Origin of the sequence: Psychrobacter sp. ASPA161_9, from assembly GCF_051970275.1 — a bacterium.
GTDB lineage: Bacteria > Pseudomonadota > Gammaproteobacteria > Pseudomonadales > Moraxellaceae > Psychrobacter.
In genome coordinates, this window is record NZ_JBEFNI010000005.1 from 57,672 (window position 1) to 173,014 (window position 115,343).

At 42.4% G+C, this 115,343-nt stretch carries 93 protein-coding genes and 2 tRNA genes (1 of these 95 only partly in view); 45 read left to right on the plus strand and 50 right to left on the minus strand.

Translation table 11 applies throughout. From position 1 onward, the window contains the following. Positions 1–194 precede the first annotated feature (194 nt). The 8 genes from ACTQ9S_RS07320 to uraD form a co-directional block, all read right to left on the minus strand. Positions 195–1,142 (minus strand): DMT family transporter, encoded by a 948-nt coding sequence (locus tag ACTQ9S_RS07320; protein ID WP_440454563.1) that lies wholly within the window; start codon positions 1,140–1,142, stop codon positions 195–197. 212 nt (positions 1,143–1,354) lie between these two features. Next, positions 1,355–1,921 carry an ureidoglycolate lyase gene (locus tag ACTQ9S_RS07325; protein ID WP_068036981.1) on the minus strand — a complete coding sequence of 189 codons (567 nt, stop codon included), beginning with the start codon at positions 1,919–1,921 and terminating at the stop codon, positions 1,355–1,357. Positions 1,922–2,091: 170 nt separating this feature from the next. Next, positions 2,092–2,928 (minus strand): bifunctional allantoicase/(S)-ureidoglycine aminohydrolase, encoded by an 837-nt coding sequence (locus tag ACTQ9S_RS07330; RefSeq protein WP_068328757.1) that lies wholly within the window; start codon positions 2,926–2,928, stop codon positions 2,092–2,094. Positions 2,929–2,983: 55 nt separating this feature from the next. Continuing rightward, on the minus strand, positions 2,984–3,964 hold the full coding sequence (puuE, locus tag ACTQ9S_RS07335) for an allantoinase PuuE (RefSeq protein WP_068036975.1): 981 nt from the start codon (positions 3,962–3,964) through the stop codon (positions 2,984–2,986). 48 nt (positions 3,965–4,012) lie between these two features. Further along, on the minus strand, positions 4,013–5,518 hold the full coding sequence (locus ACTQ9S_RS07340; protein ID WP_068036973.1) for an NCS1 family nucleobase:cation symporter-1: 1,506 nt from the start codon (positions 5,516–5,518) through the stop codon (positions 4,013–4,015). Positions 5,519–5,663: 145 nt separating this feature from the next. Next, entirely contained in the window at positions 5,664–7,004 is a 1,341-nt protein-coding gene (locus tag ACTQ9S_RS07345) for a urate hydroxylase PuuD (RefSeq protein WP_440454564.1), read from the minus strand. 66 nt (positions 7,005–7,070) lie between these two features. Then, positions 7,071–7,439 (minus strand): hydroxyisourate hydrolase, encoded by a 369-nt coding sequence (gene uraH / locus ACTQ9S_RS07350; protein ID WP_440454565.1) that lies wholly within the window; start codon positions 7,437–7,439, stop codon positions 7,071–7,073. A gap of 43 nt (positions 7,440–7,482) precedes the next feature. After that, entirely contained in the window at positions 7,483–8,004 is a 522-nt protein-coding gene (uraD, locus tag ACTQ9S_RS07355; protein WP_068036966.1) for a 2-oxo-4-hydroxy-4-carboxy-5-ureidoimidazoline decarboxylase, read from the minus strand. Positions 8,005–8,332: 328 nt separating this feature from the next. Between uraD and ACTQ9S_RS07360 the strand changes: the two genes are divergently transcribed. Beyond that, positions 8,333–8,995: a TetR/AcrR family transcriptional regulator gene (locus tag ACTQ9S_RS07360; protein WP_068036961.1), complete on the plus strand. Its 663-nt coding sequence runs from the start codon at positions 8,333–8,335 to the stop codon at positions 8,993–8,995. Positions 8,996–9,141: 146 nt separating this feature from the next. Here ACTQ9S_RS07360 and ACTQ9S_RS07365 read toward each other — a convergent pair whose 3' ends face one another. Beyond that, positions 9,142–10,581, minus strand: a complete 1,440-nt coding sequence (locus ACTQ9S_RS07365) for a uracil-xanthine permease family protein (RefSeq protein ID WP_068036957.1) — start codon at positions 10,579–10,581, stop codon at positions 9,142–9,144. 683 nt (positions 10,582–11,264) lie between these two features. Here ACTQ9S_RS07365 and ACTQ9S_RS07370 point away from each other — a divergent pair. The 3 genes from ACTQ9S_RS07370 to ACTQ9S_RS07380 all read left to right on the plus strand — a co-directional run bounded on the left by ACTQ9S_RS07370 (position 11,265) and on the right by ACTQ9S_RS07380 (position 15,792). Beyond that, complete coding sequence (locus tag ACTQ9S_RS07370) at positions 11,265–13,409, plus strand: TonB-dependent receptor domain-containing protein (RefSeq protein ID WP_440454566.1); 2,145 nt, start codon at positions 11,265–11,267, stop codon at positions 13,407–13,409. A 154-nt stretch (positions 13,410–13,563) separates the two neighbouring features. After that, the gene (locus ACTQ9S_RS07375) at positions 13,564–14,913 is read left to right on the plus strand and encodes a PepSY-associated TM helix domain-containing protein (protein ID WP_440454567.1); all 1,350 of its coding nucleotides are present in this window, start codon (positions 13,564–13,566) and stop codon (positions 14,911–14,913) included. A 123-nt stretch (positions 14,914–15,036) separates the two neighbouring features. Then, the gene (locus ACTQ9S_RS07380; RefSeq protein ID WP_440454568.1) at positions 15,037–15,792 is read left to right on the plus strand and encodes a siderophore-interacting protein; all 756 of its coding nucleotides are present in this window, start codon (positions 15,037–15,039) and stop codon (positions 15,790–15,792) included. A 129-nt stretch (positions 15,793–15,921) separates the two neighbouring features. On the opposite strand, the gene ACTQ9S_RS07385 is transcribed toward ACTQ9S_RS07380, so the two are convergent. The 4 genes from ACTQ9S_RS07385 to ACTQ9S_RS07400 all read right to left on the minus strand — a co-directional run bounded on the left by ACTQ9S_RS07385 (position 15,922) and on the right by ACTQ9S_RS07400 (position 20,293). Beyond that, positions 15,922–16,695: an iron ABC transporter ATP-binding protein gene (locus ACTQ9S_RS07385; RefSeq protein WP_440454569.1), complete on the minus strand. Its 774-nt coding sequence runs from the start codon at positions 16,693–16,695 to the stop codon at positions 15,922–15,924. 169 nt (positions 16,696–16,864) lie between these two features. Next, positions 16,865–17,959, minus strand: a complete 1,095-nt coding sequence (locus ACTQ9S_RS07390) for an iron chelate uptake ABC transporter family permease subunit (RefSeq protein WP_350656660.1) — start codon at positions 17,957–17,959, stop codon at positions 16,865–16,867. A gap of 119 nt (positions 17,960–18,078) precedes the next feature. Further along, a complete protein-coding gene (locus tag ACTQ9S_RS07395; protein ID WP_440454570.1) occupies positions 18,079–19,179 on the minus strand; it encodes an ABC transporter permease in 1,101 nt (366 codons plus the stop codon). A gap of 58 nt (positions 19,180–19,237) precedes the next feature. Then, the gene (locus ACTQ9S_RS07400; protein WP_440454571.1) at positions 19,238–20,293 is read right to left on the minus strand and encodes a siderophore ABC transporter substrate-binding protein; all 1,056 of its coding nucleotides are present in this window, start codon (positions 20,291–20,293) and stop codon (positions 19,238–19,240) included. A gap of 884 nt (positions 20,294–21,177) precedes the next feature. Here ACTQ9S_RS07400 and ACTQ9S_RS07405 point away from each other — a divergent pair. The 3 genes from ACTQ9S_RS07405 (at position 21,178) to ACTQ9S_RS07415 (ending at position 23,418) form a co-directional block, all read left to right on the plus strand. After that, a complete protein-coding gene (locus ACTQ9S_RS07405) occupies positions 21,178–22,107 on the plus strand; it encodes a TonB family protein (protein WP_440454572.1) in 930 nt (309 codons plus the stop codon). Positions 22,108–22,226: 119 nt separating this feature from the next. After that, entirely contained in the window at positions 22,227–22,913 is a 687-nt protein-coding gene (locus tag ACTQ9S_RS07410) for a MotA/TolQ/ExbB proton channel family protein (RefSeq protein ID WP_440454573.1), read from the plus strand. 103 nt (positions 22,914–23,016) lie between these two features. Then, entirely contained in the window at positions 23,017–23,418 is a 402-nt protein-coding gene (locus ACTQ9S_RS07415; RefSeq protein ID WP_440454574.1) for an ExbD/TolR family protein, read from the plus strand. Positions 23,419–23,643: 225 nt separating this feature from the next. Here ACTQ9S_RS07415 and ACTQ9S_RS07420 read toward each other — a convergent pair whose 3' ends face one another. After that, positions 23,644–24,183 carry a DUF2799 domain-containing protein gene (locus ACTQ9S_RS07420; RefSeq protein WP_440454575.1) on the minus strand — a complete coding sequence of 180 codons (540 nt, stop codon included), beginning with the start codon at positions 24,181–24,183 and terminating at the stop codon, positions 23,644–23,646. 357 nt (positions 24,184–24,540) lie between these two features. Between ACTQ9S_RS07420 and ACTQ9S_RS07425 the strand changes: the two genes are divergently transcribed. After that, complete coding sequence (locus ACTQ9S_RS07425; RefSeq protein ID WP_068036929.1) at positions 24,541–25,143, plus strand: hypothetical protein; 603 nt, start codon at positions 24,541–24,543, stop codon at positions 25,141–25,143. Between the two features lie 271 nt (positions 25,144–25,414). Then, a complete protein-coding gene (gene topA, locus ACTQ9S_RS07430) occupies positions 25,415–28,069 on the plus strand; it encodes a type I DNA topoisomerase (protein WP_068328715.1) in 2,655 nt (884 codons plus the stop codon). A gap of 130 nt (positions 28,070–28,199) precedes the next feature. Here topA and ACTQ9S_RS07435 read toward each other — a convergent pair whose 3' ends face one another. Both ACTQ9S_RS07435 and lon read right to left on the minus strand, forming a co-directional pair. Further along, positions 28,200–28,757 carry a superoxide dismutase family protein gene (locus tag ACTQ9S_RS07435; protein ID WP_068036923.1) on the minus strand — a complete coding sequence of 186 codons (558 nt, stop codon included), beginning with the start codon at positions 28,755–28,757 and terminating at the stop codon, positions 28,200–28,202. 354 nt (positions 28,758–29,111) lie between these two features. Next, a complete protein-coding gene (gene lon / locus ACTQ9S_RS07440) occupies positions 29,112–31,664 on the minus strand; it encodes an endopeptidase La (RefSeq protein WP_350656670.1) in 2,553 nt (850 codons plus the stop codon). A 311-nt stretch (positions 31,665–31,975) separates the two neighbouring features. Here lon and ACTQ9S_RS07445 point away from each other — a divergent pair, with 311 nt between their 5' ends. Next, positions 31,976–33,337, plus strand: coding sequence for a Na+/H+ antiporter family protein (locus tag ACTQ9S_RS07445; RefSeq protein ID WP_350656671.1), 1,362 nt, complete (start codon positions 31,976–31,978; stop codon positions 33,335–33,337). 10 nt (positions 33,338–33,347) lie between these two features. Here ACTQ9S_RS07445 and ACTQ9S_RS07450 read toward each other — a convergent pair whose 3' ends face one another. Together ACTQ9S_RS07450 and ACTQ9S_RS07455 are read right to left on the minus strand one after the other, a co-directional pair. Then, positions 33,348–33,764: a hypothetical protein gene (locus ACTQ9S_RS07450; RefSeq protein WP_440454576.1), complete on the minus strand. Its 417-nt coding sequence runs from the start codon at positions 33,762–33,764 to the stop codon at positions 33,348–33,350. Between the two features lie 19 nt (positions 33,765–33,783). Then, positions 33,784–34,707: a 5-formyltetrahydrofolate cyclo-ligase gene (locus ACTQ9S_RS07455; protein WP_440454577.1), complete on the minus strand. Its 924-nt coding sequence runs from the start codon at positions 34,705–34,707 to the stop codon at positions 33,784–33,786. Positions 34,708–34,902: 195 nt separating this feature from the next. Here ACTQ9S_RS07455 and fumC point away from each other — a divergent pair, with 195 nt between their 5' ends. Beyond that, the gene (gene fumC, locus ACTQ9S_RS07460) at positions 34,903–36,306 is read left to right on the plus strand and encodes a class II fumarate hydratase (protein ID WP_440454578.1); all 1,404 of its coding nucleotides are present in this window, start codon (positions 34,903–34,905) and stop codon (positions 36,304–36,306) included. Between the two features lie 261 nt (positions 36,307–36,567). Then, on the plus strand, positions 36,568–37,005 hold the full coding sequence (locus ACTQ9S_RS07465; RefSeq protein WP_440454579.1) for a hypothetical protein: 438 nt from the start codon (positions 36,568–36,570) through the stop codon (positions 37,003–37,005). A 327-nt stretch (positions 37,006–37,332) separates the two neighbouring features. Here the strand turns inward: ACTQ9S_RS07465 and ACTQ9S_RS07470 are convergent, their stop codons facing one another. The 7 genes from ACTQ9S_RS07470 to ACTQ9S_RS07500 all read right to left on the minus strand — a co-directional run bounded on the left by ACTQ9S_RS07470 (position 37,333) and on the right by ACTQ9S_RS07500 (position 44,576). Next, a complete protein-coding gene (locus ACTQ9S_RS07470) occupies positions 37,333–37,761 on the minus strand; it encodes an Hsp20/alpha crystallin family protein (protein ID WP_440454580.1) in 429 nt (142 codons plus the stop codon). 72 nt (positions 37,762–37,833) lie between these two features. Continuing rightward, a complete protein-coding gene (locus ACTQ9S_RS07475) occupies positions 37,834–38,691 on the minus strand; it encodes a DMT family transporter (protein WP_440454581.1) in 858 nt (285 codons plus the stop codon). 130 nt (positions 38,692–38,821) lie between these two features. Further along, positions 38,822–39,631: a MipA/OmpV family protein gene (locus ACTQ9S_RS07480; protein ID WP_440454582.1), complete on the minus strand. Its 810-nt coding sequence runs from the start codon at positions 39,629–39,631 to the stop codon at positions 38,822–38,824. Between the two features lie 113 nt (positions 39,632–39,744). Next, complete coding sequence (locus ACTQ9S_RS07485; protein WP_440454583.1) at positions 39,745–40,758, minus strand: rhomboid family intramembrane serine protease; 1,014 nt, start codon at positions 40,756–40,758, stop codon at positions 39,745–39,747. Between the two features lie 100 nt (positions 40,759–40,858). Further along, positions 40,859–42,067, minus strand: a complete 1,209-nt coding sequence (locus tag ACTQ9S_RS07490) for an alpha-hydroxy acid oxidase (protein WP_440454584.1) — start codon at positions 42,065–42,067, stop codon at positions 40,859–40,861. Between the two features lie 194 nt (positions 42,068–42,261). Beyond that, complete coding sequence (locus ACTQ9S_RS07495; protein ID WP_068036893.1) at positions 42,262–44,022, minus strand: L-lactate permease; 1,761 nt, start codon at positions 44,020–44,022, stop codon at positions 42,262–42,264. Positions 44,023–44,267: 245 nt separating this feature from the next. Continuing rightward, positions 44,268–44,576: a glutaredoxin family protein gene (locus ACTQ9S_RS07500; protein WP_440454585.1), complete on the minus strand. Its 309-nt coding sequence runs from the start codon at positions 44,574–44,576 to the stop codon at positions 44,268–44,270. A gap of 199 nt (positions 44,577–44,775) precedes the next feature. Between ACTQ9S_RS07500 and mtgA the strand changes: the two genes are divergently transcribed. Both mtgA and ppk1 read left to right on the plus strand, forming a co-directional pair. After that, on the plus strand, positions 44,776–45,462 hold the full coding sequence (mtgA, locus tag ACTQ9S_RS07505) for a monofunctional biosynthetic peptidoglycan transglycosylase (protein WP_440454586.1): 687 nt from the start codon (positions 44,776–44,778) through the stop codon (positions 45,460–45,462). A gap of 203 nt (positions 45,463–45,665) precedes the next feature. Next, positions 45,666–47,972 (plus strand): polyphosphate kinase 1, encoded by a 2,307-nt coding sequence (gene ppk1 / locus ACTQ9S_RS07510; RefSeq protein WP_440454587.1) that lies wholly within the window; start codon positions 45,666–45,668, stop codon positions 47,970–47,972. A gap of 139 nt (positions 47,973–48,111) precedes the next feature. Here the strand turns inward: ppk1 and ACTQ9S_RS07515 are convergent, their stop codons facing one another. Then, a complete protein-coding gene (locus ACTQ9S_RS07515; RefSeq protein WP_068036882.1) occupies positions 48,112–48,645 on the minus strand; it encodes a DUF2058 domain-containing protein in 534 nt (177 codons plus the stop codon). 318 nt (positions 48,646–48,963) lie between these two features. On the opposite strand from ACTQ9S_RS07515, the gene ACTQ9S_RS07520 reads away from it, so the two are divergent. From ACTQ9S_RS07520 to ACTQ9S_RS07535, 4 genes are all read left to right on the plus strand, one after another. Beyond that, on the plus strand, positions 48,964–49,134 hold the full coding sequence (locus ACTQ9S_RS07520) for a hypothetical protein (RefSeq protein WP_350656686.1): 171 nt from the start codon (positions 48,964–48,966) through the stop codon (positions 49,132–49,134). Between the two features lie 42 nt (positions 49,135–49,176). Continuing rightward, complete coding sequence (locus ACTQ9S_RS07525; protein WP_440454588.1) at positions 49,177–49,467, plus strand: hypothetical protein; 291 nt, start codon at positions 49,177–49,179, stop codon at positions 49,465–49,467. An 82-nt stretch (positions 49,468–49,549) separates the two neighbouring features. Next, on the plus strand, positions 49,550–49,948 hold the full coding sequence (locus ACTQ9S_RS07530; RefSeq protein WP_068328675.1) for a hypothetical protein: 399 nt from the start codon (positions 49,550–49,552) through the stop codon (positions 49,946–49,948). Positions 49,949–50,052: 104 nt separating this feature from the next. Continuing rightward, positions 50,053–50,289, plus strand: a complete 237-nt coding sequence (locus tag ACTQ9S_RS07535) for a hypothetical protein (RefSeq protein WP_440454589.1) — start codon at positions 50,053–50,055, stop codon at positions 50,287–50,289. Positions 50,290–50,422: 133 nt separating this feature from the next. Here the strand turns inward: ACTQ9S_RS07535 and ACTQ9S_RS07540 are convergent, their stop codons facing one another. After that, positions 50,423–51,157, minus strand: a complete 735-nt coding sequence (locus ACTQ9S_RS07540) for a tRNA-(ms[2]io[6]A)-hydroxylase (protein WP_440454590.1) — start codon at positions 51,155–51,157, stop codon at positions 50,423–50,425. Positions 51,158–51,847: 690 nt separating this feature from the next. On the opposite strand from ACTQ9S_RS07540, the gene ACTQ9S_RS07545 reads away from it, so the two are divergent. From ACTQ9S_RS07545 to ACTQ9S_RS07600, 12 genes are all read left to right on the plus strand, one after another. Further along, positions 51,848–54,046, plus strand: a complete 2,199-nt coding sequence (locus tag ACTQ9S_RS07545) for a malate synthase G (protein WP_440454591.1) — start codon at positions 51,848–51,850, stop codon at positions 54,044–54,046. A 575-nt stretch (positions 54,047–54,621) separates the two neighbouring features. Next, entirely contained in the window at positions 54,622–55,734 is a 1,113-nt protein-coding gene (locus tag ACTQ9S_RS07550; protein ID WP_440454592.1) for a porin, read from the plus strand. Between the two features lie 272 nt (positions 55,735–56,006). After that, positions 56,007–57,128 (plus strand): porin, encoded by a 1,122-nt coding sequence (locus tag ACTQ9S_RS07555; protein ID WP_440454593.1) that lies wholly within the window; start codon positions 56,007–56,009, stop codon positions 57,126–57,128. Positions 57,129–57,314: 186 nt separating this feature from the next. Further along, positions 57,315–58,949 (plus strand): CTP synthase, encoded by a 1,635-nt coding sequence (locus tag ACTQ9S_RS07560; RefSeq protein ID WP_351119295.1) that lies wholly within the window; start codon positions 57,315–57,317, stop codon positions 58,947–58,949. Between the two features lie 372 nt (positions 58,950–59,321). Further along, the gene (gene kdsA / locus ACTQ9S_RS07565; protein WP_440454594.1) at positions 59,322–60,197 is read left to right on the plus strand and encodes a 3-deoxy-8-phosphooctulonate synthase; all 876 of its coding nucleotides are present in this window, start codon (positions 59,322–59,324) and stop codon (positions 60,195–60,197) included. Between the two features lie 36 nt (positions 60,198–60,233). Then, a complete protein-coding gene (locus tag ACTQ9S_RS07570; protein ID WP_068328657.1) occupies positions 60,234–60,488 on the plus strand; it encodes a cation transporter in 255 nt (84 codons plus the stop codon). A 263-nt stretch (positions 60,489–60,751) separates the two neighbouring features. Then, positions 60,752–60,976 (plus strand): heavy-metal-associated domain-containing protein, encoded by a 225-nt coding sequence (locus ACTQ9S_RS07575; protein WP_440454595.1) that lies wholly within the window; start codon positions 60,752–60,754, stop codon positions 60,974–60,976. A gap of 288 nt (positions 60,977–61,264) precedes the next feature. Further along, a complete protein-coding gene (locus tag ACTQ9S_RS07580) occupies positions 61,265–63,613 on the plus strand; it encodes a heavy metal translocating P-type ATPase (RefSeq protein ID WP_440454596.1) in 2,349 nt (782 codons plus the stop codon). Positions 63,614–63,936: 323 nt separating this feature from the next. Continuing rightward, on the plus strand, positions 63,937–65,253 hold the full coding sequence (gene eno, locus ACTQ9S_RS07585) for a phosphopyruvate hydratase (protein ID WP_068036849.1): 1,317 nt from the start codon (positions 63,937–63,939) through the stop codon (positions 65,251–65,253). A gap of 111 nt (positions 65,254–65,364) precedes the next feature. Continuing rightward, positions 65,365–65,673, plus strand: coding sequence for an FtsB family cell division protein (locus ACTQ9S_RS07590; protein WP_068036846.1), 309 nt, complete (start codon positions 65,365–65,367; stop codon positions 65,671–65,673). 101 nt (positions 65,674–65,774) lie between these two features. Further along, positions 65,775–66,551: a 2-C-methyl-D-erythritol 4-phosphate cytidylyltransferase gene (ispD, locus tag ACTQ9S_RS07595; RefSeq protein ID WP_440454647.1), complete on the plus strand. Its 777-nt coding sequence runs from the start codon at positions 65,775–65,777 to the stop codon at positions 66,549–66,551. A 447-nt stretch (positions 66,552–66,998) separates the two neighbouring features. After that, positions 66,999–67,601 (plus strand): BLUF domain-containing protein, encoded by a 603-nt coding sequence (locus tag ACTQ9S_RS07600; protein ID WP_440454597.1) that lies wholly within the window; start codon positions 66,999–67,001, stop codon positions 67,599–67,601. A gap of 198 nt (positions 67,602–67,799) precedes the next feature. Here ACTQ9S_RS07600 and ACTQ9S_RS07605 read toward each other — a convergent pair. The 3 genes from ACTQ9S_RS07605 to pyrC all read right to left on the minus strand — a co-directional run bounded on the left by ACTQ9S_RS07605 (position 67,800) and on the right by pyrC (position 70,454). Continuing rightward, a tRNA-Glu gene (locus ACTQ9S_RS07605) sits at positions 67,800–67,875 on the minus strand. A gap of 562 nt (positions 67,876–68,437) precedes the next feature. Further along, complete coding sequence (gene rnt / locus ACTQ9S_RS07610) at positions 68,438–69,097, minus strand: ribonuclease T (RefSeq protein ID WP_440454648.1); 660 nt, start codon at positions 69,095–69,097, stop codon at positions 68,438–68,440. Between the two features lie 277 nt (positions 69,098–69,374). Further along, positions 69,375–70,454 carry a dihydroorotase gene (gene pyrC / locus ACTQ9S_RS07615; protein WP_440454598.1) on the minus strand — a complete coding sequence of 360 codons (1,080 nt, stop codon included), beginning with the start codon at positions 70,452–70,454 and terminating at the stop codon, positions 69,375–69,377. Between the two features lie 537 nt (positions 70,455–70,991). Here pyrC and ACTQ9S_RS07620 point away from each other — a divergent pair. After that, positions 70,992–72,230, plus strand: a complete 1,239-nt coding sequence (locus ACTQ9S_RS07620) for an argininosuccinate synthase (RefSeq protein ID WP_068328649.1) — start codon at positions 70,992–70,994, stop codon at positions 72,228–72,230. Positions 72,231–72,372: 142 nt separating this feature from the next. On the opposite strand, the gene ACTQ9S_RS07625 is transcribed toward ACTQ9S_RS07620, so the two are convergent. Next, the gene (locus ACTQ9S_RS07625) at positions 72,373–73,617 is read right to left on the minus strand and encodes a hypothetical protein (protein WP_440454599.1); all 1,245 of its coding nucleotides are present in this window, start codon (positions 73,615–73,617) and stop codon (positions 72,373–72,375) included. 136 nt (positions 73,618–73,753) lie between these two features. Here ACTQ9S_RS07625 and ACTQ9S_RS07630 point away from each other — a divergent pair, with 136 nt between their 5' ends. Further along, positions 73,754–74,269 (plus strand): L,D-transpeptidase family protein, encoded by a 516-nt coding sequence (locus tag ACTQ9S_RS07630; protein WP_440454600.1) that lies wholly within the window; start codon positions 73,754–73,756, stop codon positions 74,267–74,269. A 133-nt stretch (positions 74,270–74,402) separates the two neighbouring features. Here ACTQ9S_RS07630 and ACTQ9S_RS07635 read toward each other — a convergent pair whose 3' ends face one another. Further along, positions 74,403–76,016, minus strand: coding sequence for a CYTH and CHAD domain-containing protein (locus ACTQ9S_RS07635; RefSeq protein ID WP_440454601.1), 1,614 nt, complete (start codon positions 76,014–76,016; stop codon positions 74,403–74,405). A gap of 132 nt (positions 76,017–76,148) precedes the next feature. Beyond that, positions 76,149–77,735, minus strand: coding sequence for an isocitrate lyase (locus ACTQ9S_RS07640; protein WP_440454602.1), 1,587 nt, complete (start codon positions 77,733–77,735; stop codon positions 76,149–76,151). Positions 77,736–78,556: 821 nt separating this feature from the next. Here ACTQ9S_RS07640 and ACTQ9S_RS07645 point away from each other — a divergent pair. Continuing rightward, positions 78,557–79,546 carry a LysR family transcriptional regulator gene (locus ACTQ9S_RS07645; RefSeq protein ID WP_068036814.1) on the plus strand — a complete coding sequence of 330 codons (990 nt, stop codon included), beginning with the start codon at positions 78,557–78,559 and terminating at the stop codon, positions 79,544–79,546. Between the two features lie 396 nt (positions 79,547–79,942). After that, on the plus strand, positions 79,943–81,322 hold the full coding sequence (locus ACTQ9S_RS07650; protein ID WP_068036804.1) for an NAD-dependent succinate-semialdehyde dehydrogenase: 1,380 nt from the start codon (positions 79,943–79,945) through the stop codon (positions 81,320–81,322). 141 nt (positions 81,323–81,463) lie between these two features. Here ACTQ9S_RS07650 and purN read toward each other — a convergent pair whose 3' ends face one another. Together purN and purM are read right to left on the minus strand one after the other, a co-directional pair. Further along, positions 81,464–82,189, minus strand: a complete 726-nt coding sequence (gene purN, locus ACTQ9S_RS07655) for a phosphoribosylglycinamide formyltransferase (protein ID WP_068036801.1) — start codon at positions 82,187–82,189, stop codon at positions 81,464–81,466. Next, a complete protein-coding gene (gene purM / locus ACTQ9S_RS07660) occupies positions 82,189–83,250 on the minus strand; it encodes a phosphoribosylformylglycinamidine cyclo-ligase (RefSeq protein WP_440454603.1) in 1,062 nt (353 codons plus the stop codon). Before purM ends, purN begins: the two co-directional genes overlap by 1 nt. A 360-nt stretch (positions 83,251–83,610) precedes the next feature. On the opposite strand from purM, the gene ACTQ9S_RS07665 reads away from it, so the two are divergent. From ACTQ9S_RS07665 to ACTQ9S_RS07675, 3 genes are all read left to right on the plus strand, one after another. Then, the gene (locus ACTQ9S_RS07665) at positions 83,611–84,717 is read left to right on the plus strand and encodes an AI-2E family transporter (protein WP_068036796.1); all 1,107 of its coding nucleotides are present in this window, start codon (positions 83,611–83,613) and stop codon (positions 84,715–84,717) included. A gap of 374 nt (positions 84,718–85,091) precedes the next feature. Next, complete coding sequence (hda, locus tag ACTQ9S_RS07670; protein ID WP_068036793.1) at positions 85,092–85,895, plus strand: DnaA regulatory inactivator Hda; 804 nt, start codon at positions 85,092–85,094, stop codon at positions 85,893–85,895. A gap of 85 nt (positions 85,896–85,980) precedes the next feature. After that, entirely contained in the window at positions 85,981–86,691 is a 711-nt protein-coding gene (locus ACTQ9S_RS07675) for a DUF2057 family protein (RefSeq protein ID WP_440454604.1), read from the plus strand. A 114-nt stretch (positions 86,692–86,805) separates the two neighbouring features. On the opposite strand, the gene ACTQ9S_RS07680 is transcribed toward ACTQ9S_RS07675, so the two are convergent. Together ACTQ9S_RS07680 and ACTQ9S_RS07685 are read right to left on the minus strand one after the other, a co-directional pair. Continuing rightward, positions 86,806–87,291 carry a Dps family protein gene (locus tag ACTQ9S_RS07680; protein WP_068036789.1) on the minus strand — a complete coding sequence of 162 codons (486 nt, stop codon included), beginning with the start codon at positions 87,289–87,291 and terminating at the stop codon, positions 86,806–86,808. 330 nt (positions 87,292–87,621) lie between these two features. Continuing rightward, positions 87,622–88,281, minus strand: coding sequence for a YcxB family protein (locus ACTQ9S_RS07685; RefSeq protein ID WP_068036786.1), 660 nt, complete (start codon positions 88,279–88,281; stop codon positions 87,622–87,624). Between the two features lie 669 nt (positions 88,282–88,950). Here ACTQ9S_RS07685 and serS point away from each other — a divergent pair. The 4 genes from serS (at position 88,951) to ACTQ9S_RS07705 (ending at position 94,431) form a co-directional block, all read left to right on the plus strand. Continuing rightward, complete coding sequence (serS, locus tag ACTQ9S_RS07690) at positions 88,951–90,237, plus strand: serine--tRNA ligase (RefSeq protein ID WP_440454605.1); 1,287 nt, start codon at positions 88,951–88,953, stop codon at positions 90,235–90,237. Positions 90,238–90,514: 277 nt separating this feature from the next. Further along, positions 90,515–92,512 (plus strand): transketolase, encoded by a 1,998-nt coding sequence (tkt, locus tag ACTQ9S_RS07695; RefSeq protein ID WP_440454606.1) that lies wholly within the window; start codon positions 90,515–90,517, stop codon positions 92,510–92,512. Positions 92,513–92,783: 271 nt separating this feature from the next. Next, the gene (locus ACTQ9S_RS07700; RefSeq protein WP_440454607.1) at positions 92,784–93,290 is read left to right on the plus strand and encodes a hypothetical protein; all 507 of its coding nucleotides are present in this window, start codon (positions 92,784–92,786) and stop codon (positions 93,288–93,290) included. Between the two features lie 121 nt (positions 93,291–93,411). Next, complete coding sequence (locus ACTQ9S_RS07705) at positions 93,412–94,431, plus strand: NERD domain-containing protein (RefSeq protein ID WP_440454608.1); 1,020 nt, start codon at positions 93,412–93,414, stop codon at positions 94,429–94,431. Between the two features lie 22 nt (positions 94,432–94,453). Here ACTQ9S_RS07705 and ACTQ9S_RS07710 read toward each other — a convergent pair whose 3' ends face one another. The 12 genes from ACTQ9S_RS07710 to exaC form a co-directional block, all read right to left on the minus strand. After that, entirely contained in the window at positions 94,454–95,425 is a 972-nt protein-coding gene (locus ACTQ9S_RS07710; protein ID WP_290187713.1) for a peptide ABC transporter ATP-binding protein, read from the minus strand. Continuing rightward, entirely contained in the window at positions 95,422–96,498 is a 1,077-nt protein-coding gene (locus ACTQ9S_RS07715) for an ABC transporter ATP-binding protein (protein ID WP_440454609.1), read from the minus strand. The genes ACTQ9S_RS07710 and ACTQ9S_RS07715 overlap by 4 nt, the downstream gene beginning before the upstream one ends. Continuing rightward, complete coding sequence (locus tag ACTQ9S_RS07720; RefSeq protein ID WP_440454610.1) at positions 96,498–97,409, minus strand: ABC transporter permease; 912 nt, start codon at positions 97,407–97,409, stop codon at positions 96,498–96,500. The genes ACTQ9S_RS07715 and ACTQ9S_RS07720 overlap by 1 nt, the downstream gene beginning before the upstream one ends. A gap of 143 nt (positions 97,410–97,552) precedes the next feature. Then, positions 97,553–98,569, minus strand: coding sequence for an ABC transporter permease (locus tag ACTQ9S_RS07725; RefSeq protein WP_068036776.1), 1,017 nt, complete (start codon positions 98,567–98,569; stop codon positions 97,553–97,555). Between the two features lie 202 nt (positions 98,570–98,771). Next, on the minus strand, positions 98,772–100,412 hold the full coding sequence (locus ACTQ9S_RS07730) for an ABC transporter substrate-binding protein (protein WP_440454611.1): 1,641 nt from the start codon (positions 100,410–100,412) through the stop codon (positions 98,772–98,774). A 394-nt stretch (positions 100,413–100,806) separates the two neighbouring features. Then, entirely contained in the window at positions 100,807–102,450 is a 1,644-nt protein-coding gene (locus ACTQ9S_RS07735) for a GMC family oxidoreductase (protein ID WP_440454612.1), read from the minus strand. Between the two features lie 222 nt (positions 102,451–102,672). Then, positions 102,673–102,999, minus strand: coding sequence for a DUF779 domain-containing protein (locus tag ACTQ9S_RS07740; RefSeq protein WP_068036766.1), 327 nt, complete (start codon positions 102,997–102,999; stop codon positions 102,673–102,675). 40 nt (positions 103,000–103,039) lie between these two features. Further along, on the minus strand, positions 103,040–103,993 hold the full coding sequence (eutC, locus tag ACTQ9S_RS07745) for an ethanolamine ammonia-lyase subunit EutC (protein ID WP_440454613.1): 954 nt from the start codon (positions 103,991–103,993) through the stop codon (positions 103,040–103,042). Positions 103,994–104,058: 65 nt separating this feature from the next. Then, positions 104,059–105,438 (minus strand): ethanolamine ammonia-lyase subunit EutB, encoded by a 1,380-nt coding sequence (locus ACTQ9S_RS07750; RefSeq protein WP_440454614.1) that lies wholly within the window; start codon positions 105,436–105,438, stop codon positions 104,059–104,061. Between the two features lie 60 nt (positions 105,439–105,498). After that, entirely contained in the window at positions 105,499–106,941 is a 1,443-nt protein-coding gene (gene eat, locus ACTQ9S_RS07755; protein ID WP_440454615.1) for an ethanolamine permease, read from the minus strand. 245 nt (positions 106,942–107,186) lie between these two features. Next, entirely contained in the window at positions 107,187–108,215 is a 1,029-nt protein-coding gene (gene adhP / locus ACTQ9S_RS07760; RefSeq protein ID WP_203226470.1) for an alcohol dehydrogenase AdhP, read from the minus strand. 98 nt (positions 108,216–108,313) lie between these two features. Next, the gene (exaC, locus tag ACTQ9S_RS07765; protein WP_068036757.1) at positions 108,314–109,840 is read right to left on the minus strand and encodes an acetaldehyde dehydrogenase ExaC; all 1,527 of its coding nucleotides are present in this window, start codon (positions 109,838–109,840) and stop codon (positions 108,314–108,316) included. Positions 109,841–110,294: 454 nt separating this feature from the next. On the opposite strand from exaC, the gene ACTQ9S_RS07770 reads away from it, so the two are divergent. The 4 genes from ACTQ9S_RS07770 (at position 110,295) to ACTQ9S_RS07785 (ending at position 114,531) form a co-directional block, all read left to right on the plus strand. Then, complete coding sequence (locus tag ACTQ9S_RS07770) at positions 110,295–112,208, plus strand: AAA family ATPase (protein WP_440454616.1); 1,914 nt, start codon at positions 110,295–110,297, stop codon at positions 112,206–112,208. Between the two features lie 53 nt (positions 112,209–112,261). After that, positions 112,262–113,443 carry a type I glyceraldehyde-3-phosphate dehydrogenase gene (locus ACTQ9S_RS07775; protein WP_440454617.1) on the plus strand — a complete coding sequence of 394 codons (1,182 nt, stop codon included), beginning with the start codon at positions 112,262–112,264 and terminating at the stop codon, positions 113,441–113,443. A 62-nt stretch (positions 113,444–113,505) separates the two neighbouring features. Beyond that, positions 113,506–113,596 (plus strand) — tRNA-Ser (locus ACTQ9S_RS07780). 182 nt (positions 113,597–113,778) lie between these two features. Then, entirely contained in the window at positions 113,779–114,531 is a 753-nt protein-coding gene (locus tag ACTQ9S_RS07785; protein WP_440454618.1) for an IS5 family transposase, read from the plus strand. 58 nt (positions 114,532–114,589) lie between these two features. Here the strand turns inward: ACTQ9S_RS07785 and ACTQ9S_RS07790 are convergent, their stop codons facing one another. Next, on the minus strand, positions 114,590–115,343 hold the 3' portion of the coding sequence (locus ACTQ9S_RS07790; protein WP_440454619.1) for a hypothetical protein. Its footprint extends 65 nt past the window's final position; only the last 754 of its 819 coding nucleotides appear in the window; its start codon lies off the right edge, out of view; the stop codon is at positions 114,590–114,592.

The following is a 115,343-nucleotide window of genomic DNA, read 5'->3' on the forward strand; positions in this document are numbered from 1 at the left end:
ATTTATTTTACAGTGGATCGACTATCGCGTAAATTTTTTTTGAAGCAAAGTCTCAAGCACTCTAAAGAAAATTTTTAGGCAAAAAAAAGTCCCAACTATGATGTCATGGTTGGGGCTTTTTTAATCTAATAAAAATAGCTGCTGCTGTATTCTAAATATTTTGAACGTTAATTTTTAGTAGCGCGTAATAAAAACTAAACTTTTTGCCGTCTTCTTAGCCAACGCGGTACACGCGTGGTAGTACCGTTTAATACGGCATTAAATAAAGCCGCCAATAAAATCAATACCACGCCCACGTATTGAATCCACGATAATGATTGGTGTAATAGCATTGTCGCAAGGGCGATAGCAGTCAACGGCTCAAAGATAGTAAATACTGAAGCGCGAGTAGCAGGTAGCTTCTCCAACGCTTTCATATAGAGACCAAAAGGTACGACTGTTCCAAGCAAAGACAGTCCTAAGACGTAGCCCCAAGTAAGCAAAGGCAAGGTTAATAATTGCTCATAGGTGTTATAGGTTTCAGGTAGCAATAGCAGCACACCAGCACTAATGACAATAGAGGTAAAAAATACCAAAGGGGCAGGATGCGCATAATGCATCGCGCGCTTGCCGAGTACTCCGTATAGGGAATAACACACGCCTGATAGCAGTCCGAGCACAATACCCCAATTGGCTTGTGCTTGCTCACCTAACATCGTTAAGCCGACGCCGAATACAGCCATTAGTGCTAGTAATGCCGACTGCCGCGTAATGGATTCACTAAGAAAAAACGCTGAGAAAAGTAAGCTAAAAACGGGCGCAGTATAAAGGAGGGCGACAGCGGGACCAGCACCGACATAAATAACGGCAAAGAAGTAGCATACCGACATACCAAGCACGCCAATTAAAGACTGTAGCGCTAGTCCAAGCCACTGCTTTGGACGTAGATTAACGAGATGTGGCCATAATTTTGGCAGCATGACAAGGATAAGAAAAGCAGCGGTAACGATGCGCAAAATGGTAATTTGCCAGCCACTAAAGCCAATTTGGTTGAGATAGGTCGAGAATATTCCTAAAGTACCCCAGCAGACAGCGGCTGTGATAATTTGAATAGTACCTATCCATGATTGCTGCGCTGACATTACGCTACCGGTGTTTGCCATATCGTTCTCTTATTAATGTCTAATTGTCGCTATGTTTTACAAGGCTTTTAGTTGTCCAAACTGTCTGAGCAACAGCGCAATATAATTCCCAAAGGCGGTACTAAAATAAGAAAAGACAACCCGATTGAGGGCTGTCTTTTGTATGTCATGATTCATTTAATGTTAAAGCTGTTTGCTAATGCTTAGTTAATACAGGTCAGCGAAGTATAAACTTAACTATGCTCACTGTTAATTTCACTTTTAGTTGCGCTGTCAGATTCACGATCAATTTCAATCTGAACTTGCCAATCATTGATATCAAGCTCATGGCAGTTATTGCCTTCGCCATTGATACGATCAATGACCAAAAAGTCAGAGTCACAACCAAGTGCGAGCAGTGGGTGATGCCAAACGTTGGCATCATATTGCACGCCTTGATGAGACTTGGCATAAAACACGGTCAAATCATCAGCAGACCGGGGCGGCTCGCCCGCAGGCGCAACGACGACAATATAATCTTGACCATGCATCGAAAAGAAAGCCTGTGTACCAAACGGATGATATTCCATCACTGACAAAGCGATAGGAAATTCGCGCTTTTTAGCACAGAAAATACTCATGCCGACATTGCCACCATCAAGCTTAGACTCAGCGATAGCATGATGGCGCTTGGCGTAGCCATTATTAATCTCATAACAATTTTCAGGCGTTTCTTGCTCTTTGTCGTACGGCTCAATAACCTTACCATATGGCGCAAACTCAGCTTTGGTCAAAGGTTTGGCTATGATTGTAGTACTCATGAATTCACCTTACTATGGGTTAATAGGGTCTGTTAATTGGTAGAGTCGTTTAATTGGCAGTATCAGCAACTTTACCATAAACCCGTACGCGACTTAAACCGTCATCTGGGAGTAAATGACATACTCGAATTAACGATTATGCCTCTAAACTGTTTATCGTTCTGGATGGGTTATCGTTCTGGGCGAATAAACGGCATATGTCTATTCACATCTTTATATAGTAAGTATCTAAATGGACCAGGTCCGCCAGCGTAACAAGATTGTGGGCAAAATGCGCGCAGCCACATAAAATCACCTGCCTCAACTTCTACCCATTCGCCGTTTAAGTGATATACGGCTTTACCTTCTAGTACATACAAACCATGTTCCATAACATGAGTTTCATCAAATGGGATCACGCCACCTGGCTGGAAAGTGACTATATTCACATGCATGTCGTGACGCATATCAGACTGCTCTGTAAACCTAGTGGTTGCCCATACGCCCCCTGTGTCCGGCATCTCAATAGCTTCAACATCGTGATCGCTGGTTACAAAGGGTTCGGGCGCATCAATACCTTCTACAAATTGATAAGCTTTGCGGATCCAATGAAATTTAACGTGCTTATCGCTATTGTTTTTCAGCGTCCATTTACATCCCGGCGGTAAAAATGCATAACCTCCCGCTTCAAGATGATGCGATTCACCTTCTATAGTCATATCCATTTCACCTTCAACGATGAATACAACACCTTCGGCTTTTGCATCTAGCTCAGGTTTTTCTGAGCCGCCATTTGGTGCTACTTCAACGATGTATTGTGAGAAGGTTTCTGAAAAACCGCTTAAAGGACGTGCAAGTACCCACATCCGCATTCCTTCCCAAAACGGCAGGTAGCTAATAACAATGTCGGTTAGTACACGTTTAGGAATAATCGCATAAGCTTCGGTAAAGATAGCGCGATCAGATAGTAACTGTGTTTGCGGAGGCAATCCGCCAGTTGGTGCATAATAAGTACTTTTTGTTGACATTATTCATGTTCCTTAGTGGTTTTGTGCCGCGATAAATTTGTGTCTGAGCTCACGTTTACATCCAGTTGGCAGTGTTATCAGCCGTGGCGGGATGGTTTTCATACCAGTGCTTAGCGATTTCGTCGCGGCGGCATATCCAAACATCGGGTTTACTGGTGATGTATTGCAAAAACTGTTTGAGGGCTTTGATGCGACCAGCACGGCCGATAATGCGACAATGTAGACCAATCGTTAGCATTTTAGGGGTATGCGAGCCTTCTTCGTATAAGGTATCGAAGCTGTCTTTTAGATATTGATAAAAGGGTTCGGCGTGCGTAAATCCAGGGCTTGAAGCAAAACGCATATCGTTGGTTTCAAGCGTATAAGGGATAACCAAATGCGGTTTGCGCTCAATCTTGTTGCCTTCTGCTACCTTCACATTGAGCCAGTAAGGTAGCTCATCAGCGTAAGAGTCGGAGTCATAGATATAACCGCCTTGCTCGGCTACCAGCTCGCGGGTATTAGGGCTGTCACGACCAGTGTACCAGCCCAGCGGCTGCCCGCCAAGCATCCGCTCAAAGATTTTAGTCGCCGCACGCACATGCTCACGTTCGGTCTCACGATACATATATTGATAAGTGATCCAGCGCAGTCCATGACTGGCGATTTCATGACCGTCCTCTAAGACGCGCTCGATAATATGCGGTGTTTTTTCAGCAGCGGCAGCACAAGTAAAGGTAGTAATGGGTAAGCCATATTCTTTAAACACATCTAATACTCGCCAAACACCCACACGGCTACCGTACTCAAATGCAGACTCTATAGACTGGTGACGATTATTAAATTCTGGCGTGCCTAAAACATCTGACAAAAAGCGTTCGGACTGACCATCGCCGTGCATGACGCTGTTTTCTGCCCCTTCTTCAATATTTAGTACGAACTGTACAGCAATCTTTGCACCACCTGGCCAATTCGCTTGTGGTGGATTGCCACCATAGCCTTTTAGGTCGCGTGGGTAGGTGTCTTGATTAAAATCGCTGGTGATTTTCTGAGTCATGTTCGATATTCCTTTATTTCAATTGAGATGTTTTTATTACCTAAAGTCTTATGCTTGATTAGGTTTTACGGCGTAGGGACGCATAAGTAGCCAATAAACGATACCACCTAACGCAGCTCCTAATAAGAAACCGTAACCTTCAAGTGAGGTGAGCGAAGGTACCAATACAGTGGCAAGCGAGAATAAAGCGCCAACAGCAAAGGCGATCAAACCGCGAACGTTCCAACCTTTATAATAGTAATAAGCGCCTGTGGGTTTTGCCGAAAACAAGTCATCCATATCGATTTGTTGGCGCTTTATTATATAATAATCGATGACCAAGATTCCGAAGAAGGGCGCAATTACGGCACCGACAGCATTTACAAAACCCACAATACCGATCTTACTAATAAAAGATAACCACAATGCGCCAACGAAAAAAGCGATAACAGCAGTGATTAAGCCGCCCTTACGAAAGTTAATATGTTTAGGAAACAAGTTGGCCAAGTCGTAAGCTGGTGGTATGAAGTTGGCGACCATATTGATACCGACGGTTGCGGCAAAGAACGTTAGGGCAGCGACGATAGTTAATGGCAAAGAGTCCACCCGATCAACGATATCTGACGGGTTCGTTAAGGCCTCACCAAATAAGACTAGAGTACCTGCGGTAATGACTAGAGCGATGAAGGAGAAAAACACCATGTTAATCGGCAAACCGAGTAAGTTACCCAGTCTCATATCACGCTCGCTACGCAAAAACCGCGAAAAGTCACCGAAGTTAATGACCACTGCGGCAAAGTAAGCGACCATAGTACCAACGATAGCCGTAAAGGCCTGAAAGGAGCTACCCGTATAATCGCTGCCACTAGCAAAGATGGAGTTAATAGCCGGTAATAACTCTGAGCCTGACTGATACCAGACCACGCCCATCAAGATAACCATCACCACATAAACTAGCGGACCTGCCCAGTTTAAAAAGTGCTTGATAGGTTCAACCCCTGCCCAAAAAAGCAAAATCTGAAACACCCAAACGATTACGAAAGCGAGCCAAGCGGTGCCGTTTAAGCCCAAAAAGGTTGCATCCGAGCTACCCATCATTAATGTTAATAAAATAGCGACCGCAGTGGATGCAAAATAGGTCTGCACGCCGTACCAAAAAATACCAATAATGGCTCGTAATATAGCCGGAAGATTAGCGCCATTGATTCCCATACTAGCTCGTATGAGTACTGGAAAAGGAATGCCATATTTGACGCTTGGCTTACCCGTCAAGTTAACCATCAGCATGACGATGAATCCTGAGCAGATAATCGCTGCCATGACCCACCAGCCATTCAGTCCATAACTCAAAAATAAGGAAGCCGCTAAGGTATAACCGAATAAGCTCTGAATATCATTGGACCAAACATTAAATATCGCAAACCAGCCCCAATTACGCTGTTCAGGCTGTAGCGGGGCAAGATCTTCATTATATAATCTTGAGTTTTTGCGTTCTGGATTGAAAGTGTTGCAATCATAGAGCGCGCTGTTGGACTTATTACTGAGCTGACTTCCTTGCTCATTCGCAGTGGACATCCTTTTCTCCCTTTAGATTGGAATCAATCGAAACCAAGATTGTTAACACTTAATAACGTTTATTGTTAACACTTTAAGGATGTCTAGGTCATTGGTCAAGGTAATTGTTTGATTGGTGTTTACTTATCTGTGTTTAGAATGCCATTTATAATCCGGAAGCATACGCTACAATTTGCTGACGTTCTTCATCCGTTAATTGAGTGAGGTTTCCTAGGGGCATATAGCCACTTTGTACCGCAGTGATGATTTTGGCTTTATGGATTTTTATGTCTTCGGGTGTCTGGATGATAATACCCGCTGGCGGTGCAGCAAAGCCTTGCTGGGTTGGCTGTGCGGCATGGCAGGTACTGCAGCGCGTGTGCACAACATCCATAATGGCATCGTCAGCTGAGGCCGTCACTGGAACGGCTGCTGCGGTGACATTTTCATCAGAGTCAGCCTTGTCAGTCTCATTAATAGCAGTAGCATCACTTGCTGTTTCATTGTTAGCATTAGCAGTTGGTGGCGTGCCGTCAGTTACTGCAGGCGCAGCAGCGACTGAAACGCTAGCGGCAGGTAATGGCTCGATTGGCGCTGGACGCATCCAAATAATTAATAGCACCGTTAATAATGCAGGAATCCATAGAAATTTTGTTTGCGTATTACCTAGATGTTTTTGGTTAAAATAATGACGTACAACAGCGGTGATAATACCTACGAATACCAAGACCAGCCAGCCGTGTGCATGAGCATACATCATTGGATAATGGTTGCTAATCATGGTAAAGATGAGCGGTAGGGTAAAGTAGTTATTCATTAGCGAGCGGTTTTTGGCTTGTAGCGCCAAGTCGGCCACTTCTTTACCTGGTTTTTCGCCGCGTCGCACACAATCTACAAGCGCACGCTGAGCTGGCATGATCCCAAAGAATACGTTACCCGCCATTACCGTACCTAAAATGGCACCGATATGAATAAATGAGGCACGATCGCTGAACAGCTGATATGAACCCCACGTCGCGATAATCAATAATATAAAAATAAGCGAGCTAAAGACAAAGGCGTTTTTACCTAAGTGACTGCGAACAATCACTTCATAAATAAAGTAGCTGCCGAATAAGAACAATAAGCTTGTCGATATAGCACCTATACTGCTACCAAAAGCGACTTTGCTTGGATCAATCAGGTAAGCTGTTGCGTTGGCATAATAGACAATAGAAAGCATTGCCATACCAGTCAGCCACGTCGTATAAGCTTCCCATTTAAACCAGTGCAGGGTCTTGGGCATCTCTTCAGGTTCAAGCTTGTATTTAGCAATCTCATAAAAGCCGCCGCCATGTACTGCCCATAAGTCGCCTGAGATGCCTTTATCAGTTTTCCATTGTGGCGGTTTTCGTAAACTCAAATCCAACCAAACAAAGTAGAAAGACGCGCCAATCCATGCAATCCCAGCGATAACGTGAAACCAGCGAAAAAATAAAGCTAACCAATCGAGAAGATATGCGCCCATGTGGCAAGTGTCCTTTTGTCCAATGTTCTTTCATCCAGTGTATTTTTACACTGTGACGTAATAAATTTACGAGCCGCGATACGTGCTGTAGCCATGTGCGCTAAGTAGTAGCGGTACATGGTAGTGACCGTTATCACTTATCATAAAATCGATGACTACTTGCGGATAAAAAGCCGTTAGATTTTGTGCATCAAAATAAGCTTGGGTATCAAACGTTAATGTATAACGACCAACATCTAAGTGATATTCAGCAATATCAATAGTTGGATCAAACGACCAGCTATCTGGCGTTACGCGTCCATCAGCGTTGGTGACGCCATTGGCTAATAATGATGCCTCACCGCTTGCGCTTACGCGGTGTAGCGTCACCGCTATGTCAGCGGCAGGTTTGCCAAGATGGATATCTAAGATATGTGATGAGAGAGTACCTGACATGATAATTCCTTTTATATATTGAACAAGTAAGGCAGCGTTTACGTTAAGCGGCGCCTAGCAGTTTCTGTAGGCGTAAACGCGTAATTTTATTTTGCTCAGCAGCGGCATTAACCAGCTCAGTAGCACGATCGTTTGGCAAACGTGCTAACAATAAATCCAGCATTTGCTGCGCGCTCTTGCCCGTTGCAAACACGATAAAGATAAAGCCAAACTTATCGAGATAATCTTGATTGCCTTGCGCCAATGCTGCAATCACATCATCCTCAGCATCATTTGCGCCTGACTGCTCATGCGCGGCACTATCTTGAGTGTTGCGGTATTTTTCTTTGAGCGAGTCGACATTGCCGATCTGTGGATGACCGTCAAACGCCTCAAGCAAATTCGCTTCAGTCGTTTGAGCCTGTTGCCATATTCCATCGCTACGGGCAAGCAAGGTGTCTATATCTGCAAAAGGACGCGCGTTTGCCAAGTCATGTGCCCAGCTGGTGCTAGTGCAACAAGTCAATAGGCGTGAGGTCGCATCGGCTTGAGATAGTTCATTAAATTGCGGTAACGTTAAGCTCACGGTGACATCCTTTTCTTTTTATACAAAAATTCTAGTAAGATAGAAGCCTAAGGTTCATAAGAAACTATTAAGGTTCATAAGCATCTATGACAATAGGATAATATTTTTCCATCAAATAAAGACTATGCGAAACCCGTGCTAAAGTAGTATTGCTTGAGTAGTCATTGGTCTGATATTATCTATTCTGCTTAAACCTGACCATTTGGTCAACTACTTTATACAAAATACTTTCATTTATCTTGCTATGTTTCATAAAAACTAGGGCTTTATCCTAATAGTTCACTGGAATATGGTTGTTTATTAATAACAATACCTAATGGCTCAAACTATGGCACAACAGAACCAAGCGGACACCTCACCTGCGCCTGAAGCACCTGCCCATCGTAGTCAACAAGATATTCGTGCGCAAAACCAAGCGTTGATTCTAGCAGCGGCTGAAGAGGAGTTCGTCCTACAAAGCTATCGCGGCGCGACTATGCAAGGTATCGCTGATCGAGCAGGGCTGCCAAAAGCCAATATTCATTATTACTTTAAAAATAAAAAGAATCTGTACAAGGCGGTGCTGCATTCTATTATTCAAGAATGGAACGAAGGACTGGTCACCATGACGGTTGATAGTGACCCTAAAGCCGTTATCGAAAAGTTTGTGCGTACCAAGTTGCATCAAGCATTTGTAAACCCAAATCGGCATAAGCTGTTCGCGCTTGAGGTCATTGGCGGTGCACCGCATCTACATGACTTTATGTCAACGACGATGCAAGAGTGGGCACTTGATAAAATAGAGGTGATGAAGACATGGCATGAGCAGGGCAAAATTGGCATTGCCGATCCATTGCAATTATTGATTTTGATTTGGGCAACGACCCAGAGATATGCAGAGTTTGAGACAGAAATCGTCGGCTTGATGCAAAAGAGTGCCTACGATGAACAAGATGAGGCGCGTGCGGCTGAGTTTTTAGTACCGTTCATTTTACGTGGCTGCGGTCTTTAACAGCAGGTAAAGGCTCTTGTTTTATATAGCCAAAACCACTTTAACGATAGTAGCTTTGTTAACGCTATATCGCTAAAGTGGTGATTGAGGTGCAGAAAAATTCTCTTCCTGATACTCTTCCTGCGCTCAATTAAATTATAGGCAAATCACAACGCCTGACTTTCTATCTCAATTTCGCTCTGAGACAATTCACGCACGGGCTTTAACTTTTCATCAGCATGTTGCTCTGGCTCATCAAATTCAACACCATAGTTCTTTGGCAAGATCATATCGAGAGCGATAGCAACGATACCTGACATCGTAACTGCTGAGCCAAAAATATTACGGAAAAATTGAGGGGTTTGGGCAAATACATCAGGGACAAAAGCAACACCCATTGATAGACCTAGTGAGGTCGCAATGATTAAGATATTACGATGGGTAAATTCCACGGTTGATAGAATACGAATACCTGCGGTCGCTACCGTTGCAAACATCAGTAATGTCACTCCGCCCACGACGGGTTTTGGTAATTGAGTGAAGATAGCGCCCAAAATAGGAAACATACCCATAGTGAATAAGATAGCACCCACATAAAAGCCAACATAGCGGCTAGCGATGCCCGTCATCTGAATCACGCCATTGTTTTGGCTAAACGTCGTCACTGGGAAGGTATTGAACACCGCCGCAATCAATGAGTTAACCCCATCACCTAAGACACCGCCTTTGATACGTTTTTCGTATAGTGGGCCTTTAATAGGTTCGCCTGAAATCATTGAGGTTGCAGTTAAGTCACCTGAGGTCTCAATACTGGTAATAATATACATAAAGGCGATAGGAATAAAAGCTTGCCAGTCAAAACCAAAACCAAACTTAAAGGGCACAGGCAAAGTAAATACGGGGGCTTCAGATACTAAAGAGAAGTCAATACGTCCCATGAACATCGCTGCAACCAAACCTAGCATTAGCCCAATAAAGATTGCACTTGAGCGAATAACTTTATTATCAATGATGCTGATCAGCACCACACTTACCAGTACACCGCCACCTAGTAGTAGGTTCTGCATACTACCAAAGTCCTCAGCACCAACGCCGCCTGCCAAATCAGTCAGACCTACTTTAGTCAATGACAGACCGATAGTGACAATCACGCAACCAGTAACGATAGGGCTCATCAAAGACTTAAGCTTGGTAATGAATTGGCTTAAGAAAATCTCGACGAAGGCACCAAGAAACGAGACGCCAAAGATGACAGAGAGAATCTCCTCTGGACTACCCCCTCGATTTTTTACCACAAAACCTGCTGCTAATACTGCAGCTAAAAAACCAAAACTAGTGCCCTGTAAAGCCATGAGTCCAGAACCTACAGGGCCAATCTTGCGAGTCTGAATGAAAGTCGCAACCCCTGATACCATCAAAGACATACTGATGAGGTAGGGGATGTGTTCGCCCAAACCCAAGACGCCGCCAATAATTAATGAAGGGGTAATAATACCGACAAAGCTGGCTAGTACGTGCTGTACCGCGCCCAAAAATGCTTTTGCAGGGGCAGGACGTTCATGCAGTCCGTATAACAAATCAGGGTTTCCTTGAGTGTGTTCACTCATTTTGGCTTCCTCCTAAAGTGACTTTTAGTCCAATCTCTGTCGGTAATATTAAGCAATACAAGAGACATATGGGTTAGAGCTCCCTATTCATTTAAAGCTCTCTAACGAATCGTATGGCCTATCTATCTAACAAAGAGTCGCACTGATCCTTGTGCTAATAAATAAAAAAGCCAGCCATTATTTATCGATAACAACTATTTATTTATTAATCTCACTAACCGTCATATCTTAAAACCTGACTATTTGGTCAGCTATATTAGGGTATAGCGAAAGGGTAACGCATTGCAACGTTTTTTTTAATATTATTGCGTTTATTTATTCGAGGAAAGTTCTTCATTAGAGCTGTAAAGCATAAATTATTAAATTAATTAGCGCATCGTGAAAGTTGCTAGAAAAGATGAGTATTAAGCGGTTAAGGTAACAAACACACGCGCGCGAATTTTTAATGCTAAATTTCTCACATTAATTATTGCCAAATTGTTAATACTTCGTTATTATGCCTCTCATAATTTAAATGCTAATCATTATCATTAACGTTTACAATGCGATTCGCATGTGCCGCTAGATGACGTTAAAGCATTAAGAAGTATAAACAAGCAGTTCTGGGAAAAGACCGTTGATAAATGGCTTTTAATAGTGATTTTTAAAAATCCAATTCTGATAGTAATTAAAGTGAGTGCGTTATGCGTGAAGTAGAGTTATCAAAGTCGTCAAAACCAGCAAAGCTATCTAGTCGATTGACCGTATTGTCTATGGGTGTGGCAGCGGTATTGTGGTCGCAAGGGTCACAAGCAGCCAGTACAGCTGCTGTAAAAGATATGCCAAGTACGACATTACAGACGATTACTGTGACGGCCAATAGCTCAGTCCGTGATAGTGTACAAGAAGATTCTGTCTACATAGATGACTACACGCCAGCCGCGCAAGCTAGCCACTTAAGTGATTTTTTGGACGTCATACCAGGGGTTGAAGTCGGTGGTACTTCATCGGTGAACCAGCGTGTGCGAGTACGCGGTCTTGATGATACCAATCTAAAAGTAACGATTGATGGTGCGCGTCAAGAAGGCGCGATGTTTTATCATATGGGCGATGTCACGATTGACCCAGACTTACTAAAACAAGCAGACGTATCGGTGGGCAACAATTCTGTCACGCTGGGTAATGATGCGATTGGCGGCGGTGTGGCTTTTGAAACCGTCGATGCGGCAGACTTGCTCAAACCTGGTCAAAAAGTCGGTGCCAAATTACATGCAGGTTACGGCAGCAATAACGACGAGCTACTCACTTCAGCAACCGTTTATGGCGCACCGACAGAGAATGTTGATTTGTTGGCTTATTATGGCAAACGTGATGCCAATGCTGGTGAAGATGGCAAGGGGCGTGAGATTCAAACCCAAGATAGCGAAGGCGAAAATATCCTATTAAAAGCGGGTGCCTATATTGGCGATGATCATCATGTTGGTGCTGGCTTTAGCCGTACCGAAAACGAAGGTTTATTCCCATTACGTCCTGATTTTCCAGCGAGCTCAGGCGTGGGTAGTTGGAATGAGATTCTCCCGCAAAAAGTAAAGCGTGATACCTATACGCTAGATTATAGCTATAATCCAGTGAATCGCTTAATAGACGTCGATACCAATGTTTATCAAACAGAAACGAGTATCTCAAGGGATACGGATTATACCGAAAATCTAGGTTATGACTGGGAAGCGGGCGTTAAGACCACTGGTGCTAAAATCCAAAACACCAGTATTATTGATGACGCTATCATCGCGGGCATCACAGGGACGCATAAGCTGATTGCTGGCGTTGAGCACTATAAAAAAGAGTCAGAGATGGCGCGTGACTCTGCCAAAACTGGCACTGATGAAGCAAAAAACACCTCAGTATATTTAGAAGACCAGTGGCAGATGGGTAAATTAACCCTAACGCCGGGCATACGTTATGACCGTTATGAGTCTCCTGAATTTGTATCGGCTGGCAAAACTTACGACAATGTCGTTGGCGCACTGGCTGCCAGTTACGAGATTGCACCGCGTACGCAAGTATTCGCCAGCTATACGCAGCTGTTTAACGGTCCAGATTTAAGCCAAGCTATCTTTAATCAAGATGGTGAAGATACCTATGTTAATAATGACCTCAAAGCAGAAGAAGGCTCGAACGCTGAAGTTGGTATGGCGACGACGCTTCGCGGTCTGACTAGCGCTGATGATGCGCTACGACTGAGTGCCAAATACTTTGAGACCAATATTGAAAACTACCTTGAATTTGTCCGTGCAGGTGGCAGTAGAACGGGTCTAAATTGTAGCACTGGCAAGCCTGGCACTACTGATTCCCCTGAGACATGTCAGGGTGTGATTAACAAAGACGAAGATTTTAAAATCAAAGGCGTTGAGCTTGCAGCCGATTATAAAATAGATAACTTTAACATGGGTCTTAGCTATGCGCGTGCCCGCAGTAAGGGCGAAAATACCGGTTATAACATCGCTTCAGTGAGCGGTAGTAGCTCTGAGTCTGGCGACAAATATATGGTCAACCTTGGTTACGCGCCAACGGACACCACAGAGCTTGGCTGGCGCAGTACCTATGTTGCTTCAGTGACGCCTAATACGAGTGGAGATGATATCGAAAAACCAAACTACGACGTGCATGATATCTTTATGAGCTATACACCAACTCAGGTTGAAGGCTTAAAAGCGACATTAGGCGTCTACAATATCTTTGATGAAACTTATGCCAGCCATGCCTCACGTAACAACGCTTTAGATGATAATTACACGGATTTTGAGATGGGTCGTAATATCAAAACTTCTTTAACGTATCAGTTCTAATCTAACTGCTATTGGTAATATTTAAAAAGCCAGCTGTCTTTGTATGAGAGCTGGCTTTTTTCATGCGGGTTTCTTCTTAACTTGGCAGAATTATCAATTAACAGCTACATTCTAATAACCAATCACATGATAAATTAATAAAGAATCAGGACTAATGACATCATTTTCATTTAATCTGCGCCAAACCTGTCTATGGATCCATCGTTATACCGGACTTGCGATGGCCGCTTTTTTAATCATGGCTGGTCTCACTGGAGCGCTGCTAGCATTTTATGACGAGCTGGACGATATGTTCAATCATGAGCTGGTGCATATTGAAGCGCAACGAACGCCGCCATTATCGATCGCTGAGCTGCATGACAAGGTCATTACAAGTTATCCAAAACAGACATTTTCGAGTATGCCAACCTCGATAGCGCCTGACAAATCTGCTGTATTTTTGGTAGATAAAGTAAGAAGCCCTAAAGCGAAATCTCAGCCTAAAGCCCCTTTCCAAGAAGTCTATATCAACCCCTTTACCAGAGAGATTATCGGTACTCGTAATAAGGATGAATGGGCATGGCGCAATACCATGTGGAAGGTGTTTTGGCTACACCGTGATTTGTTGCTGGGTGATATCGGTAGGCTGCTGTTAGGCTTAGTGGCGCTGGTGTGGACGCTTAATTGCTTTATTGGCTTTTATCTTACTTTTCCACGGGCAGTAAAGTCTAATAAAGCCAACTCGGATATTAATAAAAAAACCGTCAGTAAAAAACGTGCTTCATTATTTAAGCGTTGGCTACCTGCTTGGAAAATCCGCAGAAAAACCAATATCTTTAAGCTCAACTATGATCTGCACCATGCGTTTGGATTGTGGCTTTGGCTGATGTTATTTGTCATTGCTTGGTCGAGTGTGGGTTTTAACTTGCAGCAAGTTTATAAACCGGTGATGCAAGCAGTGGTTGGACTTGAAAGCAAAGAAGGTAAAGAAAGAGAAAAAGGTGAGTCAAATAAACCAGATAAATCTAGCGTGCAGGACATGCCAAGTTTTGCACCAGTTAATAATGAAACACGTGTTGCTGCTATTGTGAATAAAGCCAATAGTATTGAGTATGTTAGCAAGCAGGCGAATATTGCCGCGCAAAAAAATGGGGTCAGCGTCCAGCAGTTATTGGGATTGCGCTGGGTAGAAGAGGACAAGCAATGGCAAATGCGCTTTAAAACAGATAAGGATGTTGGCAGCCACAGCGGCGCCTCATCTATCACTGTCGATGCCCAAACAGGTAACGTTGAGCGCGTTAATTTTGGTTATCAAAGCTCATTCGGCAGTAAAGTAGACCAATGGTTATCAACGCTACACATGGGACATATTGGTCAAGGCGAAGATGAACAACTTACTCATCGACTGTATCAAGTATTCTTAGCGCTGATAGGTTTGGTCGTGACGATATTATCAGGCACTGGTGTTTATCTGTGGTGGAAAGGTCGGCAACAACGAGGCAAGGCGTTGCGAAAGCTGAAGTAAACATGACCTAATTGAAATGTGCACGTGAAGGTGCATAACATAATGCTAGTGTAAAATAGCTAGCACTTCAAACCGATCTTATCTAAAAGAAAAATATAACTTTATAAATAAAAGGATCTAAAAATGTCCAAACCTAGCCCAAGAATTTTAGAAGTTAAACGTATCACTGATATCACACCCAATATGCGACGTATTACGCTGGGAGGGGAAGGGATGAAAAACTTCCCAGTAGACCAAGAAAGCGCCTATATCAAATTGATGTTTCCTCAGGGTGAGGAGCAAAAACCAATCATGCGCACTTATACTATTATCCAGCAGCGTGCTGATGAGATGGATATCGATTTTGTATTACACGGTCTTAACCATAAAGGTGCTGAAGGACCAGCATCGCACTGGGCCAAAACGACTCAAGTCGGTGACACTATTTTGATTGGCGGTCCGGGTGCAAAGAAATACATCAATCATGAGGCGAATTGGTTTTTGTTAGCAGGCGATATGACTGCTTTGCCAGCCATCACGGTTAATTTGGCACAACTGCCAGAGGATGCAGTCGGCTACGCGGTCATAGAAGTGTTGAGTGAGGACGATATCCAATCTCTCACAAAACCAAAAAATATCGAGCTTGAGTGGGTTGTGAATGCAATGGCAAGTGATAGCCACTACCCAATACTTGAGCGTATTAAAGCACTTACTTGGTTAGCCGGTACACCTGCAGTGTGGGCGGCATGTGAGTTTAATAGTATGCGAGCGCTACGACGGTATTTTAAAGAAAAAGAAGTGACTAAGAGCCATCTCTATATCTCAAGTTATTGGAAGCTTGATAGCAGTGAAGATGAGCATAAAATTGTGAAGCGGGAAGATGCCGCGTTAGGGCTATAAGTCGCAAACACAAACAGCGATACCATATATCTCATACCAAATGAAACCGATACGCTATGTGAGATTTCCAGTCTTGCGTATCGTTTTTATATTGAACCAACTATATATGGGAATTATGGTGAAGCGTCACTATAACAATGTATCGACAATCACTGGACGACCCTGATGACTAAGAACTGAGACATCGACGTTATATAAATCCTTCATAGTCTCTTGGGTGATGACATCGGCAGGTTTACCAACTGCCATTACTTTACCTGCTTTCATGGTGACCACCGTATCGGCGAATTGTGCCGCTTGATTGATATCATGTAGGACGATCACCACGGTTTTTTGCTGGCTATGACTCAACTCACGCAGCTCACGCATCAGGCGGCCAGCATGGTACATATCCAGATTATTCAGCGGCTCATCGAGCAATAGATACGGCGTATCTTGGCAGACAATCATCGCAATCAGCACGCGTTGCCGTTGCCCACCGGACAATGTCGATAAGAAACGCTCGGCTAATGGTTCTAGCTCAAAGCGTTCAATAATATCCTGCACTTTTTGTTCATCGTTTGCGGTTGGTTGCCCTTGATGATAGGGATAGCGCCCAAACATCAGCAGCTCATGCACACGCAGTCGCCCTAGTACTTGATTGTCTTGTCCGAGCATCGCTACTGTCTTAGACAAGGTTCGCGCATGACAGCTAACAATATCACGTTCCTCATTATCTACAGCAAAACTTACCTGTCCTGACTGTAGGGGTTGCAGTCGTGCCATTACTGAAAACAGGGTGGATTTACCTGCGCCATTGGGGCCAATTAAAGCAATCACTTGTGAGGGTGGTAAAGACAAGGTAATGTCATGCAGGATTTGTTGTTTGCCAATATGGTGGGAGATATTATCTAGTTTAATCATACAGTTGGTCCGATTTAAAAACGCTATAACGCTACTGGAATAAGTTTTTTTCGCTTGCTGTGCCGATGCAGACAAAGGCTGCAAAAAACTTATCCCAATAGCATCTGCATATATTTATATATCTTGTCGTTAAAATTTTTTTGATCCGTGCAGTTTTAATGAGCCGTAATCAACGACGCTGAGTCATGAAAATTAGTATTAAAAATACTAAGCCACCAGCTAATTCAATCACCACTGACAGTACACCTGCCATGCCCAATACTTGCTCAAACACTGTCTGACCGAGTACCAAGCAAATCATCGCCACCAAGCTAACCAATATCAGGCGTTCGCTATGATACATATGACGAGCAATGCGATTGGTTAACGCACAGACTAGTAAGCCAAAAAAGGTTACCGGACCGACCAAAGCGGTTGCCGTGGCGACCAATACCGCAATGACCGTTAACAGCCCAAAGGCTAAGCGTTGATAATTAATACCAAGGTTAATCGCTTGCGCCTTACCAAGCATCAATACATCGCATTGATAACGCCAGCGCCAAACAAACACAGCGCTAATGGCACAAATAAAGAGGCTGATACCCAGTAGCTGTGGATTGACTGTATTAAATTGCGCGTAACTGGCAGATTGTACGACGACGAAATCATCAGGATTAATCAGGCGCGCAATCAGCGCCGATAAGCTGCGAAACAACACCCCAAAGATGACGCCCACTAATATCAACCGCGTCAAATCCTGACTGCTTTTTGAGAATAGCACTTGAAACAACAGTAGGGACGCGCCAAACATCAGGACAATTTCAAGGGTAAACTTGGCAATAGGATTGATGCTGGTAAAGCTCATAGCGCCCAAAAAGAACACCAATAAGCTCTGCAGCAAGACATAGAGCGAGTCAAAACCCAATAGCGATGGCGTCAAAATGGGATTGTGCGTTAGGGTTTGAAACAGTAAGGTCGACACGCCAATCGCATAGCCTACCACCATAAGTGCCAGTAGTTTTTTGCCCCGTAACGGCAGGGCAAAATCCCAATAACCGTTGACATTGAGCGTCAAAAACAGCGTCATTGAGATCAATAAGATAATGGCGGCAATTGATTTTGGATGGTTGGCGATAAATGCCCAAAGTTGTGCTAAATGACTCTGTGCAGAAGTGTTTGCATGGTTGTCGTTTTCCAAAGTGCCATTTTCTGGAACACTCTTTGCTGCTGAGCCAGACTTTGTAGAACTGTCATTTATAAGACGATGCTTAGACGGTGAAAACATACGTAAATCCTACTATGCTACCTTTAATAGTAACAACGCCAAGCTTATCTAAGCAGACAACAGGACGAATAGATTAAGAAAAGAGTTAATAACAATTAGGGAGCTGTCTTATTGATATATTATTGCTCAGCAGGCGCGCGTAATAACAGCCATAAAAATAGTACGGTGCCGACCACACCAAAGACAGTAGCGACTGGCACTTCAAAAGGGTAGCGAATAGAGCGCCCGATGATATCGCAGAGCAGTACTGCTGATGCGCCCAAGAGCGCGACTGCGGGCAAGCTACGGCGTAATTTGTCACCCATCAGTCGGCTGACGATATTGGGTACGACCAAGCCAATAAAGGGAATCATACCAACCGTTACCACAACGACAGCGCTCATCATTGCCACCATACCGACGCCAAGCCACGTGACTTGGCGTTTACTAATCCCTAAGTTCAGCGCTATATTATCGCCTAGCCCGACGATGGTCAGTTTATCAGCGATAATATAAGCCAGCACGCACAGTGCGCCCGTCAGCCACAACAGCTCGTAACGACCGGCTAATACAGCAGAGAAGTCACCAAATTGCCAAACGCTGAGCATCTGTAACGATTCCGTTTGATAGGCGATAAAGGTCGTTACTGCCTCGATAATGCCGCCAAAGACAATACCAATCAGCGGAATCATTAAAAAGTCCGTTGGCGGGACGCGGTGAATGAGTAGCATAAACAGCATCATGCCAAACATTGCAGTAATGGTCGCGACACCCATTTTGATAAGCAGCGCACTGGCTGGAAATAGCAAGCTGACGACCAATAATCCCAATGCCGCGCTTTGAGTGGCACCAACCATTGATGGCTCAACAAAGCGGTTTTTAAGCACTACTTGGATAATCATCCCTGCAACCGCCATCGCGATACCAGTCAAAATAATAGCAATGGTGCGCGGTATTCGGCTGACCAATAGCAGTGAGCTGTCTGAGTTAGTGCTATGATTAATAATGCTGTGAAAGATACCTGACCACGAAAAATCCGCCACCCCAATCGACAAACTTAACAACACCAAAAGCCCCATCATAATGAGGCTCCCCGTGTTGATTAACCATGGCGGTATGGCGGTACGTTGATGTTTAGGACTCAGGCCATTGTTAGACACTTTTTGCCAACTTGATGGTGCAGCTGGCAAAGAAGGATTGTCTTTGACACTGGCATGAGCGCGAGATGAAAATAACGACATAACGTCTACTGGCTTATTAATGGGTAATTAAGAAATATGGCTCGTATCGTTATCAGGTCTATTTCGCGCTAGCAAAAGCATCTTTAATGGTAGTCAAATCTTGCATCCATTGATAGTAACCACCGAATGCTAGGTAAGAATCTGGGCTAAGGTAAACCACTTGGTTTTTACTCCAAGCATTGGTTTGCGCGACCAGTGGATTGTCCAATACCGCTTTTGCACCAGCACCATCTTCGCCAATCGCTGCACTGCGATCGACGACGAATAACCAGTCTGGATTGGTCTTTTGTAGATACTCAAAAGATACTGGTTGACCGTGACGCGCATCGGCGATTTGGTCATCGGCCATCGGGATATCTAATACCGTATGAATAAAGCCATAGCGTGACTTATCACCATAAGCGGATAACTTATTGCTATTCACCATCACCACTAAGCCTTTGCCCTTGTCCTTGGTTAATACTTTGGTTTCGTCGATGAGCCCATCGATATTGCCTTGCAGTTTTGCTGCCTGATCACTTTTACCAAACAATGCACCCAAATCATGCAGACGTTGCTTGCTCGACTCATAAATATTTGCCGTATCAATGGTCATATCAAGCGTTGGCGCAATGCTTGAAAGCGCATCGTATTTTTCTGCCATCCGTGAGCCGACCAAAATAGCTTGTGGCTGTATGGCATTTAACGCTTCAAGGTCTGGCTCAAATACCGTACCGACTGATTTTGGCTCAGGCTGAGTTTTTGAGTGCAGATTGTCTAAATGTAGACCACTTGGCATGCCATCGACCGCCACATCCAGCGCTGCCAAATCTTGCATCAAGGTCATATCATAGACTACCAATGGTGATGGATTTATCGCTAGACTTACAGGGCCTTTGACCGTACCCACTTCAATGGTAGCCACTGAAACAGCATCGTTGTTAGCGACATTCGAGGCGGCATCAGCAGTGTTATTCTCCACCTTAGTATCATTTACTTCAGAATCGCTAGAGTCGGGTGACGAACAAGCTGTCAAACCAATGCTGGCAACTAGTACTGTCATCATGGCAGTCAATAGTGGACGTTTAAAAGAAGAGGCAGTAGAACGGCTAGAGCAGAAGGTGTTAGTAGGCATAAATAACTCGGTATATTACGGGTTTGTGCAGTCTTTTAGTAAAGTAACTGCAAATATAGGAAAGTAAAAAGAACTTGTTTAGCGTTGTTGTGCACGCTAATACAGTGCTCGCTGATTTGTCTAATTCAATTTATTATTTTTTATTAACTGGTTTTTGAAGTTTATAGTTTTAGCAGGACGGAAAGGAATAGTAAATTAGAGGTCATGATAAAGTAATTGAGACTCATTATCAATATAAATGATAATGGTTGTTATTAACTATCAAGGATAATTCATAAATATTGCCTTTTAGTGCTATTGTTCGATAGGCATACTTTGTTAGAGAGTTTGTTGGATGAATAGAGTTTCGGGTAGGAAGATTTAGGGTCTGTTGAACATTCAAATATTAGGACTGCTGATCGCTAAAATCGCCCCAAACTAGGCGTAAACCGACGATAATGTCGAGACCTTAGCTAGGCTTGCAACAACGTTTGGGATGGTTTTAGCATCAGCCTTTCAGGGCAGGGCTATTTTTTGCCAATACATGGCGAAATTGTCTAACCTAGAATGACTAGGCGTCAAAAATTTCACTGCGTATTGCCTAAAAAATAGCCACTGCCAGTACCACATTTGAATGTTCAACAGACCCTAACTAGAATAAAGCTTTCCTTTAGTTAAAGAGCCGTACAATAGTGGTTGTAAAAGATTTGACAATGAGAGAAATAATTTAAATTTGTTATTGATAATAGTTATCGTTTGCATTATTATCTACGCCATTGTAATCGTATCAACGCGATTGTACGTCGATTAAATATAAATATTAGGCTGTTATGAGTTCAACGGATTTAGACGCGCCACCACTTAGATCGATAATCATAGCTGTTGTTATAGTTGTGGGACTACACGTGCTTACGGCAGTGGCTTTGGTAGCAATAAAAACGCCTGAACCGAAAGTTGAGCTGTCTAAAGAAAAACCACCTATCGAGATTGAGTTTGTATCATTACCTGCCCAAAATGCCATTGCTGAGGTAGAAGCGAAAGAGCAAGCAGCTAAACAAGAGCCTGAACCTCAGCCAAAAGCACAATCTCAACCAACGGAAAAAACTAAACCTGAACAAGAACCAGTATCCAAAGCTAAACCAGTACCCAAAGCTAAGGTAGATACGCCATCAAAACCAATAGAGCCAGTGGTGAGAGATGAAAAACCTGATACATCACCTATCGTAAAAGTAGAAGAAAAAAAGCCCGATATTATTAAAAAAGAGAATCCTAAAAAAGAAGCTCCGAAAGAAAAACTCCAACAGCCGTTACCAGAGCCTATAATCGATACATCAACTGCTAATGAGCAGCGTAAAATAGTGGCAGCACAAGCGGAAAAAGCAGCTCAAGAAGCTCATGCGAATGCGGTTGCAGAAGCCAAAAGAATAGCAGACGCCAAAGCTGACCGTGATGCACAAGCAGCCGCAGCAAAGGCGGCGAAAGAAGCGGCTGAGGCTGCAGCACGAGTAAGCGCTGAGGCAAAAGCCGCAGCAAATAATACACCAGTGAATTTCACTGCTAGCAATGCAAATTGGGCATCCGCACCGAACTTTAGCTTTCCTGAGCGTGCTTCACGTAGAGCCCTTTCTGGTGATACCTTTAATGTCGTATTGATATTGAGAGTAAATAAACAGGGCGGTATCGATAGTGTGCGAGTTGCTCAATCCTCGGGCAATTCAATAGTAGACAAAGAAGCGCAGCGTCAAGTACGCTCTGGAAAATTCAAACCTTTTACTAAGAATGGTGAACCAGTGGTAGGAAATGTGACATTACCTATTAGTTACGCTGTACCTTAGTTGGTTGATTTTAATCTTACTTGTTCTTAAAAAATATTTATTTATAATTTTCATGATAAGGCGAAGCATAATATGCGTAGCGGCATTATGTGATTGCATAAAAAACTAAGGAATCTGACATGGACTTTACGACCTACTGGCAATATAGCGACATGGTGACCAGAACCTTGTTCTTTCTGCTATTCGCTTTATCTATCATCTCTTGGGTAACGGGTATTATTCGTGTACTACAAAGTCGCAAATTGGCCGACAATGTCGCTGATGAATTGAGTCAGCAGATTGCTGCTAAACAGTCTGATTTAATAGATTCTGATGCAGCCACTCATCGTTTGGTCACTGAGCAGACGTTACTTAAGCATATAGGTCGCTACCGCTTTGCGAGTGAGCGCGGATTGCCTATCCTCGGCACGACTGCCGCAATTGCGCCCTTTATTGGACTGTTTGGGACGGTGTGGGGGATTTTTCATGCGCTGCATAACATCGGCACGAGTGGGCAGGCGGGATTGGGACAAGTAGCAGGGCCGGTTGGTGAAGCGCTTATCATGACAGGGCTTGGTATTGCGGTCGCTATTCCAGCGGTAGTGTTTTACAACCTTGCGGTGCGTATCAATCGCCGTGTAATGTATCACGCCAACGATAGAGCGCATGACTTACTGGCACAATCTACCAAATTAGCCAAACAACAACTGTCAATAGATAATCAATCTACCACTATGCAAACGCAGCTAGTGCAGGGTCATAAAGCAGATATAAATGAAGCTCAGCAAGCAAAGCCTTATCGTAGCTCAGCACCATCACAGCTTTAATGAGTGTTCATTGATAGCGTTGTAAGCAAAAAAGAACGATAGCTAGAGATAATCGACAACGTTTTAAATGTATGGCGAATAATTAAAAATATTGAGAAGAACTATGGCATTTCAACTGGGTGATGATGATAGTCAAAGTATGAGTGAGATGAACCTCATTCCACTCATCGATATCATGCTGGTATTGATGATTATATTTTTATTAACAGCGACGGTGTTAAATCCGACGGTGCCGTTAGACTTGCCAAAGACTAGTGCTGAGCTAAATGAAACACCGCCAGAAGCCATTCAGATCAGTATTGATAAAGACACAGGAATATTTTGGGATAGTGATCCAATCAGTATGGAAGAGCTAGAAACGCGACTGCAACAGCAGAGCGCAGCTGGTAAAGATCCTTCTGTGCAACTGCGTGCTGATAAAGAAGGCAAGTATGATACCGTGGCGCAAGTATTGGCTGCTGCTAGTGAAGCTGGACTCAGCAAGATAGCCTTTGTTAACGAGTAATATTATTGGCTCAATGCCATAACTTTTATAACCGTCTTATAGTAATAAGCTGACTAAAAAAACCAGCAAACTTATCAATAAAAAAATAACCAAGATAACAAGAAGAACAATTAAAATAATAAACTTTTCCTCCAGCCTCGTTTGGGTAACCTTGCGAGGTTTCCTTTATTTTATCGTTTCTTAGTTTTAATAAAACTTAACATCAGCTATTACTAACCACAGCATTTACCAACCATAGCCAAAGGGACGATAGCCATAACCAAAGCGGCCAGGTCCATAGCCAAACGGGTAAGGCGAACGTAGATAGTCGAGATCACGCTGGCGGATATAATAGTAACGTCCTTGAGAGTAGGCTTCTTCTAACTTTTCAATGCCTTCAAGCGGACAGACTGGTTGCCAGTCATAACCTTCACGGCCAAGCTTATAAGCATTGAGCTCGGTACAGTAGCTTTTGAGGCCCTGCTGGCGTCCTTGCTCCCACTGGATACGATTGGGCATTGCACCGCCGACGCTTGCGCATTGATTGGTATATTGACCAAAGTAAGCACCTGAGCGCCCACGGATACCGTCTGCGTAGCCGACTTCTTGCCAATTACTGGTCTGACACTGTTGCGGCGTTAGACTTTGTGTCGTTGCACAGCCTGATAAAGCGATTAGTATGGCGCCTAGCATCGATATAGTGATACTGAATTTACTCGTGAGCTTATTGGCAATTTTGCTCGCTAAAAAAGCAGTAGATGAGTTTAGCTTAGTAAGATAATTCATAATAAACCTGCGCGCGTTTAAAATTATGGTTTATCATAGCATTTTTTCTGCCAGCGACTTTTCATATCTTGTTATTAGATTTAATTATTATCAATTGCTAAGTTACTGATATGGAAGTGTTTGTCTCGGGTTTATCTATATAGAGTAAGCGTTGGTGCTTGAATTTTGAACACAAGGTCGCGATATTAGTCTGCACATGGTATTTTGCAATCGTATCGTTATCAGGCAACATGGTCGCCATTTAGTATATTGCTAATGCAGAATAACGATAGCGTATTCAATTATTAAAAATAATCAACAAGTAATGCTTACACCGTTATTAGGTGTTTGTTAATTAAACGATAAGGCAAGATGGTCATGGGGTTATGGATTGGAATTGTCATTGTACTATTTGTATTAGGGAGTATGATGGCGCTCAAACCCAGCGGTATCGACCAGCGTTTGGACAAGCTACGTATGACTGCGCGTCGTCTGCAGCTCAACCCAAAGCTTGTTACCTGTCCTGACTGGATCAAGGGCAAAGATAATGAATATGGTCGCGGGATGATGGGTCAGTATTGTTTAGTGCTAGAAGATACGCAACTGCCACATGCACGCTATCAAGTGATTGACGGGCAATGGCGACCAGATAGTAGCTTTATCGATATGACTACAGATAGCACTAAGCTTACTATTCCAAGTGCCATTCGTACTAATAACAGCAACACTAATAATGGCAGTGCTATCAAAAAAACCAATTTTAGCTTGGATAAAGTGCCACTGGATTTACCCGTGAGTATTGAGCCGTTTGTGAAAGGTTTATTAACCAAGGCCAATAGCATTATTATTTATTGGGAAGACATCGCTTATGTGCGTCCATCAACCAATCCTGCTTATCAGCAAAAATTGATTGAGGCAGACTTGCTAGCGCTTAAAGAAAATCTTGAAAAATGGTCGCTTGAAATGCAGAAAAAACTTTAGAGCTAGTAAAGTATTTTTTAATCTCCATTAATAGGCAATATGCAAGCACTTTTGGCAGACTCTCAGTCATTTACAGTTGACAGTTTCACTCCTAGCAGTGTAACGTCTTTATAACTATATTTTTGTTTTATCGTTATTGTTTGTTAGATAACCGTTTTTGTTGGCAGCTTTTATTACCACAAATCGCTGAGCTATTATGATTAGCTAACAAAATTGCCATGCTGCTGAATCTAACCTTACTTTTAATCTACTTATTACGGTGTCGTCACATATGGCAAAAACTACAACTAAAAAAAGTCCGGCTTCTGCTTCTGACAAACCGAAAGGCAAGTCATTAGTCATTGTCGAATCACCAGCCAAGGCTAAAACAATTAATAAATACCTTGGCGATGACTTTATCGTACGCTCAAGTATTGGTCATGTCCGTGATTTGCCGGTAGGTGCAAGTAAAAGCGCTAAGAAAGCGACAAGCACTAAAAAAGATGAAACTCTGAGCAAAGAAGAAAAAGCACAGCAAGCGCTGGTACGGCGTATGGGCGTAGACCCAGAGCACGACTGGGCTGCAGTCTACGAAGTACTGCCAAACAAGACCAAAGTTATCAAAGAGCTAAAGGCTTTAGCGAAAGACGCTGACAAAATCTATCTCGCAACGGATATGGATAGAGAAGGGGAGGCAATCGCTTGGCATCTCAAAGAAGTCATCGGTGGTGCAGATAGCAAGTATGAGCGCGTGGTCTTTAACGAGATTACCAAATCTGCCATTCAAAATGCCTTTAAGCAGCCGTCAAAACTCGATATCGATCGCGTCAATGCACAACAAGCGCGGCGCTTTTTGGATCGGGTCGTTGGTTTTATGGTATCGCCATTACTGTGGCAAAAGGTTGCTCGCGGTCTGTCTGCAGGTCGTGTACAGTCGGTTGCCATGCGCTTAGTGGTCGAACGTGAGCATGAGATTCGCGCTTTTATTCCAGAAGAATATTGGCAGATTCATGCTGATACGCACATTGCCACTAGCAAAAAAGACGCTGAAGAGATTGGTATTCGCCTAGAAGCAACCAAGCAAGGCGGCAAAACGCTAAAGCTTGTCAATAAAGAGCAGACTGATAAAGTATTAGAAGTGCTTAATTCAAGCGACTTTATCGTTAAAGAGCGCGAAGAGAAGCCCACGCAATCGCGTCCAAGTGCGCCGTTTATCACCTCGACATTGCAGCAAGCGGCAAGTACACGTTTAGGGTTCTCTGTCAAAAAGACTATGATTTTGGCACAGCGCTTATACGAAGCTGGTCATATCACTTATATGCGTACCGACTCGACTTTCTTATCTGGTGATGCGCTCGCTGCTGTGCGTGGCTATATTGAAGATAGCTATGGCGCAAAGTATGTGCCAGAAAAGCCAAACTTCTACGGTAATAAGCAAGGCGCACAGGAAGCGCATGAGGCCATTCGTCCTTCTAACGTCAATATGAAGTCCACTCAGCTGAAAGGCGTTGAGCGTGATGCAATACGTCTATACGAGCTAATTTGGCGTCAGTTTGTCGCCTGTCAGATGCTGCCAGCAAAATATCTGTCTGTAAATCTATTTGTTGGTGCAGATGACGTTGAGCTAAAAGCTCGTGGTCGTACCATGGTTTTTGATGGCTATACTAAAGTGATGCCACCAGCCAAGACTGACGATACCTTGTTACCTGATGTCAAAAAAGGCGATAAGCTTATCCTTGATAAGCTTGATCCAAGTCAGCATTTTACCAAGCCAGCTCCACGCTTTACTGAAGCAAGCTTAGTTAAAGAGCTTGAGAAAAAAGGTATCGGTCGTCCATCGACTTATGCATCAATCATCTCAACTATTCAAGATCGTGGTTATGTAAAGCTTGAGAATAAGCGTTTATTTGCCGAAAAAATGGGTGATATCGTAACTGATAGACTGACAGCCAGCTTCCCAGACTTGATGGATTATACTTTTACCGCTGCCCTAGAAGACAAACTCGATCACGTTGCAGAAGGTGAACAAGATTGGAAAGATGTACTCGATAATTTCTACGGTGATTTTAAGCTTAAGCTTGAACATGCCAAAGATAAAGACGGCATGCGTCCTAATGATCCGACCGATGTGCCGGACGTACACTGTGATATTTGTGATCGTCCAATGCAACTTCGTACCGGCTCAACAGGTGTATTCTTAGGTTGTACTGGCTATAACTTGCCACCTAAAGAGCGCTGTAAAGGCACGAAGAACTTAATGCCAGTCGAAGCTTTTGCCAACCTTGACGACGCTGAAGGTGACGACGACGCTGCTGAAGTCAAAGATTTGATGGAGAAGAAGCGTTGCCCGAAATGCGGTACAGCCATGAACGGTTATATCGTCGATGGTGGTCTCAAACTACACATCTGCGGTAACAACCCTGATTGTGATGGTTATATCCTAGAAGAAGGTAAGTTTGAAGTGCCGGGCTCAGATGCACCAACCATTGACTGTAATAAGTGTGATGGGCAAATGGAGCTAAAGACCGGACGTTTTGGCCCTTACTTTGCTTGTCAAAAATGTGACAACACTCGTAAAGTGTTAAAAACTGGCGAAGCAGCACCGCCGCGTATGGATCCTATTCATCTGCCGGAGCTAAAATCGACCAAGCATGAGGATTATTTTATTCTGCGTGAAGGGGCGGCTGGGATGTTCTTAGCGGCGTCTAAGTTCCCGAAAGTACGCGAAACACGTGCGCCAAAGCTTGCTGAGCTACGCGAAATCAAAGATAAAATGGAAGATAAGTTCCAATATCTGTTTGAAGGGCCGGATGAAGATCCTGATGGTAATCCAACTATCCTACGCTGGTCACGTAAGAAAAAAGAGCAATATATTGGCTCTGAGAAAAACGGTAAAGCCACGCGTTGGGGTGTGTACTGGCGCAAAGGCGAATGGGTAGAGGAGTAACCTTCTTTTACCGATTTACCTTTAAGCGATATATCTAACTCTTGACATCGTATCGTTTTAAACCATAAAAAACCTCTTAGCATTCTAAGAGGTTTTTTTATGCTGGTAATAATATTTAACCTAAACGTTATTAGTTCTTTTCAATGATACCGCAAGCGATACGGTCACCGGCATTACCTGCTGGTTGGCTAGTATAGTCATCAACACCGCCATGGACGATAAAGGCTAAACGGTTGACGCTGTATTTGCCTGTTTGAGCTGCAGAAATTTGCTTATTTACATAGTTAATAGTAGCAACACCATCAGCATTGGCGGTTAGATTAGGTAGATCACCTGCATGGCCTTTCATGTCATCTGGGTTAGAGTGTGGAAAGTTATCAGGGTTGAAGTGACCACCTGCTGCTTTACCCATATCAGCACAACTACCAGTCTCATGAATATGTAGCGACACAGTTTTGCCCGGTGTCATATTCATAAGCTTACCATAAACTTGTACGCCACCATCAACAGGACGTAAGAATACTTGACCGACTTCTTTGTTATTACTATCAACCGTTTTAATCGTTGATTTTAGAGCAGGTTGGCTAAATGGATTCCCCGTTTTTAGCTGATCTTGTACCGTTTGGCAACCAGTCATTGCTAACGCTGAACCACATAATAAAACACTTGCAAGCATCGTCTTTTTCATTGGTTTCTCCATTTTATTTAGTTATCTAACTATTGTAATTATGATTAAGTCTACAATTTATGTAGACCTTCTCTGTGCTACTTAGAGACATCACAGTTAGTATAGACAAACACTCGTCATAGTTATTCACCATAAGCGCAACAATCAGTTAATAAATGTAAATAGCGTATGGGTTTGAAAAGTAGATATATTAAGTAGTAAAAATTCAGACTATAGGTTGCAATCATTGGTGTAATGTATAAACACAATGAGTAAAAGGGAAACTTGAATAGGTTTTCAAAAATATTGAACATAAAAAAAGACCGTAATATCAATTACGGTCTTTTTGCATCTATTAACTATTAATAATTTAGATTAATTGTGCAGCGCTTTGCTTGAGGTTTTATCAACCGTCACTTTAGCTGGTTTAAGTGGCGTTGGCATACTGACCAAAGCAACTTTTAATATCTCATCAATCGTTGCCACTGGCTGAATGGTTAAGCCTTCTTTGACGTTATCAGGGATATCGGCCAAGTCGCGCTCATTACTTGCTGGAATCAACACATGCTTGATGCCACCACGATGCGCGGCTAGTAGCTTCTCTTTGAGGCCACCAATACGCAAGATTTTACCGCGCAGCGTAATCTCACCTGTCATCGCAATATCTGGACGAATAGCGATGCCAGTCAAGGCAGATACTAGGGCTGTTGTCAGTGCACCACCTGCAGATGGACCATCTTTTGGTGTTGCACCCTCTGGCATATGCACATGAATATCAGTCGTTTTGACCGTTTCGTAGTCAATACCTAAGCTATCACCACGAGCACGTACCACACTCATCGCTGCGCGAATAGACTCTTTCATCACGTCACCCAATGAGCCAGTGAAGCTAAGCTCACCTTTACCTTTCATGGCGACTGCTTCGATAGTGAGTAACTCACCACCGACTTGTGTCCATGCAAGACCAGTGATACGACCAATCTCAGGCTCTTCTTCAGCTAGACCATAGTCATACTGATGGACGCCTAAGTAGTCATCGATATTTTTGTCATCGACCACGACCAGCTCACGCTCGTCTTTTTTCGGAGCACGTGCGCCATGACTTTCAACTGAACCGCGCACGACTTTACGGCAGATTTTATTAACTTCACGCTCAAGGTTCCGCACACCTGCTTCACGCGTATAGCTACGTACGATGCTGTGCAATGCCGCTTCTACGATTTCAATCTCGCCTTCTTTAAGACCATTTTGCTTGATGGCTTTTGGTACGAGATATTTTTTCGCGATATTGACCTTTTCTTCTTCGGTATAACCCGGTAGACGGATGACTTCCATCCGGTCAAGAAGGGCAGGCGGGATATCCATGCTGTTAGCCGTACAGATGAACATCACTTGTGATAAGTCTAAGTCCATATCTAAATAATGGTCGTTGAACTTGTCATTCTGCGACGGATCTAATACTTCTAATAGCGCTGATGCTGGATCGCCACGGAAGTCTTGCGCCATTTTATCGACTTCATCTAGCAAGAATAGTGGGTTTTTAACCTCTACTTTGGCTAAAGACTGGACGATCTTACCCGGCATCGCACCGATATAAGTACGGCGATGACCACGGATTTCGGCTTCATCACGGACGCCACCAAGTGCCATACGGACGAACTTACGACCGGTTGCACGTGCAATCGACTCACCCAATGAGGTTTTACCAACACCAGGAGGACCGACGAGACAAAGAATCGGACCACGAAGTTTTTTCACTCGCGATTGGACTGCGAGGTATTCTAAGATGCGATCTTTAACATCTTGCAAGCCATAGTGGTCTTCATCGAGAGTGGTCTTAGCTTTCTCTAAATTGATAGAAACTTTAGTCGTCGCATTCCACGGCGTATCCAAAATCCACTCAATATAGTTACGTACGACTGATGATTCACTCGATGCAGGTGGCATCATTTTAAGCTTTTTAAACTCTTGCTCTGCTTTTTTGCGCACATCATCTGGCAAATCAGCATCTTCTAAGCGTTTTTCAAGCTCAGCGACATCGTCGTCACCATCAAACGCACCGTCATTCATATCAGACAGCTCATTTTTGATGGCTTTCATTTTTTCATTTAAGAAATACTCGCGCTGATTATCTTCCATCTGTTGACGGACGGCATCTTGAATATCTTGTTCAATATTCTGCTCGGCACTTTGCTTGACCAAATATTCAGTCAAGGTGTTGATGTGGGTTTTGATATCGTCATTCTCTAAAAACGATTGCTTGATATCAAGATCCATCGAGACTCGAGTTGAGATGAAATATACCAACTCAAGCAAGTCATCAATGCGTTTCGCCACACGAGTGAGCTCACGGGCATTACGTAGACGTGCATCAGCATAGCTTTCAAACAAGCTGGTTAAAGCTTGAATGGTGTTTTTCTGCTGACTGTCATCCATTTGCATGTCGAGGTCAGCACGCTCAAAGCTTGCCATCAAGACGTTATCATGGTCCTGAATCGTATCGACACGCGCACGATATTGACCTTCGATAAGGACTTTGATGCAATCCTCATCGCTATCATGTGGCATGGTGCTGACGATGCGGCAAACCGTACCATATTGGTACAAGTTGTCATGATCGATGTCCTCGGTCAGCGAGTCTTTTTGTGCAACGACCAATACTTTATTACCATATTCGGCTTGTGCAAGCTCAACCGCTTGTACGGATGGCGCACGACCGACGAATAGGGCGATTTGCATATGCGGATAGACCACCACGTCTCTGAGCGCCAGTAGCGGCAGATAGTTGTCTGAATGATCATCCTTCTTGGCATCTTTTATAGATGCAGACGAGTTTTCAAGATCGTTATTGTCTTGTTCAACATTATCTTGCGCATGGTTGTCTTGAGCAAGATCGTCTTTTTCGATGTTATGTTCGTTATTACTCATATAATCTTTCCTCGTTCACCAGACTTGTAAAGTCAAGTTCGTGGTTCATGTTTAGATAAATGGTGTCCCCATAAAAAATTGCAAGGCCTTACTACTCAACAGGGTAAAGAATAATACTTGATTATTTTTAATCCGGCTAATATCTGCTCCGTTCTGAGCGTAGGTTTTATAGGAAAAATAAGGTAAACTGACGCGCGTCTGAAACCGTGCTTTTTGGATCAAAGCATTTTAGACATCAGGGCAGTATTCATAGGTTTTAAGATATTAATAGGTCTTAATTAGGCCAGAGCATCAAGCAAAAGGGGCAACACATGACCATCAACGCGGTACTACTGGCAGTCGTTATTATGCTAGGACTGTCACTTTCGCGAGTGCACGTGGTGCTCAGTTTATTAATTGGTGCACTGGCGGGCGGGCTGATAGCGGGTCTCGGTATCACCGATACCTTAGAGGCCTTTCAAGAAGGTATTCGCAATGGGGCCCAAATCGCCCTGTCTTACGCGCTACTTGGTGCTTTTGCGGTGGCGATTGCGCACTCAGGGTTGCCGCAATCATTGGCAGGGGCGGTGATCAAGCGTATTGATGCGGGTGGTACTGGTGGCATGATTAAGTATATGCTGTTTGCAGGCTTAATCACCATGAGTTGCTTTAGTCAAAACTTAATCCCCATTCATATCGCATTTATTCCACTGCTTGTGCCGCCATTGTTGCTCGCCTTTAACCGCATGCAGATTGATAGACGCTTAATCGCTTGCCTTTTGACCTTTGGTTTGGTCACTACCTATATGTTTATCCCATATGGCTTTGGTGATATTTATCTCAATCAAATCATGCTAAAAAACGTTGGTGAAGCAGGCATTGATATCGCCAATATTTCTGTGGTTAAGGCCATGGCGATTCCGGCGCTCGGTATGTTGGTTGGTTTACTGACAGCGGTATTTATCAGCTATCGTAAGCCGCGCCAATATAAGCAAGTAGCGATAGATAAAGAAGCTCATGATGCAGTTGTTGAAGGTGATTCTTTAAGCAAAACCGCAGCTGGTGCGCAGTCTCAAAGTAAGCTAAAAACGCTTGTCGCCCTAGCTGCAATTGTCACCGCCTTTGTCGTACAGCTTTATACGGATTCGCTGTTGCTAGGCTCGATGTTTGGCTTTGCCGTCTTTATGGCAACGGGCGTAGTCAAGTGGCGTGAAGCTGATACCGTATTTAACGACGGTATCAAATTGATGGCGATGATTGGCTTTATTATGATTACCGCGCAGGGTTTTGCAGAAGTCATGAAAGCGACGGGTGAAATTGCACCGCTCATCGATGGCGCGACCAACTTGTTTGCAGGTAATAAAGCCATTGCTGCTTTGGTCATGCTTGGAATTGGTTTAGTAGTAACGATGGGTATCGGCTCGTCATTCTCGACTATTCCGATTATTGCCGCGATTTATGTGCCGCTATGTATATCTTTAGGATTTTCGCCATTGGCAACCGTTGCTATTATCGGTACGGCTGGCGCGCTGGGTGATGCGGGTTCTCCTGCGTCAGATTCAACATTAGGGCCAACCTCTGGTCTAAATATCGACGGTCAACATGACCATATCAAGGACAGCGTGGTGCCGACCTTCTTACATTACAACATTCCGTTGTTGGTATTTGGTTGGATTGCGGCGATGGTGTTGTAGGTTATAAAACTCACGCTCTACCAAAAAATCGCCTTAAAACAAATAAACAGACTTGCCAAAAACACAGCAATAAAAATAGTAGAGAGGACAGAAACGTCCAAAAAATCATCCCACCTAATGACGGCGGTGCATGCATCGCCATCATACCGAAATAAAGTAAAAACAAGACGCTAGTTATCAGCATAACGAACAACTTCCAGCGACTATCCATATATACATCCATAGTCACCAGTAAGCTTAAGTGAAACAGCATTGCCATTACTAATATAACGACTAACTCTATAGGGTAAGAATACGGCTCAGGGACATCAAGAACATGTAGTGCATAAGGGTTCGGTTCAAAACCTAAAGCAATAATAATACCGACAAACAGGACCCACAAGATAGCAAAAACTACCCTTAGTGGTTTTGCGCGAAAGTAGCTCATTGTTGTCTTTGCAAATCTTTTATGGGTCTTTATTGTCATCTTCAAAATTCCCAATCTCACCACTTAAACTATCCAAAAAAGCATCACTGTCAGCCAGCAACTTATTTAAGCGTTTCTCATTAATCACCCTTGCCAACTCATCAGAGTTAAAGGATTGTTCTTGACTGTAGTACAGCATTTCCCTAGCGTCATCATTTCCTAATGTCTGTAAATACGTATCAACCGTATCAGCGCTAGATGTTTTTTCCCCAACGCTATCATTAGCTTTTGCATTATTACTAAACCACCTTATACCGCTTGGCGTTATCAAGCCATCTAATGGCACATCCCATGGTTGACGTTCGAGATGTTCTACCACCTGAAAATTATAGCACCAGCCAATTTTCAACGGTTTCTTTAACCCTGCCTGATAGCTTCTTCCAAGCGTCGTATCATAAAAGCCACCACCCATGCCCATACGATTACCGCTTTTATCAACCGCTACTAACGGACAGATAATTACATCTAATTCTCGCGCCCAAAGTAGTCGACGATGATGGTTTTGTTTCATACCTAAGCTGTGAATACGTGTCGGTATGTTTAACAGTTTCGATTGATAAATAGGCACGAAACGTAAGTGTTTATCAACATTTCCCTTATTATCACGACCGAACGAACCAACCACTGGTAAATAAGGTAAATAGCCTAAGCGTTGACACCAATCCAATAGTGGCTGAGTGGGTAGCTCGCCAAAGCCATCGTAATATAAGCCAATACGCGCATGCGGAGGTAAGTGCTTTTGCAACTTAACTAAATGCAAACTTGCCATGCGCGCGTATTGTCTGCGTTCGCCTGCACTTAACTGGCGACGCTGGCGGGTAAATTGCCGTCTAGGAGGATTGCTAACTTTAGATTCATTAGAGTTAGAGTCATAAGACTTAGAGTTCTTTAGCTCAGGATGCATAGATATACTATCTTATAATGTATTAAGTTGATGATGGCTGGTGCTTTTAGGCGGTATCAATACCTATTTGTGAATATTCAACACGGCCTAGTCATGCTATCATAACGCCACTTTACATCGTATTTTCCTTTATGTGCAGCGTGTGTTGCACTTTTTTCGAAGCAGCTATACAACAAACCATCAAAGAGGGTAGTTATGTCGACACAGAATCAGGCAACTCGTACCGAAAAAGATACCATGGGCAACGTGGAAGTCCCAGCTGACGCTTATTGGGGTGCGCAAACTCAGCGTAGCCGTGAGAACTTTAAAATCGGTGGCGAGACGTTGCCACGTCCGATGATTGAAGCAATGGCTTTAGTCAAAAAAGCTGCTGCTATTACCAATGCTAGCCTTGAGCGTATCGAAGGCGATAAGCGCGATTTAATCGTACAAGCTGCTGATGAAGTTATCAACGGTGGTTTAACGGATCAGTTTCCATTAGTGGTATGGCAGACGGGTTCTGGTACGCAGTCCAACATGAACATGAACGAAGTACTAGCCAATCGTGCCAACGAAATTGCTGGTAATGAGCGTGGCAGCTACGCGCCGATTCACCCAAATGACCATGTCAACCATGCACAGTCTACCAACGACAGCTTCCCAACAGCGATTCGTGTTGCTGCTGCTCGTCAGATTAACAGCCTGTTGATTCCAGCGGTTAAAGCACTACGCGATACGCTAGCTGCAAAAGCTAAAGAATTCGATAGCATTGTTAAAATCGGTCGTACGCATTTACAAGACGCCACGCCTTTGACCCTAGGTCAAGAGTTTAGCGGCTATGTGAGCCAGCTTGACCATTCGTTGACTCGTATCGACAACGCGCTACAAGGTTTATATGAATTGCCATTGGGCGGTACTGCGGTTGGTACTGGCTTGAACGCCCATCCTGATTATGCAGTAAAATCAGCTGAACAGTTATCAACATTGACTGGTCTGCCGTTTGTCACCTCACCGAATAAATTTGAAGCGCTAGCCGCTCGTGATGCCGAAGTATTTGCTTCAGGCGCATTAAAAACCTTAGCTGGTAGCTTAAATAAAATCGCTAACGACGTACGTTGGTTAGCATCAGGTCCTCGCTGTGGTCTAGGCGAATTGACGATTCCTGAAAATGAGCCAGGCTCATCTATCATGCCGGGTAAAGTAAACCCAACCCAATCAGAAGCAATGACCATGGTTGTCGCTCAAGTGATGGGTAACGACGTCACTATCAGCATGGCAGGCGCGTCAGGTAACTTTGAGCTAAACGTCTATAAGCCAGTGATTGCCTTTAACTTATTGCAATCTATCCAACTATTGGGTGATGCGTGCAATAGCTTCAACGATAATTGTGCCGTCGGCATTGAGCCTGTCAAAGACAAAATCGATGACTTCTTGCATAACTCATTAATGCTAGTCACCGCATTGAATCGTCATGTTGGTTATGAAAACGCCGCGAAAATCGCCAAGACTGCTTATAAAGACAACAAAACTTTGAAGCAAGTGGCGGTTGAGTTGGAGCTGTTAACTGAAGCGCAGTTTGATGAGTGGGTTACGCCAGCTGATATGGTACATCCTTCTTAATTTAGATTTTAGTAGTTGTAAATACGAAAAGACCTTGCCACTTAATGTGGCGAGGTCTTTTTTTGGTTTTTAAGAGTTACTGTTACTTGTAGCGTGGATACAATTGCAAAGTTTTTAGCTGTAAGAACAATAAGAAATTAATAACTCGCTATTTAAAGACAAAATTCACGTTTTTTTCGCAAATTATGATTGGCCTTTTAGGTATATTTAAAATGAGCAAATAGGGTAGGTGCTATTTTAAACATATATTAAGGATAACCAATGAGGTTTAAAAATGCTAACTCAACACCACAATTATTAATAAAAATAGCTCCATATTTATGGCTCATATCTTTATGTTTACCCGCTCTACATTATGATAATGAAATATACTTTGGCTATGAAGCTCTAGTTTTAGGTATTACATTTGGCTGGCTTGGTTTAATATTTCAAGCTTATAGCAACATTACATTCTTGTTTTCTATTTATATGATTAATCGTCAAAAAAATCCAATTAAGTTAGCAGCTTTTACTTTTATACTCGGGTTCTCATCTTTATTTATCACACAAATTGTGGCAACAGGTGATAAAGGAGTTTATGACTCTGATATTGAGTTAAAGCTATGGGGCGCTGGAATCTGGATTTGCTCATATCTAGCATTACTACTAGGCACGGTTTGGAACTACATTATTGATCGGGGTATAATTGAAAAAAGTTAATAACATAATATCTATAATATAAGCTAAATATAGGGTGTCACCTCGCGCATCATTATTAAAAGCTATCTCTACAATTGGTGCGTGGAACGCACCCTACAAGCTCTAGAAATATATTAGATCAATTTCATTGGCGATAGTATAATCTATCAATTTGATAAGAGGTAAATCGGTTTGCTATGTCTAGTATCTAATCTCTGCTAAGGTTTAATGAAACTATCCAATTTACTTCTTTAGCCTATAATAGTTCCGCAAAATAAAAAATGGCGTATGAATCGCTCATACGCCTTTAACAACTTACTCAAGTTTTCACTAAAGCTTGACTAAAATTTATTTAATCTCAAGCTTTTTACGATCTGAGCCGGTCTCTTTTGGCAGTACCAACTGCAATACGCCATTTTCATATGACGCTTCTGCCTCATCGACTTTTACCTTATCTGGCAACCGGAAGCTACGTGAGACCGAGCCAAAGTAACGCTCACTGCGTAGTACGTTATTGCCTTCTTTTTGCTCGTCTTTTTGTTCGATTTCTGCGCTAATAGAGACAATATCTCCAGTAATGGATAAATCAATGTCTTCTTTAGCGACGCCAGGAATCTCAGCATTGACATAAAACTTATTGTCTTTTTCGTTGACATCAATCTTGATTTGGTTGGCGCTAGGCAGTGCATCACCATGCAGTGGACGCATCAAAAAGCTCGGTGCCATATCATCAAAGAAGTTGTCAAAGATAGAGTTGCGTGTAATTAACTGACTCATAATAGTCTCCTTATGTTTGATTGTTTATTGTATATATTACCTACTATATATATGAAGCTGGTCTATAGAATTTCAAGATCTTTTTTTCTTACTATAGATATTTACTGAATTACCAGCGACTATTAGCAGCATACCAAGTATCAAAGCCACGCTAAAGTGCTCAGCATATAAGAGTACGCCAATGAGTGAGATGAGCGGCAATCTAAACATATCCATAGTGACCACGAATGTAACCTCTGCATGTTGCATGGCTTTGGTCATACAATAATGTGCCGATAGTGCCGTTACACCTATGATTACGAGCCATAGCCACTGAATACCTACTGGCGTTGTCCATCCTTCTATAAATAAAAGCAATCCTAAAGGCGCTTGTATCAAACACATCATAAAAATGATGGTGATTGGGCTTTCAGTATTAGATAACGATTTTGTAGCCACATGGGAAAAGGCATAACAAATGGCTGCACCTAAAACTATTAATGACGCATAGTGAGCGACATCTAAGCTAGGTTGAACGATGACTATTACCCCAAGAATGCCTAGTAATACGGCAATAACTTTTTTTACAGTTATAGACTCTTTTAGGAAGAGATACGAGATGATTATCGTCCAAAAAGGTACGGTGAATTCGATAGCAAAAACGGTTGCTAAGGGCAGTAGTCCTATACCTAAGAACCATCCATATTGCCCCGCGAAATGAAATAAGTTTCTCACTAAGTGTAATTTAATACGCTTGGGGAATAAAAAGTTGCTCTTTTTTGATGAAAAATTTGATAAAAATATTATTGGCAATAATACTAGCAAGCCTACGATACTTCGGAAGAATAAAATCTGAAAAACACCAATTTGACTATTCAGCTCACGAGCACCAATGGCCATTAAACAGAATGAGGTGAGTGCTCCAATCATCCAAAGGGTAGCGTGGAACATAATTGTGCAATCCTATATATAAAATCAAATCTGGAATTTATATGATAGGCTAGTGTCTCATATCAACGAATTAACACAATAAAAAAGCCAAGCAAAATGCTCGGCTTTTTCTATCACATTTTCAAGAACTCTAAAACTTATAAAGCAAACCAAGCGTCGTCGTTGCATCAGTACGCGAGTCAACCATTGAACTATCGTATTGCTCGTTAGGCAAGTAGCTTAAGCTTTGATTAAAAAATCCTGCCCAGTTTTCACTGAAGTCATAGTTGGCACTAACATTGACGTACGGATTCAAGCTCGAATTAGAGGTATAAGCTTCAACACCCGTTTTTGCCGACTCTTCATCACTTACACCATAATAGTATTCATTGTAGTCCGCATCATAATATTCAAAGCCAACACTCGGATAGACCGTTAGCTTGCCTTTAGTAACTTTTGCCAGATACGTCAAGCGAGCAGTATTCCCACCACTACGATCTAGAATGTCAGTGGCAAATTGCCCACGGAAGCCGCCAATAGGGGTGCGGCGTAGATAAGTTAAACCGGCAACGGCTGAGGTTTTACGCTCGTCCAGACCTTGAAGCGCACCATTCGCATCTTCAGGATCAAATTCTGAACCTGATAATTGAGCGTAAGCAGACAGCTGATTGGTGCCGTCATTGTGAAGGTAAACACCAGCTTGAGCACCGCGCGCATAGACTCTATTATTGTCATAGAACACGCCCGGCAATACCTGAATCTCGGTGTTATCTTCCAAATCATAGGCTGAGTTGACCGCCATGACATTGACGCCAACGCTTAATTCAGCGTCTTGGTCAGTAGGTAGGTTGTTAAAAAGTGCTGCACTGGATAAGCTAGCCACGCTAAATAGTGCAGTAGCCGTTAAAGTACTAAGCAAGGCGCGCTTAGAGTTATTAGAGAGCGCTGCAAGTTTGAACATAATTGAATCTCATAAGTGAGTGGAAATGATTGGGTAAAAAAATCGAGTAGGGAAAAATAAACGAATATGCTGTTTTCATGAGCTATTTAGCAATGATAAATAAGTATGACGGTTTACTCAATGGTTTTTAATACTTGTAAGATTTGTTGATGAATATCTTGCCACCACCAGACGAAGCCAATGCTTATCAACAACATCATAATCCATGGTAGTAGCTGCCAAATAAAGGCAGGTTTCGCAGGGGTGTTTTGTTCGATAATATTGGCATGAGCCGCGTTGATGTTTCTGTCTGAATTTGCATAAGTGCCATTATCAGAATAAGTATCACTATTGAAGCCGCTATTAAGACCGACATTAAAATCATTGTTATTAACGTCAGCATCGCTACTCGCTGGGTGATCGATATAGCTGGTCTGATAGTCGTTTGGGTAATCAGTTTGGTAATCAGTTTGATAACGGTTCTGATAAATAGGAATGTTAGGTATGTTTTGTAGAGCAATCGCCATACGCTGACGGTAAGCGATAGCAAAAGCCAGTGCAATTACTAAGCCAGTAATAGCGCCGCCGATATGTCCTGTATTATCAATGCCCGGTACCGCAAAGCCATATACAAGGTTGATACCCATAATAAATATCAGGCTTCTTAAATTGAGCACCATGCCATTAACAGATATTTTAAACAGCGCGGCTATTAAAAGTGCGCCACCGATACCCATGATACCACCAGATGCGCCAGCCGATAGTCCTGGTTGTCCAGTACCATCTAAAATACCTTGCCACGTCACATGATTGTTAAGTAAGTTACCACCGATTGCCGCTAGTAAAAACAACGCCAAGAATTTAGCTGAGCCAAACATCGGCTCGGCAATTTGCCCGAAGAAGTACATGGCAAAGCCATTAAACAATAAATGCATCAAGCCAATGTGCAAAAACGCACTGCTGACCAGTCGCCATGGATCATCAGTCATGGTTAAGGGCAGGGCATTAGCGCCCCAATTGAGCAGGGCTTCAGTCGAGGGATTATTGGCATCGACGCCTGTCAGCACTTGCATGATAAATAGTCCAATAAAGCTGACTAAGAGTAGAGTGGTGACGGGCGCTGTTTTTAGAAGTTGTTTAATGGTCATAAAAGCTAAGTATCAGTGAAAGATGATAGATAGAGTATAAGTGCTAACGGTTAGATAAACAAAGCTGTCGAATATAAATCTACTTGTGTAAAACTAAAATCTACCAGCGCATTGGTGAGACATAAGGTAATGCCGACTTGAGCTGCTCGTAAGTCCCTTTGACTAAAATATCATCCGTCACCTGATTAATATCAGTATGACCACAGAATGCCATACTGATATCACATTCTTTATGGATAATCTCAAGCGCACGGCGCACCCCATCTTCACCATAAGCACCTAGCCCGTACAAGAAAGCTCGCCCAATCATAGTGCCTTTTGCACCTAAAGAGATGGCTTTTAAGACATCTTGACCGGAGCGAATACCACTATCGAGCCACACCTCGATATCACTATTTTCGGCATGAACCGCCTGCACGATATCGCTCAAAGCAGAGATTGAGGAGGGCGCACCATCTAATTGACGGCCACCATGGTTTGAGACCACCAATGCATCCGCACCACTACGGGCAGCCAAGATAGCATCTTCAGGCTCCATAATACCTTTTATAATTAGCTTGCCGCCCCATGCATCTTTGATACGTGCGACATCATCCCAGCTCAAACGTGGGTCGAACTGTTCTGCTGTCCATGCTGAAAGTGAGGACATATCAGCGACGTTTTTGGCATGTCCGACGATGTTGCCAAAAGTACGACGTTTGGTACCAAGCATATTTAGACACCATTCTGGCTTGGTCATTAGATTTAAGATATTGGCGAGGGTTGGTTTGGGCGGCGCGGATAGACCGTTTTTGATATCCTTATGACGTTGACCAAGTACTTGCAGATCAGCTGTCAAAATGAGCGCGGAACAATTTGCCGCTTTGGCACGGCGGATAAGATTGGCCATAAAGTCCTGATCACGCATGACATAGAGCTGAAACCAAAACGGCGCACTGGTATTTTCAGCAACATCCTCAATAGAGCAGATACTCATGGTTGATAGTGAAAAAGGCACGCCAAATTTCTCTGCTGCCCGCGCCGCATGAATCTCGCCGTCCGCCCACATCATGCCAGTAAAACCAGTTGGTGCAATCGCAACTGGCATTTTGACTTGTTCGCCAATCATCTGCGTCGCAAGGCTACGATTGTCCATATTTACCAATACCCGCTGGCGTAACTTAATACGATCAAAGTCCGTCTCATTATTACGGTAAGTGGTTTCAGTCCATGAGCCTGAATCGACATAATCGTAAAACATACGCGGTATTTTGCGCTCGGCAACACGGCGCAGATCTTCAATTTCGGTAACTTTGCTCAAGTCTTTCATGGAGGTTTCCTGTATAGCTAAATAGCTAAGCTAAAGTATCGGTAAAATAGCGTTTATAATATGTGGTTCATAATCATAATATAGAAACTATAATACCAATATGACGCTATCAGAAACAATCTAATAGCGTCATATTAAGTGTTGATAATCAATATATATAACTTGGTTAGTGAGATTCATGTAACCTTGCAATATTAACTAACGACTCGTTTTCTATTTGTCAGCGACATGATACTAAAGAATGCTATCGGCCAAATCACAGCTAAAGCCCACCACCATAGTTGACCGAAGATAATAGCCATACCGATAAAACCAGCTTGTATCACATAATAAGTCATTGCCACCAATGTCTTTCGTATAACATAACCTTCTTTATCCATCAGACCGACTACCGCACAAGCCGCGACCACATTGTGCACGGCAATCATATTACCAGCGGCACCGCCGACCGCTTGCAGAGCGACAACTTGCGCTGCAAGGTTACTATCGAGACCGATTTGGCTAGCAGTTGACCATTGAAAATACGAGAACATCATATTGCTAACCGTATTTGATCCGGCAATGAAGGCGCCCATCGCTCCAATCCACGGCGATACTAGAGGCCATGCATTTTGAAACGCACCAGCCGCACTTTCAGCCAGTAATATTGGCATAGCCGGTAGCGCAGTAGCGACTTCAGCGGCTGAGCCTGAATTAATGAATACTTGTACCATAGGCACCGAGAATAGCAAAGCTGGTGCGGCGGCAACCATCGTCTTCGCCGAATTACTCCAACTGCGCTTAACGGCTTGACCGTTCATTTTAAACAATAAGATGCACAACAAAGAGCTGATAATTAGAATCGCTCCAGGAGAGTAAGCAAGCTGTATTTTACTAGAAATAGTCGTACCAAAGAGATTGCTAAATTCAATCGTAGTCAATTCACCAGTCAAAAATGCTTTAAGCGGTGCAACGACCCTAGTTATAATTAAGAGAGCGATAACGATGAGATAAGGGGAAAACGCACGAATTAAAGAAAATTTTGGTGCAACCGAATCATCATATTTTTCTTCATCAAGTGACCCGAGCCAGTCCTTGTCCCATTTGGCACGTGGTGCAAAGTCAAAAGTATCTTTTGGCATCAAAAAGCCACGTTTCGCGGCAGGCAGTACAATCATTAGACCGATAAAACCACCAACGAGCGATGGGAATTCAGGACCTAGATATTTGGCTACTAAGAAGTAAGGGATAGTAAAGCTGAGACCGGCAAATATTGCAAACGGCCATACTTTTAGTCCTTCAACGAAGGAGCGTTTTTCGCCAAAGAATCGGGTTAAGAACGCACTTAAAATTAGCGGAATTAAAAAGCCCACTAGCGCATGGATAAGACCAACGTTACCAGCGATTTGTAGTAGATAGTTCTCCGCAGAAAGTGGCGCAATGGCCTGTGTAATATCCTGCTTATCGTTGATACCCGTCCAAACACCGAGTAATATGGGGGTACCAACAGCACCAAATGATACGGGTGTTGATTGAATAATGAGAACTGCCATAACAGAGGCCATGGCAGGAAAACCTAAAGCCAATAATAGCGGCGCACCAATAGCAGAGGGCGTACCAAATCCTGATGAGCCTTCTACCATCGAGCAGAATAACCAAGCGACAATGATCGCTTGAATGCGTCTATCGGGCGAAATATCCATAAAGCCTTTACGAATAGCGACAATAGCGCCGCCTTCTTTTAACGTATTCAATAATAAAATAGCGGCAAATACAATGAATAAAAGCGTGAGAGCGATGATGATGCCATTTGTAGTAGCTGCTGCTACTTGGGCACCACTCGCTTGCCAAACGAACAAGGCTAAAAGAGCGGTCACTAAATAGGCAACACTCATAGATATTTTTGCCGGTAGGCGCATCACTACCAGCAAAACTAAAACGACTAAAATTGGTGCGAGGGCCAAAAAAGTATACATTATCAACAATCCTTATCGATAAATGTTCAGATCCGTAGTCAATATCGGACTGATCGTAGGGCTAGGTTTATAATCTCAAATGGTGATAATCCTTATCTAGTCAATTTACTATCTTGACCATTTAGTCAAAATAGCAAAAGTTTGAATTTTATACTAGTAAATAATCAAGGCTGAAACAAATAAAATAGTAGCTGATTTTCAGAGTGTTATTAACAGTAGGCTTGAAGGTAAAAGTAACAAGAGATTTATAGTAACTGCTGCAAATCCATGACTGAAAATGGATAGTCTAATCGTTTTGATGGCGTCAGAATTACGGGGATGGTAGTGGCAAACTCCATCATCAGATCTTCATCAAATTCTGCAATATCGACATGCTGATATTCGATAGGTTGTACGCTTTGAAAGCGCGCTATAAGTTGCTCAGCGACATCACATAGATGACAGCCAGATGTGCCGAGTAGCCACCAGTTATCAAGATTTTCATCGCTGCAAAGATTTGGGCTCGCTTCAATGATACGTGCGCGCAATGCTTTTATATGATGACCATTATGCATATTTATTCTCTTCTTTTAATACCTGTTGTAAAGTACCAGCCTTAAATACCTAGATAAAAAGTGAATACTATTTAAAGGTCATTACATGATAAAGAAATGGGGTAAATAATGACAGCGATTGTGAGATTAGGTAAGATAGCCTGCTGCTTATCATTAGCTGACAACTTTTATTATTTTTAATTATTCGGATACTTTGCGCATGGCAAGTTTTGGCAAATTTATTAAACGACTATTACTGGCATTGATGTTGTTAGTCGTAGCATTCCATGTGTTAGTCGCTGGACTACTATTAATTTGGAAAACCCAGCCAATCAATAACAGTATGTTTATGCTGACCCATCGACTTACAGGCGGCACGGTCACTCAGACTTGGGTAGAATACGATGCCATTGCTAAATCTGCTAAGCAAGCGGCGATTGTCAGTGAGGACTCGACGTTTAGTCAGCATAATGGCTTTGATTTTAAAGGTATTGAGGCCGCCCGTAAGAAAAACGAAGAAACAGGTAAGATGTCTGCTGGTGGCTCAACGATTACTCAGCAGTTGGCAAAGAATTTGTTTTTGACCTCGCATCGCTCCTACATTCGTAAAGGTGAAGAAGCTATTGTCACCGTCATGATTGAAACCATATGGGACAAGCAGCGTATCTTAACAGCTTATCTAAATGTGGCAGAATTTGGCAACGGCATTTACGGTGTTGAAGCTGCTGCTCAAAATTACTTTAATAAGTCCGCTGCCAATCTTAATCGTGATGAATCAGCATTGCTAATCGGGATGCTGACCAATCCTAAGTACTATGAAGACAACCAAGGCGATAGAAGCTTACGTAACAAACAGAGGATTATCAAAAAACGTATGAAGAATGCGGTATTACCACAAGCGAGTTAACGGTTTGATTTTATTTGCTCTATGGTTTATTTGCTCTATGGTTTATTTGCTCTGTTAATAGTAAGAGACTAGTCGTTCGTATATAAAAATAATATTAGTAGAGTAGGTGAGAGAGATAGTTGCAGCCTTATGCAGTTGCGGTAATATGGATGTCAGGGCATGATAGTGATTGACAATGATGGATTACAATAAGGAGTGGTTGCATGACACGGGCTAAAACGAATCAAAACAGTGATACTGAAGTCAACAATACTAAAGTCAGTGATGTTAATAATAGCAGTGACAATGCTAGCAACCACAGTGCTAACAATCGTAATGAGAGCAACCACGAGCAGAACACTCAAATTGATAGCGCTTTCAAAAATGCAGAAACTTATATAGTAAATGATAACTTGACCCAAATTGCGTGGCAACGCTCAGAAGATGGCAGCTACTCACCCAGCAGTTATATCAACCGCGACTTGTCTTTATTGCAGTTTCATCTGCGGGTATTAGCGCAAGCAGCAAGCCCGCGTCATCCGTTACTCGAACGCTTATTCTTTTTAATTATTTTTTCGTCCAATATCGATGAGTTCTTTGAGATTCGTGTCGCTGGTATTATGCAAAAGCTAAATATCGGTGATGTCTCTACCAGTGCTCATGGTATGCGCCCAAGTGAAGTTCTCAACGAGATATCCACAGTAACGCACGATGCTATTGATGAACAATATCGTATTCTCAACGAAGACATCCTACCAGCCCTCGCGAAAGAAGATATCCGTTATCTAAAACGCGATGAGCTCAATGCCGAGCAATCAGCATGGATGAAACGTTATTTTACTGAGCAAGTATCGCCAGTATTGACCCCGATTAGTATTGATCCTGCGCACCCGTTTCCGCGCTTGGTGAATAAAAGCCTTAACTTTATCGCTACGTTAGAAGGCAAAGATGCCTTTGGTCGCGATATTAATCTCGCCATTGTGCCAGCGCCGCGTAGTTTACCTCGCGTTATCCGTTTGCCTGACGAGCTGACTGGTGGTAAAGAGCATCATGTCATGCTCTCTGCTATCATTCATGAGCATATCGGCGAGCTATTCCCTGGCATGAATGTAACAGGCTGTCATCAATTCAGGTTGACACGTAATGCGGATTTGGACTTGGCAGATGATGTCGAGGATATTGCCAAGGCCCTTGAAGGTGAGCTTGAAAACCGTCGGTTTGGTGATAAGGTTCGTTTAGAGGTCACGACTGATTGCCCAACCCCTATCAGTGACTATTTGCTCGATGAATTCGAGCTACATGACAATCAGTTATATCGTGTCAATGGACCAGTAAACTTAACACGGTTGCTATTTGATTTTAATATTCCAGCGCTACGTTATGAACCATTTACCCACATTGTACCCAAACCGTTCCGCCGTGAAGCCGATAAGCTCGACAAAAGCACCAGTATGTTTGCTGCTATGCGCAAAGGAGATGTGTTGGTACATCATCCTTTTCATGCGTTCTCACCTGTTATCAATTTATTATGGCAAGCCGCCAGTGATCCAAAAGTCTTAGCAATCAAACAAACCTTATACCGCTCAGGCACCAATTCAGAAATTGTACAAGCGCTGGCCGCCGCTGCTCGTAATGGCAAAGAAGTCACCGCTATCATTGAGCTACGCGCACGCTTCGACGAAGCATCCAATATTGCGGTTGCTAACTATCTACAAGAAGCAGGTGCGGTCGTGGTTTACGGTATCGTTGGCTATAAGACTCATGCCAAGCTCATGCTTATTATTCGCCGTGAGGATGAAAAAATTCACCGTTATGTACACTTAGGTACGGGTAACTATCATGCAGCTAATGCCAAGGTCTATACTGACTATGGCTTATTTACTGCTGACCCTGACATCTCAGAGGACGTGCATAAAATCTTCCAAGAGCTGACTGGTATGGGCAAACCTGCCAATCTCAAAAAGCTACTGCATGCGCCATTTACCTTACATGAAAAGCTAATGAGCTTTATCGATGCTGAGATTGCACATGCTAGAGCTGGTAAACGTGCGCGTATTATCATTAAAGCCAATGCTCTGACTGAACGTCGACTGATTGATAGGCTATATGATGCGTCGCAAGCAGGCGTTAAAATTGAGCTAATCCTGCGCTCGATGTGTTGTCTGCGTCCGCAAGTACAGGGATTGTCTGAGAATATCACCGTGCGCTCAGTCATTGGCCGCTTTTTAGAACACACCCGCATCTATTATTTTTATAACAATGGCGACGAACGTATGTATTGTGGAAGTGCTGACTGGATGGATAGAAACTTGTTCCATCGGGTCGAAGTCGCATTTCCCATTGAAGATAAAAAGATATTTGCACAAATTTATCAAGACGGCTTGCAGAACTATCTACAAGATAACGTTCAAGCATGGACGCTTGATGGCGATGGACGTTGGCAGCAGGTTCAGCCAGTAGCGGACGAACCACTACATATTGCACAAGAGCATTTATTGAAAACTATCAATCATGTCGGTGAAAAAAGTTAACAATAATCTTAGAGGCTGTCATCGATTAGCATATCCTTTATTTTGAACTGGATATAGAGCAACATATTTAGTAAAAGCTCAGTACTAAAAAACCCTTCGTAGATTACTTAATTCTATGAAGGGTTTTTTAGTTTAATGACTACCACATCAGATCGTCTGGAATCACATAGGCTGCATAAGGGTCGTCATCTGCTAGCTCAACATCTGATTTATCGTTAGACACCACCATAAACCCTTCTAATTTAGCATCGATACGATCTGCTAAGGGACGAGGAAGTAGAGCATAACCCTCTTCCAATCGTGCAATAACCACATGACCAGCCACTATTTGGTCATATAGTTTTTGAGTAATATGAATTTTTTTCACTTTAGATTGATCAACAAACTGGTAGCTTACATCACCCTGTATATCTTTAATCTGATGTTGTTTAATCATTTGGATGATATTAGCATTTAACATTTTCTGTTCTAAGATTTGCTGTTTTTCCTGATTAAGCTTTTGATCCTTTTCTACTTTTTTGGCTTGGGCTTCTGCTAGAGCTTTTTTAGCTTCAACAGTTGATGGATCGCCAGTACGTTTGGCATGCTGAGACTGTTTACTTAATTGCTTGGCTTTTTTGCTATCAACCAATCCCGCTTTTAAGAGTTGAGCTTGTAGGGCATTTTTGGCCATAATCTGATTACCTAAATAATAAACCGTAAGTCTTAAAATCTAAAAATACATGGTAGCAAATTTTGCTACAGCGTGTCTTGAGTTATGCCAAACGATGCAAGAAAATACAGGAATGTCATGCTCTCGATAACCTGCCAGCTTAATATAATGGGTTACAAACTGTCTTTTAACATCACATTTATTCACATATTGATACTGCAGTACACTAGTGAAGAAGCTCATCATCTACCTATAATTGATACTAGTATAAGTAAGATTCATTTCAAATTAGCAGATAAAAAATCATTTATAAACATCAATAAGAGTAGAGGCTTTCTAATGAGTACTAGCAAAAATGATACTTCAGATATTAAACAAGCAGCAGAAAATGCCGATGTTGAACAAATTGAAAATAATCTAAAAGAAAATAAGCAAGTCAACATGCCAGAAGAGTTGACTAAAGAGCAGGCGACACCTTTTATTGACGAAGAAGTCCGTACTGATAAATAGGTAAGTAATTAAATTAGGCAATACCAGCGAGGGAGACGCGCTATGACGACCTACAAAGACACTAACAATCAAGACATGGATGACAAAGATATCAGTCGTGAACGACACGACAAAAAGCTTTCGGTCGATGATCCAGCAGTATCGCATCGACCAAACCCTAAAGGAAGCTATGCGGGGCGCAAGCATGAGCCAGAAATAGACGGGCCGATAGAAGACTCTCAAGAGACTGATGAGATATATTCTGATCCACGTAAAGAAGAAGATTTGCCAGCAGGCGGTAAAAATGTTGGCGATTTAAATGCCTATGATCTTAGTCAAAAAGGCAATGAATAGCTTTTGATGCTGGTGCTATAACAAACGTCAAAACACCCTGAACAAAACACTCTAAATAATATACGGCAACAAGGACAATCTAATGGAAACTAAAGATCCCGCGCTCACAAAGACTCCTATTATGGATAGTAGCTTAGATAATAATGATGTTGATAGCAAATCGTTAGCAGAAAAAACAGCAATGACTCGCGAAGAGGAATTTCACGATAGTCGTCATGAAGTCGAAACCAATACTACTGTTAATAAGGGTACTGATACCTTTGAAGAAGGGATAGTCGGTTCTGAGCATGTTAATGACGGTGACAATCCAGCACGTCAGCCTGACCGCCGTGACCAAGAAGGCAATGCTTTTGACGAAAATATTAACGAAGATACTGTCCGTAGTGAAGCACCTAAAAGTGAAGGTATTACTGATATGAATCGATATGCCAATATTGATAATGCACAAACACGTACTTTAAATCCGGATGAAAAAGATTAAAGTTTAAAGATGGTGGGGATAGCAGTTGTCTATTCTCTTCATTCATCTTGTATAAAATGGTTTTTATTTGATTTGTCTGGTAATTATCGTAATAAGGAACGCTAATGAGTATCTCAAAAGATAGCAATATTAATGAAGGACATGAACTGGATAAAGAACGTGAAGTAGACAAAGAGTATGAGTTAAAGGATGCAGACGATAATAATGGCATCGTCCCCGATGATGCTTTGCAAAAAGTGAATCCTGCTGCTGCTGAGCGCAAAAGTGCCGATCATGATCCGCATAATGTTGCTAAAGGTAGCAAGCAGTATGACAGTCCACTAATGAAAGATGATAAATAATTAAATACCTTTATATAAGGCAGATATAATTTGATAGGCACAATTAAGAAGATGTTGTAACTGATTGAGCCAAATACTCCAATCGGCTACAACATTTTTTCATATTTGTACCAGTTAGTATTCTAAGGATTTTTTAAGCAGGTGTACCGCTATGAAAACGTAGCTCAGTATCTGGACTAGATATTAATTCTGCTTCCATTTCTTTAAAGAAGGCAACTCGTTCATCAATATTATCGTCAGACAACGACTGCGCCAATGCTAAGTAATCCTCAAAATGGCGGCTTTCTGACTTGAGCAAGTATCGATAGTATTTTGCCAAGCGTTCATCATCGATTACCTCAGCAAGTGCGGCAAAGCGTTCGCATGAACGTGCTTCAATAAATGCTCCAATTATCAAGACATCTACCATCGCTGCTGGCTCGTAGGTGCGTTTGTGTCTTAGCATGCCCTTGGCATAACGACCTGCACTTAGATATTTCCAGTCTTGACCGCGATCATTCATGATACCCAGCACTTGCTCGTAGTGCAGCATTTCCTCACGTATCAGTTGGGCTAACTTACGCTGTAAGTCGTAAGAAAACTCATAACGGAATATTAGATTCATCGCAGTGCCCGCTGCTTTTTTTTCGCAGTTGGCATGGTCTTGAATAATCAATGGCAAGTTCGCAATAGCAGCATCTACCCAAGCTTGTGTAGTTCGACTACCTAAGAACGCATAGATAGGGGAAAGGTCTACCTTTATAGGTGCTCGCAATTGTGTGATATCGGTACTGTCTTCATTCTGCAAGTCATTATCTTTTATGCTGTTTGATAGATTGTCTATTAAATTCTCTACTGCTGGCTTATGGCTTATATTATGATTATTCATAGTCTGATATATCTGTATTAAAAGGAAGTAGTGGTCAGTGAAAGCGGCTGAAAAATACAAAAGTAGGCGGTTTAGCTCATTGTTATAAGTAGTGAGTAGTATAACAGTAGGCTGTTACGAGATGAATAATCACAGAATACTATAAATAGTTGAAGGCTACCAAGATATATAACATTTAAGCATTGCTTCACTCTGTAATGATTACTTACAGTTTATACTTACCCTCAAGTCATCTCTTCAACTAACATTAGTTATGATGCTTAGGGCTTGTGCCTTATACAGTATCATTTTTATACAACCCCGTTATTTATTTACTAAATGCCTTTTTGTTGTTTATTTTATTATTTGATAGTAGGATGATATTTTGCTTCTAAGTCATTTTGTCTTACTATTAATTGTTAGCTGACAGGCTATAGACGTGTAGCTCTCTACCAGATGCACGTCAGCATACTAACGATTAATGATATTTTGAAACAAAAGATAATATAGCCACTATATAGATAACCTCATCTTAACTATTGAAAAATTACTAGATTGCTAGTTAAGGTGGGTTGTATTCGGCTTTATCAACTTCGCTTAACATCGTATTCACATTTAGACTGAATGCAAAGTGCTAAACATATCTCAATTTCACCAGTTACTATAATAAATCATTATTGACTTCCATCACGAACAGATAAGGACACCACTATGAGCCAGACTTCTCACCCTAATCGTATCCAGAAAGGCATTCTTGCAATTGACCAGCAGATGTATGACTTTATTGAAAATGAAGTGCTACCTAAAGTTGGCGTTGATTCGGATAGTTATTGGTCAGGTTTTGAAAAGGTGGTCAAGGAGTTTATTCCGCGTAACAAAGCCCTGCTAGCCAAACGTGACAAAATCCAAGGTCAGATTGATCAATGGCATTTAGATAACCCTGCCAAAGATGGCGAAATTGATTATCCTGCCTATAAGACATTCTTACAAGAGATTGGTTACCTATTACCAGAAGGCGATGATTTTAAAGTAAGTACAGAAAACGTTGATGACGAGATTGCTCATATCGCAGGGCCACAGTTGGTAGTACCCGTACGAAATGCTCGCTATGCGCTCAATGCTACTAACGCACGCTGGGGCAGCCTGTATGATGCCTTATATGGTACTGATGTCATTAGCGATGAGAATGGTCAAGAAGCGACAGGTGGTTATAATCCTACTCGCGGCGCTGCCGTCGTCGCCTATGCCAAGCAGTTCCTAGATGATAGCTTTGCGCTAGCATCAGGCTCATATAATGATGTTACTGGCTTTAAAGTAGTGGATGGTAAGCTTGAGATTGCTCAAGGTGATAGCAGCACGCAGCTGCAAGATCCAGCTAAGTTTTTCGGTTATGTTGGCGAGGTAGACAGTCCTACTGGTATTTTGTTAAAGAATAATAATTTACATGCTGAAATCCAAATCGATGCTAATAATCCAGTTGGTAAAGATGACCCAGCCAATATCAAAGATGTATTGCTTGAGTCAGCGATTACCGCTATTCAAGATTGTGAAGACTCTATCGCTGCCGTAGATGCAGAAGAAAAAGTCGAGGTCTATCGCAATTGGCTCGGTCTTATGAATGGCGACTTGCAAGAGACTTTTGAAAAAGGCGGCAAGACCCGTACTCGTAAACAAAACCCAGATCGTGAATACACCACGCCAGAAGGCGGTAAGCTTATATTGCCAGGTCGCTCATTATTATTAATCCGTAATGTCGGTCACTTGATGCAAAACCCTGCAATTTTGGTCGATTTGGGCAATGGTCAAGAAGAAATTTTTGAAGGATTAATGGATGGCTTAATTACGCCGTTACTATCCTTAAACGACATCAAAGGTAGGAACAAGCTATCAAACTCCCGCAAGGGCTCAATGTATATCGTCAAGCCAAAAATGCATGGTCCTGAAGAAGTGAAGTTTGCTAATGACTTATTCAATGCTTCAGAAGACTTATTAGGCTTAGAGCGTAACACTCTCAAAATCGGTATCATGGATGAGGAGCGCCGTATGACGGTCAACCTCAAAGAAGCCATTCGTCAAGCTAAAGAGCGCGTTATCTTTATTAATACAGGCTTCTTAGATCGTACTGGTGATGAGATGCATACCAGTATGAATGCAGGACCATTCGTGCGTAAAGGTGATATGAAGTCACAAGCATGGCAACCTGCATATGAGCAATGGAACGTTGATATCGGTCTAGAGACTGGTCTACAAGGTCATGCTCAAATCGGTAAAGGTATGTGGGCAAAGCCTGATGAGATGAAAGAGATGATGGACACTAAGGCAGCTCATCCACAATCGGGCGCCAATACAGCATGGGTACCATCACCGACAGGCGCAACCTTACACAGCATGCATTATCATCAAGTGAACGTCGCTGACGTCCAAGACAGTCTAAAGTCACGCAAACGTGCAAGTTTAGATGATATTTTGACCATTCCATTAGCCAAAGACACCAACTGGACAGACGAAGAAAAGCAGCAAGAGCTTGAGAATAACGCTCAGGGCATCTTAGGCTACGTTGTACGCTGGGTAAACCAAGGTGTTGGCTGTTCTAAAGTACCGGATATTAATGATGTCGGCCTAATGGAAGACCGCGCGACTCTACGTATCTCAAGTCAACATATCGCCAACTGGTTACACCATAACGTAGTCAGTGAGCAACAGGTGATGGATGCGATGAAGCGTATGGCAAAAGTCGTCGATGAGCAAAATACTGGCGATGCTGATTATCAGCCGATGGCTACTGACTTCGAACATTCGTACGCATTCAAAGCAGCATGTGACTTGGTATTCAAAGGTTGTGAGCAGCCTAATGGCTATACTGAGCCATTATTGCATCAAGCACGTCTTGACCTAAAAGCTGGCGCATAACTCAACTAAATAGAGAGATCAGACTTTATTGCTTCAATAATGAAACAATATTTATCAAAATACGCTTAATTTAAAAATATTTATTTAGGTTTCTTTAGCTAGTGAGCATCAATAATTAGCTCTGAGTAAGTAGTTTTACTAATTATCTTCATAAGTAGCGCCACTAGTCGTTTCAACGGCTAGTGGCGTTTTTTATGCTTTTAAATTTAGATTAATGAATATTTGTCGTATTTAATCTCACTTTGATTTTTTTTAAAATCTGTAATTAAACGCTAAAAAAGATGTTGCAAATTATGTCAAAGTTGTTATGCTTGTACTCGAAGTATGAGTTTGGTAACGGATGTTACACACTAGAGCAATAAAGACCTAAGTTTACATGGCAGTTACTTTTTCGGTCCCATTCATGTAAGTCATGGTTTTTTATCTTACGGTAATAGAAATTCGCCACACTTGTTCCTGACTAATCTCGGTAGCCAGTTACACATTATATCTTTGAGGATTTGTGACGATACCATTATGAGCACCAGCTAATAATAGCTAGCTTATTACTAAAATTGTAAAGTGGAGATACCCCCATGAAAAAACTACTTTTAGCTACAGCAGTTGCTGCCCTATCTGTATCTGCAGCAAACGCAGCGCCGACTCTGTATGGTAAAGCATTCGTAACTGCCGACTATGTAAACGCCGAATTTGACGGTGAAGATATGGTTGGTGAAGTAAATCTAAACGAAGATGAGAGTTCAGTACAAATCAACTCAAATATTTCACGTTTGGGCTTTAAAGGCTCTGAAGCAATGACTGCTAACACTGATGTTATTTATCAGTTAGAGTATGGCATCAACATCGATGACAGTGGCAGTGACAACATTGGTTTTAAAAGCCGTGATACTTACCTTGGTCTAGATAACAAAAGCTATGGTCAGTTCCGCTTTGGTCGTAACTACTCAGTATCTGATTATATCAACAACGTAACGGTTACTGAAGGATACTGGGATAACCTAGGCGTTAGTTCATTAAGCGATGACGATACGTTGACTGATGCATTGACGCTAACTGATGGTGGTCGTGTAAACAATTCTATCGTCTGGATCGCACCTAAATATAATGGCTTACCATTACAGCTTGCACTACAGTACAGTGCTGATGAGCGCTTTGTATCTGACAATAATGACCGTGACAGTGGTTTTGGTGCTTCATTGATGTTTGACCAAGGTACAGGCTTCACAGCTGGTATTGCTTATGACAAAGATATGAGTATTAGTGGTGAGATCCTTCGTGGTAGTGCGACTGTTGATCTAGGCAAATATATGGCAGCGCCAGTTACTCTAGGTGCTCTATATCAACAAGCTGACTATGATGGTGCAGACGAAGAAGACGGTTTGGTACTAAGTGCTGAAATGGGTCTAACTAACTTTGCTCGTCCTGCTTCTGTCTATGCCCAATACAATAAGACTGAAAACTTAGGTGGTCTAACTGACAACGATTCAGATCAAATCGTTGTAGGCGGCAAATACATGTTCAAAGACAACATGATTGCTCATGCCTATGTTGGTAACAACTCAGCTGATTTAAATAATGGTCTTTTCGTTGTAAGAGGTCAGGATAGCGACGGTGAAGATATGTTCACTGCTGCACGTGGCGATGCTGATGTATTTGTTATCGGTGGTGGTCTAGAATACAAATTCTAATTTAAATATTAGAATTTGAATCTAAAAAACTCATCCTTCGGGGTGGGTTTTTTTTTGACAAAAACAGGAAGTTCTAGACCAGTATGGCAGTTATCTCAATAATTACAGTTGTGTAAATTTGGATTTTTTCATCTTACGGTAATATAAATTTGCTATCCTAGTGTCTGAACAGTTTCAATAGCTCGTTATATAGTATGGCTATAACGACACCATTATATATACCAGCCAATCTTAGCCAACTTATCACTCAAATCATAAAGTGGAGATATCCTTTGAAAAAACTACTTTTAGCCTCAGCAATTGCAATGCTATCAGTTTCTACTGTTCAGGCCGCACCAACCGTTTACGGCAAAGCATTCGTGACTACTAATTATGTCGATGCTGAACTTAATCGCCAGTCTATGGATATTCCCAACGACGCCATCAATGTCAATGAAGATAACAGTTCAGTACAAGTCAGCTCACATTCTTCACGTCTAGGATTTAAAGGATCTGAGGCGATAACGGCCAATACTGATGTCATTTATCAATTAGAATACGGTATCAAAATTGATGATAGTGGTAGTAGTAACATTGGTTTTAAAAGCCGTGACACATATCTTGGTTTAAAGAATAAAGACTATGGGCAATTTCGCTTCGGTCGCAATTATTCAGTTTCTGATTATATTAACAACGTAACCGTCAATGAAGGTTATTGGGATAATATTGGCTCAAGCTCTCTTAGTGATGGAGGCACACTTAGTGAAGCGCTAACCTTGACTGATGGTGAACGTATCAATAATTCAATCGTGTGGATTGCGCCTAAGTATAACGGCTTACCATTAGAGCTTGCGCTACAGTACAGTGCTGATGAAGCTTTTGTAACTGATAACGATGATCGCGATAGTGGCTTTGGTGCTTCATTAATGTTCGATCCAGGTACGGGCTTTACTGCTGGTGTTGCTTATGACAAAGACATGAGTACTAATGGTGAAATGCTTCGTGGCAGTGCTAGTGTCGATCTCAGTAAATACGTTGCTGCTCCTGTTACTTTAGGCACTTTGTATCAACAAGTAGACTTTGATGGTTATGATGATGAAGAGAAGGGTCTAGTCGTAAGTGCTGAAATGGGTTTAACCAACTTCGCTCGTCCAGCCTCTGTCTATCTCCAATATGATAAGACGGATAACTTAGGTGGCCTTAGTGGCAATGATTCAGATCAAATCGTATTAGGTGGCAAATACATGTTTAAAGACAACATTATTGCGCATGCCTATGTTGGCAAAAACTCTGCTGATTTGGAAAATGGTCTTCTCGTTGTTAGAAACAATGATGATGATACTACTGATCTAGTTCAAGCTCGTGGCGATGCCGATGTACTTGCTATCGGTGGCGGTCTAGAATATAAATTCTAGATCAAAACATTGCATAGCTAGCATGCTAAAAGACTCATCCTTCGGGGTGGGTTTTTTTCATTGTGCCAACATTAATAGGGAAACAACCAGCAAAATCTAATAGTTTAAAAGTCTTTAAGCTTTTGCCCTATATTTTATGGCGCATTTTTAGTAAAATCCTCTTTTACCAATTACCGATAGAGTACTATGACCAAGTTTATATTTGTGACCGGTGGGGTAGTGTCCTCACTAGGGAAAGGTATTACCGCAGCTTCCCTTGCTGCGATACTCGAAGCGCGCGGCGTGAGTGTAACAATGACCAAGATGGATCCGTATATTAACGTTGATCCAGGTACGATGAGTCCGTTCCAGCATGGCGAGGTGTTCGTCACTGAAGATGGTGCGGAGACGGATTTAGATTTGGGTTATTATGAGCGTTTTTTACGCCATTCCAAGATGAGTAAGAGTAACAACTTTACCAGTGGTCGCATCTATCAGAATGTCCTGAATAAAGAGCGCCGCGGTGAGTATCTAGGTGGTACGGTACAGGTTATTCCACATATCACTGATGAGATTAAGAGTAAAATCTTAGCCAGTGGTGTGGGCTATGATATCGCCATTATTGAGATTGGCGGGACGGTCGGTGACATCGAGTCACTACCTTTTATGGAAGCCGTACGCCAGATGCAAGTAGAGCTTGGTCGCAATAGAGCCATGTTGATGCATTTGACGCTAGTACCTTATATTGCCAGTGCCGGCGAGACCAAAACTAAGCCTACTCAGCATTCAGTCAAAGAGCTGCGTTCTATTGGCTTGCAGCCTGATATTTTAATCTGTCGCTCTGACCATCATATCTCGCAAGATAATCGCCGTAAGATTGCATTGTTTACTAACGTTGAAGAACGTGCAGTCATCATGTGTGAAGATGCGCAAAGCATCTATCAAATACCGCGTACCCTTCATGAGCAAGATCTTGATGATCTAATCTGCGAGCGTTTCGGTCTTGATGTACCTGAAGCAGATTTAAGCGATTGGGACAAAGTGGTTGAAGCCCAGCTCAATCCTGAATCAACGGTTACTGTAGCGATGGTTGGCAAATATGTCGAATTGCCTGATGCCTATAAGTCTATCAACGAGGCGTTGCTACACGCAGGTATTACGCATAAGGCAGACGTTAAGATTGATTATATCGATGCTGAGCGTTTAGAAGATGATGACAGTTTATTGGCGCAGCTAAATAATGCTGATGCCATCTTGGTACCAGGTGGTTTTGGAGAGCGCGGTACCAATGGTAAGATAAAAGCCATCACTTACGCTCGTGAGAACAACGTGCCTTATCTAGGTATCTGCCTTGGTATGCAGTTAGCTGTAATTGAGTATGCGCGTAATGTACTTAAAATTGATGCCAATTCTTCTGAGTTTGATCGCAAGACCGCTGAGCCTATCATTGGTCTGATTACTGAGTGGTTAGATGAGCGCGGCGAGCTACAGATTCGTAGTGATGACTCAGATCTTGGTGGCACTATGCGTTTGGGTGCTCAGCAAGCTGAACTGGTTGCTGGTAGCAAGCTGAGCCAAATCTATGGCGCAAGCAATATCACTGAGCGTCATCGCCATCGTTATGAGATGAACAATCGTTATATCGAACCATTAGAGCAAGCAGGCATGACCATATCAGGGTATTCTGCTAAGCAACATTTGGTTGAGTCGGTTGAGGTTGCTGATCATCCATGGTTTATCGCGGTTCAGTTCCACCCTGAATTTACCAGCTCACCGCGTGGTGGTCACCCACTGTTTAACAGTTTTGTTAAAGCTGCAAAAAATTATAGCGAAACTAGGTAATGGCATAATCATTACAGCTTTATCCACAATAAAAAAAGACTAATCTTTGGATTGGTCTTTTTTTGAATCATGTTTTTGTGACACTGGAGTTTTAACGCTATAGTCAGGTCAATATAAAAGATATACAGGGGGACTGGTATAAATTTTTTGTAGCCTCTGTCTGCGTAGGCACAGCAAGCAAGAAAAGTTTGTACCAGTCACGCATCATAATGTCATGTATCCATTTTATTTAGTATCGACTATATGACGTTCGTGATGATTTATTGATGACTATCGATTTTGTCTAATTACGCTTGTACACTTTTTTTAATTGGGCTATCGGTTACAATATGGGATAGCATTATAAATAACAATAAAGAGGGCAATGACTTCATGGATAATTTATTAACAGCGCAATCACATATTAAGCTTACTACTCCTAATAACAATACGATTAATATTGGTAACTATCAGCCGTTTGTATTGTTCGGTGGTATGAATGTCTTAGAGTCCAAAGAATTAGCGTTTGAAATTGCTGAGCAGTATGTCGAGATATGCCAGCGTTTGGGCATCGGCTATGTATTCAAAGCCAGCTTTGATAAAGCCAATCGCTCGAGCCTACATTCGTATCGAGGCCCTGGGTTAGAGCAAGGTATTGATTGGCTAGGGCAAATTAAAGAGAAGTTCCAAGTGCCGATCATTACTGATGTGCACGAACCATATCAAGCAGCGCCCGTCGCTGAGGTTGCCGATATTATCCAGCTTCCTGCATTTTTATCGCGTCAGACTGACTTGGTACATGCGATGGCTAAGACAGACGCTATCATCAATATTAAAAAAGCGCAGTTTTTAGCCCCGCACGAGATGCGTCATATCGTTAATAAATGCCTCGAAGGTGGAAACGATAAGCTTATCCTTTGTGAGCGCGGTAGTGCCTTTGGTTATAATAATCTAGTTGTTGATATGCTGGGCTTTGATACCATGAAGCAGATGGATATTCCAGTATTCTTTGATGTGACACATAGCTTACAGCAGCCGGGTGCACGTAGTGATAGTGCAGGTGGACGTCGTGAGCAAATAACGACGCTTGCCCGTGCAGGTATGGCAACAGGACTAGCAGGGCTGTTTTTAGAAGCGCATCCAAGCCCAGAAACGGCAAAGTGTGACGGCCCATGTGCATTGCGTATGAGTCAACTAGAGCCATTCTTACGTCAGCTGAAGCAGATTGATGATTTGGTCAAAGGCTTTGAGGTATTAGATACTCATTAATGCAGTCAATGTAGGAAACGATAAGAGGGTAAGATAATGGCCATTCAAATTGCACAGGTAAGTATTGAAAATATCGATGATGCTGAAGGTCTAGATAGTGTGATGATTGCTCTTAAGAATATTACAGGGGTAATCGCGATCGAGCTCGATCCTGATAAAGACATTGCTACCGTAAGCTACGATGATACCGATACCAGTATTCATGCCTTAACTGCCGCAATTAGCATGGTCGATTATGTTACCCAGCCGTTTCCTATTGATGCACCGCAAAATCCACATCATCATGATTAGATATTGCTTGCAGGTTTTGCCCTAGAATATGAGATGTTACTTATCGTTTTGGCACAAATTTATGGTTCTGTTAATAAAGTGATAACCAAGGAGTCTTGTTGTTAACGACAATACGGATTATGCTGATTAAGTATTGTTTTTATAAAACTTTAAAAGACAGTTATTTTAAAAATTAGTCTTTAGAAAATAACTATAAAAGCAGTTTATTTACTTATAAAAACATTCATTTATAAAAACTCATTTACAAGAATAAGGAACCTAACATGGCAGACCAAACACGTATTATTAAAATTGATGGCATGACTTGTGGTGGCTGTGTGGCAAGCGTCCATAATGCCACCGCCGATATCGATGGTTTAGATGATATCAGTATCGAGCTTGCAGCCAATCAAGCGACGGTAACCTTTGACGATAGCAAAACAAGTGCAGAAGCTATTGCATCTGCTATCGACGAAGCTGGATTTGATGCGACCGTCGCTAACTCTTAAGTATTGTCGTTTATGTAAGAAAACCAGCTATCATGGCTGGTTTTTTAATGGATATTTAAATTAACCGTGGTTATGAATATGGGGTTGCTTCTGTAACTTCACTGGCTTGCTGTTATTGATTTGCAGAGAGCATCTGACTTGAATAGACAGCAGTCGTAACCATTTAATATTAACACTGATATTTAATTTTAGAATGTCCTACTTGTTTCATTTAGATTTCCCATCCACTGATATTTTTATTGCTCATACGAATTTATAAACGCTATAACGCAATGACGAGTTCTATTTATGAATGATTCTACCCGTACCGCCAATGACCAGTCCTATGATGTTGAGACTGATATTCAGTCTAATACGACGCTCGAGCCCGAGCGTGCACACCTGCAACTGGCCATTGATGGAATGACATGTCAGGCTTGTGCCTCACGCATCGAGAAGGTACTTAATAAAAAGCCGTCGGTATATGAGGTGAGTGTAAACTTCGCTGGCGAGACCGCCAATGTAGATTACGATCCGACGCAGACCACGCCCGAGCAAGTCACGGATTGGGTAAATAAGACGGGTTTCGTTGCAAACTTGCAGGCAGGTGATAGCTTGTTTGCGAAAACAGATAAAGATACGGCGACTGAATACCCATGGCGACTGATTGGGTTATGGATTTGCTTGGTGCCATTTTTAGTTGGTATGGCAGGCATGCTTTTCGGTCAGGGTATGTCATGGATGCTACCGGTCTGGATGCAGTTTGTCTTAGCGACAATTGTACAATTTGGACTGGCGTTACCATTTTATAAAAGCGCTTGGGCGTCAATCAAAGGTGGTCTTGCCAATATGGATGTGCTGGTCGTCATCGGTACGGTAACCATTTGGGCATACTCAACTTATTTATGGCTCACTCATGGCGATGGTACTTTAAACAGTCTATTGCAAAGTGGTCACGGTGCGGATGGCGGTCCTGCTGTGTATTTTGAAGCAGGGGTGATGGTCATTGCGTTTGTTCGTACGGGTAAATATCTTGAAGAGCGCACCAAAAAGCACAGCCTTAATAGTATTGATTTATTATTGTCATTAACTCCTGATGAAGTCGAGCAACAGCAGCCGAATGGCGACTTTCATAATGTTGCCCTGCAAGATGTGCAGATTGGTAATATTTTGCGCGCTAAGCAAGGGAGTCGCGTGGCAACTGACGGTATGGTTATCGGTGGCAGTGGTTGGTGTGTGGAGAGTCATTTAACTGGTGAGTCAGTACCACTCAAAAAAGAAGAGGGCGATGGACTACTAGCAGGCGCTCTAGTCGAAAACGGCAGCTTACTATATCGCGTCAGTGCTAAAGGTAGTGATACGAAGCTTGGTGATATGGTACAGGCGCTCAGTGATGCGCAAGGCTCAAAAGCCAATTTAGCGCGACTTGCCGATAGAGTAACGGCAGTATTTGTCCCAGTCGTAGTGGCTATTGCTATTGTCACTTTTGGACTGACATGGTGGTTGACCGGTATGATTGATACCGCCTTAATGCATGCAGTGTCTGTCTTAGTCATTGCCTGTCCATGTGCGCTTGGTTTGGCCACGCCAGCGGCTATTATGGCTGGCATGGGTGTCGCTGCGCGTCATGGCGTTTGGTTTAAAGATGCGCAAAGCCTAGAAGCTGCAGGTAATATCGACACTGTTGTCTTAGATAAGACTGGCACATTGACTATCGGTAAGCCTACTATCGTGGACAATGTGATGGTAGATAAGTTGCTTGCCGTTGATGATGTCTTACAGATTGCCGCGAGCGTTGAGGCGCATGCCAGCCACCCCTTAGCGACTGCGCTTATCAATGCGGCTACCGAGCGAAACTTACCATTAATGAATGTGATTGATATTAGCGTCATCAAAGGCGCTGGTATACAAGCAAATATCGAAGGTTTAGGTCTTGTAAAAGTCGGTACGGCAGAGTTTGCTAACTTGACGTTGCCAAAGCTGATGCCAAAGGTATGGCAAATTGCTAGTACCGTTGCGATTAGTATTAATGATGAGCCGCTTGGTGCTTTTGCCCTTGCTGATGACTTAAAGGCTGATACGCCGCAAGCCATTACTGCGCTACAAGATTCTGGTATCAATGTCATTTTGATGAGTGGTGATAAGCAGTCCGTCGTCGATCATGTGGCAGGGCAGCTGGGTATTGAACAAGCTTACGGTAAAATGAGTCCCCGTGATAAAGCAAGCCAAATTGCCTTATTGCAAACCGCTGGTCATAAAGTTGCGATGGCAGGTGATGGTGTCAACGATGCGCCAGCGATGGCAACAGCGGATGCCAGCTTTGCCATGTTTGAGGGTACTGATGTTGCTCAGCATAGCGCCTCTGCACGCTTGATGGGCGAGTCGCTCATGCATATCGATGCTGCGCAAAAAATTGCTCAAGCAACACTGCGTAATATCAAGCAAAATTTGTTTTTTGCTTTTATCTATAATTGCCTTGGTATTCCGCTTGCCGCTTTTGGCTTTTTAAACCCTATGATTGCCGCCGCCGCTATGGCGCTTAGCTCCATTTCAGTATTAATGAATGCGTTACGATTGACACGATTTAAAACAGAGGTGGAGCTACATAATACGGTATCTCCATCTGATATGGAAACGCAAAGCTCAGCGAAGATATAAATATCATATCGTCTTTGATATTATATGCACTTAAACGAGACTATAACCGCTAGCATCATTACTTATGTTTGATTTTATGGGCGCAAGTTGGTGTAAGATAAGGGAAGTTTGGCGAAATATATGCTATTATGCCAAGCACTATAGCCAAGTATTTGATGCACCAATTAGACATTCAAAGATGTCAAAAAGTAGCTGGCTGTATAGATGTCTAAAGTAACTTTAGACACGTGTGCTATATGATATTTTGCTTTATCTTTTTTTGTATTCTAGTTGCCGTTATTTATCCCACAAACTTGGCATGACCAAAGGAATTAACAGACATTATGTACGCTGAAGAAACCAACAACGTCACCGCAATTAAAGACATTCGCGCTCGTGAGATTTTAGACTCGCGCGGTAACCCAACGATTGAAGCCGATGTAATTTTAGCCGATGGTACTATCGGCCGTGCTGCTGCTCCAAGCGGTGCTTCTACTGGCTCACGTGAGGCGCTCGAGCTGCGTGATGGCGACAAAGATCGCTATATGGGTAAAGGCGTTAAAAAAGCCGTTGCCAACGTTAATAGCCAGATTCGCAGTGCTTTGGTAGATAAAGATGTCACAGAGCAGCAAGGTATCGATGACGCTATGATTGCGTTAGATGGTACAGAAAACAAAGATAGCCTTGGTGCTAATGCGATGCTGGCCGTATCACTAGCGACTGCAAAAGCTGCTGCTAAGTCACAAAATCTGCCATTACATCAATACATTGCCAACTTACGTAATCAGACGTCGCTGACGATGCCTGTACCGATGATGAACATCTTAAACGGTGGCGAGCATGCGGATAATACGGTTGATATCCAAGAGTTTATGATTGAGCCAGTTGGTTTCACCAGCTTCTCAGAAGCGCTGCGTGCTGGTACGGAGATTTTCCATAGCTTAAAGTCTGTTTTGAAATCACAAGGCTTGAATACAGCAGTCGGCGATGAAGGCGGCTTTGCACCGAACTTACGTAGCAATGAAGAAGCTATCACTGTTATCATGCAGGCGATTGAGCAAGTTGGCTATAAAGCGGGTGAAGATATTCATTTGGCTTTAGACTGTGCTGCTAGCGAGTTCTATAAAGATGGTCAATACATCTTGGCAGGCGAGGGCAATAAGGCTTTCGATAGTCAAGGATTCTCCGACTATTTAGTTGGATTGGCACGTCAATATCCTATTATCTCTATCGAAGACGGTCTTGATGAGTCAGATTGGGATGGTTGGAAGTATTTGACTGAGCAGATTGGTGATAAGGTTCAGTTGGTTGGTGATGATTTATTTGTGACCAATCCTGCTATTTTACAAGAAGGTATTGATAAGCATATCGCCAATGCAATTTTGATTAAGTTTAACCAAATTGGTACATTATCAGAAACGTTAGATGCGATTTACCTTGCCAAGAAAAATGGCTATGCAACGATTATCTCGCATCGTTCAGGTGAAACTGAAGATAGTACTATTGCAGATTTAGCGGTTGGTACTGCTGCTGGTCAGATCAAAACTGGCTCACTATGCCGTTCAGATCGCGTCGCGAAATATAATCAGTTGCTACGTATCGAACAACAAGTCCGTGCAAGCTATCGTGGTCGTGAAGAGTTCATTGGTCTACGTGGTTAAGAACCTGAACTTATAGCTAAAGCTAGGCGATATATCATTATTTGTATTTCGCCTAGCAAGTTTAGTTAATGTCCATTTTATTATCTCTATATGGTTTGGCGTTATCACTTTATGAAATACTTAAGCCAATTTATATTACTCGCTCTAGCTGTTGCAGTACTTTTGGGTCTGCAATATCAGTATTGGCTGGGTGAAAATGGTCGCTTTGAGCGCAACAAACTGTTAACTCAAATTGAAGATCAGCAGCGCTTGAATGACAATCAAGTGGCGGCAAACAACCTGTTACGTACCGATGTCCATGATTTAAAAAATGGTCTTGAAGCAGTAGAAGAGCATGCTCGTTTAGATTTGGGCTTGATTAAGCCAAATGAGACTTTTGTACAAGTATCAACCGCACCAACCACGCACAGCCGCTATTGATTTCCTAAAGATTTATCTTCTTCTCTTACCTACAATAGAGACGTTGTACATCTTAAACTATTCACTTCTCCTAGCTTTGATTTTTGTCTAACCATACTGTCATGGGCTCAAACCATGAGTACTACCTTATGAATACTATACCTCGTATACATGCCATGATCGTCGCTGCTGGTCGCGGTAGTCGTTTTGGTGCGTCTATAGCCAAGCAATATATCCAGCTGCAAGATCAGACGCTGCTACAGCATAGTGTGGCAAGGCTTGCGTGTAGTACTTATATTGATAAGTGCTTATTGGTAATAGCGGCAGATGACAGCACAGCACAGACGTTAGATTTTGCACTTCCTATACATTATGCTGTCGGTGGAATTGAGCGTTGGCAGTCAGTACAGGCAGGGGTAGAGGCCATCAGTAATGCAGGTGCTAAGGATTCAGATCTAGTGCTGATACATGATGCTGCGCGTCCTGCTGTGCCCAGTCATGATATCGTTCAAGTTATTGAAGCGGCGATACTAGAGCCTTATGGCGCTATTTTAGCCACACCTGTGGCTGATACCCTAAAAGAGTCCTATCTCCAGTCTACTGCCCAATCTGAGCTCGTAGATAATACAATAAGTAGCAGCACACATCCTTATGCTAAACGTACTATCGACCGTAGCAATGTGTGGCAAGCACAAACCCCGCAAGTCTTTCGACTAGATCAGCTGCAGAAAGTACTAGCATATGTCGCTGAACATCAACTAGCTATTACCGATGAAGCCAGTGCTTTCGAACACTTACAGCTGCCTATTCGACTCGTTACTGGCAGTCGTCAAAATATCAAAGTTACCTATCCTGAAGATGCTACGTTGCTAGCCGCTATTCTCAACGCTCAAAGCTAGACCGTTGTATTAACGAAGCTTTTTTATAAATAGAATTCGTTAATACCACCCTTCCTATTTGTTCTCTGGTCTTTTAGCTTTCTTATTGTAAGCACTCCTTATTCACAACTAACTCTCAATAGATTGTGTTGTCAAAATTTTTTATTCAACATATTCTTGGTTTTAACCATCTCAACCCTTTAAATATCAACCTTTCCGAATATAATAGAAGATGAAAAATTGTTTAGTTACAATAATTTATTGTTGTATTAACGTAATAAGTTGCTTAGTTGACCTAACTGCCTTATGATGTAACCAAGTTAATACAATTAATAATAAAAACTTATAATATCAATAATATGACAAGGCATAAAAATTCTGTTTTCTGTCTTATTTATTATATTTTAAAGTCTATAGGCGTTTATTCGTCTAATGTTAAGGGGCATTTGATTGTCGCACGTTACTACTATGAACCATTTAGAAGAGATTGATCTTTACCAGTTTGTATATGTTAGCCGGATTACTTCAACGGGGCTATCTGGCGCTAGCACACTAAATGATATTGCTGAAATTTCTATAAAAAATAATAAAGATGATGATATTACTGGTGTACTTTGCTATGGCAATGGATACTTTTTCCAATGTGTAGAGGGTACAGAGCAAGTATTAACTAATTTGAAAAATCGATTACTCATGGATGATAGGCATAAAGATATCCAAACTTTAGATTTCTGTGCGATTAGCGAGCGCGGATTTACTGGTTGTTCATTACGCTCCATCATACTTGAACGTTGGATGATCAGTGATCCTAAAGCCAAGGCACTTATGCCTTTTAAACCCTATAACTGGGCTCCTAATGAGTGGAAACAATTTTTGAAAATTTTGAAAGGTTATTACAAAGAGCAAGAAAAGACAGGTGAAGTCGATGCTCAGCCAATTAAGTACAATGCACTAGGTTTAACATTAGGTAAAGTTGTGGGGCAGCATCAAGCTTTTTTCTTAATTCAAACTGTATTGGGTGCGCTAATCATATTGGCATTATTATGGTTTATGCTATCTGATAAATTCTAATAAAGTATTGATTCTTAGTGTTCTATAATAAAAGCCAGCGTCCTGCTGGCTTTTTGTGTTGTGTATATCTGGTTATGTTATCTACGTCTGGAATAATGCGATTACTAGAAAAAGATAGGCATAAAAAAACCCGTAAAATCTATAAAATTTTACGGGTTTCAAAAGTGCTAAAACAATTACTAATAGCGCTTTAATATGTGGCGTCCCCAGGGGGATTCGAACCCCCGTTACCGCCGTGAAAGGGCGGTGTCCTAGGCCTCTAGACGATGGGGACTAGGTACTGCACCTTCAGCTGCTTTCACCATTTATGCTGAAGTGGTGCACATTCTAATGGCGTCTGCGCTTTGTGTCAAGCCTTTTTCTTCGTCTTTTTAAAATTAAATATCTTTTTTTGATAGCACGGCGTGGATGTAAGTCATTACTCTTTAAATGATGGCGAATCCATAGAGAGGTACAGGTGCTGATAGTCAAAGCGAGTATCATGTAACCAATGATAGTACCCCATAACTTAAATTGTGGATCCATGATAAAGCCCCTCCGTAGTTCCCTAATTAGCATATTACATATACTAGTTGGGATATGAGTAACTTAAGTCATCTATAGGACATCATATTGAGACAGACGGAATCCATAAAAAGAAAGCGAACCATCAGTTTTATTTAGACAGTATAATATACAAACCTCGAGTGACAGTTATCTTGCTTGTCATTTATCATCATCCTAACAGTTACGTCCTTATTGATTATAAAATCAAGATGGCAAAGTTATTCCAAAAATAAAATTATCTGGCTAATCATAATGATGAATAGACATAATCGATATCTGCATGCTACTGGTTATTCATCGTCGTTGTCAGTTAACTCTACCTCTGTTTGCTCAGTATGTAAAGCATTGGGCAACATAGGGTACTGGTTTAGAATATGACAAAATAGTTCGGCTGTCTTTTGAGTATCATAAAGTGCTGAGTGAGCATGACTACCATCAAACTCAAGCCCAGCAGCTTTACAAGCACGTGCTAGTACTGTTTGACCAAAGGCCAACGCTGATAAAGTAACCGTATCAAACACTGAAAATTGATGGAACGGGTTATGGTTTTTGCTATTAGTACGCATTACTGCGGCATTCAAGAATGTTAAGTCAAAATGCGCATTATGACCGACTAGTACACATTGACGACAGTCTTCAGCACGGCGTACTTCTTTTAGTCCTTTAAAGATCCGACGTAGCGCAGTCTTTTCATCTTCTGCAATTGCTTTACGCATAGGGTTGTTAGGGTCTATACCAGTGAATGCCAGTGATCTTGGCTCTAGATTGGCACCTTCGAAAGGTTCAATATGAGCATTGAGTGCTTCTCCTGGGTAAAATACTCCATGCTCGTCTAATAAGATTGGAATACAAGCAATTTCTAGTAGTGCATCGGTCTGCGCATTAAATCCTGCTGTCTCAACATCGACAATGACGGGTACAAACTTACGAAAGCGCTCTTTCATAGTCATTGGAGCTGAATCTTGCTCAGTCTCATTTGTATTGGTACTAGAGCAGACAGCAGTAGTTAACTGCATATCTAGAGTGCTATTAGAAGCAATGCTGGCTTGAGTGTTTAATGAGTCGTCAGTAGACAAGGTAGCTTTGTTTTGGGTGGTCATATTAAGTTAAGTCACTTCTATCGGTAATACGAATACATTGAGATATTGCTAGTGTCCGATGCTATCAAGACAATAGCAATTGAACACTAGCAACATCTCGATAGCATTGAGAGGATTTGTGTACTGTTTATGCTTTGATAGACCAGGGTAGCATCTCACCAGCCATTAATGGTGTAAGCGTTTGCCCATCAAAGTAAGGGTAACCTGTAGGCACTTGCATAGGGTTATTCGTTAGGGTAACGGTAGTTTCGTTAACTGGTAGGCCATAAAACTGTGCACCAAAACGGCTAGTGAAGCCTTCTAATTTATCAATTTTGCCGACACTATCAAATGCGGTCGCATATAAGGGTAGGGCAATTGATGAGCTGTAGCAGCCAGCACAGCCACAAGCGGCTTCTTTTTTGTCTGTTGCATGTGGTGCTGAATCAGTTCCCAAAAAGAATTTTGGACTGCCACTAGTAGCAACATTTAGCAGCACTTCTTGATGTTGTTTACGTTTTAAGATAGGCAAACAGTAAAAGTGGGGCTTGATACCACCCAATAGCATGTGGTTACGGTTGAACATCAAGTGCTGCGGGGTAATAGTAGCCGCAACTTGATTACCTTGTGCTAAGACAAAGTCAGCCGCGTCACTAGTAGTAATATGCTCCATCACAATTTTGAGAGTAGGGAATTTAGCAATAATTTGCCCAAGTACCTCTTCTAAAAAGCGCTTTTCACGATCAAAAATATCGACATGGTCGTGCGTTACTTCACCGTGTAGTAGTAGTGGTAAATTATACTTTTCCATGGCTTCGAACACATCAACGCAGGCATTGATATCAGTCACGCCATCAGCAGAGTTGGTCGTAGCGCCCGCAGGATACAGTTTGACCGCTTGTACGATACCTGATTGGGCAGCTACTTCAATATCTTTTGCGGTAGTTTGATCAGTTAGATATAAAGTCATACGTGGGTCAAAAGCAGCTTTGCGCTCAGCATCCAAATTACTATCGTGCAAATGCTGCATGATACGAGCGCGATAGGCACGCGCATCATCAGTATTTTTAACTGGTGGTACTAGATTTGGCATACAGATGACGCGATTAAAGCTTGCCGCCGCATGCGCTACAGTGGTGGCAAGTGCTTTATCATCACGCAAGTGAATATGCCAATCGTCTGGCTGAAGGATAGTTAACTCTTTAATGGAATCAGTAATTGGGGTCATAGTTTTCTATGTCTTAAGGTATAGTGAAAAAAGATGATAGTAAAAGACGCTAAGGCGCAAGTTTTGTAATAATTGCTATCGTTAAAAAAAGGTATATAAAGGGTATAGATGAAAATAAAACATCAGAGTTGCTGCTATGGGTTGAGATAGGTTCTTTGACCCGTCGTCTCAAATTCAAAAATTATGGTTAAATATTTTGCTTAACATAAGGATATTTATTTTATAACAATGCTTATCCATCATAATGTTTATTTACATCGATATTTGGCTCTTTACTATAATAGCAGATTTGACTGCTTGACTAAATATGCAACCAAATATAACGACGCAGTCTTTGAATACCTTTTTCATGATTATCACTACAATTATCATCAATATCGCTAGCAAATATAAGATGAATTGTTGATAAATTATGACTCGTAAGAGAGTTACACTTTTGCCAATTGTGAATATGATGTACACTGAGTAGGCAATTTATACTTCAATTCATTCTTAGCATCTTTTCCGATAACTAAATTCTTATATTAGGAGTTGTTCATGGCTCAGCTTGATCCAAAAAATATCAATAAAATCGTATTGGCATATTCAGGTGGCCTTGATACCTCAATCATCGCTAAATGGCTTCAAGAAACCTATGATGCCGAAGTGATTACTTTTACTGCTGACATTGGTCAAGGTGAAGAGGTAGAGCCGGCGCGCGCTAAAGCTGAAGCGATGGGCATCAAACATATCCATATCGAAGACTTACGTGAAGAATTTGCCCGCGATTATGTATTTCCTATGTTCCGTGCCAATGCTATTTATGAAGGTGAGTATCTGCTCGGTACTTCTATCGCCCGTCCACTGATTGCCAAACGATTGGTCGAGATTGCCAAAGAACACAATGCTGACGCTATCAGCCATGGTGCGACCGGTAAAGGCAATGACCAAGTACGTTTTGAGCTCGGTGCTGTTGCCTTGTCTCCAGATGTTGTGACCATTGCGCCTTGGCGTGAGTGGGATTTGTCTAGCCGTGAAAGCTTGATGGAATATGCTAAAGAGCATAATATTGCGATCGATTATGCGGGTAATAAGACCAAATCTCCTTACTCAATGGATGCTAACTTACTGCATATCTCTTATGAGGGCGGTATCCTAGAAGATCCATATGCTGAAGCAGAAGACGATATGTGGCGTTGGTCAGTCAGCCCAGAAGAAGCACCTGATGAAGCGCAATATCTAGAATTAGAATACGAAAAAGGTGATATCGTTGCGATTGACGGCGAGACACTCAAGCCATATGAGATTATGATTAAGCTAAATGAAATCGGTGGCAAGCATGGTATCGGACGTTTAGATATCGTAGAAAACCGTTACGTTGGTATGAAGTCACGTGGTTGCTACGAGACACCAGCTGGTACAATTATGTTAAAAGCGCATCGCGGCATTGAGTCATTAACGCTAGATCGTGAAGCGGCGCATCTAAAAGATGAGCTAATGCCACGCTATGCTAAAACTATCTACAATGGTTACTGGTTTAGTCCTGAACGTATGATGTTACAAGCTTTGATTGATAAATCACAAGAGTATGTAAACGGTACGGTACGTGTGAAGTTGTACAAAGGTGCTGTTAGCGTCGTTGGTCGTAAGTCGGATGATTCTTTGTTTGATGAAAAAATCGCGACTTTTGAAGATGATGCTGGCGCGTATGATCAAAAAGATGCGGAAGGTTTCATCCGTCTAAATGGTCTACGTCTAGCTATTGAAGCCAGCCGTGGTCGTGACTTATCAAAATAAGATTTATAGACTATTGATAGTCAAGTAAGCCTTTGGATCACAGAAAAAACAGAGACCTATATCAATAGTATCTCTGTTTTTTATTGCTACTAAATTTTATTAAAAGCCTATTTTATGAACATGCTCTAATAGCTAATCTCTTCTATTCAGTTTTTGCTGCTTTTTTAATATCAGTTTCACCATCATCTACCATCACAATGGCTACATCCTGCTGTTGACGTTCTTCCATGAGGTCTTGCTTTAACACTTCTGCCGTTGCAGGTATGGCACCATTAGATTTCTGCGTTTGGTATTTTAAGGTCGCAAGTGCACTGAGACTACCAATAACCAAAATAATAATCAGGATAATGGGGTTTTTCCAAATAGGGACTGGTGCATCGTATTCAATTGGTATCTCGCTAGTAGTTGCTGGCGCACTTTCACTGTTACCGCCGATTAGCCCTAAACTTACCAAAGGTGGTTTTGGTGGGTTTTCAGGTTCAGAGGTAATGCGCAAACGATCGCGCTGCAAGTAGATCTCTGAAATTTTGGCCAGCTGTAATAACCAGCGTTGATGCGGCAACGTGATGGCCGTCATTTCTGCAAATATCAACAAGTCATTATGCCCGCCTTGCTGCAAATTATCAGATGAACGGCCGATGGCTTTTAGATAGTGACCAGTTGCCAGCTGCATATCTTGTACCGGTTTATAATTATCGGGTTTGAATGCGGTCAGCTCATACCAATAAGGGTCGAAAGGTGGGGGCACGCTTGATAGTTGTCTGTTTTCAAAGACATTAAGCTCTTTACTATCAAATTCTAACTCTGTCGATTTTGTCGATATGGTATATTCTTTATTATCTGCAGGAGTTATCTTCGGCTCAATAGCTGCAAAGCGTTCAAGTGATAAAAACTGTGGTTGCAAAGCAAACCATTTGTCAATCTCATCATTATCAAGCTGGCTATAGTCCGCTAAGATTGCAAGCTCTCGTAAAACGATAACACACAGACAAGTGAGCAAGGTTTGGACCTGAGAGGTAGTAGCGTCAATCTTATTTGCTATGTATTCGCTAGCCTTGATCACATCAGTGCTGTCTTTAAATATTGCATTGGCGACATCATGACGATGATATGACGTTGCCTTGATGGTTGTAAAGTTCATAGAATTGTATCGACGTAGCTCTTTTACTGCACTACGATTAAATAGCTTTTTGCTAACAGACAGACCTTGATAACGCTGTTGATAAGCGAGTAGAGCACTTACAATCGCTTGTAAACCAAAGCCAACTGCAAGGCGTGTCTGTGGTAATGATAGCTGAGCGACATCAGCTAATAACGACACCATTGGCTGAGTATCTTGGTATAAAAAGTCATACATCGACACACGTGTCGGTGAAATAGTCGTCATAATCTGCTAGCATCAAAAAGTGTGCCCCTATATTACGGTGCCAAATGTCTTGATACAATCCCTTAATAATAGAAATTTATAATCATTTTACTGATAATGCTATTAATCATGTTATGAATGACAGCTGGAAGCTTTTATGATAAATAACAACCGCACCGATACGCAGCTAGTAATCAATATTGCTAAGCAAACTCTAACAGCATATCAGCAGCAAACTGAACTTGCTCAATATACAGTATCCACTGCTAAGAACGGCATTGGTAGCCAGCAAGATAGTGGCTGTACACCGCTCGGCAAACATATCATTGCCAAGAAGATAGGTGAGGATGAGCCCATGAATGCTGTGTTTGTTGGACGAGTATCTACGGGCGAGGTATATAGTGCTGAGCTTGGCGCGCTACATCCTGAACGTGATTGGATATTAAGCCGTATTTTATGGCTAAGTGGTCTTGAGGAAGGTGTTAATAAAGGCGGGAACAGTCAAGGCGGCTGTGATACGTATCAGCGTTATATCTATATTCATGGCACACCAGACACTGAACCTATGGGCGCACCATACTCCCATGGCTGCGTACGTATGCGTAATGAGGATATCTTTGAGCTGTTTGAGCAAGTAGAAGAAGGCACAGCCGTCACTATAGTAGCGAGCTAGATACTGGTTTGGTCAATAAAGTTTATAAATAACTGGCGATGTTACCTTTATCAATTTAAGGTTAAAAAAGACAGCTCTTATAAATGGAGCTGTCTCTTTTATTCTGCATTGTTATTATTTTGTATGAACACCTTTACCAAAATATCGAACTGTCTTTCACTTTAGCCAAGTGTTTTTCAGTGCGTTTAAGGTCTTCTTTTAGCGTTGCAGCAAACCAGCCTGCACCATACAGCGCATTATAGTTTTCTTCTGACTTTTGCTGATAACGTTGTTGATATTGAAGATGTTCACAATATCGACCCAATGCTTTTTGCACTTTTATCAAACGTTTTAACCAGCGTTTGGCTTTCTTTTTACCATCTTTCTTATTCAATAATGGCACGGCAAACTGATTGATATAGCGTAAATCTGTTAATTGGCGGTACAATTTATGCAGCGCTTGGTCTTTATCACTGCTTTCTAAATTAACATTATGTGAATCAACGCTTTCCAAATCCTTACTATCAGAGCCATCATCGCTGGCATCATTTTTACTTTCTAGGCTTTGCTCGGCTTTCACAAACTTTGTATGCTGTTTAGATAGTATTTTTGCCAGTTTATCATTGGCGCACTTATCAGCTTGCGGTTCAAGGTGTGGATCACTCATAACAAAGGCAATCAGCTCCAGTAGAGTTAATTGAAAATCATTGGCTGCTACCGCATCGATAGGCTTAATTTTTAGTGCTTCGAGGTCTGCAGTCCAATCGACTACAGGGGCACTAAATTCTTGCAGTTTAGGTTCGATATATGAAGCAAGATAGGCGAGTTCACGATAGCTACCAAGTAAGGTCGCTGTTTGTTTTAATATCGGCAGCCAGTCAGGGTTAAGCTCATCAGAAAAGCCAGCAAATGCTTGTAATGCAGCACGCAGGCGGTTAATACCAATGGATAGTTGTAAGACATGCTCATCATCTTTGCTGCCAGCCACGACAGCACTACTATTCGGTAATATCTGCAACAGACAATTATGCACTGCTGCGCGTACAAAGGCAGGCATGCTGCTGTCTTTGTTAATATTCAGCTGGCTCAGGTCAGCTTTAACCGCTGGACTATGATTTTGCCCAGTGATTAGTAGACCACCGCGCTCAGCTTTGGTGACGGTAGACAAGCAGAGCTTATAACGCTTACACCACGTTTTAGCAGTCGTAAATAAAAAGTCTAAATCTCCTGAGACCAGCTCAAACTCAATCTCTTGAATAGGATCGCGCTGGGTATCATCATTGCCATGAATCACTTCTCCATGATCGTACGCCATCTCAATACTATTGCTATTCTCATCTTTACTATCTTCTATTAACAAGCGGGTAGTGCGCTGTACATCAGTAACATATTGGCGTGTTAGTTTTTGTGCCAGTTTTTTGAGCTTGAAATCGGCCAAAGCAGAGGCAATTGAGGTGTTCTTATAAATCGTCAAATCAGGCATTAGCTTATTATTATCCAGCATGGCCTGTACTTGTGCATTATCTAATGTAGCATTATGCTCTAAACGTGCCGCAATACCATCGCCACCAGCTTTGATAGTCTGTACCCAGGTGTCGCCTTCTTTACGAATACGTAAGCCAATACCAGCCTGTGCAAGCTGTTGATCAGGTGTATCGTAATAATGCGCTGCCAGTTGCGTAATCTGTGAGGACTTGACTTGGGCTTGACGCATCAGGCTCTTTAGCCGCGACTCTGGTACTAAAAACTTTAGCTCTATTTCCTGCATGATGGCTCCTAATAATTCTGACTAATAACTATTAGTCTACCATTCTACAATTATTTAAGTTGCAATAAAAAAGCTGCCCTACATGATGTAGGGCAGCTTTTCTTGTAATCTGTACTTAGAGATGGTCGGTAATTAGAACTGGTTCATTGTGTTCTTGCCGCCGCCAGCTTTTAGAGCGTTGTCACCAGAGAAGATCTCTTTGTGATCATCGCCAAGGTCAGAACCCGCCATTGCTTGGTGCTTAACACAAGCGATGCCTTCACGAATTTCTTTACGTTGTACGCCAGCTGCATAAGCAAGCATACCGTCTTCACCGAAGTAGCCTTTAGCAAGTTCATGAACGCTAAGTGCTGTCGTGTGGTAAGTAGGTAGCGTGATTAAGTGATGGAATACACCAGCTTCACGTGATGCATCACGTTGGAAGTTCTTAGCGGCAACGTCAGCTGCTGCATCAAGCTCAGTACCGTCATAATCAACACTCATCAAGTCATCTTTATTGTATGCAGAGATGTCTTTGCCTTCTTCTTCCCATTGAGCGATAACTTGCTTACGGAAATTAAGCGTCCAGTTGAATGATGGGCTGTTGTTATAAACTAGCTTAGCTTTAGGCTGTTGCTCTTTAATACGATCAACCATCATTTTAATGTGTTCTACGTCTGGAGTCGGTGTTTCGATCCATAGTAGGTCAGCGCCGTTTTCTAGAGCGGTTACACAGTCAAGGACAACGCGGTCGATGTTAGTATCTTCACGGAACTGATATAGACCGTTTGGCAAGCGAACTGGACGTACAAGTTTGCCGTTGTGCTTAAGCAAGCTATCGTTCTCTTTCGCGTTCTCTAGCGTCACTTCTTCCATTTCGATGAAGTCGATGTACTGAGAAGCAAGATCGCCTGGCTCATTTGATACTGGGATTTTTTGCGTTAGTGATGCGCCTTCAGAGTCAGTACGAGCAACGATGATACCGTCTTCAACACCAAGCTCTAAGAATGCATAACGAATCGCATTGATTTTTGCGATATAATCTTCATGCGGTACAGTTACTTTACCAGCTTGGTGACCACATTGCTTAGCGTCAGATACTTGGTTCTCAACTTGGATAGCACAAGCACCAGCTTCGATCATTTGCTTAGTTAATAGGTAAGTCGCTTCTTCGTTACCGAAACCAGCATCGATATCAGCAATGATTGGCACAACATGTGAATCAAAGTTTTCGATTTTTTCTTGGATGGCTGTGGTATCTTGACCCGCTTCTTCAGCAGCGTTTAGCTCACGGAAGTAGTCGTTTAGCACTTTAGCATCAGCTTGACGTAAGAACGTGTAGATTTCTGCGATTAGCTTAGGTACTGATGTTTTTTCGTGCATCGATTGGTCAGGTAGAGGACCGAACTCAGAACGTAAGGCTGCTACCATCCAACCTGATAGGTAGATGTAAGTTTTAGCAGTAGTACCAAAGTATTTTTTCTTAGCATACATAGTTTGTTGGGCAACAAAACCATGCCATGCACCTAGAGACTGCGTGTACTGAGATGTGTCGTTGTCATAATCTTCCATGTCTTGACGCATGATTTTTGCAGTGTACTTTGCAATGTCTAAACCAGTTTTGAAGCGGTTTTGTGCCATCATACGTGCAGCATCAGTTTCGCTGATATTCTGCCAGTTACCGTGTTTTTGCTTTAATTCACGTACTAAATCGATTGCTGATTTATAAGTAGTTGACATCTACAGTCTCCTTGGTGGGGTATTAAAAGTTTGACGAACAAATTCTAACGAGCACAGAATCAAGTGGTAAAATGATCGTAACTAAATTTGATTTGCGAGGAATTTACAGGGATTACGATTGTACTAACTTGCGTTGAAACTTAATTGCTATTGGTACTACTAAGGGCAAATTGAAGTCCGCCTCACAAACGGCGAATGACAATTTACTATAAATCTTATCTCTATTACCCTAAACAAACCTGCTGTAAAATACAAGAGGTTTACTTGACTCTACTAGAAAAAGTAGTTAGTAGTCAAAGCATATTAGGTTTGTATTGACATTCATATCTCGATACATTGCAGCAGAAATCTCACCACCTACCAAATCTCTGCTTACTAATAAGAAATGTTACAATAACTAACTGCGTATTTAGACATAAATAGTCAAAGCATTATATGATGATGCTAGCACTTAATCGTTGAGCTACGTAACAACCCATCGTACAAATACGTTGTTTAGTTATATAAATAAAATAACGATTTGAGATAAGAATTATTGTCTGTGCTGTCAATTATTTGTATAACTCACTATAGCGGGGTTACCAAGATTTACCTAATTTATGATAGTTATCTTTGGTATTTCTATAATATATAGAGTAACAAAAACAATGGTTTGAGTTTAGAAGAATTACGTTATAATAGCTAATATTGAGCAAAGTTAATGCAAAAAATACTCTTAATTTCCTACTAATGGCTGTATAACACCCATAATTATCTATAAAAACAACGCAAAAATTGCTAAGTATTAAATAGCATTTATTCTAAGTAAAAGAGAAATACATATGAATTTGCAGCGGGTCGATTTAAATTTATTGGTGCATTTAGATGTATTGTTAAGAGAAAAAAACGTCACACGTGCTGCTGAGCAGTTAGGCATCACCCAGCCTGCAATGAGTAATATATTGCGACGTTTGCGTAAGCTATTCAACGACCCGTTATTGGTGCGTTCATCTGAAGGTATGACGCCGACCGAACGAGCTTTAGAGCTGCAACCACGTATTCGTGAGATACTCGCTGATCTGACTCAAGTACTTGAGCCGCGTACTGAGTTTCGACCGTATAGCACGTCACGTGTCTTTCGTATTATGACCTCAGACTATGCTGAGGCAACGTTAGTACCAAAACTGGTAAAAGCTTTACGCTCTGAAGCACCGAATGTGATTTTGGACTTTTTGACACCTTCAGACGTGTCTTATCGTGATATGGAGCAAGGGAGAGTTGATTTGGCGATTAACCGCTTCAACGAGATTCCGCAAAGCTTCCACCAAGTATTAGTTTGGCGCGACACTTTTAGCTGCTTACTCTCATCTGAAAGCCCTTATGCTAACCGTTTTAATCTAAAAAACTATCTAAAAGCGCAGCATGTCTGGGTATCCAAGACAGGTATGGGCGTGGGGTTCGGAGTCAATCCAGAAAAGTCTGGCGGACTTGGCTCTATCGATCAAGCACTACAGCGTCTAGGACAAAAAAGGCAGATTAGTGTCTTTACTCGTCATTATCAGATGCCGGCCATGCTCGCGGCAAACAAAGATTTGATTGCGACATTGCCGACCCGAGTTGCACGCATGCAGGCCAATAACGACAGTATTATGATGAAAGAGCCACCATTCTTTATTCCTGAATTTGAGCTGACGATGGCATGGTCACCGTTATTACAGCATCATCCAGCGCATCGCTGGTTACGACAACTTATCATGCATGTTGCACGGCAGGTGGTTGCTGATGAAGAGAATCAGGAGCAAGAAATACCCACCATTAATCATCTGTTTTAAGGTAGCTTTTATTTAGGCACTTCCCATTTCAGCATCAGGGCTGTTCTAAATCATTGCAACTTCTATTAAAGTTTAATGTTAAATAAAACCAGCCTTTGTGCTGGTTTTTTATTTGTCTGAACTTAGGGTTGGTTAAGTAGTTCTTAATAAGACAGTCACATTCTTAACATACCAAGCACATTTCTTTATATCTTGTAAAACTGTAAGCGAATAGTTTTGTTATGATAATTCGAACTTAGAAAAGTTGAACGTTAAGCAAGAATATCTTTAAAACGAACATCTTTAGAATAATAACTGTTTAGAGCTAGATGATAAGACTAAGAAATATGTGTTTTGTAATTAGTATCATCTAAGCAATTTATCAATCAACTAAATAAATGGATAAGGTCAATAATCATGGCAGATATTACTACTGTAAACCCAGCAACAGGCGAAGACATTAAAGAATATAACTATATGAGTAATGATGAGGTTAACAACATTGTTGAAGCCTCGCATCAAGCATTTCTAGAATGGCGTAAAACTAGCCATGAAGAGCGTGCGAAGGTTATTAATTCTATTGGCGAGACCTTGATGAAGTACAAAGAGGAGCTATCTCGTCTTATGACTGAAGAGCGCGGTAAACTTTATAGTCAGAGTCTACAAGAAATTGATCTATGTAAAGCGATTTGTGATTACACCGCAGAGAAGGGTGTGGCCGCGCTTGCTGATGATGAACGTGACATCGAAGGTCTCAAAAAAGGTATTGTCACTTATCAGCCCATTGGCGTTATCTATGGTATGCAGCCTTGGAATTTCCCAGCTTATCAAGTGTTCCGTTATACCATAGCCAATTTGATGGCAGGTAATAGCGTTCTGCTTAAGCACGCAGCAAACGTGACTGGTTCTGGCTTATTAATTGAAAAAATATTCCATGAGTCTGACTTACCGAACGATTTGTTCCGTACTATTCTAATCGATCATGATCAGTCAGAAAAGTTAATTGGTAATGATAAAGTACGTGGCGTGACGCTCACTGGTAGTGATGGTGCAGGTAGCATCGTCGGTCAGCAAGCAGCAAAAGCAATCAAAAAAGCGGTCCTAGAGTTGGGCTCGAATGACGCATTTATCGTTTTAGAGGATGCTGACCTAGAGCTTGCAGTACAAACTTGTACTCTAGCGCGTCTGATAAATAATGGCGAAACTTGTGTTGCTGCAAAGCGCTTTATCGTTGTCGACAGTTTATATGATGAGTTCCGTAAGCGTATCGTTGAAGAGTTCGAAAGCAAAAAAGCAGGCGATCCAATGGACGACAGCTCGGATCTTGGTCCATTAGCCCGCAAAGATCTGCAAGAAAAATTGCATGAGCAAGTGGAAGAGAGCGTAAGCAAAGGCGCTACTATATCTGTTGGTGGTAAATTACCAGAAGGTAAAGGTAGCTTCTATCCAGCGACTATTTTGGAAAATGTTGAAAAAGGTCAACCAGCTTATGATGATGAGCTATTTGGTCCAGTAGCATCGTTGATACGTGCTAAAGATCAAGACGATGCATTACGTATTGCTAACGACAGCCGTTATGGCTTAGGTGGCGCTATCTTCTCTAAAGATGAAGACAAAGCTATACGTCTAGCCAATGAACAGTTTGATACGGGTATGGTCTATATCAATGGTTATGGCCTCGCAAATCCAGCATTACCTTTTGGTGGTGTGAAAAACTCTGGTCATGGTCGCGAGCATGGTGGTTTCGGTATTAAAGAATTCGTAAACATCAAAGGTGTCCACGTTCATAACAGTTAAGAACACGTACAGATTTTGAAGTTACGACACTTTAAACATTAGATACCGAAAAGCCCAGTCATTCATAAATTGAGTGACTGGGCTTTTTTATGAGCGATAGTTTTAAATGATTAATATTTTTCTTTGCTTCTTGCCATTGCATTAACTGTTTAAATACAGCTTTAAAGGTAAGGTGGGTAACATAGAAAAAGTTTCTTTGCCCTGACTATTCAGGTTGATTACACCTTTAGCTAATAACAAAATTGTCCAAGGCAATAGCTGATGCTCAAGCTTTTGCACTCGCGTTTGTAGACAATCCGCCGTATCTTTTTGATTGATTTCTAATAAAGCTTGGGTCAAAACAGCGCCCGCATCGAGCTCAGCAGTGACGACATGAATACTACAGCCATGATGACGCTCACCTGCTTGTATGGCACGCTGATGAGTATCTAGCCCTTTATAAACAGGTAATAGAGAAGGGTGTAGGTTAATCATCGGTGCTGGTGCGTTATCGATAAAATCTGCACTCAATACCCGCATAAAACCAGCTAATACAATCAAATCTGCTTGCCATTCTACCAGTTGAGCATTAGCATGACTCTCAAAAGTTTTGATTCCCATGCGTTTGCCATTAGCAACGTGCGACAATACTTCTACTGGAATAGCGGCATCTTGCGCACGTGTGATGGCATAAGCATCCTCACGATTACTAATGACACCGACTATCTCAATCGGTAGTGCACCTGCTTGCATAGCATCTATTAATACTTGTAGATTGCTACCACTGCCTGATACCAATACCGCAATGCGTAAAGGTTTAGCCGATACTTTTGCGATACTTTTAGAAGTGCTTTGTAGATTATCATCTGATATTGGCGATACTGACATTAACGGTACACCACTGCATCCGCCTGGTCATCAGCGCTGCGCTTGATCATTTCGCCCAGCTGCCACGCTTTTTCGCCAGCATCATTTAGCGTTTTAATCGCCGCTTCAGCTTTATCTTTAGGAACAACGATGACAAACCCAATGCCACAGTTAAAGGTGCGATACATTTCACTTTGCTCGATATTGCCTTGGGTTTGTAACCAAGTGAATAGCTCTGAGAACTGCCAGCTATTGGTATCGATGCTAGCAGCTAAATTATCCGGTAATACGCGTGGCAAGTTATCGGTTAAGCCGCCACCAGTAATGTGTGACATCGCATGCAGAGCTGAACTACCAAGGGTATCCTGCAGAGCTTTAATCGCTTTTACATAAATACGAGTAGGTGCCATTAGCGCATCTTGAATAGGTTGGCCATCTAGCTGCTCATTGCTGCTAGTAACATCAGTACCGCTGACTTCAATGACTTTACGTACTAACGAATAGCCGTTAGAATGCGCGCCACTTGAAGCAAGAGCGATTAGAACATCGCCTTCTGCGACATTTTCACCAGTGATGACCTCGCTTTCTTCAACCACGCCCACACAGAATCCAGCTAGGTCATAATCATCATCTTGATACATGCCTGGCATCTCAGCCGTTTCACCACCGATAAGGGCACAATTGGCAAGTTTACAACCATCACCAATACCAGTCACGACAGTCGCCGCCACATCGACATCAAGCTTACCAGTCGCATAATAATCTAAAAAGAACAACGGCTCTGCACCGCAAACCAATAGATCATTAACGCACATTGCCACCAAATCAATGCCAATAGTGTCGTGACGATTTAGTTGTAGTGCCAACTTAAGCTTAGTACCAACGCCGTCAGTACCAGATACGAGTAGAGGAGAGGTGTAACCTGTCGGAATACGACATAGGGCGCCAAAACCGCCAAGTCCACCCACAACTTCAGGGCGATTAGTGGCTTTTGCTACGGACTTGATTCGTTGAACCAGTGCATCGCCTGCATCAATATCAACGCCGGCATCTTTGTAGCTTAAAGAAGGCTTGTCACTCATAGTCATCTCACAGTTGGGGATAGATAATTGGAATTAATAGTTGAAGTTATTCATTACAATGAATAATTGAAGTTAGTATTATAAAATTTGAATGTGGTGCGCGCATTATACCCAAAAATAGGCCACACTCGCAAAGCAACTTGCCAATATTTGACCAAGATTTGCTATAAGCGGCAAATAAAAAACCAAGACACAAAAAATGACTGATTTTTTACTGTACTCTGCGATAATAAAGCGCCAAAGCAATTGTAAAATTACCGTACTAATGATTACTATTATAGGAAAGTCATTTAATAACTTATATGACCAGCTCTAGTAACGTCATCATCTCAAATCAGCTTAATCGTAGGATTGCCCTTAATGATAAATCAACCAATAGATCCTTTTTTTCGGCGCTTATTTATTGTCGTTGCTATTGTTGTAACCCTATTTTTATTGTATTTGATGATGCCGGTCATTATACCGTTCGTTATTGCATTCATACTGGCTTATTTACTTAATCCACTGGTCAAACGCTTATCAAGGTATGTTAGACGCTGGATAGCCATTATTGTCGTCTATTCAGCACTGACCTTCAGTATGGTGTTGCTACTCTGGTGGATTGTGCCAACGTTGTGGCATCAGCTGCAAGCCGCTTGGGAATATTTGCCCAAAATTCTGAGCTGGTATGATGAAGTGGTACGTGAATGGTTTACTAATAATAGCCCTGTTCGTCTGCCAGAGTTAGAGGCGAAGGGTTTGTCCGAGACCTTAGTAGATTATATGCAGACGCATTATAGATTCTCAGACGCCAGTACATGGATGAGCCAAATACTTGCCTCAAGTATGAACTTTATTAATAATGCCGGACTGATTGTGCTAGTACCCATTCTGACGTTTTATTTCTTATTTAATTGGGACAAACGTCTGCTTAGCTGGAAAGTGGCTATTCCTACTGCTTACTGCAAAACAGTCATTGGCATCGCCCAAGAGTGTGACCGTGCATTGATGGCTTTCATTAAAGGTCAATTACTGGTCATGGTGCTGTTAGGGATTATTTATGCTGTGCAATTACAACTGATTGGGCTTGAGCTTGGACTAATTATTGGTATGGTTGCAGGTGTTGCGAGTTTTGTACCGTATTTAGGTTTTGGACTTGGTTTCATAGCCGCCGTTATTGCTTGTCTGTTCCAATTTGGTCTAAATTGGACTTATCTGTCTCTAATCGTTGGTGCGTTTTTAGTAGGACAAGCGGCCGAAGGATACGTGTTACAGCCACTCCTGTTGGGTGATAAAATCGGGCTTTCACCGTTATGGGTTATTTTTTCTGTATTGGCAGGCGCAAGCTTACTAGGTTTCGTCGGTATGTTGATTGCCTTGCCTGTATCCGCTGTACTTAACGTACTATTTCGACATCTCTATAATTATTATCGCTCTACCGACTTTTATAAGGGTCGTAAACAACTAAATTTATTTGAAGAAAGATAAGTAAGTTAAGATTGAAGGCGATAGATCAGACAAGCAGCAGTTGTTAAATGTTAGATTGACGAATAGCAGTTAATCAGGCTTAGTAAGTAAAAGACTTGTCAGTCATTTTGTAAATATGTTATATATAGGCGCAGTATTAACTATAGCAGTTGCTCGTTTCGGTTAATTTTGACAAAGGTCTTTTTTAATAAAGCATTTAGTTAATTTATTACTGAACGAGAGAACTGTTGGATAACAAAAAAATGTAAGTTAAGAAAACTACATGCCAATACCAAAAAATTTATGTCACGCAGTATTTAAGCCAGTTTAAAGAAGATTGTTCAACAAATTAATTTTTTCTTTACATTGCGCTATGCAAAACGAGTTGATGATTCATGGCAGAAGCACAGCTAAGTCTCAATCTGGACATTAAGCACGATGCGAGTCTCAGCGACTTTGCTGGTCCAGGTTGGATGTCGATTATTGATGCAGTGCGGCAGCTACATGTCGGCCTGATAGGCCAGCTGTACCTATTCGGTAGCCCTGCTACTGGTAAGTCTCATTTGCTATCGGCTATTTGTGAGTCATTCATTGAGATGGATAAGTCAGCAATTTGTTTATCACTTAATGAGTTGATTCATACCGATGTCCACGTACTGTCATCCTTAGAGAACTTTGATCTTATCGCCATTGATGATTTAGAAGTGTTGGAACATAGCGCTCAATGGCAAGAAGCCTTGTTTCATTTGATAAACCGCAGCCGTGAAGGGCAGCGCCAGTTACTATTTGCTGCCAATAGACCAGCCAGTGAATTGCCGTTTCAGCTGACTGATCTGCTGACTCGTTTAGCACAAGCACCCACGTTCAAAGTACCCAATGGTCATGACCTAGCAGACCGTAAAGCATTATTACAGTCTATTTTACGTCGGCGTGGTTGGCAATTTGATGAGCGTATTATTGAGCATCTGCTGACCGAAGGACCGCATCGTATCGGGGCAATGATGGAGGTGCTCAACTATATTCAGCCGATGTTTTCTAATCTTGGACGTAGTAATATATCTAAAGCAGTGATAAGCGATGCATTGCGTACTATTGACGAACAAACGCTTGCGGCAGAGCTTGCTGATATCGCTCAAGAAACCCAAAAAGATGATGAAGCAGCAAGTAATGACAACCATACAATACCACTGGATTTTTAGCTGCTGACACTTAGTGAAGATAAATAGCTCAATGCTCTAACCTTTAATTTTTTTACCAAATTTTTTATCATGGATAGGATATCTTATGAAAATCTCTGCCTCTTTGCTTAAAAAACTGACAATTAGCACGCTCTTAATTGGCGCAGGTTCAGTGTCTATGCTTTCACATGCAGCCGTTACTTTGCTCGTCGATGACCATATTAAAGTAACCGCTATTAATGGGCAGGAAGTCAAACAAAGTGCCTTTCAGCCTTTAACTAAAACGTTTACTTTGCAGCCTGGTCAACATGCCATTACTGCTAAATATGACCGTCTATATGATTTGCCTCGTGATGAGCATGACTATTTGCGTTCAGGCAATGTGAGCGTAACGGCGGAACTGGCAGAAAATCAAACCTATCGTTTGACTATGCCTAATCAACCAGAAGAGTATAAAGCTGCCAAAGAATATGCTGAACGTCCAACGCTAGCAGTACAACAGGACAATAGGGTTATCGCCAGTCAGCAAAGCATCGGTGGAAATCAAGGTGGCTTGCTATCAGGTATAGGTAAAGCTCTAGGCGGTGTGTTTGGTGGTAGCAGTGATGCCGAACTACAGAACCAGCGCGCTATTGCTGCATTAGAGCAGCCGACTTCAACTACTGGGCAGCAAACTGCAATAACCCAGCCTAAGGTAAACACTGGTACGGTAAACTCTAGCACTCAGTCTGCAAATACCCTTGATAGTTTTATGCAAATTTGGCTTAATGCAACGCCTGCTGAACGTGAGAAAATGCGCCAATGGATTCAACAGTAACCATCTGTTTTTATAGTATTAGTTAACGATATCTGAGTAATAAAAAAGCACCTAATAATAGGTGCTTTTTTTATTTACGATTAGATGTAATGACTAGCAGAGTCTAGTTAATCATTAACCTAAGAATGCGTTATACATCCAAACTAGTTTTTCTTGCTCTTGTACATAAGCATCAACTAGGTCGGCTGAACCTTGGTCATCGCTTTCTGCTGCTAGTGCTGAAACTTGACGCTGCTCTTCGATAAGCGTTTGCAGACCAGTCACCACACCTTTTACACAGGTGTTACCGTCTTTAACGTTCTTGTCTTCTTTGATGCTAGTGTGCTGTGAAAAATCGCTATAAGCATGTAATGGTGTACCACCTAAGGTTAGAATACGTTCAGCGATCTCATCAATCTGTAATTGTAGAGCAGTGTATAACTCCTCAAACTTAGGATGTAATGAGAAGAAATGCTCGCCTTTAACATTCCAGTGGTAACCACGGACGTTAATATAGAAAGTATGATAGCTAGATAATAGACCATTTAATTTATCAATTACTTGACTCATTTCAGCTTTTTCTAGACCAATCTGGTTAGTACTATTATCAGTATTACTCATAATATTATCCTTATAATGTGAGTGTTGATTTTATAAAATAAGAGTATAGCAAGTCGCGTTACTTATGATTACCTTCTTTATCGTACCAAAGTCTGAACATATAACGACGATATTACGAAAGAGACTGGATTCTGAAAAAGACTGGTAGCACTAATAACTACGATGCTTTAACTTTTGATGCCTATTATAATAGCAAACCATAATGGATTAGTTAAATTTAATAAATATAATGCTATGATTGGTTTTGTAAAACTCTAAAGAAAATCTCTTTACTATTAAGCAAGTCTCTTTATCATTTAAAGTAAAACAGATAAAGAGACCTAAATACTATCATGAAGGTGGTTGAATGCTCTCAGGGTTTAAACCTTTTACAGGAACTACTTCTTTCAGGTGCTGACGTACCGTATCAATCGGGAATTTTTGCGCTTGCAAACGTTTAGGTACAATTTGACTGCCTTGCTGACCTTTCATTTCAAACATCATAAAGATATAGTCATCAGTCTCATCCCAGCTTTTGACCGCAGTCCATGGAATAACCGCTTGTTGAGTAGTACCAGCCCGCATTTGCATGCCACGCATCTTATTATTGTTCATCAAATCAGGCTGATTGGTTGGCATTGCCATGACTAAACCATGTTTTTGCACACCCAACTTCATCTGACGCATCTCGTCTGGCATCTCTTGATCAGCAACTTGTTTTTCAAATTCTCTTTTGACATACCATTTAAAGCCAAGGGTACGAACCAGTAAATAAATCACTACCGCAACCAGCATTAGCCAAAAAATAATCGTCGAGTAACCTGTTACGAAGACTAACCCTACAATTGCTAGTATTACGACCACTGCCATAATAATCCATTCTTTCATTTTGATGCTTTTTAAACCGAAAGAGGGGCTAGCGCTGGCGAATAGCTCATACTGTGCTTGATGGAATTCAGCCTCGGTTAAATTTAAGGCGACAGGTTGTAGCGTGTAGGGGTACAGGGCCATAAAGGTTTCTCAAATACTTATATTAAAAGTGTTGGGTTTAAAAACGCCAAACGTAAGCAGCTACGCCGTAGTTGGCTGGAAGTGTAATAAATGTATGCGCTTATCTTACCGAAAAGTGCTCTTAAATGAAACATATAAGGATATCTGTGCCCTTATAGATGCCATATTAATGACATTAATAGAGATATACGACGCTTATTAGAGTTAATATCAGTTATGAAAGCTAATATCGGTTCCAAAAAATGCGACTAGCTGTGCCAAACTTGCTTAATCCGTTACATGTAGTATTTGCCCTCGTTATCTTTGCCACTCAAAATTTTGGAATTAGTATAACTTTAGGGTTAAAAATTCAAAAAGGCATATATTAATTCAAAAAGACATACATTATTGAGCGCTGAAGGATATCGTTAAGCTAAAAGTAGTTGCTATAAATTAGAGGTAGAAAATCCTGAAAACCTAGTTAAAAAATGGTCTAAACATGGTCAAATCTACTAGGTCTTGGTATTATAGCGGCTACAATATTTTGTCATAAAAAGCATGGCGTCACAGCAAGACTATAACTATGTCATAACTAGGCATAAAGCTCTGTTATAAATCTAAGCTGGCCACTTATTATATTAAAAATTTTTTTAAACCTTCTACTCACTCTCAGCGTTACAGGCAACTATTATGATTGATCCGAAACTCTTACGCGGCGATTTAAGCGACTTACAGCAACAGCTGGCCACCCGTGGCTATACGCTTGATATGGAGTTCTGGCAAACCATTGAAAATGAGCGTAAATCGCTACAAGTCAAAACCGAAGAGTTGCAATCGCGCCGTAACGCTGGTGCTAAGCAAGTGGGCGCGCTAAAAAAATCGGGCGAAGATGCCAGTGAGCTATTGGCTGAGATGCAAAGTGTCAGCGGTGAGATTAAAACGGCCGAAGACGAGCTGCGCACCTTACAAGAGCGCATCACCCAAGCGGCTTTGCAGATTCCCAATATTCCAGCAGCAGATGTGCCAGTGGGTACGTCAGAAGATGATAACGTCGAAGTGCGCAAATGGGGCACGCCGCGCGAGTTTGACTTTGAGATTCAAGACCATACTCATATAGGTGAGACACTCGGTATGCTCGACTTTGAAGCAGCAACCAAACTAACTGGTAGCCGCTTCAACGTGCTTAGAGGACAGTTGGCACAAATGCACCGTGCCTTAATTCAGTTTATGCTGAATACTCATACGATTAAGTACGGTTATACTGAAACGTATGTTCCTTATATCGTCAATTCAGAAAGCTTAAAAGGCACGGGTCAACTGCCGAAGTTTGAAGATGATTTGTTTAAACTCACCAATCATACGAATAATGATGATATGGATTTTTATCTCATTCCGACGGCGGAAGTACCGATGACCAATTTGGTACGCGGCGAGCGCTTAGATATCAAAGAGCTGCCGTTAAAGTTTACCGCGCATACGCCATGTTTCCGTAGTGAAGCCGGCTCACACGGTCGTGATACTCGTGGTCTCATCCGTCAGCATCAGTTTGAAAAAGTTGAGATGGTCAATATTGCCTCAGCTGAGCAGTCAGATGAATTGCTTGAAGCAATGACTGGACAAGCTGAATATATTTTGCAGCAGTTGAATCTACCATATCGCACGGTCAAATTATGTACGGGCGATATGGGCTTTGCCGCGCAAAAAACTTATGACATTGAAGTATGGTTACCAAGCCAAGAGACCTATCGTGAAATCTCAAGTTGTTCTAACTGTGGTGATTTCCAAGCACGCCGTATGGGCACACGGGTCAAAGACGGTAAACAGACAAGTCTTGCGCATACGCTAAATGGTTCAGGCTTGGCAGTTGGTCGTACTTTATTGGCTGTCATGGAAAATCATCAAAATGCGGATGGTAGTATCACGATTCCAGAAGTGTTGCGTCCATTTATGGGCGGTGCTGAGACAATTTCAGTTTAATAAATATTTTGTCTATATAAATAGCGAGTTATAATGCTAACTCGCTATTTATTACTTTTGCCTATTATTAATTGTTATTTAACAAAACCGATATAAGTCATTGTTAAATACAAACGATTTTATGAGGCCGTTTTTGGCTTGGCTCATGGCAAATATGTTAATATTGCCCCTTAATTAATCACCTTATTTTTAAGAGCGTTTATCGCGCTTTTATTTTACTGTTCAATCGATTTTCCTCTTATCTTCCATACTTCTCATTCGAATATTAGGACACTCTATGCCCACCCCAATTAACGAACGTAAATTAGCCAATGCCATCCGTGTGCTCTCATTTGATGCGGTTCAAAAAGCCAACTCTGGACATCCAGGCGCGCCGATGGGCATGGCTGATATTGCTGAAGTTCTGTGGCGCAAATTTTTAAAACATAATCCTGCCGATCCGCAATGGCACAACCGTGACCGCTTTGTGTTATCGAACGGCCATGGCTCAATGCTTATTTACTCGTTACTACATTTATCAGGCTATGATGTCAGCATCGATGACCTAAAAGGCTTCCGTCAGCTACATTCAAAGACCCCAGGTCATCCTGAGCTTGGTTATACACCAGGTATTGAAACCACGACTGGTCCACTAGGTCAGGGCATCGCGAATGCGGTTGGTTTTGCTATCGCTGAGAAGACGCTAGCGGCACAGTTTAATCGTGACGGACATAACATCGTTGACCACCATACTTATGCGTTCTTGGGTGATGGCTGCTTGATGGAAGGTATCAGCCATGAAGTTTGTTCACTGGCTGGCACGTTATCGCTTGGCAAGTTAGTATTCTTCTATGATGACAATGGCATATCAATCGATGGTAATGTTGAAGGCTGGTTCACTGATGATACGCAAGCGCGCTTTGAAGCGTATGGCTGGCAAGTTATCAAGGTTGATGGTCATGATACCGATGCTATCACTCAAGCAACTGAGAAAGCGATTGCTGAGACCACTAAACCAAGCTTAATCATCTGCAAAACCACTATCGGCGCTGGTAGTCCGAACAAGCAAGGCTTAGCAGCCAGCCATGGTGCACCACTTGGTGATGATGAAATCGCCTTGACTCGTGATGCGTTATCTTGGAAGCATGCACCGTTTGAATTAGATGATGAAATTTATGAAGCGTGGGATGCCAAAGCCAAAGGCGATGTGCAACAAAAGAACTGGGATGCGGACTTTGAAGCTTATAAAAAGGCTTATCCAGAATTGGCAAGCGAGCTACTACGCCGCTTAAATGGTGAGTTGCCAGCGGACTTTGACAAGCAAGCGCAAGACTATATCCAACAAACCCAAGAGCAGGGCGGTGATGTTGCCAGTCGTAAAGCCAGTCAAAATGCGATTAATACCTTGCAGCCATTATTACCAGAATTGTTGGGCGGTTCAGCGGATCTAGCTGGCTCAAACCTCACACTATTTAAAGGTGCTAAAGGCATCGAAACTGACGCTGATGGCAACTATATTTACTATGGCGTGCGCGAGTTCGGTATGACCGCGATTGCCAATGGTATCGCGCTACACGGTGGCTTTATCCCTTACGTGGCGACCTTCCTGATGTTCATGGAATACGCGCGTAACGCTGTGCGTATGGGCGCATTGATGAAGCAACGTATCATCCATGTTTATACGCATGACTCTATTGGTCTGGGTGAAGATGGCCCAACGCATCAGCCAGTTGAGCAACTGACTAGCCTACGCACCACGCCAAATCTACGTACATGGCGTCCTTGTGATGCGACCGAATCTGCTACGGCTTGGGTAGAAGCGATTAAGTCAGAAAACAATCCATCTGCACTTATCTTTAGCCGTCAAAGCTTACCGCATCAAGCACGTGACAGTGAGCAAGTCGCTAATATCACTAAAGGCGGCTATGTGCTAGCGAAGGAACAAGGCGAGCTAAAAGCCATCATCATTGCAACGGGTTCAGAAGTTGGCTTAGCGATGGAAGCGTACGAGACGCTTAGCGAAAATGGCGTTGGCTTCCGTGTGGTCTCTATGCCATGTGCTGAAATCTTTATGGAGCAAGACGCCAGCTACCGTGAAGCGGTATTGCCTACCAATATCCGCGCCCGCGTCGCTGTCGAAGCGGCTCATGTAGACTACTGGTATAAGTTCGTTGGCCTTGATGGCAAAGTCATCGGCATGACCACTTATGGCGAATCAGCACCTGCAAGCGACTTGTATAAAGAGTTTGGTATTACTACTGAAGCTGTCGTTGATGCGGTAAATAGTTTGGTGTAATAAACCTGACTTAGTTAGTAATCAAAAAAAGAGCTACGAGAGAAATCTGGTGGCTCTTTTTTTACGTGATGGGTTTTAGTAGTTATTTTAAATAACTATATACTAACAAAATAACTCCAATAAAATATGGATCATCATTTAGCTTCTTAATGTGGCTAGACTTTATTTTGGTGTTAGAATATAGTAAAAACCATCGCATCTATTTTCTATAATATAATTAGATAGGAGTTGCAGTTTCTGATTTTATGATGCTGAAATTCGGATGAAATAAATGGAAGATATAAAACTAACAACACATACAACATGGTTACATCAAATAGGTCTAAGTGAAGGAGTGATAGCAGCCTTTATTATTGGATTCTTAGGCTTGTGCGGTATTTTCATTACTCAATATTTTGACCGAAAAAAAGAGCGGCGAGCTTTTCTTAGAGATAAGTTTGAGGAGCTAGTTTTTAAGCTTGCAGATTTTGCTACGCTTGTAAAAGAGAACGAAGCTAAGCGTTTTCAAGGTAAAGATAGTAAAAGCTTCGATCTTAGTAATTTTTCTAGAGAAGGTGGAAAAATTGAGATATTAACAATACTATATTTTTCTGAACTTAAAGGTGAATGTAAGGCTTTTCTACAAGCAGGATTGGATTTATGTGTCGCTCAGCGACTTCACGAAATGAACGCTAATGAAAAAAATCTAGACAAACTTGAACAAAGACAAAAATATTTTGAAGAGATTTATGATAGCTTTTATAATAATATAAAGGAATGTATTCCAAAATATACCTAATTTCTAAGCGACGAATAATTCAGTTTGCGCTGCAAAAATTAAACATACATTTTTTATATTTGCTCTATTCATCGCATATATACCTCCTACGACTTCTATCCACGTATTAAAAAGAAAAGCTATGTCCCTAAAGTCCACCTTTAAAGGCTTCCTAGGTGAAACCGTCATCAATGTAGCTATGTGGCTAAAGCTTGATAAAGAGGTCTATCACCGCTTAAACAATATCACCTTGCCATTAGCCAATGGCGGCAGCACTCAAATCGACCATATTATCGTCTCTGTATACGGTATCTTTGTCATCGAAACCAAGAATTATAAAGGCTGGATATATGGTAGCGAAAAGCAAAGACAATGGACACAAGCTTTCCCGAATGGCAGTAAATTCAAATTCCAGAACCCATTGCGCCAAAACTACTTGCACATTAAGACGCTTGCAGACTTATTAGGCTTGGAGCTGAGCTACTTTCATTCGATGATTGCTTTCATCGGTGAGTGCGAGCTGAAAACCCGTGATGAGTTACCTGAGCACGTATTAACAGGTGGTATGGTGTCTTATGTGAAGAAGAAGCAAGATGAGATATTAAGCGAAACAGAGGTTGAATCTATCGTTAAGCAGATTGAAAACAATCGATTTAGCAAATCTTGGAAAACTAACAGTCAGCATAAAGCGTATTTAAAAGACAAGCATGGCAACTCAAATAAGCAATCTAGTGGCAATCCGAATAGCAAGTCAGTTATCAAACCAGTTATTAAGTCTGCGCCTAAACCAATCATAAAAGACACTGCGAAAACATCAACTTTGAAAAGCAGAGAGGTGTTCCGATGGTCTGGTCAAACGGAAGTTGAACAAGATGAGACATCGATTGTGCTCTCTAGCAATGTGCCGTCTAGCACTCAGCTAAATAATGATGATTTCGTATTTATCACCCCATTTGAGCTTGTCGAGTCTGACCCAACAATAAATGACCCTGTGACAGTTCAAGTGGCAAACCATACAACTAATGTGATCCAAACGCCAACCTGTCCAAAATGCAACGGTGAGATGGTCAAGTGCGTGGCAAAAAAAGGAGCGCGCGAAGGGCAGGCGTTTTATGGTTGTAGTCAGTTTCCTAAATGTCGCGGTGTGGTGAATGTTGATTAACTGGGACTAACCGATAGCTACTTTACCCATAAATCTCTTCCAACCGTAAACAAGAGACCAATCGACCTTCCCATTCTCGTAGCTCCGGCTCTATTTCACTACATTTAGGCTTGGCATAAGGACAGCGTTTATGCAGTGCACAGCCACTTGGTGGGTTAAGCGGACTTGGAAGCTCACCATGTAAGGTTAAGTCATTTTTATGGCCAGTTACAGTCGGTGCCGCTGCTAATAAAGCAATGGTGTAAGGATGTTTTGGAGCATTATAAATAGCCTCTTTAGGTCCATGCTCGACCGCCTGACCTAAGTACATTACCATTACATCATCAGCGACATGGCGTACCACTGATAGGTTGTGCGAGATAAAGACGTAAGCGGTATGGTATTCGTCTTGCAAGTCCATGAATAAATTCAAAACTTGCGCTTGAATCGAGACATCGAGCGCGGAGGTAGGCTCATCGGCGACGACTATTTTTGGATTGAGCATCATAGCGCGGGCGAGGGCAATCCGTTGACGCTGTCCACCTGAAAACATATGCGGATAACGGCCAGCGTGTTCGGGACGCAGACCAACATGTCTCATCATCTCATTAATTTTGCTGCGCTTCTCTTCCTTTGATAGCTTGGTATGAATATCTAACGGTTCAGTCAATTGATAACCAATAGTATGGCGGGGGTTTAAACTGCCATAAGGGTTTTGGAATACCATCTGAATCTCGGTACGCAAATCTTTTAATGCTTTTCGGCTGTAGCCAGTCGTCGCTTCATCATTGATAAATAACTCACCGTCAGTAGGCTGTTCAATGAGCGTTAGCTGGCGGGCGAGGGTCGATTTACCGCAGCCTGACTCACCAACGACCGCAAGCGTCTTGCCAGCTTCAAGCTCAAACGAGATACCGTTTAAGGCCTTAACATAAGCTTTAGGTTTGCCCAAACCTTGCGATACTGGGTAATGCTTGTGTAGATTCACTGCTTTTAAGACCACTTTATTACTCATAATTGGGACTCCACAGTAGCAGTGTTAGCGATAGAAGTGAGAGAAGGTAAATTTGACAGGTCTGAGTGAATACAGCGCACGCTGCCATTAGGCGTCTCTAAAATGGGCGGTGGTACTTCACAAGCTGGCTCTTTATACGGACAACGCGGAGACAATAAGCAACCGCTTGGGCGATCATATTGACTGGGTACGACACCCGGCAAGCTATTGAGTCTATCTTGATCGATAGCTAGCTCGGGGATTGCTTGTAGCAATGCCTCGGTATAAGGGTGAGCAGGATTTTGAAAAATCTCCGGCACGGTACTGGTTTCAACCACTTGTCCGGCATACATGACGACGACATCGCGTGAGTTTTGCGCGACTAAACCTAAATCATGGGTGATAAGCACCATTGCCATTTGTTTTTCACGTTGTAGTCGGCTGAGCAAGTCCATGATTTGCGCTTGCACCGTGACATCAAGAGCGGTGGTTGGTTCATCAGCGATAAGTAGTTTTGGCTCGCAAGCAATCGCCATCGCAATCATGACCCGCTGGCTCATACCGCCTGATAGCTGATGCGGATAGACTTTGAGACGGTTTCTGGCGTCAGGCATCTCAACCAATTCAAGCAGCTCTAAGATACGTGTCTGGACCGCTGAACCCCGTAAGCCAAGATGTTTGCGCAGTACTTCACCCAATTGCATCTCAACCGTAAAGCTTGGATTTAGACAAGACATCGCATTTTGAAAAATCATCGAGATATCTTTACCAATAATGCCGCGTTTTTCTTTGGCTCGCATACTCAGCATGTCTTTATTATCAAACATCACTCGCTTAGCACGAACTGTCGCAGAAGGCGGCAACAGTCCCATTAAGGCCATCATAGTGACGGACTTTCCTGAACCAGATTCACCGACGACTGCCACAACTTCGCTTTGCCTAATCGTTAACGACACATCATCTACTGCGCGAAAAGCACGCGCCCCTTCACCAAAGGTTACCGAGAGATTTTTGATATCCAGTAGTAATGGGGTATTTTCTGTCGAAGAACCTGCTGAATTTACTACAGAAGCATTATTTAAAATTTCAGTCATTAGGTTACCTGCTTCAATTTAGGATCTAGAGCATCGCGTAGGCCATCACCAGTTAGGTTAATTGATAATGCAGCTAAGAAAATAGCGACACCCGGCCAAATGGCTAGCCAAACATTACTTTGAATATATTGACGCGCTGTACCTAACATCGCACCCCATTCAGCATCTGGTGGTTGTACACCAAAGCCTAGGAAACCAATCGCGCCTGCTTCTAAAATGGCAGAAGAGAAAATCATCGTCGCTTGTACGATGAGCGGGGCCATACAGTTGGGTAAAATGGTTACGAACAATAAGTGGAATACGCCAGCACCCATCACTTGTGAGGCAACAAAATACTCACGTTGTAGCTCTACCATCGCGGTAGCACGTGTCAGACGAATAAAAGGTGGTGTGCATACCAAGGCGATTGTAATAATAGTATTGGTCATAGAAGGGCCTAAGATAGCCGCAATAATGATAGCCAACAGCAAGCTAGGGTAGGACATTAAAATATCATTGACCAGCATCACCGCTTTGCCCCAAACCTTTGGCCAAAACGCGGCGCTAAGTCCTAATGAAACACCGACCAACATAGCAAGGGTAGTGGCACTTAAACCAATAAACAATGAGTAACGCGCGCCATACATTACCCGAGACAATGTATCTCGACCTGCATCGTCAGTACCGAGCCAAAACATCGTATCGCCACCACTCAGAAACGCTGGTGGCAATTGCTCTTGGCCGGTGAATAATTCATAAGGGTCATGAGGCGCAATAGCGGGCGCAAGTATGGCAATAATGACCATCAATGCCAGTACAATAAAACCAAGTACGGCGCCTTTATTTCGGCAGAACGTCGATAAAAATAGCTGCCAAGACGAGGGTGGCGTGGCTGCCAGATTGATATCAGAGGGGAGAACAGAAGGCTTCATGAGCAATTCCTGTAGTGGCTAGCGCTTCGACAGTGTTTAGAGTCTTATTCCTAAAAAATTACTAAGAATTTGCTAAAAATTGCTCTAAACCATGCAAGCGCTAGTCGTCACTATTTGTAATATAATTATTTATCAATGTTAAATTAAGAAGTATGTCGAATACGCGGATTGATAAGACCATACAAAATATCGATAAATAAACTAACCAAAATCAAGGCTGTGGCTACCAGTAAGATACCGTTTTGTACAATAGGATAATCACGAGTAAAAAAGCCATCGAGTAGCCAATTACCAACGCCCGGCCAACTAAAGATAGTCTCAGTGATAATAGCGCCAGCAAGCAAGGTCGCCATCTGCAAACCAACGACAGTGACTACTGTAATCAAAGCATTGCGCATAACGTGTATCATTATCACTCGGCGTGGCGATAAGCCTTTGGCTCGTGCTGTACGCACATAGTCCTCATCTAACACCTCTAGCATTGCAGAGCGTGTCATCCGCGCGATCATCGCTAATGGAATAGTCGATAAAGCAATAGAAGGTAAGATAAAGTGCTTTACCACATCCCAAAATGCGCCAGGTTCTCCTGACGTCAGAGAACCCAATAACCACGAGCCATATAAGGGCTTAACATCTAAAAACTGCGCGACAGATATCACCCCAGCGACTGGTAACAGGCCTAAATAGTGGGCGAATATACCGGTTAGGATAGGACCTAATAGATATATGGGCATAGAGTATCCTGCCAGCGCTCCTGACATTAAGGTGTAATCAATCCAAGTACCACGTCGCAGCGCAGCAAAGATACCTAAGCTAACACCAATGACACTGGCAATGACAATGGCGCATACAGCCAGCTCTAAGGTTGGTACAAAATGGGCAAAGAAGTCTTGTAACACTGGGGTACGTGTACGAAAGGATTGTCCAAAATCACCGGTCAAGATACCGGTTAAGTAATCCCAATATTGGACGATGAGTGGTTTGTCTAATCCAAGTCTTTCTAGTGCACGGGCATGTAGCTCTGGATCGACCATACGCTCACCCATCATAATCTCGACGGCATCTCCAGGTACGAGACGAATTAGGGTAAAGGTCGACAGTGTTAGGCCAAGATAGACGGGAATTAGAATAGCAATTCGACGCAGAATATACAGTAGCATGGGCTGCTCAATAGTTGAGGGTCAATAGTTATAGATCGATGATTAGCGTATTAGCAGTGCTGAGACTGTCCGTGACAATATGTTTGGCAATGTGTTTAGCAAAGCGCTTAACTCATACAAATACGGCTGGAGCAAAGAGTCTGATCCAGCCGAATACAAATTAAATAACAGTGCATGTCGTACCGGACTTAATTAGCCAAGGTTATTCAACCTTCACACCATCAAAGCGTATTGAACCTAGTGGACTAATTTTATAATCGACAACGTTTGGTGCCGTGAATACGGTTACCACCGAATGTGCCATCGTTGTCCAAGGCAGTTGCTCTTTGAATATCTGCTGAGCTTGTACATAATCACTGACGCGATCATCTTGATTGGTAATTTGACGGGCATTGGTCACTAAACTGTCAAAGTCCTTATTACACCAGCGTGAGTAGTTGTTACCACCGATAGCGTCACAAGACAATAGGGTACCAAGCCAGTTATCTGGGTCACCATTGTCACCGGTCCAGCCAGCTAGAATAACATCGTGCTCACCTTTAGCAGCGCGATTCAGGTACTCGCCCCACTCATAAGTGACAAGCTTGGTATCGACGCCAATCTTCGCCCAATCTGCTTGCAGCATTTCAGCCATAAGCTTGGCATTAGGGTTATACGGCCGCTGAACGGGCATATACCATAGATTGATGGCAAGATTATCAGCACCGGCTTCTTTCATAAGTGATTTGGCTTTTTCAACGTCATAAGGAGCGTCTCTAATCGACTCGTCGTAACCCCACTGCGTTGGCGGCATAGGATTGGTCGCTTTAAGCCCTTCACTCTGATAGACCGCATTGATAATAGCGTCTTTATTAATGGCCATATCTAACGCTTGGCGGACTTTAAGGTCGCTAAGCTTTGGTTTTTCTACGTTGTAGCCCACATAGCCTACGTTGAAGCCAGGCTGATCAAGAACTGTGGCTTTACCGGATTTTTTGACTGACTCAATTTCGGCAGGTTTTGGATAGGCTGACACATGGCATTCGCCGGCTTGAACTTTTTGGGCGCGAACTGCTGAGTCTTTGGTGATGACAAACACTAGATTGTCGATATGAATATCGTCTTTGTTCCAATAGTCTGGGTTTTTGGTATAACGAATTTGCGCGTCTTTTTGATAGGAGGTAAAGACGAAAGGTCCGGTACCAACTGGTTTGGTATTAATATCAGCCGCATTATCCGCAGCCATTAGCTGATCTGCGTACTCAGCAGAATTGATGTAAGCAAAGGCCATCGCTAGGTTTTGTAAAAATGGCGCATTGGTCTCGCTGAGGGTGATTTTTACCGTATAGTCATCGACCTTTTCGATATTGGAGATAATATCAGGCAGTCCCATGCCGACCGAATATGGGAACTCAGCAGGATAGGCTTTATTAAATTCAAAGTCTGGGTTAGTAATACGTTTTAGCGTAAAGACGACGTCATCAGCGTTAAAGTCGCGGGTTGGGGTGAAGTAGTCTGTTTTACCAAATTTGACCCCTTTACGTAGATTAAAGGTATAGGTCTTACCATCTTCGCTAATATCCCAGCTTTCAGCCAGCCCTGGTTGAATCTCAGTACCCGCTCTTTTGAATTCTACTAAGCCGTTATAGATAGGGTAGGCGCTGGCATCAAAGTCAGTACCAGAAGTATATTGTGCTGGATCGAAACCAGCGGGGCTGCCTTCTGAGCAGTAAAGTAATGTTTTAGCCGCTTTGGCGTCTGAGCTGGCAGCAGAATCATTAGTGGTTTTGTTGTCGCTGCTACAAGCGCTTATACTCAAGACAACCGTAGCCAACATCGTAAGTTTGAAGAGTGTTTTTTGCATTGTTACATCCTATGTAAACGATAAGTCATTGCCAATAAATATACAGATCCGTGTTCGAACCATGAACACAATTGGCAAGCTCTTAATTCCCTTTAAAGTATTTATTAATATAGTATCTTTAATATGCAATGCAGAACAGTAGTCATGTTTTACCCACTCTGAATCAAGTATGCAAAAAATACAAATATAAATAAGTCGTTTGAATATACTCTGTTAAATGGCTACAACGCAAGATATCTGTAAACTAAATTCAACAAAAATATCACGTCTTAACGTTGTTAATTAAGTGGAAGTGACTGAATGAAGAGGGCTATTTAACTACTCTCTTCGTAATATGATACATATCAGAGCTAGTGATATAGCCTTTAACTTTCAGCCATTAAATTTCGGTGATTTAGGATGAAACTGATTTGACATGATCATGTTTGGCTTTAATCATATCGGCTAACTTCTCAGCGATCATAATAGTTGGCGCATTGGTATTGCCGCTGATTAAAGTTGGCATGATTGACGCATCGATTACCCGTAATCCGCTTACACCGCGCACCTTCAATTCCAAATCCACTACGGAGCTTTCATCTGAGCCCATTCGGCAGGTGCCAACAGGATGGTAGATGGTATCAGATCTATTTTTAATATAGCCAAGCATACCGTCTTTTTCGAGATAGGGAGCAGGGTAGTCTTCGGTGATATATTTGGCGATTGGAGCTTCTTGCATGATTGCTCGGGTACGTTCTGCTCCTGCAACCATGTACTCAATATCTTTGGGATGAGAGAGATAGTTTGGATCAATCAATACTGGATCAGAGGGATTGGCAGAATCAAGCCGGACAGTACCGCGACTTTCAGGGCGCAGGTAGCAAGCATGACATGAGATAGCGTAGCCAAGTTTGATATCGCGGCCGTGATTGACTACTCGAGATATCACAAAGTGTAGCTGAGTATTTGGCCATTCTTGCGGGTCATCGCCAACACTAAAGAAAGCACCAGCCTCAGCATAATTGGTGGACAGCAGACCTGTGCCATCTTTTCTCCATTGTGAAAGAGCTTTGAAGAAGTTTCTACCACCAGCCATGCCGACTCCAAATACATCGGTGGTATTGACCTCGTAGTCAAACACCACATCCAAATGATCTTGTAAGTTGCCGCCCACTTCTGGTGAATCTACCACAACATCAATACCATGCGCTTGCAAATGCTCGGCTGGACCAATACCCGATAACATGAGTACTTTAGGTGAGCCAAAAGCGCCACCTGATAAAATGACTTCATGACGAGCCATAACGGTATGTTCAACACTATCTTTTTCGTAGACGACGCCTACCGCTTGATTATCTTCGATTAAGACACGGTTGGCTTGAGCGTGAGTAACAATAGTAAGGTTAGGCCGACTTTCGACTGGGTGTAGATAAGCGGCAGCGGCAGAGCAGCGTTGACCTTGTTTTTCACCATGAAAATGAGTGACTTGGTACAGGCCTACGCCGTCTTGTTTTGTTCCGTTGAAGTCTTGATTGTGAGCCAGTCCATTGGCAACACCTGCTTCTACAAATGCTTTTGAGATATCACGTGGGCTAAGTAAGTCGCTGACATGGAGCGGCCCGCTATCGCCATGCAGATCATCGCCACCATGGACGTTATTTTCGGCCTTGATAAAATAAGGCAAGACATCATCGAATCCCCATCCAGTACAACCTTGTTCTACCCAGCGCTCATAATCTAGAGCACTGCCGCGCGTATAAATCATAGCATTAATAGCGGATGAGCCACCCAAACACTGTCCGCGAGGTTGAAAGCCGCGACGGTTATTTAAATGAGTTTGAGGGGTGGTATGAAAGCACCAGTTGTTTAACTTGAGCGGTTTGCCAGGGACGAGAAGAATAAGCCCAGCAGGTACGCGAATAGTCAGGTCTTTACCATCACCGCCATACTCTAACAAGCAAACACTAATGTCTGGGTTTTCCGTAAGTCGGCTGGCAAGTACGCAGCCCGCTGAACCGCCACCAACGATGACGTAATCAAACTTTGTATCAAATTCCATTTCTTATTCCTTGTAGCGTCCATGCCAATTAAACATTGGTCGTCCATTACAATAACTATTATTTTATCAGAATAAATAAATAAAAATGACTAAGGCGTATCGATTGGTCAATACGCCTTTAAGGAAAGGAAGGTTTGATGAATCAAGTTAACAAAACAGATTTTCGAGGTGTGATGTGTTTATTATTTCTAGCAATAATATATTTCTTCTAAAGTAATTCGCCTATACTTCACATATCTCTGAGCGCACGATAAAGCGTTTGCCCTCTGGTATTTCAAGTGAAAAACTCGCACCGCGACCGTCTACCACATCGATAGTTAGATCGGTATGCTGCCATAGTTTATATTGTGCTTTACCCATATAAAATGGACAGCCAGCCAGCTCACCGATCAACACATCTTGACCGCCAACTTTAAACTCACCTAACGGATAACACATCGGTGAGCTGCCATCGCAGCAGCCGCCAGATTGATGGAACATCAGGTCACCGTGCTTAGATTTTAATAGTTCGATTAATTCTTTACAGGATTCTGTAGCTTCAAGTTTCATGTCGGACTCCTTGTCATGACAATAATTTATGCAATGTATTTTATAGCAATCTTATCGCTGGTTGACTTTGATCTAGGGTTGGCAGCTCTTGCTCGTCCTTTAAATCAACACCAGATAATTTAAGTTCACAAGATTTTTTCATTAAGGCTAATAGTCGATTTGCAGCCATTTTAATGGGCAGTCCAGCTGCGCGCACATTAGAGATGCAGTTGCGCATGGCATCATGGCTTTCAGCATGCGCGTCCCAAGTGTAATAAATACCTAAACTGTCAGGGGAGCTAAGACCGGGCCGCTCACCAATAAGTATTATCAGCATTTTGGCATTGAGACGTTCAGCAACTTTATCGCCTAAAGCCACACGGCTGCCAGTAGCAATGACCAAGGGCGCGATGCTCCAGCCTTGCTCTTTGAATAACGGAATAAGCTCTGCTACAAGCTTGGGCCCATTTTCTTCTAGCGCTCGTGCCGACAGACCATCTCCCATCACGATGATGACATCATAAGATTTATCTGTGCCAGATTGCTCTAAAAAGCGCTCTAATTTGCCAGAGGAGTCACTGTTTAATAGCCTTCCCCAATCTGGACGTTTAAGATAGTCAGATTTGTTTTCTGCCTGACTCATCACTTTGAATAGCTCCCAAACCTCATCTGATTGCTCTAGAGATTGTTCGTCACTTTTTTCTAAATTTTCTGTCGCAGCCTCTGTGTCCATATCTTTAAAAATAAGATGACATTGTGTAGACAAATCATCAACCAAGCGTTCGATATCCAAATCTTGTAATACCGCATCTTTGGCTTCAGCGTGATCAAGCTGAAACTTTAATAAAGCTTTGGTAGGAATACTACAGCCAACTCGTCCTAAAGCGATTCTAGAATCTGTATATTCTTTTAACTTCTGCCAAGGATCTAGATGAACCAATTCAGATCGTTGACTCGTTTCGGGTTTGTCTTCGTCAATAATCGACTGCTTAACTTGCGAATCATTCATAGACATAGCATTCTCCTTTATGATTCGGTATTGCGTAACTTTATAGATTTATTTTAATCACTATTATAGGGTTATATAATGCCAGAAAGTAGAGAGGATGGCTTGTCTGACCACTGAATACTGTTTTGCGTTTGAGTATAAATGCCGTTTTCACTGAGCCAATGCGCAAACTCAGGAGCAGGAGTCAATCCAAGCAGCTGCCTAGCATAGAGTGCATCATGGAATGAGGTGGTTTGATAATTGAGCATGACATCATCGGAGCCTGGAATACCCATAATAAAGTTGATTCCAGCCGTCGCAAGCAAGGTCAGTAAGGTATCCATATCATCTTGATCGGCATCGGCGTGATTGGTATAGCAAATATCACAGCCCATAGGTACGCCAAGCAGCTTGCCACAGAAGTGATCCTCTAAGCCGGCGCGAATGATTTGTTTGCCGTCAAACAGATATTCAGGACCAATAAATCCAACGACCGTATTTACTAACAGTGGGTTAAATTCTCTAGCCACTGCATAAGCCCTTGCTTCAAGCGTTTGTTGATCGACATCGAAGTGTGCATTGCTTGACAGCGCACTGCCTTGTCCGGTCTCAAAGTACATAACGTTTTGCCCGACCATGCCACGGTTGAGGCTGAGCCCCGCTTCATAGCCTTCTCTCAATAGCGCTAAATCTATACCAAAGCTAGTATTGGCTTTTTCGCTGCCGGTAATTGACTGAAAGACTAAGTCAACGGGTACTTTTTTCTCAATCAATTGGATAGCGGAGGTTATGTGAGTTAATACACAAGATTGAGTGGGAATTTGATATTCAGATATCACATGGTCTAGCAGCTTTAGTAATTCTGATAAATTTTGTAGATTGTCAGTGGCGGGATTGATGCCAATCACAGCGTCCCCGTTGCCATACATCAAGCCATCGATAATACTGGCAGAAATGCCCAGCATGTCATCAGTAGGGTGATTGGGCTGTAAGCGCGTAGATAAGCAACCATCAAGACCGATAGTGTTACGAAACTTAGTAACGACTTGGCATTTCTTTGCTACTAAAATTAGGTCTTGTACGCGCATTATTTTGCTAACGGCAGCTACCATCTCTGGGGTAAAGGCATATTTTAATTGGGCTATTTCATCCCTTGTAGCAGATTCTCCTAATAGCCAGTTTCTTAAATCACCAACGGTAAAGCTAGATATTTTAGCGAAGGCTTGTTTATCATGTTGTGCCATAATCAGCCGAGTTACTTCATCGTCTTCATAGGGGATAGTAATATCATCCAAAAAGTCGATTAATAAACAATCCGCTAAAGCCATTTGTGCTGCTACACGTTCAGTGGCATCAGAGGCTGCAACCCCAGCCAACTCATCACCTGAGCGTCGTGGCGATGCTTTGGCAAGTAACACCTTTAAACTCTCAAATTGGTAGGTTTTCTGTCCTACAGTATGTTGATAAGCCATTTTGTTCACCTTCTATCTATACGTTTTATAGGCTATAAAATACAAGTTCTATAAACATCATTAACTTAAATCATCTGACGCGGCTCTAATTTCAGCGAACTCTTCTTCTGGCGTACCACTCACTAAGTGATGACGGCTAAATATGACAAAGTAGAGAATAAATACGACATAAATCCCCGCTGCCATAAACCAAACTTTAGGATCTACCATCAGTCCTGCGATTACGGCAAGAGAAGCGAGCACAAGCGCTATACCTGAAGTCATGATACCGCCCGGTGTCTTATAAGGGCGTGGCAGGTCAGGACGAGATAAACGCAGCTTAATGTGCGAGGCCATCATTAATACATATGAGATGGTCGCACCGAATACCGCCATAAGAATAAGAAGATCTCCTTCGCCAGTAAGCGATAACAGAAAACCTATAATCCCAGGGACAATTAGAGCCAAATAAGGCGCTTTATTGCTATTAGTTAGCGATAGTTTTTTGGGTAAATAACCCGCACGCGATAAGGCGAAAATCTGCCGAGAGTAGGCATAAATGATGGAAAAGAAGCTGGCGATAAGACCTGCGAGACCAACGAAGTTTACAAAACTTGCCAACCACGTATTTTCACCGTATACGGCAATTAGGGCATCAACCAAAGGCGCCCCTGAATCTTTTAAGGTATCTGCACCCGCAGCACCTGGTCCTAAGAATAAAATAAGCAGCGCGAATGACGCTAAAATTAGCATAGAGCCGATTAATCCACGCGGTAATGACTTAGCAGGATCTTTAGCTTCTTCAGCCGCTAGAGGTACACCCTCAACCGCTAAAAAGAACCAAATTGCATAAGGAACGGCAGCCCAAATCCCGATATATCCAAAGGGTAGAAACGGACTTGCTCCCGCCTGTGTACCGACGGCAATATCAAATAAATTTTTACTATCAAAATGCGGAAACATCGACACAATAAATACGACCAGGGCAATACAGGCAACAGCGGTAATGCCAAACATAATCTTTAATGCTTCGCCTGCGCCTTTTAAGTGAATAGCTATAAAGACGATATAACATGTTAAATATACGATCCAGCCCCCGATACCGAACAATGACTCGCAGTATGAGCCAATGAACACTGCGATAGCGGCTGGTGCGATAGCATATTCAATCAAAATCGCAGTACCAGTTAAATACCCTCCCAAAGGACCAAAAGCGGTACGGGCGAAACTATATCCGCCGCCTGCTGTGGGCAACATGGTGGACATCTCTGACATCGATAAACACATGCACAGATACATGAGAGCCACGGCTATTAAGGCGACAAACATACCGCCCCAACCACCTTGTGCTAGGCCAAAGTTCCAACCAGCAAAGTCTCCGGAGATCACATAGGCAACACCAAGACCTATTAATAAAACCCAGCCAACTGCACCTTCTTTAAGTTGTCGTTTGGCGAAATAATCTTTTTCAGCTTGAGTGCTGCCAGAGACCGCGCTCTTTTGCTCGTTAGGCGTGCTTGTCATGTTATTCCCCTACATAAAGGCTATGAATAGACTAAGGGTACTGCTAACTCATACTGTAAATAACTCATTATTAAAAAATTATTAACAACTGACATCTGAAAGCTGAGAATAAAAAGGTCGTATCCCTTCAACTCAAATTGCTAGTAACGCATAGTTGAAGGGATACGACCTGTTGTTTATGACGAAAAGTGCCAATCACTGAGACAGTTTCAAAAACATCAAAATGTCTCAAAAAATTGAAATGGCTACATGGAGTAGTCAATCACAATGCGACCCTCGATTTTACCTTGGCGCATACGTTCAAGAATATCATTGATATTCTCAAGCGGCTCAGCGGCAACGGTTGCTTTCACTTTGCCTTCTGCTGCCATCTCTAGCGATTCTTGCAAGTCAAGACGTGTACCCACGATTGAACCGCGAATAGTGATACCGTTCAGAACTGTGTCAAAGATAGATACAGGGAAATCACCAGTAGGCAGACCATTACAAACCAAAGTACCACCGCGTCGTAACATAGTTAAGGCTTGATCAAACGCCTTAGAGGATACGGCAGTCACGAGCACTCCATGAGCGCCACCGATCTCTTTTTGTAGATACTCACCAGGGTCGGTGTTTTTGGCATTAACAGTGACGGTCGCACCCAGTTTTTTGGCAAACTCAAGCTTCTCATCATCAATATCCACAGCGGCAACATTCAAGCCCATGGCAATGGCGTACTGTACCGCCATGTGACCAAGTCCGCCGATACCTGAAATGACAACCCAATCGCCTGGCTTGGTGTCGGTCATTTTAAGACCTTTATACACCGTTACACCTGCACATAAAACTGGTGCAATCTCAACAGAGTCAACGCCCTCAGGAATGATGCCCACATAGTTGGCATCTGCTAGAACATATTCTGCAAAACTGCCGTTTACTGAGTAGCCAGAGTTTTTTTGACGTAGACATAAAGTCTCCCAGCCGCCCAAACAATGGGTACAGTGACCACAGGCAGAGTAGAGCCAAGGCACACCGACTCGGTCGCCTTCTTTGACATGATGTACGTTTTCGCCAACGGCGGTTATAAGGCCTACGCCTTCGTGTCCGGGGATAAATGGTGGGCTAGGTTTGACTGGCCAATCTCCTTCAACCGCATGCAAATCGGTATGACAGACACCTGATGCTTGCATTTTTACAACGATTTGACCAGCACCGGGGGTCGGAATGTCCACTTCTTCAATTTGTAAAGGTTGTCCGAACTCATGTAAAACAGCAGCTTTCATTTTATTACTCACGTTGCAACTCCTTATCATCGTTCTTTACTTTAAAATACTCAGCGAGCATTAAGTTCGCACTTTACGGTTTTTGCCATAAAGTGCTTTGAGAGGTAGATTTAAAAGAAGCCCATCGCTTTAGGACTATAAGATACCAGCATGTTTTTGGTTTGTTGATAATGATCTAGCATCATTAGATGGTTTTCACGGCCGATACCAGACTGCTTATAACCGCCAAACGCTGAATGCGCAGGATAGAGGTGATAACAATTCGTCCAAACGCGACCGGCTTTAATGCCACGACCGAAACGATAAGCGCGAGTGCCGTTACGCGTCCATACGCCAGCACCAAGACCGTATAAGGTATCATTGGCGAGCGCCATCGCTTCTTCATCGTCTTTAAAGGTAGTAACGGCAAGCACAGGACCAAAGATTTCTTCTTGGAACACGCGCATATCATTGGTGCCTTCAAAGATGGTTGGTTGTACATAATAACCGTTTGCCATTTCACCATCATGTTTGGCGAGTTCACCACCGACAAGGACTTTCGCGCCTTCTTTTTTACCAATATCGAGATAAGATAGGATTTTTTCTAACTGATCTGAGCTGGCTTGAGCACCGATCATAGTATCAGTATCGAGTGGATTGCCCATTTTGATGGCTTTAACGCGCGCGATACAACGCTTCATAAATTCATCATAGATGCTTTCGTGCACGAGGGCGCGTGATGGGCAAGTACAGACTTCGCCTTGGTTTAGCGCAAACATGACCAAACCTTCAACTGCCTTGTCTAAGAAGTCATCATCTTCATCCATGATATCGGCAAAGAAGATGTTTGGACTTTTTCCACCCAGCTCTAGAGTCACCGGAATGATATTTTCACTGGCATATTGCATAATGAGGCGACCAGTGGTGGTCTCACCAGTAAAGGACACTTTATCAATACGTGGGTTAGAAGCGATTGGTTTACCAGCTTCAACACCAAAGCCGTTAATGACATTCAGTACGCCTTTAGGCAGAATGTCCGCTGCGCCTATTAAGTCAAGCATATACAAAACAGAAGCAGGGGTTTGCTCGGCTGGCTTGAGGACGACACAGTTACCCGCTGCAAGAGCAGGGGCAATTTTCCAGATTGCCATTAGAATGGGGAAGTTCCAAGGAATGATTTGACCGACGACGCCAAGTGGTTCATGAAAATGATAAGCGACTGTATCTTCATCAATTTGGCTGATGCCGCCTTCTTGTGCGCGGATAACGCCAGCAAAGTAACGCAAATGGTCGATGGCGATTGGAATATCAGCGGCGAGGGTTTCACGTACAGGTTTACCGTTTTCATAGCTCTCGGCGATAGCGATTGCCTCTAAATTGGCCTCGATACCGTCGGCAAGTTTGAGCAACATATTAGAGCGTTCAGTAACACTGGTTTTGCCCCACGCATCTTTGGCGGCATGAGCGGCATCTAGCGCAGCTTCGACATCCGCTTCTTTTGAGCGTGCGACTTGGCAGATAGACTTACCATCGATAGGACTTGTATTATCAAAGTATTCACCATCAGCTGGTGCAACCCACTCACCGTTGATAAAATTGTCATATTTTTCGCGGAATTGGACAGGACTGTTTTCAGTATTGGGATAGGCGTATAACATTAACGACTCCTTGTTGTATTGTTTGAGATAGATCACATGAAAGTTTATTTATTATTTTATAAAATGCTATAAAAAATATATACTTACGTGTTTAATAGCCAATCTTCCTGATTAACTACTCACCCTATCGTACTGAGCTTTGACACAGAGTTATAATGACTTTTTATAATGATGTAATCCGTATTGCATAACTTTAAGTTATACAAGATGATTGAGTTAAAGTAGTTCGCAAAGCTGATGCAGCTGTTATAATTGTTGCCAAATACTCTAAGCTGCTACAGTCAAAGCATTTGTACAATTTTAAGGCTCTCATCTTGCTTGATTTATCCAATGTACTATTTGCGCTGGATTGCCTTGTACCAATTTTTAACTGCTTCGACTATCAATGCATAGAGGGCGACTTTGTTCTCTTCTACTTTTTTCTTATTACTATTAACTTAATTGGTTTGGATATATGCGTCAATCTTCTGCTCTTGATATCTTAAAAACAGGTCAAAATGTATTTTTGACAGGCTCAGCAGGTTCAGGTAAGACTTATACTCTCAATCAATATATCAATTATTTGCGTGCGCGCCGTGTGCCAGTCGCTGTCACTGCAAGTACCGGTATCGCGGCCACACACATGAACGGCACAACTATTCATAGCTGGTCGGGCATCGGTATTAAAGATGAGCTAACTGATCGTGATTTAACCAATTTATCACGCAAACAATTTTTAGCGGACAGGTTGAAAGACACTGCTGTTCTAATTATTGATGAGATATCGATGTTGCATTCCAAGCAGCTCAATTTGGTCAGCCAAGTACTTAAGCATGTGCGCAAAAATGACAAGGCATTTGGTGGTATTCAGGTCGTCGTCGCTGGAGACTTTTTTCAGCTACCGCCAATTGGCAGTAAGGGCGAGAGTAATCGTGAGAAGTTCGCCTTTATGTCGGAGGCTTGGCTCGATGCCAAGTTTCATATTTGCTATCTGTCTGAGCAACATCGGCAGGTAAGCGAGGCGGCTAATGGCGGTCTTGATTTAGACGATATTCTTAACCAAATCCGTCGTCAAGAAGTCACTTTTGAAGCGATTGCTGCCTTAGAAGCCACCTATGATCAAAACGTCGATATCAAGCGTACACGTCTGTACACGCACAATCTCAACGTTAACAAAATTAATGATAAAGAGCTGGCCGCGTTAGATGGGGAGATGATGCATTTTGAGTCCACGGTGACTGGCGATAGTAAACTGGTTGAGACACTCAAAAAGACGGTGCGTACTCAAGATGAGCTCATTCTCAAAGTTGGCGCAAAAGTGATGTTTATCAAAAACAACACCGAGCTTGGCGTCTCTAATGGCACGATGGGTGAATTGATAGGCTTTGCAGCAGTCAAAGTCGATGATGGCAAAGACAATAGTGACCTTTTAATTGAAGAAGATGTCAGTACGGACAGTGATACAGATACTGCTAAAAACAAAAGCAAAGATAAAGAGAAGCCCAAAGCTAAAAAGCCAACGACGCAGAAAATGCCAGTGGTTAGGCTTAATTCAGGACGTGAAGTCATCGCTGAGCCTGAAGAGTGGATAATTGAAGATGAGACTGGAGACGTGCTAGCAAGTTATTTGCAAGTACCACTATGCTTAGCTTGGGCGATTACCATTCATAAGTCGCAAGGAATGACCCTTGATGCTGCGGAAATTGACTTGTCACGTACTTTTGAGCTGGGACAAGGTTATGTGGCGTTATCACGGCTTAAGTCGCTGGCAGGTTTGCAGCTGCTAGGTATGAATGATATGAGCTTGCAACTTGATCCACTGGCACGCGGGGCCGACAAACGCTTTTTGGTGCTGTCCGATGAAGCTGATGCCAACTATGCAATGCTTGATGAAGAAAGCATGAAGCAGGCGCATGAGAAGTTTGTTTTGAAAGCAGGCGGTACACTGAGTCAATCAGTCATTGACGCTTATACAAGTCTGCAAAAAAAGCGCCGTGAGCAACAACAGGCGCAACAAGACAAGAAACAAAAATTAGGCAATCAAGTCTCTGATAAATCAGATAGTACGCTGCTAGCGACGCGGCTGCTCTTAGAAGAAAGCTTATCCATCGCTGATATCGCGCAGACGCGTGAGCTTGCGCAGTCAACGATTATGCGCCACATTAGTGATCTTAAACGCCAAGACCCAAGCCTTGCCTGTGATCATCTGCGTCCTGACGACGAAGTAATGATGGCAGTAGGTAATGCCTATGTGGCGATTAAAGTCGCCAATAATCCGAATGATTTTAACGATAATGGTAGTGTGAAAATCAAGCCTATTTACGAGAGTCTTAAACAAAGTGTCGATTACAATACTATTCGTTTGGCGCTGATTTTTATTACACCGTAGGCTTGCAATCTTGCTCCCTATATTATCCCCTACTTTTATAGCGATACCTTGTTATGCCTGATTTTTCTAGTGCCAACTATCGACTCACGTCAGATCCTGCAGTAGCAGCGGCGTTTCATGCTACCAGCGAGCACACGCAGCCACTAAGAGTCGCTATTAATGGTTTTGGACGTATAGGGCGTAATGTACTGCGCGCACTGCTAGAGCGTTTTGAGGTGCTTGGACGAGCGATTCATGTAGTGGCTATTAACGACTTGGCATCCCCCGATATTTTATTGCACCTATTAAAGTTTGATAGCACTCATGGTCGATTGAGCCGTCTTGGCGTTAGTGCGGACATAGTAGAAGGCTTGGCCGACGAATATAGCGAAACTCAGCTATGCTTAACTAAAAATAATCATACCTACTGTATACGCATGCTCTCAGAGCCAGATCCTAAGCAGCTACCATGGCAGACGCTTGGAATCGATGTGGTCTTAGAGTGTACGGGACATTTTCGCTCTTATGAGCAAGCACATCTGCATATCGAAGCTGGGGCACAACAAGTTATTATTGGAGCTGCGCCCTTTAATGATGTCGACGCTTGTATTGTCATGGGCGTAAATACTGAGTTGCTAACGTGCAAGCTACCGATTATTTCTAGCGTCTCTTGTACTACGCAGGCATTAGTACCGCTGATTGATACGCTCGATAAGGCATTTGGTGTAGAGTCGGCGATGATGACTGAGATACATTCGGTCACCGCTGATCAGACAGTACTTGATCAGGCTCACCGAGACCCAAGACGAGCGCGTGCTTCTGGCTATAATATTATTCCTACGACTTCCAGTAGTATCGCAGCCACGGAACGCGTGTTGCCAGCAATGGTAGGGAAGATTAATGGTCATTCTATTCGAGTACCAACCATTGATGTTGCAGCGATTGATGTGACCTTTGTATTTAATGCGCCAGATGTTAGCGTGGATAACATGCGAGAAGTGCTCAAATCTGCCAGCCAAGCGCATTTGCTCGATATTATGGCCTATACCGATGAACCTCTAGTATCAAGTGACTTTATTCATCAGCCTGAGTCACTCATCATTGATGGTCAGCAGCTTATGCAAATAGGTAATCAATATAAGGTTTTTGCTTGGTATGATAATGAGTGGGGCTATGCGAATAGGCTTCTTGATATGTGTTTGCACCTAGCTTCTAGTAAGCAAGAAATAAGTAAAAAACGTCCAGCGGTAAAATAATTCAAGTTTTTTTAAATATGCGCTTGCATTCTCATTTCATATCGCTATAATGATGCACAAATGGAGACGTGGCAGAGCGGTTGAATGCACCGGTCTTGAAAACCGACAAGGGTTCATAGCCCTTCGAGAGTTCGAATCTCTCCGTCTCCGCCAAATTCAAAAAGCCCCAATCAGTTATTGATTGGGGCTTTTTTTATGGCTATTTTTTATAGAATTATAAGCCAAATAACTTACAGTATATCTAGGGTCTGTTGAACATTGGGAATAAATTGATGGCAAAAAAAATAGCGAAGCAGTAATCTTTAAGTTCTCACACAAAAAAGATACCGTTCGCTATGCCTCGGACAATGCTCACGAATGAGAACTGGACAAGACTAAGATTTATACTACTAGAACTTAACATCTATGACAAAGGAAATCTTAGACTAACCGTTGAAGGCGTCCTTTATCGGATGCGTGTTGGTTGTCCTTGGCGTGATCTGCCAGCTTACTTTGGCAAGCCCAACACCGTCTATAAGGCATATCAGCGTTGGTTTCGCAGCAATAAGTTGATTCAACTGTTTGCTTTATTAATCAAAGACTCAGACCTTGAATGGGTGTTTATAGACGGTACTCATATAAAAGCGCATCAGCACAGTAGTGGTGCTAATGAGACTGCGCAAGCTATTAGTAAAAGTGTGGCAGGTCGCGCTACTAAGATTCACTTAGCAGTGGATGCTCACGGTAACCCGATCAGTTTTATCGTATCAGATGGTACGACTCACGATGTTAAGGTAGCACCAGATTTAGTTGATAATATCGATCTGAGTGATACAGATATTCTATGTGCTGATAAAGGCTATGACTCTGATGCGCTGCGAGAACATATTAAACGAGCAGGAAGCTTTGATAATATTCCTAGAAAGCAGAATACAAAATTGGATAATAACCATATGGACTGGGACTTGTACAAAGTTCGCCACTTAGTTGAAAATGCATTCGCTCACTTAAAACGGTTCCGAGCAATAGCCACTAGATACGACAAGCTTAAACAAAGCTATGAGAATACAGTGGCGCTAGCTTGTGCCTTTATCTGGCTTAAATTATGAATGTTCAACACGCCCTAGCAGTAAAACATTTAATTAGCCTTAATATGAATTAAACAGTCTACTTCGCAAGCGCGTTTACAAACTTAATATTCTGTCCATCCGTCAGAGTTAGCGTACCTTCATTAATTTCTATTGTCACATCTTGTGCATTTCTAATCGCACGCATGACATTGATATCCTCAATACTACTCTCAATGATTATTTTGCCAGATTGCTCCGGCTCGATTGGCGATTTGAACTGCGTTAACGGCACATTAAATTTTTTGCCTTTTGTCAGCTTTGCGTCTTTCATTAGCAGTGTTCCTTGAAAGCTCTTAATAGCCACTGTGCCATGATTAGACAGCATAAACTGTAGCTTCACCTGATTTAAGCTATCGCTATCGCTGGTCTTGACTGGTAGTAGGGCGACAGGATAAGTTAAGGCATGAATAGCGCCTTTCTGTTGATTTATAACAACAGGGCTTTTTTTACCAGTTGGATTGTTAGGATGCAGGCGCTCGTACTCGCGTTGTTGTACTAGCGCTTGCTTAATCGTTATGCGTGGCATCGCTCCAGACTCGTAGGCACCGCTAAGCTTCATTCGTAGCATGTAGCGGCTAAGCAGCTGTCTATCACCCTCAGGTAGCTGCTCAAAGGTATCTCCTAGCTTTGTCTGCCATTGATCAGAGTTAGTTGGTATGGTCTGCTTACTGGGATCAGTCTGCGGCTTTGAGCAGCCACTTACTAAAGGTAATGCTCCTAGGCACAAGACAATCAATGCAGTTGTGCTCATGCGCTGGTAAGAGTATTGAGCACGAATTTTATGCGAGGTA

Bases quoted from the DNA above. Each gene is read 5' to 3' on its own strand.
- ACTQ9S_RS07320 (WP_440454563.1), bottom strand. From the start codon at position 1,142: ATGGCAAACACCGGTAGCGTAATGTCAGCGCAGCAATCATGGATAGGT.
- ACTQ9S_RS07325 (WP_068036981.1), bottom strand. From the start codon at position 1,921: ATGAGTACTACAATCATAGCCAAACCTTTGACCAAAGCTGAGTTTGCG.
- ACTQ9S_RS07330 (WP_068328757.1), bottom strand. From the start codon at position 2,928: ATGTCAACAAAAAGTACTTATTATGCACCAACTGGCGGATTGCCTCCG.
- puuE (WP_068036975.1), bottom strand. From the start codon at position 3,964: ATGACTCAGAAAATCACCAGCGATTTTAATCAAGACACCTACCCACGC.
- ACTQ9S_RS07340 (WP_068036973.1), bottom strand. From the start codon at position 5,518: ATGTCCACTGCGAATGAGCAAGGAAGTCAGCTCAGTAATAAGTCCAAC.
- ACTQ9S_RS07345 (WP_440454564.1), bottom strand. From the start codon at position 7,004: ATGGGCGCATATCTTCTCGATTGGTTAGCTTTATTTTTTCGCTGGTTT.
- uraH (WP_440454565.1), bottom strand. From the start codon at position 7,439: ATGTCAGGTACTCTCTCATCACATATCTTAGATATCCATCTTGGCAAA.
- ACTQ9S_RS07360 (WP_068036961.1), top strand. From the start codon at position 8,333: ATGGCACAACAGAACCAAGCGGACACCTCACCTGCGCCTGAAGCACCT.
- ACTQ9S_RS07365 (WP_068036957.1), bottom strand. From the start codon at position 10,581: ATGAGTGAACACACTCAAGGAAACCCTGATTTGTTATACGGACTGCAT.
- ACTQ9S_RS07370 (WP_440454566.1), top strand. From the start codon at position 11,265: ATGCGTGAAGTAGAGTTATCAAAGTCGTCAAAACCAGCAAAGCTATCT.
- ACTQ9S_RS07375 (WP_440454567.1), top strand. From the start codon at position 13,564: ATGACATCATTTTCATTTAATCTGCGCCAAACCTGTCTATGGATCCAT.
- ACTQ9S_RS07380 (WP_440454568.1), top strand. From the start codon at position 15,037: ATGTCCAAACCTAGCCCAAGAATTTTAGAAGTTAAACGTATCACTGAT.
- ACTQ9S_RS07385 (WP_440454569.1), bottom strand. From the start codon at position 16,695: ATGATTAAACTAGATAATATCTCCCACCATATTGGCAAACAACAAATC.
- ACTQ9S_RS07390 (WP_350656660.1), bottom strand. From the start codon at position 17,959: ATGTTTTCACCGTCTAAGCATCGTCTTATAAATGACAGTTCTACAAAG.
- ACTQ9S_RS07395 (WP_440454570.1), bottom strand. From the start codon at position 19,179: ATGTCGTTATTTTCATCTCGCGCTCATGCCAGTGTCAAAGACAATCCT.
- ACTQ9S_RS07400 (WP_440454571.1), bottom strand. From the start codon at position 20,293: ATGCCTACTAACACCTTCTGCTCTAGCCGTTCTACTGCCTCTTCTTTT.
- ACTQ9S_RS07410 (WP_440454573.1), top strand. From the start codon at position 22,227: ATGGACTTTACGACCTACTGGCAATATAGCGACATGGTGACCAGAACC.
- ACTQ9S_RS07415 (WP_440454574.1), top strand. From the start codon at position 23,017: ATGGCATTTCAACTGGGTGATGATGATAGTCAAAGTATGAGTGAGATG.
- ACTQ9S_RS07420 (WP_440454575.1), bottom strand. From the start codon at position 24,183: ATGAATTATCTTACTAAGCTAAACTCATCTACTGCTTTTTTAGCGAGC.
- ACTQ9S_RS07425 (WP_068036929.1), top strand. From the start codon at position 24,541: ATGGGGTTATGGATTGGAATTGTCATTGTACTATTTGTATTAGGGAGT.
- topA (WP_068328715.1), top strand. From the start codon at position 25,415: ATGGCAAAAACTACAACTAAAAAAAGTCCGGCTTCTGCTTCTGACAAA.
- ACTQ9S_RS07435 (WP_068036923.1), bottom strand. From the start codon at position 28,757: ATGAAAAAGACGATGCTTGCAAGTGTTTTATTATGTGGTTCAGCGTTA.
- lon (WP_350656670.1), bottom strand. From the start codon at position 31,664: ATGAGTAATAACGAACATAACATCGAAAAAGACGATCTTGCTCAAGAC.
- ACTQ9S_RS07445 (WP_350656671.1), top strand. From the start codon at position 31,976: ATGACCATCAACGCGGTACTACTGGCAGTCGTTATTATGCTAGGACTG.
- ACTQ9S_RS07450 (WP_440454576.1), bottom strand. From the start codon at position 33,764: ATGAGCTACTTTCGCGCAAAACCACTAAGGGTAGTTTTTGCTATCTTG.
- ACTQ9S_RS07455 (WP_440454577.1), bottom strand. From the start codon at position 34,707: ATGCATCCTGAGCTAAAGAACTCTAAGTCTTATGACTCTAACTCTAAT.
- fumC (WP_440454578.1), top strand. From the start codon at position 34,903: ATGTCGACACAGAATCAGGCAACTCGTACCGAAAAAGATACCATGGGC.
- ACTQ9S_RS07465 (WP_440454579.1), top strand. From the start codon at position 36,568: ATGAGGTTTAAAAATGCTAACTCAACACCACAATTATTAATAAAAATA.
- ACTQ9S_RS07470 (WP_440454580.1), bottom strand. From the start codon at position 37,761: ATGAGTCAGTTAATTACACGCAACTCTATCTTTGACAACTTCTTTGAT.
- ACTQ9S_RS07475 (WP_440454581.1), bottom strand. From the start codon at position 38,691: ATGTTCCACGCTACCCTTTGGATGATTGGAGCACTCACCTCATTCTGT.
- ACTQ9S_RS07480 (WP_440454582.1), bottom strand. From the start codon at position 39,631: ATGTTCAAACTTGCAGCGCTCTCTAATAACTCTAAGCGCGCCTTGCTT.
- ACTQ9S_RS07485 (WP_440454583.1), bottom strand. From the start codon at position 40,758: ATGACCATTAAACAACTTCTAAAAACAGCGCCCGTCACCACTCTACTC.
- ACTQ9S_RS07490 (WP_440454584.1), bottom strand. From the start codon at position 42,067: ATGAAAGACTTGAGCAAAGTTACCGAAATTGAAGATCTGCGCCGTGTT.
- ACTQ9S_RS07495 (WP_068036893.1), bottom strand. From the start codon at position 44,022: ATGTATACTTTTTTGGCCCTCGCACCAATTTTAGTCGTTTTAGTTTTG.
- ACTQ9S_RS07500 (WP_440454585.1), bottom strand. From the start codon at position 44,576: ATGCATAATGGTCATCATATAAAAGCATTGCGCGCACGTATCATTGAA.
- mtgA (WP_440454586.1), top strand. From the start codon at position 44,776: ATGGCAAGTTTTGGCAAATTTATTAAACGACTATTACTGGCATTGATG.
- ppk1 (WP_440454587.1), top strand. From the start codon at position 45,666: ATGACACGGGCTAAAACGAATCAAAACAGTGATACTGAAGTCAACAAT.
- ACTQ9S_RS07515 (WP_068036882.1), bottom strand. From the start codon at position 48,645: ATGGCCAAAAATGCCCTACAAGCTCAACTCTTAAAAGCGGGATTGGTT.
- ACTQ9S_RS07520 (WP_350656686.1), top strand. From the start codon at position 48,964: ATGAGTACTAGCAAAAATGATACTTCAGATATTAAACAAGCAGCAGAA.
- ACTQ9S_RS07525 (WP_440454588.1), top strand. From the start codon at position 49,177: ATGACGACCTACAAAGACACTAACAATCAAGACATGGATGACAAAGAT.
- ACTQ9S_RS07530 (WP_068328675.1), top strand. From the start codon at position 49,550: ATGGAAACTAAAGATCCCGCGCTCACAAAGACTCCTATTATGGATAGT.
- ACTQ9S_RS07535 (WP_440454589.1), top strand. From the start codon at position 50,053: ATGAGTATCTCAAAAGATAGCAATATTAATGAAGGACATGAACTGGAT.
- ACTQ9S_RS07540 (WP_440454590.1), bottom strand. From the start codon at position 51,157: ATGAATAATCATAATATAAGCCATAAGCCAGCAGTAGAGAATTTAATA.
- ACTQ9S_RS07545 (WP_440454591.1), top strand. From the start codon at position 51,848: ATGAGCCAGACTTCTCACCCTAATCGTATCCAGAAAGGCATTCTTGCA.
- ACTQ9S_RS07550 (WP_440454592.1), top strand. From the start codon at position 54,622: ATGAAAAAACTACTTTTAGCTACAGCAGTTGCTGCCCTATCTGTATCT.
- ACTQ9S_RS07560 (WP_351119295.1), top strand. From the start codon at position 57,315: ATGACCAAGTTTATATTTGTGACCGGTGGGGTAGTGTCCTCACTAGGG.
- kdsA (WP_440454594.1), top strand. From the start codon at position 59,322: ATGGATAATTTATTAACAGCGCAATCACATATTAAGCTTACTACTCCT.
- ACTQ9S_RS07570 (WP_068328657.1), top strand. From the start codon at position 60,234: ATGGCCATTCAAATTGCACAGGTAAGTATTGAAAATATCGATGATGCT.
- ACTQ9S_RS07575 (WP_440454595.1), top strand. From the start codon at position 60,752: ATGGCAGACCAAACACGTATTATTAAAATTGATGGCATGACTTGTGGT.
- ACTQ9S_RS07580 (WP_440454596.1), top strand. From the start codon at position 61,265: ATGAATGATTCTACCCGTACCGCCAATGACCAGTCCTATGATGTTGAG.
- eno (WP_068036849.1), top strand. From the start codon at position 63,937: ATGTACGCTGAAGAAACCAACAACGTCACCGCAATTAAAGACATTCGC.
- ACTQ9S_RS07590 (WP_068036846.1), top strand. From the start codon at position 65,365: ATGAAATACTTAAGCCAATTTATATTACTCGCTCTAGCTGTTGCAGTA.
- ispD (WP_440454647.1), top strand. From the start codon at position 65,775: ATGGGCTCAAACCATGAGTACTACCTTATGAATACTATACCTCGTATA.
- ACTQ9S_RS07600 (WP_440454597.1), top strand. From the start codon at position 66,999: ATGAACCATTTAGAAGAGATTGATCTTTACCAGTTTGTATATGTTAGC.
- rnt (WP_440454648.1), bottom strand. From the start codon at position 69,097: ATGACTATGAAAGAGCGCTTTCGTAAGTTTGTACCCGTCATTGTCGAT.
- pyrC (WP_440454598.1), bottom strand. From the start codon at position 70,454: ATGACCCCAATTACTGATTCCATTAAAGAGTTAACTATCCTTCAGCCA.
- ACTQ9S_RS07620 (WP_068328649.1), top strand. From the start codon at position 70,992: ATGGCTCAGCTTGATCCAAAAAATATCAATAAAATCGTATTGGCATAT.
- ACTQ9S_RS07625 (WP_440454599.1), bottom strand. From the start codon at position 73,617: ATGACGACTATTTCACCGACACGTGTGTCGATGTATGACTTTTTATAC.
- ACTQ9S_RS07630 (WP_440454600.1), top strand. From the start codon at position 73,754: ATGATAAATAACAACCGCACCGATACGCAGCTAGTAATCAATATTGCT.
- ACTQ9S_RS07635 (WP_440454601.1), bottom strand. From the start codon at position 76,016: ATGCAGGAAATAGAGCTAAAGTTTTTAGTACCAGAGTCGCGGCTAAAG.
- ACTQ9S_RS07640 (WP_440454602.1), bottom strand. From the start codon at position 77,735: ATGTCAACTACTTATAAATCAGCAATCGATTTAGTACGTGAATTAAAG.
- ACTQ9S_RS07645 (WP_068036814.1), top strand. From the start codon at position 78,557: ATGAATTTGCAGCGGGTCGATTTAAATTTATTGGTGCATTTAGATGTA.
- ACTQ9S_RS07650 (WP_068036804.1), top strand. From the start codon at position 79,943: ATGGCAGATATTACTACTGTAAACCCAGCAACAGGCGAAGACATTAAA.
- purN (WP_068036801.1), bottom strand. From the start codon at position 82,189: ATGTCAGTATCGCCAATATCAGATGATAATCTACAAAGCACTTCTAAA.
- purM (WP_440454603.1), bottom strand. From the start codon at position 83,250: ATGAGTGACAAGCCTTCTTTAAGCTACAAAGATGCCGGCGTTGATATT.
- ACTQ9S_RS07665 (WP_068036796.1), top strand. From the start codon at position 83,611: ATGATAAATCAACCAATAGATCCTTTTTTTCGGCGCTTATTTATTGTC.
- hda (WP_068036793.1), top strand. From the start codon at position 85,092: ATGGCAGAAGCACAGCTAAGTCTCAATCTGGACATTAAGCACGATGCG.
- ACTQ9S_RS07675 (WP_440454604.1), top strand. From the start codon at position 85,981: ATGAAAATCTCTGCCTCTTTGCTTAAAAAACTGACAATTAGCACGCTC.
- ACTQ9S_RS07680 (WP_068036789.1), bottom strand. From the start codon at position 87,291: ATGAGTAATACTGATAATAGTACTAACCAGATTGGTCTAGAAAAAGCT.
- ACTQ9S_RS07685 (WP_068036786.1), bottom strand. From the start codon at position 88,281: ATGGCCCTGTACCCCTACACGCTACAACCTGTCGCCTTAAATTTAACC.
- serS (WP_440454605.1), top strand. From the start codon at position 88,951: ATGATTGATCCGAAACTCTTACGCGGCGATTTAAGCGACTTACAGCAA.
- tkt (WP_440454606.1), top strand. From the start codon at position 90,515: ATGCCCACCCCAATTAACGAACGTAAATTAGCCAATGCCATCCGTGTG.
- ACTQ9S_RS07700 (WP_440454607.1), top strand. From the start codon at position 92,784: ATGGAAGATATAAAACTAACAACACATACAACATGGTTACATCAAATA.
- ACTQ9S_RS07705 (WP_440454608.1), top strand. From the start codon at position 93,412: ATGTCCCTAAAGTCCACCTTTAAAGGCTTCCTAGGTGAAACCGTCATC.
- ACTQ9S_RS07710 (WP_290187713.1), bottom strand. From the start codon at position 95,425: ATGAGTAATAAAGTGGTCTTAAAAGCAGTGAATCTACACAAGCATTAC.
- ACTQ9S_RS07715 (WP_440454609.1), bottom strand. From the start codon at position 96,498: ATGACTGAAATTTTAAATAATGCTTCTGTAGTAAATTCAGCAGGTTCT.
- ACTQ9S_RS07720 (WP_440454610.1), bottom strand. From the start codon at position 97,409: ATGAAGCCTTCTGTTCTCCCCTCTGATATCAATCTGGCAGCCACGCCA.
- ACTQ9S_RS07725 (WP_068036776.1), bottom strand. From the start codon at position 98,569: ATGCTACTGTATATTCTGCGTCGAATTGCTATTCTAATTCCCGTCTAT.
- ACTQ9S_RS07730 (WP_440454611.1), bottom strand. From the start codon at position 100,412: ATGCAAAAAACACTCTTCAAACTTACGATGTTGGCTACGGTTGTCTTG.
- ACTQ9S_RS07735 (WP_440454612.1), bottom strand. From the start codon at position 102,450: ATGGAATTTGATACAAAGTTTGATTACGTCATCGTTGGTGGCGGTTCA.
- ACTQ9S_RS07740 (WP_068036766.1), bottom strand. From the start codon at position 102,999: ATGAAACTTGAAGCTACAGAATCCTGTAAAGAATTAATCGAACTATTA.
- eutC (WP_440454613.1), bottom strand. From the start codon at position 103,993: ATGTCTATGAATGATTCGCAAGTTAAGCAGTCGATTATTGACGAAGAC.
- ACTQ9S_RS07750 (WP_440454614.1), bottom strand. From the start codon at position 105,438: ATGGCTTATCAACATACTGTAGGACAGAAAACCTACCAATTTGAGAGT.
- eat (WP_440454615.1), bottom strand. From the start codon at position 106,941: ATGACAAGCACGCCTAACGAGCAAAAGAGCGCGGTCTCTGGCAGCACT.
- exaC (WP_068036757.1), bottom strand. From the start codon at position 109,840: ATGTTATACGCCTATCCCAATACTGAAAACAGTCCTGTCCAATTCCGC.
- ACTQ9S_RS07770 (WP_440454616.1), top strand. From the start codon at position 110,295: ATGCGTCAATCTTCTGCTCTTGATATCTTAAAAACAGGTCAAAATGTA.
- ACTQ9S_RS07775 (WP_440454617.1), top strand. From the start codon at position 112,262: ATGCCTGATTTTTCTAGTGCCAACTATCGACTCACGTCAGATCCTGCA.
- ACTQ9S_RS07785 (WP_440454618.1), top strand. From the start codon at position 113,779: ATGCCTCGGACAATGCTCACGAATGAGAACTGGACAAGACTAAGATTT.